Genomic DNA, 114975 nt, shown 5'->3' with positions numbered 1-114975 from the left:
ATCCAATACGGCCTGAGCGGCCTCGTCGTAGGTCTCGCAAATGAGAATGCGGTCATCGGGCACGCCCGCTTCCATAATTGCGCGATGTTGGATCTGATCACGGATCGCGACCAGCGTACATTCCGGATTTTTTGCTGCCGATGCGTATCCGTCCAGATCTCTGAGGTTGCCCTTCCTCACCAACAGTCCATCAGGCAACGCCCAGATGGGATGGCTGAACGTCACGATCTTTCTGCGTTCAGCGGTATCGAAGAGGCCGGTAGTCATATCCCAAAGGTTTTCGTTCAGCCCAGGCAACAATTGCGAGAATTCGGCTTCGATGAATTCAATTTCATGAATACCGATCATGGCTAGAATGACTCGCGCCAACTCCACATCGCACCCGGTCACATCGCCGCATTCGTTCCTGTAGTTGAACGGAGGTTCTATCAAATATGCGAATCTCACAGACACTCCGATCTCAAATTGGGATTTACTTCGCCATCAGGCGTCTTGCGGCCTGTCCTCGGGGTTGAACTGGGTGATGGTTGTCCAGCGGGCAGTGAGCGCCGGTTTTTTCTCGTTTTCTATCTCCACCGTCACATCATAGGTCGTCACCAGCATGGCGGCGCCGCGAAACCGCGCCTCGGCCAAAGTGAAACGGCCACGCACCCGTGCTCCGCTTTTGACCGGCGTGACGAAGCGGACGGCGTCAAAGCCGTAGTTGATGCCCATGGTCGTTTCGCGAATGCGGGGCAGGGCATCGTAATTCAGAGCCGAAAGCAGCGAGAGCGTCAGGAACCCATGCGCGATAGTGCCGCCAAAGGGGCTTTCCGCCTTGGCGCGTTCCGGGTCGGTGTGGATGAACTGTTCGTCCAGCGTCGCTTTTGCGAAGGCGTCGATCATTGTCTGGTCGACGGTGATCCAGTCGGAAACGCCCAGCTCCGTGCCGACGAAATTTTTCATTTCCGCCAGCGCTATTTCCTTTGCCATGTTACCTCTTCTCGATTGCCTTTCGGAACTTATAAAGGTGCCGGGGCCAAGCGATCAACCGCGCAGATAAAACACTACCGAGCGGGCAGGCAGGAAGGCCGGATTGCCGAAATCCGTGCCGATCGCTTGCCAGTCGTCGCCCGGCAGGGTGAAGGGCACGATCTCATGGCTGCGGTTGATGAGCACGGCAAGCTCCGCGTCGTTTTCGGTCTCGTGGTCCGGCGTGGCAAGCACCATGGCGAAAGCCGGCATGTCCGGCCTTTCCCATTCCGCGACCGTCATCGGTTCTCCGCCGGGGGCAAGCCATGCCACATCGCCGTTGCCTGAGAAAAACTCGGTTTGCGAAAACACGCCGAAGCGTTTGCGAAGTGCTGCAAGAAATGCCGTGTGGTCAGTCAGCTCCTGGGAGAGCGACGACCAGTCGACCCACGTTATCTCGTTGTCCTGGCAATAGGCATTATTATTGCCATGCTGGCTGCGGCCACCCTCATCGCCGGCGGTCAGCATCAATGTGCCGCGACTGACGAAGAGCGTGGAAAGCAGCGCTTTCACATCCGCGTGGCGGGCGGCCACGACGGCAGGATCGTCCGTCAATCCCTCCAAACCATTGTTCCAGGAATGATTTTCATTATGCCCGTCGCGATTGTTCTCGCCGTTTTTCTCATTGTGCTTGTGTTCGTGGCTGACGAGATCGAACAGGGTGAAACCGTCATGGGCGGCAAGGAAATTGACGCTGCGGCTTTTTGCACGTCCATGGCGGGAAAAGATCGGCGAAGAGCCGGAAAGCGCATTGGCCAGCGCTCCGGTTGTTCCCGCATCGCCGCGCCAGAACCGGCGCATGTCGTCGCGGGCGCGGTCGTTCCATTCCAGAAAGCTCTCCGGAAAATTGCCGAGCTGATAGCCGCCGGGGCCGATATCCCATGGTTCGGCGATCAGCACGCGGTCGTATAGTACCGGGTCAGAGTGCATGGCGGCAAGCGTTTCGCTGGCCATGTCGAAGCCACTAGCCGTTCGTCCCAATATGGGCGCGAGATCGAAACGGAAGCCATCGATACCGGCATTGAGAACGAAATGCCTGAGGGAATCGATAATGAGCTGGCGCACATAGGGATGATCGCAGGCCACCGTGTTGCCGGTGCCGGTGTCATTGACCAGCACGCCCGGCTTTCCTTCCGGGTGACGGAAAGCGGTGAGATTGTCCAGTCCGCGCAAAGACAGGATGGAGCCTTCGCTGTCGCTTTCACCCGTATGGTTGAAGACCAGATCGAGAATGACGCCAATGCCTTGCGCGTGCAGGGCTGCAACCGTGTCGCGCAGCTCCCGCACTCCGCCGGGGCAGAGGCGCGGATCGAGCGCCATGAAGCCGACGGGATTGTATCCCCATGCATTGGAAAGGCCAAGCGGCGGCAGGTGGCGCTCGTCGATCCAGGCGGTGATCGGCATCAGCTCCACCGCATCGACACCGATTTTTTTCAAATGCGCGATAATGGCAGGATGAGCCAGCGCTGCCACCGTGCCTCTCAGCTCTTCCGGCACGGCAGGGTGCAATTTGGTGAAGGATTTAACCGCGAGTTCGTAAATCAGCCCGCCTTCGGCAAAGCGTGGCGGCTGGCGCCTGACCTGCTCATATTGCGACAGGATCGCCTTCGGCATGATCGCGCCCGTGTCTTCGCCATAGGTCAAAAGCGCGGCATCATGCCGGAATGGCCGGTCTATCTCCGTGGCATAGGGGTCGAGCAGCAGTTTTGCGGGGTCGAACCACAGGCCATGTTCGGGGGCATAAATGCCGTCGGCGCGGTAGCCATATCGCGCACCGGGGCCGGTCTCGGCAACTGTCAGCCGGTGAATGTCATTCTCATCGCGCCTCATTGGCAAACGCGCCGTCTCTTTTTCGCCCGTCGCTTCAAAAAGGCAAAGGTCGATTTGTGAGGCGTGCCGGGAATAGACCGCAAATTCCGTTCCGTTTTCCGTCTGGGTTACGCCTTTGGGGAAAACGGCTGGTTTCTGCATGGTCTCTCTCTCTCCGGAAGATGATGATATCGAGTCTGGCGGGGAGGTTAGTCAGTAACCTCAGGCGGCCTCATGGCCGCCTGCCAAGTTTTTCGCTATGCCCGTTGCCGGAAACGGTGCGTGCAATGCAAAACCTTACGTGATGACGGTCGGTTCGTTGCGGCCGGTATGGGCCTTGATGCCGGCGATCGTGTCGGCAACGGAAATAAGGTCGGCAAGCGCCGCCTGCGTTTCGATGCCGTGACGGGCCGCATCCGGCTCATAGCGCTCGACGTAAAGTCTGAGCGTTGCGCCCGCAGTGCCCGTGCCGGAAAGGCGCAGCACGATGCGCGAACCACCTTCGAACAGGATGCGGATACCTTGGTTCTTGCTGACGGACTGGTCGACCGGGTCGAGATAGGCGAAATCATCAGCAGCTGCGACCTTAAGATTGCCGTAGCTGGTGCCAGGAAGTGTTGCGAGTTTTTCGCGCAGGATGGCCACCAGAGTGTTTGCGGCGTCCGAATCCACTTCCTCATAATCGTGGCGGGAATAATAGTTGCGCCCATATTCGGCCCAGTGCTTGGTAACGATGTCCTTCACGCTTTCCTTGCGGGCGGCGACAATGTTCAGCCAGTAGAGCACGGCCCACAGGCCATCCTTTTCGCGCACGTGGTTGGAGCCGGTGCCGAAGCTTTCCTCACCGCAGATTGTAACCTTGCCGGCATCCATGAGATTGCCGAAAAATTTCCAGCCGGTTGGCGTCTCGTACATGCCAAGCCCAAGTTTTTCTGCGACGCGGTCGGCTGCGGCACTTGTCGGCATGGAACGGGCGATGCCGGAAATGCCGGCGGCATAACCGGGCGCGAGCCGTGCATTGGCGGCGATGATCGCCAAGCTGTCGGACGGGGTGACAAACATGCCCTTGCCGACAACCATGTTGCGGTCGCCGTCGCCATCCGACGCCGCGCCGAAATCGGGACCTTCCGGGCTCATGACATCGTCGTAAAGCTCCTTGGCGTGCACCAGGTTCGGGTCGGGGTGGTGGCCGCCGAAATCGGGCAGGGGCGTTGCGTTGCGGACCGAGCCCTTCGGCGCGCCGAGACGCTTTTCGATGATTTCCACGGCATAGGGGCCGGTGACGGCACTCATGGAATCGACGACAACCTTGAAGCCGCCGGCAATCAGGGCGCGAATGGCGGCAAAATCGAACAGTTCTTCCATCAAAGCGGCATAATCGGCGACCGGATCGATGACATCGACCGTCAGTTCATCCACCTTGAAGCTGCCCACCTTGTCGAGATCGACGTCTGCAGCGTCGGAAATCTTGTAGCTGTCGATGACCTTCGAGCGGGCATAGATCGCGTCGGTGATCTTTTCCGGCGCTGGGCCGCCATTGCCGATATTGTATTTGATGCCGAAATCTTCGGTCGGGCCACCAGGATTATGGCTGGCGGAAAGCACGATGCCGCCGAAGGCTTTGTATTTGCGGATGATATTGGAGGCGGCGGGGGTTGAGAGAATGCCGCCCTGACCGACCAGCACCTTGCCGAAGCCGGCGGCGGCCGCCATCTTGATCGCCTTCTGGATGACTTCGCGGTTGTAATAACGGCCATCGCCGCCGATCACCAGCGTCTGGCCCTGAAAGCCCTCAAGCGAGTCGAAGATCGACTGGATGAAGTTTTCGGCATAATTTTCCTGGGCGAAGACGGGCACCTTCTTGCGCAGGCCGGATGTGCCCGGCTTCTGATCCTGAAAGGGTGTCGTCTGAACGGTCTTGATCATTGTTTCAATGGCCTCTCGAAATAAGCTGGCTGTAAAGCGCGGCGTAGAGCGCAGCGCTTTTTTCCCAGGAAACATCGGATTTCATGCCGAGTTTCTGCATTTGTGTCCAAAGTTTCGGGTCGTGATAATAACGCACGGTTCGGCGGATCGCCTGTTTCAGACCGTCGAGCGTGACGGGCGAGAATTGTACACCGGTCGCCGATTTATTGGCGATGGCGGCATGGTTGGCGTCGATCACCGTATCGGCAAGGCCGCCGGTTCGGGCAACCACGGGAACGCAGCCATAACGCAGCGCGTAAAGCTGGGTAAGGCCGCAGGGCTCGAAGCGCGAGGGGATGATGATCGCATCGCAACCCGCCTGCATCAGATGCGACAGCGGCTCATTATAACCGATGGCGACACCGACGCGGCCATGGTGGCGGGATGCCGCCGCCAGTAGCGCGCCTTCCAATGCCACATCGCCGGCGCCCAGCACAACCAGACGGCCGCCGAGGGAAACGATCTCGTCCACGGCTTCCGCCATCAGATCGATGCCCTTCTGCCAGGTGAGGCGGGATATGACGCAGAAAAGCGGGCTGTCATCCTGGTCGATGCGGAAATGTTCTGCGACGGCCTTCTTGTTCAGCGCGCGGTTCTTGAGATTGGTGGCGGAATAGTTGTCGTGGATCAGATGGTCGGTGGCCGGGTTCCAGACATCGGCGTCAATGCCGTTGACGATACCGTGCAGCACATGGGCGCGGCTGCCGATCACCCCTTGCAGCCCCATGCCGAATTCCGCGGTCAGGATTTCTTCCGCATAGGATGGGCTGACCGTGCTGAGCGCGGTTGCCGTCTGCAAGCCGCCCTTGAGGAAGCTGACATCGTTATAATATTCGATGCCTTCCATGCCGAAGGCGTGGGCGGGCAATTCGAGCTTGCTGAAGATGTTGGCCCCGAACTGACCCTGAAAAGCAATGTTGTGGATGGTGAGAAGGCTCGGAATCTCCGGCGTTTCGGCATAACGCATATAGACCGGGGTCATCGCTGCCTGCCAGTCATGGGCGTGCACCATATCCGGCCGCCAGCCGGGAAGCACACCGGCGCCGATTCGTGCCGCTGCCAGCGAGAGCGCCGCAAAGCGCTTCCAGTTATCAGGATAATCCTTGCCGGTCTGGCCGAGATAGGGGCCGCCGGAACGCTCGTAATAGGCGGGCGCGTCAAGGATCAGAAGGTCTAGCCCCTCATGTTGGACTTCGAGCAGATCGGCCTTTTCGCCAAGCAGATCGGTGAACTCAAAACATTTGACGGGGTCCGTCACGGCGGCTTTCACCGCCGGATATCCGGGTATCAATGTGCGCGTTCTCACGCCATAGGCTTCGAGCGCGATGGGGAGGGCGCCGGTAACGTCGGCGAGCCCTCCGGTCTTGATCAGGGGATAAATTTCGGATGAAACCGAAAGGACATTCATGGGCTCTACAGGTCCAGCTTGTCGATCATCGATTGGGTGATAAGGCAAATGCCGTTTTCCGTGCGCCGGAAACGTTTGGCATCCAGTTCGGGGTCTTCTCCTACAATCAGTCCTTCCGGAATGACCACTCCATGGTCGATGACGACGTTGCTGAGCTGGGCGTGGCGCCCGATCTTTACACTCGGCAGTACTACGGCATTCTCAAGGCGGGAGTATGAATTGGCGCGCACGCCTGTGAACAGAAGGCTACGGTTGAGGGCGGCGCCGGAAATGATGCAATCGCCTGACACAACCGACGACACGGCAGAACCGCGGCGGTCCTCATCGTCATGCACGAATTTCGCCGGCGGAGTGATTTCCGCATAGGTCCAGATCGGCCAGGACTTGTCATAGATATCGAGGTCAGGCACCACATCCGTCAGGTCGATATTGGCCTGCCAATAGGCATCGATGGTTCCGACATCGCGCCAGTATGGTCCGTGCTCGAAATCCGAACGCACGCAGGAGTCCGCGAAACGGTGGGCGACGGCTTTGCCGTGCTGGACAATATAGGGAATGATGTCCTTGCCGAAGTCGCGGCTGGAGGTTGGGTCGGCGGCATCGCGACGCAGCGCTTCCATCAGGAATTTCGTATGGAAGACGTAGATCCCCATCGAGGCAAGCGCGAAATTCTCATTGCCGGGAATGCCGGGCGGATCGGCCGGCTTTTCGATGAAGTCGATGATCTCGTCTTTTTCGTTCACATGCATCACGCCGAAGCCCGACGCTTCCTTGCGTGGCACTTCAAGGCAACCGATCGTTACATCCGCGCCGGAATCGACATGCTGTTGCAGCATGTATTCGTAGTCCATCTTGTAAATATGGTCGCCGGCCAGAATGACCATATATTCGGGCGCATAGGGCTCGATAATGTCGATGTTCTGGTAAACGGCGTCGGCGGTGCCTTCGTACCATTGCGTTTCGGACACGCGCTGCGAGGCCGGCAGAATGTCAAAGCTTTCGTTACGCTCTGGACGGAAGAAGTCCCAGCCGCGTTGCAGGTGGCGGATGAGGGAGTGAGCCTTGTATTGCGTGGCGACGCCGATGCGGCGAATGCCGGAATTCAGCGCGTTCGAAAGTGCAAAATCGATGATGCGGGCCTTACCGCCAAAATAAACCGCTGGTTTTGCCCGGCGGTCCGTCAATTCCTTCAAACGGCTTCCTCTACCGCCCGCGAGAACATAGGCCATTGCATCACGCGCCAGGGGCTGAACTCTTTTTTCCGACATGGTTGTCCTCCCGTTCTGTCTGTCAGTTTTCCGGTTCGAGCATGATCGTTGCCAAGGGCGGCAGGACGAGCATCGCCCCTATCTCCCCACCGGCATTGACCGCCTGAACGCGTCCGCCATTTCCCTTGCCGCTGCCGCCATAAATTTCGGCATCGGTGTTGAGAATCTCCCGCCACCGCCCCGCAACAGGAAGCGGCACATAATAGTTTTCCCGGTAGACCGGGGTCAGATTGCAGATAACCGCAACCGGTTTTTCGCCGGGCGCCGAGCGCAGCCAGGCGAAGACCGAGTTTTCGTGATCATCGACCACCAGCCACTGGAAACCTTCGGGTTCGCAGTCACGTGCGTGCAGAGCGGCTTTCGAACGGTAGGTGAGGTTGAGATCGCGCACGAGGCGGCGCATACCCTCATGCATCGGATATTGGCGAAGGTTCCAGTCGAGCGATCCCTTTTCGCTCCATTCGCTCCACTGGGCGAACTCCTGCCCCATGAACAGCAGCTTCTTGCCGGGATAACCCCACATGAAGCCGTAATAGGACCGGAGATTGGCAAATTTCTGCCAGTCGTCGCCGGACATCTTGGCGATCAACGATCCCTTGCCGTGCACCACTTCGTCATGGGAAAGCGGCAGCACGAAATTTTCGGTGAAGGCATAAAGAAGGCCGAATGTCAGTTCCTGATGGTGGAACTTGCGGTGCACCGGCTCACGCGAGAAATAGCTCAGCGTGTCGTGCATGAAACCCATATTCCATTTGAAGCCGAAACCGAGGCCGCCCTCGTGAACCGGCTGCGACACTTTCGGCCAGGAGGTGGATTCTTCAGCAATGGTCATGACGCCCGGATGGGTACCGTAGACGAGCGAGTTCATCTTCTGCAGGAAGCGGACGGATTCCAGGTTCTCGCGCCCGCCATATTCGTTGGGGATCCACTCGCCTTCCTTGCGGGAATAATCCAGATAGAGCATCGAGGCGACGGCATCGACGCGCAATCCATCGAGATGGAATTTTTCGGCCCAATAAAGCGCGTTGTTGACGAGGTAGGACAATACCTCGATGCGCCCGAAATTGTAGATGGCCGTGTTCCAGTCGGGGTGAAAACCCTGGCGCGGGTCGGCATGTTCGTAAAGCGCTGTCCCGTCAAACAGGCCCAAGCCGTGCTCGTCAGTTGGAAAATGCGCAGGAACCCAGTCGAGGATCACGCCGATGCCGACCTTGTGGGCGCCGTTGACGAAGCGGGCGAAACCTTCCGGATCGCCGAAACGGGCGGTCGGGGCATAAAGCCCGGTCGTCTGGTAACCCCAGGACGGATCGTAGGGATGTTCGGTGATCGGCAGAAACTCGATATGGGTGAAGCCCATATCCGTGCAATAGGGAATGAGCTGGGTGGCCATTTCGTCCCAGCTTAGGAAGGTGCCGTCCTCGCGACGCCGCCAGGAACCGGCGTGCACCTCGTAAATGCTGATCGGCTGCCGACGCTGGTCCACTTGCGCCCAATGTTCCCGGTGGGCCTGATCTTCCCATTTCTGCGCCAGTTCCGGTGCGGTAACGGAGGCGTTCTTCGGCCGCAGTTCACCACGCCGTGCATAGGGGTCGGCCTTCAGCGGTAGAAGCTCGCCGTTTGCGCCGAGAATCTCGAATTTATAGGCGCAGCCGGCATAGACGTCAGGTGCGAAAATTTCCCAGATGCCGGTATCCTTGCGGAAACGCATCACATGCCGTCGACCATCCCAATTGTTGAAATCGCCGACGACGGAGACGCGCCGCGCATTGGGAGCCCAGACGGCGAAGTGGAAACCTTCGACGCCTTCAAGCTTGAGCGGATGAGCGCCCATCTTGTCGAACAGTCGCAGATGCGATCCCTCGCGGACGAAATAATCGTCCATCGGTCCAAGAACCGGACCAAAGCTGTAGGGGTCGGTCACTGCCCATTCCGCATCGTCGCGACAGGCGCGATAACGCACCGGCTGACGCGAGGTGAGATCGACCGGGCCTTCGAAGAAGCCCTCCGGATCGAGCTGCTTCAGTTCGCCGACGAAAGATCCGTCCAGTGTGAGGACAGATACTTCTTCAGCCCCCGGAATGAAGCACCGTGCAGAAAAACCTCCCGGCGTTTCGTGAACGCCGAGAAGTGCAAAGGGGTTGGAATGCAAACCGCTCTTGATCGCCTCGATTTCAGCCTTCGTGATTTCGCCAGTCTTTTTCTCTTCGGCCGAATTGAGCGGTTTTTTCATCAGGCTCTCCAGATATCGGCGGCGTATTGCCGGATCGTCCTGTCGGACGAGAACCAGCCCATACGCGCCGTGTTACGGACTGTTTTCGCATACCAGCTTTCCGGATCGCTCCAGATCGCATCCACCTTGCGCTGCGCTTCGGCGTAGGCGTCGAAGTCGGCCGCGACCATGAACCAGTCGCTGTTGTAAATGCCGTCGATCAGCCCGGCAAAGCGGGAGCGGTCGTCGGGTGAGAATACGCCAGAGGCGATAGATGACAGCGCCTGCGACAGTTCCACCGACTGTTCAATAATCGCGCGGGGGTTGTGGCCCTCGGCGCGCGCTTTCGACACCTCTTCCGCCGTCATGCCGAAGATGACGATGTTATCCTCGCCGACATGTTCGAGCATTTCGACGTTCGCACCATCCAGCGTACCGATGGTGAGCGCGCCGTTCAGCGCAAACTTCATGTTGCCGGTGCCCGAGGCTTCCATGCCAGCCGTCGAGATCTGTTCGGACAGATCGGCGGCCGGAACCATGATTTCCGCAAGCGAGACGTTGTAGTTCGGAATAAACACCACTTTTAGAAGCCCGCGCACGGCCGGATCGTTGTTGATGACCCGGGCAATATCGTTGGCAAGTTTTATGATCAGCTTCGCGTTGTGATAACTCGGCGCTGCCTTGCCTGCGAAGAACTTAACGCGCGGTACCCAATCCAGTTCCGGGTGAGAACGGATCTGGTCGTAAAGCGCCACCGTTTCGATAAGGTTCAGAAGCTGGCGCTTATATTCATGGATGCGCTTGATCTGGATGTCGAACATGGCCGAGGGATCGACACGGATGCCCATGCGTTGCGCCACCGTATTGGCAAGCCGCACCTTGTTCAGACGCTTCACTTCGGCAAATTTTTCGCGGAAACCGGCATCGTCGGCGAAGCGGTCGAGCGCTGTCAGCTTTTCCGCATCGTCGAGGAAATCGTCGCCGATCGCTTCCCGGATCAATCCGGTCAGGCCGGGGTTGCACTGCATCAGCCAGCGGCGCGGGGTGATGCCGTTGGTCTTGTTGTTGATGCGCTCGGGATAAAGGCTGTGCAGGTCGGCAAAGACCGTTTCCTTCATCAGTTCGGTATGAAGTGCCGAGACACCGTTGATGGAATGCGAGCCGATGAAGGCGAGATTGCCCATGCGCACGCGCCGCTCACCGTTTTCGTCGATCAGCGAGATGGACCGGATCTGCTGATCCGGCATCTTCTTTTCCTTGCGGGCGTAGACCAGCGTATTGGCATTGATCGCATAGACGATCTGCATGTGCCTCGGCAAAAGCCGCTCGAGCAGCGGGACGGGCCAGCTTTCCAGCGCTTCGGGCAAAAGCGTGTGGTTGGTGTAGGAGAAGGTGCCCTGCGTGATCTTCCAGGCTTCGTCGAATTCAAGGCCGTGGACATCGCATAGCAGGCGCATCATTTCGCAGATGGAAATGGCCGGATGCGTGTCGTTGAGCTGGATCGAAACCTTGTCGGGCAGCGAGGTGAAATCCGGATATTGCTGCAGGTGACGGCGCAGAATGTCCTGCAGGGAGGCGGAGGAGAAGAAGAACTCCTGCCGCAGACGCAATTCCTGGCCGGCCGGGGTCGCATCGGCGGGGTAGAGAACGCGCGTCAGGCTTTCAGCCTTGTTGCTTTCCCGCAGCGCGCCAATGTGGTCGCCGGCATTGAAGGCGGCAAGCAGAATGGGGTCGATAGGCTGCGCCGACCATAGGCGCAAGGTGTTGACGCGGGTGCCGCGCCAGCCGACGACAGGCGTGTCGTAAGCCATGGCAATGACGCGTTCGGCAGGTTTCCAGACGAAGCGCTGCGGCTCCTCATATCCACCGATGGTTTCCACCGATCCGCCAAAGCCGATTTCATACGAGCTTTCGCGACGTTCGAATTCCCAGGGATTGCCGTGAGCCAGCCACGTCTCCGGCAATTCCACCTGCCATCCGTCCGCCATCTGCTGGCGGAAAAGGCCGTGCACATAACGGATGCCGTAGCCATAGGCGGGAATATCGACGGTTGCCATCGATTCCATGAAACAGGCAGCGAGACGGCCAAGGCCGCCATTGCCAAGTGCCGCATCCGGTTCCAGTCCCGCAATGACATCGAGATCGACGCCGAGCGAAGAAAGCGCGTCCCTGATTTCGTGCATCAGCCCGATATTGGAGATCGCATCGCGCATCAGGCGACCGATCAGAAACTCGAGCGACAGGTAATAAACGCGCTTGGAATTGTTGGCATAGGCCTTGCGGGTGGAGGCCATCCACTTGTCGATGATGCGGTCACGGACGACGAGAATGGTCGCGGTCAGCCAGTCATGCGGCTTGGCAACTTTTACGTCCTTGCCGATACGGTAGGTGAGGCGCTCGATGATTTCCGCTGCCATGATTTCCGGGTTGGAACTGCGCGGGGCGGGACGGGGAAGATCGGCGGCGTTTAGATTATTGATCATTGGTCGGTCAGCACCTTGGTGGGAGGAGAGGGTCTGATGAGGTCGATCCGGTTTGCCTTTACTGATGCCAGTTTATGCATCGATATGGAGGCGTGGCAACAGCATTTTTTGTGGAAATTTGAACAGCTTATGGTAATGAAAAATAACACTTTTTCTTCAGCGTCCCGAGGATCGCCAAAGGCATTGCCTGCCCATTGTCCGTCATTCATGAACGGGTTTGCATGGTCGTTGCGATGCAGGGCATCGTTCAAGAAAGGGAGAGGGGCTGCAACACTTCTGAAATGGTTCACCGGTCCTGAAATCTGTTTCGGTCTATCGGATCACACACTAGCCTTCGCGGCGGAGATAATTCAATGAAAATAAACACGACGCTGCCGCAGCCGCGCCCACCGGTGGCGTCCAAACTGAAAAAAATGGCCTCGGTCGTCATGAAATGCGACGTTTACGGCAGGGAAAAAGGTTCAGTGGTCATACCGCCGGCGCGGATCGTCACCCGGGTATTTGGCGGCACCGCACACCACGGGGTGCAATCGAAGGAAAATGGTTCCGAGCTTAGCGCGATGCCCTCTTCAAGCCCGCGCCAGTAAAGCGTTGGCGGCTTGTCGTCGCTTGACCAGCGGAAGGCGTGCAGGCAATCGCCATCCATCAACACGGCGCTGAACCGCAACGCGGAAGAAACACCCGCCGCGATCATCTTTTCCAGGCAGAGGCGCAGCGCGGTGGAAATGGCCCGAACCGGGTCCGCATCAAGGCCGTGGCCGGCGGCAATCAGGAAGATGGCTTCGCTGTCGCCGGTGCCGCGCCGGGCGGAATAAATATCATCGGGTATGAGGGAATCAATGTCGCGCCTGATCTGCTCGTAGCCGCCGATCTGGCCGTTATGCATGAACAGATATTGACCATGCGCAAAGGGGTGGCAATTGGCACGGGATACTTCGCCTGATGTGGCGGAGCGGACGTGGGCCATGAACATGCCCGAGCGAAGCTGGTGGCAAAGGGCGGCCAGATTGGCGTCGGACCAGGCGGGTCTGGTGTCGCGAAAAACGCCGGGCGTTCCGCGCTCGCCATACCAGCCAAGACCGCAACCGTCGCCATTGACGACGGTTTTAGCTTCCCTTGCGGCCATGGACTGGCTGACCAGCGATGCTTCCGGCTCGATCAGAAGACTGTCGAGCCAGACCGGTTTACCGGAATAGGCAAAAAGGCGGCACATTCATGCAGCTCTGTTCAGGGCCTTGTTTCCGAGCGCGAAGCCGACAGCGGCCTGGGCGTGAATGGCGGTCGAATCGTAGCCCGGCAAAGGCAGGGCATCGGGATCGATCAGCAGGGAAATTTCGGTGCAGCCGAGAATGACGGAATCGACGCCGAGCGCACGGGCTTTCTCGATGACCGACATGTAGCGCTCGCGCGAGCACGACTTGATCTCGCCCTGGCACAATTCGCCAAAGATGATGTCGTGGATGGCGGCCCTGTCTTCCTCATCCGGCACGACCACATCGACGCCGTGGCGGCGCATGCGGTCGGTGTAGAAGCCATGTTCCATCGTGTAGCGCGTGGCGAGCAGAAGCGGCTTGCGGCGTCCATCCGCCTTCAATGCGGTGGCAGTTTCATCAATGATGTCGATGAGAGTGACGCCCGACATTTTTTCAACGGTTTCCGCAACGAGGTGCATGGTGTTGGTGCAGATCAGCACACAATCGGCACCCGCATTGGCAAGACGCGCACCCGCAGCGCCCAAAAGCGCGCCGGCCTCATCCCAGCGGTCGGCCTTCTGAAGGGCGACAACCTCGGAAAAATCGAGTGAATGCATGACGATATCGGCCGATACGAGCCCACCGCGGCTGTCACGAACGGCCTCGTTGATCATGCGATAATAGGTTGCGGTGGATTCCCAGCTCATGCCGCCGATCAGACCGATCCGTTTCATAGGCGTTCCCTTATAAAAGTTTGATTGATGACAAGAATGCCATTGCCGCAATGAAAACGGCATGCGTTTTTTCAGGGATTTAGAAGGCAGATTGCAAACTGTGGGCGTGCATTGTGCTCAGCTCGCAAATTTCTTGCGCCACTACGTTAACTGATGCATTCTGAAGCAATGATTGACGACCGTGACCGCCGAATCCTTGCGATTCTCCAGGAGAATGCAGAAACACCTCTCGCCGATATCGCGGATGAGGTGTCGTTATCGCTTTCCGCCTGTTCCCGCCGTATCACGCGTCTGCGTGCGGAAGGATATGTGACCGGCACGATGGCGCTGCTCGACCGGCGGAAAATCAACCTGCCGACCACGGTTTTCCTGCTCGTTAGAACCGGCCTGCATGCGGAGGACTGGCTGGACCGGTTCCACGCCGCCGTCAGCACGATACCGGAGATCGTCGAGGTGCACCGGCTGACCGGCAATTTCGATTATATTCTGAAACTCGTGCTGCCAAATGTCGAATATTACGACACCATCTACAAACAGATCCTCCGGCGGGTCGAGCTTTACGACATGTCCGCCTATATCTCCATGGAGACGGTCAAGCTGTCGTCTTCACTCCCGACGACGCATATCTGATCGCAATATTTGGTCTTTTTTCAGCGCCCGGCTTCAAAACGGAAACCAAAGCGGAAACTTCGGGTCTCACCCGGTTGAAGGGTAATGTCCGCTTCAAGTTGCGGCTGGTTGAAGGCGTTTGTCGGTGTTTCCACAGGTTCGAGCGCGATGGATTTTCGCCTGTCGCGGGCAAGCGTATCGCCGGTAAAGACATGCATGTGGCCGCGCTCCTGCCAAACGGTCAGGCTCGAATCATCGTTGCGGTTTTCGATCCTAGTCTCGTAAAGCCCGTTTGCGGATGGGATCAGATCGGTAAAGCAGACATCCAGCACATGGCCTGCGAGCGGCGCGGCAGAAAGAAACGCTGCATCGTCCCGTTTGAGAATGCCCGTCTCACTGTCGGTGAGTGGTATCAAATTCTCGTCCGTTTCGATCGCTGTTCGCGACGGTAGGGTGAGAAGGAGATCGTCGATGGAGGATATGCCGGGCAGACGGAAATAGGGATGCCAGCCGGCCGCGAAGGGTAAAGGCCGGTCGTCGCCATTGATGCCGCGTATATCGATGGTAACCGCATGGCCGGCAAACCGGTATTCCACCTCGATGGCGAGATGGTAGGGATAGCCCTTGAATTCGGCCGGCAATATCTCGGCACGAAAGACGATAATGTGCGCGTCGTTTTCCTCGAAAGACCGGTCGAGGGCGAAGGGCAGGGCACGGGCAAATCCGTGGAAGACAAGGCCTTCGTGGGCAAGCACCGGCTCGATACGGTGCATCTCCCCGCCAAATTTAAATTGGCCCTGAGGAATGCGATTGGAGAAGGGAGCGAGAATACCGTTTCTCACGCCGTTCTGCGACTGCAATTCCTGAAGCGACGAATAGCCGTCGACAAGGTTTTTTTCATTGCCATCGGCAAGTCGTGGCCGCCAGCTCAGAAGGGTAGCGCCCTCATAAGCGATCTCGGCGCTGAAGCCGTTTCCGGAAACGGTCAGGCTGGCAATCCCCGTGCCTGTTGCGGAAGTGGTCATCGGGAAATTGTCCTTCATGCAAGCGTCTGCGGCCGTCGGGCCGATTGCGCCGCCGATTCGCCCGATCATCTTCGCTGCGGAGACATTTCGCAATGGCTATGACGGTGGCACACCTTAATGACCTCGCGTCAGCTTGGCCTCTAAGGTGTTATTGCCCTGGCCTTGGCGCAAATCATTCCGTGAAGGTGCGTTTCGCGCCGGTGAAAAATTCCATTAGGGCGGCCTGATCCTCGCCGCCAAGTCCCGCTGCTGTCAGCATGCGGTGCACCTCGGCGCAAACCGCCGTCAGCGGCATGGCCGTGTTGGTGCGTCGAGCCAGATCCTGCGCGCCGTTCAGGTCCTTGACCATATTGTCGATGCGGCCAGTCCGGCGGTAATCCTTCGCCACGTAACGTGGCATATATTCCTGAAGGATTGCGCTGTCGGCGCGGCCGCCTTTCAGCGCCTGCGGAATTTTGGCGGCATCGACGCCGGCATCCAGCGCAAGCTGCGTTGCTTCCGCTACGGCAAGGAAGTTCAGCCCGCAAAGAACCTGATTGATGAGCTTCGTCGTCTGGCCGGCCCCGCTTGGACCCATATGGGTGTAGTTGCTGGCCACGTGCCGCAGCACGCGATGGGCATCGGCCACATCCTTTTCGGTGCCGCCGGCCATCAGGGTCAGTTGCCCGACGAGTGCCTTCGGCGCGCCGCCGGAAAGCGGGCTGTCCACCCAGCGCAGCCCTTTTTCAGCCGCATCCGCCGCCAGTTCTTTTGTCGCTTCCGGATCGATGGAGGACATGTCGATGATCAGCGTGCCGGGCCTGGCCCCCGCCGCCACGCCATCTTTGCCGAAAACGGCGGCGCGGACGATTTTCGGCGAATTGAGGCTGAGGATCACGACATCGGAGACCGAAGCCGCTTGCGCCGCCGTCTCGGCGCTATGCGCACCAAGGCTGGTCAAAGCCGCCACCTTTTCCGCGTCCAGATCGAAAACCGTCAGGTGATTGCCGGTCTCGATCAGCCGCGTACCGATCGCGCCGCCCATCGCGCCAGCGCCGATGAGGGCGATTTTGTTCTTCTCGGTCATGGTGCTCACGGTCTCCTCCCAAAGCGTCGTGGTTACGGCTTCTTTAAAGCGAGGCGGTAATGCCGCCGTCGACGTAAAGAATATGTCCGTTCACGAAAGACGAGGCATCGGACGACAGGAAAATGCAGGCGCCGACAAGCTCTTCGACCTTGCCCCAGCGGCCGGCCGGCGTGCGTTTTTCAAGCCATGCTGAAAACGTCTCGTCTGCCACCAGGGCCGCGTTGAGCGGCGTGTCGAAATAGCCCGGCGCAATGGCGTTGCACTGCAGGCCATATTTCGCCCAGTCCGTCGCCATGCCCTTCGTCAGATTGCCGACGGCGCCCTTGGTGGCGGTGTACGGCGCGATACCGGGGCGGGCAAGAGCGGTCTGGACGCTGGCGATGTTGATGATCTTGCCACGTCCACGGCTGATCATATGACGCGCGACGGCTTGCCCTGCGTGGAACACCGAGGCGATGTTTGTCTGTAACAGGCGCTCGAAGGCGTCGGCCGGAAAATCCTCCAGCGGTGTGCGGTGCTGCATGCCGGCATTGTTGACCAGAATATCGATGGGGCCGACTTCCGCCTCGAAACCGTCGATGGCCTTGCGCACCGCATCATGATCGGTGGCATCGAAGGCGAGCGTCTTGGCACCCTTGATTCCTGCGGCGGCTGCTTTCAGCTTTGCCTCGTCGCGGCCGTTCAGCACCACTTCGGCTCCCGCCTCCACCAGGCCCTGCGCCAGCGCAAAACCGATGCCCTGCGACGAGCCGGTGATCAGGGCGCGGCGGCCGGAAAGATCGAACAAATTAAGGCCCACTGTTTCCTCCAGTCTCTCGACATTGCTTTCATGCCGGTTTATGTTATCGATAACATTCATCCCTTTCAGACGTGGATGTCAAGGCTTAAACGCCTGTTTCCGGTACGCAACATGCGCGCGGGGAGGCTGCAGGGCGGCGGAGACGCGGCCGGCGGCAATGATTGGGATAGGGATTATTTTGTTGCGCCGTTTAAGGCGCGATATCGAACGGGAGATATTTATGAGAGCGATTGTCGCCCACGGGGCAAAGGATGTGCGCATCGAGGAGCGGCCGGAGGAGGCGCCGGGGGCAGGAGAAGTGCGTCTTCGTCTGGCTCGGGGCGGGATTTGCGGCAGCGATCTTCACTATTACAATCACGGCGGTTTCGGCGCGGTACGGCTTCGCGAACCAATGGTGCTGGGACATGAGGTCTCCGCCATTGTTGAGGAGCTGGGCGAGGGCGTCGAGGGGCTGAAGGTTGGCGGTCTGGTCGCGGTTTCGCCGTCCCGTCCGTGCAGGACCTGCCGCTTTTGCCAGGAAGGCCTGCACAATCAGTGCCTCAACATGCGCTTTTATGGCAGCGCCATGCCGTTTCCGCATATTCAGGGCGCTTTCCGCGAGGTTCTCATCGCGGATGCCCTGCAATGCGTTCCGGCCGACGGTTTGAGTGCCGGTGAGGCAGCTATGGCGGAACCGCTGGCGGTAACGCTGCATGCCACCCGCCGCGCCGGCGATTTGCTCGGAAAACGCGTGCTCGTCACCGGCTGCGGCCCCATCGGCATTCTCTCCATCCTGTCTGCCCGCCGTGCCGGTGCCGCTGAAATCGTCGCGACCGATCTTTCGGACTTCACGCTTGCCAAGGCGCGGGAAGCGGGCGCGGACCGCGTCATAAACAGCAAGGATGAGCCTGATGCGCTGGCGGCGTACGGCGCGAACAAGGGAACCTTCGACGTTCTCTATGAATGCTCCGGTGCCGCCGTTGCACTTGCGGGCGGGATTACGGCGTTGCGTCCGCGCGGCATCATCGTCCAGCTTGGCCTTGGTGGCGATATGAGCCTGCCGATGATGGCGATTACTGCCAAGGAACTCGATCTGCGCGGCTCTTTCCGGTTCCACGAGGAATTCGCGACGGGCGTCGAACTGATGCGCAAAGGCCTGATCGACGTCAAGCCGTTCATCACCCAGACGGTGGACCTCGATGACGCCATCTCGGCCTTCGAATTTGCCTCCGACCGCAGCCGCGCCATGAAGGTGCAGATCGCTTTTTCGTAAGCGCCTGTTGCGCACGCCGGTTTGTCGACGTCTTGATCGGCGGTGGATTAATCCCCGCCGATTTTTCACGCGCGCGCTTCCATCTACAACATGACGTCTTTGATGTTATCGATATCATTTCGTGCGTCGCGGGCCGGGAAAGTGTGCCAAAGGGCGCAGCCCTGATCCCCGGCAGACGCGGCCTCTTCTGATTTGCACATATTGACGCAGGTCAAAAAGGTGATTTGCCGCTTGCCATTTTTTGCTTTATCGAAATTTCAGAAATTACTGAAAATACAGGAAGCAAAGAAATGCCCACCAATCTTTCTCCGCTCGTTCAGTCCTTCGTGCTGCATTTCGGCGAGATGGGCAGCCGCTGGGGCATCAACCGCACGGTCGGCCAGGTCTATGCTTTGCTTTACATCTCGCCGAAGCCGCTCTGCGCGGACGACATTGTCGAGTCGCTCGGCATTTCCCGTTCCAATGTGTCGATGAGCCTGAAGGAGCTTCAGGCGTGGAACCTTGCAATTCTCAAGCATTTCCCCGGCGACCGGCGCGATTTTTTCACGACGCCGGAGGATGTGTGGCAAATTCTGCGCACCCTTGCCGAAGAGCGCAAGAAGCGCGAGATCGACCCGACACTCAGCGTGCTTCGTGAAATCCTGATGGAGAAGCCGGAAAACGAAGAGGAGCGGCATGCGCAGAAGCGCATCGATGAGATGAAAACGCTGATCGAGCAGCTCACCGGCTGGTATGACGATGTGAAGAAGCTGGAGACGGAGCGGTTGGCTTCGCTTCTGGCACTCGGCTCGAAGGTCACGAAGCTTCTGGAGGCCAAGGACAAGATCGTCTCTCTTGCCAGACCCCGTGCCAAGAAGGACAGGTGAGGAGATCGTCCGTGAGCATGTCCGCAGAAATCCGGCAATCCGCCAATGGCGATGATGCAGACTGTCCAGTTCCAGCGGCGGTGTCTCCCGATAAGGCGCGGCGGCGCTTCTTCGGTAAATCCACCAATGACAAGGGTGTCGGTATGGCGGAAATCGCGAAGGCACCCGCGGTAGGAAGATCGGTCGCCCTGCTGCATGTCCTGCCGGCTCTGCTCTGGTTGCCGCAGGCGGGTTTGCTTGCATTTTCGGTCGGAAACATTGCCGACGGTGCGCCGATGACGGCGATCCTGCCGGCGGCCGTGGCTGTTCTCATTCTCGGTCTCATCAAGGCATGGCTGGAAAAAGTTGCCGCGAGACTGTCGTTTCGCGCCGCGCGTGCCGCCCTTTCGCGGCGGCGGCTGCAAGCGCTTCATGCCGTTGCGGAGGTGTCGCCGCTTGATCTGGCGCGCACGGCCTCCGGCGAGGCGGCAAGCGTTATCGCGGAGGCAGCCGAAGCGCTGGTACCTTATCTCTCCAGGTTCCAGCCTGCGCGGATGAAAGCTACCATTGTCCCCTTGGTTTTCGTGCTGACAATCCTGCCATTTACCTGGATTGCGGCGCTTGTTCTGCTGCTTTCCATGCCCACTATCCCGCTTTTCATGGCGCTGATCGGCTGGCAGGCGAAGGCTGCCAGTGAAAAGCAGCTGGCCGAGACCGGCAACATGAATGCTTTCCTGCTCGATCGCCTGCGTGGCCTGGAAACGATCCGCGTCCTGGAAGCCGTTGATCTGACCGCTGGACGCCTGCGGACGGACGCAGAGAACCTCAAGAAGCGGACGATGGCTGTCCTGCGGATCGCCTTTCTGTCCTCGGCGGTGCTGGAGCTTTTCGCTGCCCTCGGCGTTGCCATGACCGCCGTTTATATCGGTTTCCATCTGCTCGGTTTTCTCGATTTCGGCGCGTGGGGCGAGAAGCTGACACTTGCCGAGGGGCTGTTCATCCTGCTTCTGGCGCCTGCCTTTTTCGAACCGCTGCGGGAGTTGTCCGCCGTCTGGCACGACCGCGCAGCCGGCGAGGCGGCGCTGGGCGCGCTCGACACATTGACGCGGGCTGGCAAAGCCATCGTGGGTGAGGGTAAGGAGGTCGCAATGGCCCCTTTTCCAACGCCCGGTCTGGTGGAGTTGGCTAATCTCTCCTTCGCCTATCCGAATGCTCCGCCTGTCATTCGGAATCTAAATCTTACGGTCCAGTCAGGCGAGACAGTTGCGATTCTTGGGCCTTCCGGTTGTGGTAAATCCACTGTACTCTCCTTGATTGCCGGCTTGGCCGAGGCTGACGGCGGTACTATAGGGATCGGGGGCGTAACGCTTGGTAATGCGACTGCCGATGGACTGCGCAAGACAATCGGCTGGGTCAGCCAGAAGCCGTTCTTTTTTGCCGGTTCCCTGAAGGCGAACATTCGCTTTGGCCGCGCCGGTGTCAGCGAAGGCATGGTTGATGAGGCGCTGCGCTGCACCAGGCTGGATGCATTGTCGAAAGCACGCCGGCATCTGCCTATAGGAGACGGCGGCTACGGTATTTCGGGCGGGGAGGCGGTGCGCCTCGCCATTGCGCGTGCTTTCGCAGATCCTGCGACGCAGCTTGTTCTGGTCGATGAGCCGACAGCGCATCTTGACCGGGAGACGGCTGCGCTCGTCACTGAAAACCTGCTGCAACTCGAAAAGGGCAAGACATTGATCGTCGCAACCCATGATCCTGTGCTCGCCGCGCGTATGGACAGGGTCGTGGATATGACGACGATCCATTCGAGGGGGCAGTCATGATCGCGCGTTTTGCCATATTGAAACCTGTCATTTCCCTGTTCTGGTCGGCGCGTCGCGGCATGCTGCTCGTTGGCGCGGTTCTGGCAGCAACGACGGTGCTGGCGGGTATAGGCCTTCTCGGCGTTTCCGGTTGGTTCATTACTGCGACCGCGATTGCCGGTCTGGTCCCCGCGACGGCCTATGCTTTCGACGTCTTTGCGCCATCGGCGGCCATCCGTCTGCTGGCGTTGTCACGCACCGCTGCCCGTTATGGCGAACGCATGACCACCCATGAGGCGACGCTGTCCGTGCTTGCAGCGCTTCGCGAAAAGCTGTTTCGTGGCTTTGCCGCACCGCAGGCGGCGAAACATCTGGAGGCGAGGCCCGCCCGCCTGCTGAACCGGCTGACTGCGGATATCGACGCGCTGGATTCGCTTTATCTGCGCGTGCTGGTACCCGCCGCCGTCGCAATCCTCGCCGCAATCGCAACAGGCATCGGTCTTGCCCTCCTCAATCCGCTTGCGGGCGTTCTGGTTGCTCTCTTCCTCATTGCGGTGGGTCTTGGCATTTCAGTGCGCTCGGCGTTGACGGCGGAAAAATTTGCGCGTCGCCGGGCAATCGGGCTTGAAGCGCTTCGTGCCCGCACGGCGGACTTGGTCAACGGACAGGTGGAATTGCTCACGACTGCCCGTCTCTCCGCGCAGGTTGCGGCGATTGAACGGGCCGACAATTATCTGCTCGCCTGCGATGACCGCTTGAACCGGATCGAAACCAATGCCGGTTTTTCATTCGGCATCTCAGCGGCGGTTCTTTTGAGTGCGGCTCTCCTCGGCATGGCCTGGCTTGCGGAGCAGGACGTTGTGACCGCGCCGACTGCCGCCCTCGGCCTGCTTGTCTGTTTCGCCGCGCTGGAGCCCTTCACGGCGCTGCGCCGTGGAGCAATGGAACTCGGGCGCACGCTTTTTTCGGCAAGACGCATTGCGCCGCGTCTTTCCGCTGAAGCAGCCGCCAACTGTCCGCGCGTGCCTGCCATGGGCCTGGTGGCTGAGCTGGATGGTGTGCGGCTGGAGCGGGATGGGAACGAAAATCCTGTCCTGACGAATATCAACCTTGCAATCGCCGCCGGAGAGACGATTGCGATTATCGGGCCGAGCGGTGCGGGCAAGACCAGCCTCATCCAGCTTCTGGCTGGTGAAGTGCAACCGGCGGCGGGCAGGGTCAGCGCTTTGCCTTGCTCGCTCATGACGCAGAGAAGTCAGCTTTTTCGAGACAGCATCGCTGATAATCTGAGGCTGGCAAAACCTGCCGCGACCGAGCGTGAACTGTGGGATGCCCTTCAATCGGCAGGCCTTGGCGAGCATGTCAAAACCCTCGCCGCAGGGCTGGATACGAGACTTGGCGAGGCGGGGCAGGGTCTATCCGGCGGTCAGTCACGACGGCTCGCCCTTGCCCGTTTCCTTCTACGCGACAAACCACTCTGGCTTCTCGACGAGGTGACGGAAGGGCTGGACGGCGAAACCGCCCGTGACGTGCTCGGCCGGCTGTTTGCGAGGGCGGAAGGCAAGACTGTCGTGATGATAACCCACAATCGCCGTGAGGCGGAATTTGCCGATCGCATCATCGTGCTGAGAGAGGGGCGCCAACTTGATCAATGTCAAAGCGGCACCCCGGAATACGACGTAATGCTGCAAACATTGCGTCCGGACTGAGTGATTTTTTCAGGGCCGGCGCCGTTTCGTAACAGAAGGCCGGCCTTTCCTGAAAGGTGGGGTAAAAACATGGAACTCGACATCGTGGCGCTATCGCGCCTGCAATTCGCTGTTACCGCTTTATATCACTTTCTATTCGTTCCCCTGACGATCGGACTGTCCGTGGTGATCGCCATCATGGAAACGGTCTATGTCATGACCGGCCGCACCATCTGGCGGCAGATGACGAAATTCTGGGGTACATTGTTCGGCATCAACTTCGTGCTTGGTGTTTCCACCGGCATCGTCATGGAATTCCAGTTCGGCATGAACTGGAGTTATTACAGCCACTATGTCGGCGATATCTTCGGTGCGCCGCTGGCGATCGAAGGAATGATGGCTTTCTTTCTGGAAGCCACCTTCGTCGGTCTGTTCTTTTTCGGCTGGGACAAGCTGTCCAAGCTCGGCCATCTCATCGCAACATGGTGCGTGGCGATCGGCTCGAACTTCTCGGCGTTGTGGATATTGATTGCCAATGGCTGGATGCAGAACCCGACGGGATCGGCTTTCAACCCCCAGACCATGCGCATGGAGGTGACGGATTTCTTCGCGGTGCTGATGAACCCGGTCGCCCAGGCGAAGTTCGTGCACACGGTTTCTGCGGGTTATGTCACTGCCTCCATCTTCGTGCTCGGCGTTTCCGCCTGGTACGTGCTGAAAGGCCGCCATGTCGATCTCGCCAAGCGGTCTATGACGGTTGCAGCTTCTTTCGGCCTGGCTGCTGCACTGTCGGTCGTCGTGCTGGGTGATGAAAGCGGTTATCTTTCGACCGAACACCAGAAGATGAAGCTCGCCTCGATCGAAGCCATGTGGGAAACGGAACCGGCACCCGCCCCCTTTACTGCCATCGGTTTTCCTGATCAGGAAGCCCGCGAGACGCATTTCGCCGTGAAAATTCCGTGGGTGATGGGCCTTATCGGCACGCGCTCGCTGGACACGGAAATCCCCGGCATCAACGATCTGGTGGAACTCGCAAAGACCCGCATCCGCGATGGCATCAAGGCCTATGATGCGCTGATGCAGATACGTGCCACCGGCAAGGGCGCGGAACTGCCCGAAGAGGTGCGTGGCACCTTTGCGGAGCTCGGCCACGAGCTTGGTTACGCCCTGTTGCTGAAACGTTATGTCGACGATCCGCGCCAGGCGACGGAGGAGCAGATTGCCAAGGCCGCCGCCGATACCATCCCGCATGTGCCGACGCTGTTCTGGGCGTTCCGCATCATGGTCGGTCTCGGCATATTCTTCATCCTGTTGACGGCAACCTTCTTTTATCTCTCCGCCCGCCGCCGGCTGGATCACTATCCGTTCTTGCTGAAGGTGGCCGTCTTCGCCATTCCGCTGCCGTGGATTGCTGCGGAAATGGGCTGGGTGGTCGCGGAATTCGGCCGTCAGCCATGGATCATCGAAGGCGTGCTGCCGACGGCCGCCGCCGTCTCCAGCCTCAGCGCTTCAACGGTTCTGATTACGCTTCTCTGCTTCATCGCCATCTATACGGTGCTGTTCATCGTCGAAATGGGGCTGATGCTGAAGGCGATCCGCAAGGGGCCGGATCCGGATCACGAGCCGGAAGCGCCGCTCGTTCCTGAAAAACTCGTCGCTGCGGAGTAAACGATCATGATATTGCATCAACTCATCGACTACGAAGTCCTCCGCGTCATCTGGTGGCTGCTGCTTGGCGTGGTGCTGATCGGTTTTGCCGTGACCGGCGGTTTCGATCTTGGCACGGGCGCGCTGCTGCCTTTCGTCGCGAAAACGGATCTCGAGCGGCGTGTCGTCATCAATTCCATCGGCCCGGTATGGGAAGGCAATCAGGTCTGGCTCATCCTTGGTGGCGGCGCCATCTTCGCCGCGTGGCCGCCGCTTTATGCGGTGTCGTTTTCAGGTTTTTACCTGGCGATGTTCGCCACACTATTTGCGCTGATCCTGCGGCCGGTGGGGTTCAAATACCGCTCCAAGCGCGAGAGTACGACATGGCGCAATACCTGGGATTGGGCGCTGTTTGTCGGTGGCTTTGTTCCCGCCCTGATTTTCGGTGTGGCGATCGGCAATGTGCTGCAGGGCGTACCCTTCCGCTTCAACGATGACCTCAGGATTTTTTACGACGGCACGACTTTGTTCGAGCTTCTCAACCCTTACGCAATCCTTTGCGGCCTCGTTTCCGTTTGCATGCTGGTGATGCATGGTGCGGCCTGGCTGGTGCTGAAGACCGAAGGGCCGGTCGCTGCGCGTGCCCGCAGTTTCGGCAGCATTGCAGCACTTGCCACCACAGTTCTCTTTGCGCTTGGTGGCGTATTGTTGTGGCTCGGTATCGACGGGTATCGCTTCACCTCGGAAGTCGTGACCGACGGTCCGTCCAATCCGTTGTCAAAGACGGTCGAGGTTGCAAGCGGCGTCTGGTTTGCGAATTACGCGGCCCATCCATGGATGATGCTGGCACCGGCGCTCGGTCTTGCCTTCCCGCTCGTCGCCTTCCTGTTGTTAAGGGGCGGGCGTGAGGTGCTGGCGCTGCTTTCCAGTTCGCTTGCCATATTCGGCATCATCTCGACGGTCGGTCTGACGATGTTTCCCTTCATCCTGCCCTCTTCGATCGATCCGAAATCGAGCCTGACGGTCTGGGACGCATCGTCGAGCCATATGACGCTGTTCATCATGCTGGTCGTCGCCCTCATTTTCATCCCCATCATCGTCGCTTACACCTCATGGGTCTATCGCGTGCTGTGGGGCAAGGTGGATGAAAAGGCGATCCGTGAAGACAGCGGCCACGCTTATTAATATCGAACAAATACAAGGAGATCGAACATGTGGTATTTCGCCTGGCTGCTCGGCCTGCCTCTCGCCGCTATTTTCGCCGTCATGAACGCCATGTGGTATGAGCTGATGGAAGAAAACGCCAGAAAGGCCGGGGCCAAGCCGGACAAATAACGCTTCGGGGCACGGGGCAAAAAAGGGCGGCGTCCTATCTGGATGCCGCCCTTCTTGTAGAAATCGCCGCGATTGACACGCGCGGTTTCAGTGGATCGCGATGCCGCGCTTGTCCGCTTCTTCCTTGATGATGTCTTCGACCAGCGCTCTCTTCAGATTTGGGTTTCCCAGAAGATAGTCGTCGGCAATCTCGAAAATCGATTTCGGATTCTCTGTCCTGTGCAGGGTGTCGAGGTCCTGGCCGATCTGCTCTCGCAAGTTTGAATAGTCGTCCATCGCGGTTCTCCCGGTCACTGGTTCAATGCAGAAGTTCTGCCGGAACCTTGCCGCCGTTTTCAGACAGCTTCTTGATGACAGCCTTGTGCAACCAGATGTTCATTGTGGCTGAGTCCGAGGTATCACCGGTATAGCCGAGTTCGCTTGCCAGTTCCTTGCGAGCGGTTAGGCTGCTGTCCAGATCGAGCGCTTTCAGAAGATCGACGATCGAATGTTTCCAGTCGAGTTTCTGCCCGTTCTGCTTGACCGCCGCGTCCAGAATGGAGGCGACATCGACGCTGCCGGTGGATGCCGGAGCAGCGGCTGTCGGTGCTGGTGCTGCTGGCTGAGCCGGAGCGGCCGGGCTTGCGCCTGTCGTGGGCGCGCCAGCTGGCGCCGAAGTCTGCGGTGCAGCCTCTGCCTTGCCAAAAATCGCGTTCTTGATCTTGTCGAAAAAGCTCATTGTGTCCTCCCTCTATCGGCGAAATGCGCGCCCGATGGCAATGAGAATGCATGCGCCGATGAAACCGGCGATAAGGTATCCAATCCAGCCTCCGAGCGAAATGCCCACAAGCCCAAGCAGGAAATTGGCGACGATGGCGCCAACGATGCCGAGAATTATGTTCATGAAAAGACCCATGTTGCTTTTCATGAACTGTTCGGCAAGCCAACCGGCTACGCCGCCGATGATGATTGCTGCAATCCAGCCGATTTGTGCGTCTTCCATAACAGGCCTTTCCTTTGTGAGAGAGGTCCGCAGGCATATGGACAGGCTTTTGCGCGCACTGATCCCCCCGCCTCTTGACCCCAGGCAGGGAATTAACGGTCAATCGAGGATTTTGTTCCGGTCTCCTTGCTTTCGTCAGCTTTGGCTTTGAAAGTCCAGCCCGATATCCAGAACCGGCGCGCTGTGGGTCAGCCAGCCGACGGAGATGAGATCGATGCCGGTTGTTGCAATGGCTGCTGCGGTTTGAGGGGTGATGCGTCCGGAGGCCTCGGTTATGGCGCGTCCGGCGACGATCTGCACCGCCTCGCGCAGCTGTTCCGGCGGCATGTTGTCGAGTAGAACCGCATCGACCCCTTCCTCCATCGCTTCGCGCAATTGCAAGAGCGTATCGACCTCGACCTCGATCTTGACCAGATGTCCGACACCCGCCTTGGCGCTGCGGATAGCGTCACGCACGCCGCCGGCTACGGCGATGTGGTTGTCCTTGATGAGAACAGCATCATAAAGGGCAAAACGGTGGTTCATGCCGCCGCCGGCGCGCACGGCATATTTTTCCAGCGCCCTGAGGCCCGGCGTCGTTTTGCGGGTGCAAGCAACCGAGGCTCTGGTGCCGGAGATGGCGGCAGCAATTGTAGCGGTGACGGACGCGATGCCTGAGAGATGGCCGAGAAAATTAAGGGCGGTGCGCTCCGCCGTCAAAAGACCGCGCGAGGGACCCTCGATCGTCGCGATAATATCGCCCGGAGCGACCGCCGCGCCATCCTGCACCTGCCGCCTCATCACGATTGTCGGGTCCACCAACTGGAAAGCCAGTTCTGCGGCATCAAGACCTGCGATGACACCCGGTTCACGCGCCGCCATGACGACGACTGAGCGATGATCAGCGGGGATGACTGCGGCGGACGTGATGTCGCCCGCCAGACCCAGGTCTTCCAGAAGGGCGTTGCGGACAAGCGGCTCCACGATAATGCGTGGCAGAGGGGTGAGGGTCATGTCAGGCGCTCCGCGCAATGCTGGAAGAAAAAAGATTGGACGATGAGAGGTTATGGGCAATGGCGATGACATCGGACAGGCAAAGCCTGCGCCTTGTGGCGGTCGCGTCCTTTTCCGAGAAGTCGTTGCGGAAATGGGCCCCGCGCGATTCTCTTCGCAAGGCGGCGAAGACTGCGATTGCGAGTCCGACGATGGCGGGATCGGATGCCGGGCCGTTCTGTTCGGCCAGTGGGAGAAGTTCGCTGATCGCGCTGATCAACCCCGCTTCATGTCTGGCGATGCCGAGATGGCGGGAGACAATGGGCCGGACGATAGACGGGTCTGCTGCCGAAAGAACAGGCGTTGCGAATGGCGTGACAGCTGTCACCCGTTTTGATGCCGGTCGGGCGGCAATATCTTTTGCCGCACGCATGCCCATGGCAGCCGCCTCCAGCAGTGAGTTGCTGGCCAGCCGGTTAGCCCCGTGAAGACCGGTGCAGGCGGTTTCGCCCGCAACCCATAGGCCCGGCACGGAACTACGGCCATTACCATCCGTGGCGACGCCGCCCATGTGGTAGTGCACGGCGGGACGGACGGGCACGAGTTCGCGGGCGGGGTCTATGCCAGCCTCGCGGCATAGCAGGTCGATTGACGGGAAACGCGCCGAAAAACCGCTGCCGATCGCCTTGCGGGCATCGAGAAAGACTTTGCCGCCGCGCAGGATTTCCCGGTCGATGGCGCGGGCGACAATATCGCGGGAGGCAAGTTCTGCACCCGGAACGGTCGCCATGAAACGTTCGCCACTTTCATTGAGAAGAACGGCACCTTCGCCCCGCACCGCCTCGCTGACCAGAGCCAGCGGCCGCCGGGGAGAGGAAAGCGCCGTCGGGTGGAACTGGACGAATTCCATATCAGTGAGGATGGCTCCGGCGCGCGCGGCGAGCATGATCCCCTGTCCGAAATTGCCGGTGGGATTGGTGGTGGCCTCATACAGCCCGCCGAGGCCACCGGTTGCAAGAATGACGTTTGTGGCCGGCAGAACAAAGCTGCCCTTTTGCCCGGCGCAGATGAGACCGGCTATGGTCCCGCCTTCTGTCAGCAGCCGGCGCACTTCCGCACCTTCCAGGACTGCGATGGACGGCGTGTTGAGAACGGCGGCTGCAAGAGCCCTCACAATGGCCGCGCCCGAGCCATCACCTTCGGCATGCAGGATGCGCCGGCGGCCATGGGCGGCTTCCAGCCCGAAAACGAGCCTGCCTTGTGCATCGCGATCGAAACGAACTCCGGCTCGTTCCAGGGCATCGATGACGGCGGGGGCGGTGGAGACGATATCTGCTGCCATAGCCGCGTCACAGAGGCCGTCGCCTGCGGCGAGCGTATCGGCAAGATGCAGTGCAGTGCTGTCGTCAGCGCCAAGGCTTGCAGCAATGCCGCCCTGCGCCCAGGCGCTGGACGTTTCGCAACCGAGCGCGCCGCGGGTCAGAAGCAGTACCGGTTGCGGTGCGAGCGTCAATGCTGCCATCAGGCCGGCAATACCGCTGCCGACGATGACCGTCCTGCCCGCATATTGCGACAGAGCGTCACTCATACCGCCAGCATCCTTTCCACCGCGCGGCGGGCGGCGACCGCAACAGCCGGATCGATTGTCACCTCGTGGCGGTTTTCTTCAAGCGCTGTGCGGATATTGCCGAGCGTGATGCGCTTCATGTGCGGGCAGAGGTTGCAGGGGCGGATGAATTCAACATCGGGATGATGCACGGCGACATTGTCGCTCATCGAGCATTCCGTCAAAAGCACCACGCGGGCCGGTCTTTCCCGGCCGACGTAGTCCGACATGACAGCGGTCGAGCCGGAAAAATCTGCGGCCTCAACGACATCGGGCGGACATTCGGGATGCGCGAGAACGGTGATGCCGGGATGGCTTTCGCGCAATTCCCTGATGTCGTCGACGGTGAAAAGCTCATGCACCTCGCAATGGCCGCGCCATGCGATGAGTTCGACATTGGTCTCCCGCGCTACATTCTTCGCCAGATATTCGTCCGGCAGCATCAGCACGCGCGGCACGCCGAGCGATTCCACCACCTGGCGGGCATTGCCGGAGGTGCAGCATATGTCGGAAGCCGCCTTCACCGCCGCCGACGTGTTCACGTAAGTGACGACAGGAACGCCGGGATAGGCCTTGCGCAGAAGTGCGATGTCTTCGGGCGTGATGGAATCGGCGAGCGAGCAGCCGGCGGCCATATCCGGAATAAGCACGGTTTTTCCCGGATTTAGCAGCTTTGCCGTCTCGGCCATGAAATGCACGCCGGCGAGAACGATCACATCCGCTTCTACTTCCATTGCCTTGCGCGCAAGGGCGAGGCTGTCGCCAACGATATCGGCAACGCCGTGGAAGATTTCCGGCGTCTGGTAATTATGGGCGAGGATGACGGCGTTGCGCCTGCGCTTCAGATCGAGGATCGCCTCCACATCATCCTGAAAACCCATCCATTCCGCCTTGGGAATGACGCGGCTGACGCGGTCGTAAAGGCTTGCGGCAGATATCTGTTCGTTCACGGCACTCTCCCATTTATACTCTATTTGAGTATATCTACGGCAAACAGATATTCTCATTGTGAGCATATGTCAATTGCGGGAGAGTGGCAGTTTGGTTCCGGAAAGGGCGCGTTCATCCACAACGGTCTGGCGGAATCGGAAGAGCTTTGCAGGGCGTCCGCCGGTTTCGGTCGCCATGTCGCCAGTTTCTTCCACCAGCTGTTGCTGTTCTATCAGCCGGCGGAAGTTCTGCTTGTGCAGCGTCAGACCGGCGAGCGCCTCCACCGCGCGCTGCAATTGCAGCAGGGTGAAAGCGTCGGCCATCAGTTCGAAAACTACAGGCCGGTATTTAATCTTAGCCCGGAGGCGCGCGATGCCGGTGGCAAGAATGCGACGGTGATCGGCAAACATCGGTCTGCCGAAATTGATCCGAGGCTCACTCTGGGCTTCTTCGACCAGTCCGGCCTCATAGAGCAATTCGTAGCGCTGAAGTGTCAGTTCCTCGTTCCAGCCGCCGCCATCAAGGCCGAAGGTGAAGTCGGCGCGTAAATGGCGCTGGCCTTTGCAGGCAGGGTCGGAATCCGCCCAGCAGCGCAGCTTCTCGATGATTGTGTCCAGAACCGCCGGCCGGCCCTGCCGATGGTCTTCCCAAGGAAAATACTCGTACCAGCCATGCCAGATAGGGCGGCCATTGCCGGGCGGCTCCTGTTCGCGAACCAGCCCGAGATAACCGATCGATATGGTTCTTCCGCCAAGAATGTCATTGTTGCGGTCCCGGTCGGCGAAGGTGTAGAGTTGTTCGAGATAGCCGACGGGATGATGTGTCTGTTCGTGTATCCACTCTCTCAACCCGCTCTGAAGCGTCCTGTGTCCGAATTCAAACGGCCCTGATGGAAGTGCCGCGCCCGCCCGCACGGTCATTACCCGCGGCTCGTCCGTGGTGATGGCGGTGACGACGGCGATGAGTTCGGCGTGGGCAAGCCCTATGGTCACGGCGGCTCCTCTGGTAGATGGCGTCGGTATCGACCTTCTTTGGCACAGGAATGCCTGTTCGCCAACAAGCGGGCGGGGAAACGCGGATGCCGCCGCGCATGTAAAACTTTACGTAGCGATCAGACAAAAGAATAAGTGCTTGTGGTTAGTCGCGTATCGTCCTTTATGTTAAGACCCGCGTCAAAAGCATCCATAATGTAGAAGGCCGATGTTAGAGGATATATATCTCGAAGAAACACTTGTGGGTTATTACACCTGGAACGTGGGACAGAATCTGGTTTATCTGGATGCTGTGGCGGCTCGCCTGCGCGAATTTTCCGAAGAGAAAGCCGCCCGCGGCATTCCCGTGGAGGATTTCATAGATCAGATCGAAAGCGGCTCGCGCGCGCGCGTGGCCAAGGCGGTTTACAACTCGCTGACGAACGGCGTGTTCTATGATCAGCAATACCGCATCGAACTCAAATCCGGCGATTTTCGCTGGCTGCGGACAACGGGCAGGGTTATCCTTGATGGTGACCGCATTCCAATCATGGCGATGGGCACGGTGCGAGACATCACCTCGCGCAAGATTTTATTGATGTAATATTTATCGCGTTCGGTCTGTCTTGAAAAACGCCGATCTATTTCTTGTCGATTGTTTTGATGTGCGGTGACATGGTTCGGCAGGTTTTCATTTTGCTGTTTCAGATCGTGCTGGTCACGGGGCTTGGTATAGCCGGCATCCGCATCGCCTCGCTCATGAATGGCGAGGCGGCATATCCAGCGACTGGCCTCTCCGCAAACACGGAAACGCTGTGGACGACCTCTCCGGTCAGGGTCGATCCCCGCCATCAGAATTATGAGCGTATTCCGACCCCGCCCGATCCATACCCCCTGAAAATATATGCGGATCAGCGCCTGCGCGTTGCGTCCAACAATCGCTTCACCTTCAAAGGACAGGAGTTCCGCCTCGCCGGCGTGGAAGACATCGACCGCAACCGGGTTTGCGCCGGACCTGACGGCCGCCGTTATGCCTGCGGCCTGAACGCCTTCAAGGCGCTGGAGAACCGCCTGCGCGGCAAATATCTGGAATGCCGGGTGCTGGAAGAAGGCGGCGGCGTTCCGTCGGTGGAATGCCGGATCAACGGGCAGGATGTGCGGGCGCTCTTGCAATAGTCAACGCGAAGAACAGACAATTTCGCACGAACGCCCGTGCTGGACGATAGAAATTTGTATTTTAGAAGGTTTGGTGGAGCTAAGCGGGATCGAACCGCTGACCTCTTGCATGCCATGCAAGCGCTCTCCCAGCTGAGCTATAGCCCCATAAGGGTTCCGGCATTTCGTCCGGTTCCGGGAACCGAAGCGGCTGTTGTTCCGTTCGGTGGCGGCTTACTACTTCGGCTAATCGAAGAGTGCAAGCACAAAAAACAGCCCGGCTTCATTTTTTTGTCGCCGGGCTGGTTTATCCAATAAGATCAAGCTTCTTCGTCGTCGCCCGGTACGCCGATGATGCCGGACATGTCGTCGTCATCGTCGTCTTCGTCGGCTTCAAGGAAGGTGTCGTCGTCGTCGCCGATTTCCACGTCGTCGTCATCGTCGCCCAGGTCCGGGATATCGTCGCCGCTGTTGTCGCCGTCGGCGTCTTCCAGCGATACGAGTTCGACTTCCGTGTTTTCGGCATCGACTTCCGCGACTTCTTCTTCTTCAGCCTGCTCGAGCTTTGCCTGAGCGGTGCTTTCTTCAAAGAAAGAGAGCGGCCAGGACTTGCCGCTATAGGGAGAAACGACCGGGTCGCGGTTCAGATCGTAGAACTTCTTGCCGGTATCGGGGTCTGTGCGCTTGGTACCAAGGTCCGCTTTTGCCACTGTCTAAGCCTCAAATTGTCGAATGAGTTTCGGTGTGTACGCCGTAAAACCGGCATAGACGGTAAAATTTCTAGCCGGTCCCCTTAATCGTTGCGGTCTTTCGTGTCAAAGACAAACTTTGGAGGCCGCCCTCCCATGATGCGACTTGTATGTCAGGCTGCTCATAAAGATTGGAGGCCGACGCACTCTACTGTATTAATGATGGACGCACAGGCAGAAAGCTTCATGACCTTTACGATTGCCATAGATGGGCCAGCTGCGGCGGGCAAAGGGACCTTGTCACGCAAGATTGCGGAGACCTATGGTTTCCATCATCTCGACACCGGGCTGACCTACAGAGCCACGGCCAAGGCACTTCTTGACGCCGGCCTGTCGCTCGATGACGAGAAAGTCGCTGAAAAGGTGGCGCTGCAACTCGACCTTGCCGGCCTCGACCGCGCGGTGCTTTCAAGGCACGATATCGGCGAGGCGGCGTCCAGGATTGCGGTGATGACGCCGGTGAGGCGCGCGCTCGTGACAGCGCAGCAGCGGTTTGCGGCAAAGGAACCGGGCACGGTTCTGGATGGCCGCGACATCGGCACGGTGGTGTGCCCTGATGCGCCGGTGAAACTCTACGTCACCGCTTCGCCGGACGTGCGGGCGCGCAGGCGTTATGATGAAATTGTCGCCAACGGCAGCGTTGCAGACTACGACGCCATTTTCGCCGAGGTGAAGAAACGCGACGAGCGCGACATGGGCCGAGCCGACAGCCCGTTGAAACCGGCTGAAGACGCGCACTTGCTAGATACGTCGGAAATGAGTATAGAGGCGGCGTTTCAGGCCGCGCGGATGATTATCGACGCCGCCCTGAAGAAACAGGTTTTTCGCGGAACCGCTTGAATCGGTCCGCGTTTAGTCCGGAATTGCCTGAAGACATGTCCTTGCGCCGGGAAGCCTTTTGAAAAGGCGGGCATGGGTTCGGGTATCAACAACGCTAGCCCACCGGCGCTTTTGTATTCGCTCTCGCGCGGATGCAATCAGGAGATTTCATGTCAGTATCTACCCCCACGCGCGAAGATTTCGCAGCGCTTCTCGAAGAATCCTTTGCCTCTAACGATCTTGCCGAAGGCTATGTTGCCAAGGGTATCGTGACGGCAATCGAGAAGGACGTTGCCATCGTCGACGTTGGCCTCAAGGTTGAAGGCCGCGTACCGTTGAAGGAATTCGGCGCGAAGTCCAAGGACGGCACGCTGAAGGTCGGCGACGAAGTCGAAGTTTACGTCGAGCGCATCGAAAACGCACTCGGCGAAGCCGTTCTGTCGCGCGAGAAGGCTCGCCGCGAAGAAAGCTGGGTCAAGCTCGAAGCCAAGTTCGAAGCTGGCGAGCGCGTCGAAGGCGTTATCTTCAACCAGGTCAAGGGTGGTTTCACCGTCGATCTGGACGGCGCCGTTGCCTTCCTTCCGCGTTCGCAGGTCGACATCCGTCCGATCCGCGACGTTACCCCGCTGATGCACAACCCGCAGCCCTTCGAAATCCTCAAGATGGACAAGCGTCGCGGCAACATCGTTGTCTCGCGCCGCACGGTTCTCGAAGAGTCCCGCGCCGAGCAGCGTTCTGAAATCGTTCAGAACCTCGAAGAAGGCCAGGTTGTTGACGGCGTCGTCAAGAACATCACCGATTACGGTGCGTTCGTTGACCTCGGCGGCATCGACGGCCTGCTGCACGTTACCGACATGGCATGGCGCCGCGTCAACCATCCTTCGGAAATCCTCAACATTGGCCAGCAGGTCAAGGTTCAGATCATCCGCATCAACCAGGAAACCCACCGTATCTCGCTCGGCATGAAGCAGCTCGAGTCCGATCCGTGGGATGGCATCTCCGCCAAGTACCCGGTTGGCAAGAAGATCTCCGGTACGGTCACGAACATCACCGACTACGGTGCATTCGTTGAGCTGGAGCCGGGCATCGAAGGCCTGATCCACATTTCCGAAATGTCCTGGACCAAGAAGAACGTACATCCCGGCAAGATCCTGTCCACGAGCCAGGAAGTTGACGTTGTCGTTCTCGAAGTCGATCCGTCCAAGCGCCGTATCTCGCTCGGCCTCAAGCAGACGCTGGAAAACCCGTGGCAGGCATTTGCCTTCAGCCATCCGGCCGGCACTGAAGTCGAAGGCGAAGTCAAGAACAAGACCGAATTCGGCCTGTTCATCGGCCTCGAAGGCGATGTCGACGGCATGGTTCACCTGTCGGATCTCGACTGGAACCGTCCGGGCGAACAGGTCATCGAAGAGTTCAACAAGGGTGACGTGGTCAAGGCCGTCGTTCTCGATGTTGACGTCGAGAAGGAACGCATCTCGCTCGGCATCAAGCAGCTCGGCAAGGATGCTGTCGGTGAAGCCGCAACGTCCGGCGACCTGCGCAAGAACGCAGTCGTTTCGTGCGAAGTCATCGCCGTTAACGACGGTGGCGTGGAAGTGAAGCTCGTCAACCACGAGGACATCACCTCCTTCATCCGCCGCAACGACCTCGCACGCGATCGTGACGATCAGCGTCCGGAGCGTTTCGCAGTTGGCCAGGTTTTCGACGCTCGCGTCGTCAACTTCTCGAAGAAGGACCGCAAGGTCATGCTTTCGATCAAGGCTCTGGAAATCGCTGAAGAGAAGGAAGCCGTCGCACAGTTCGGTTCGTCCGACTCTGGCGCTTCGCTCGGCGACATCCTCGGTGCGGCTCTGAAGAACCGCAGCGAATAATCGCTAGAGATCGTTTGATATAAAGAACCCGCCGGAATTTTCCGGCGGGTTTTTTGTTGGCTATAGTGTTCGTGGCACAGGCCAATGGGCGGCGCGGAATTCAGTGCATGCCACTCATCTTGAGGTAATAATTTTCCGCACTGTCGTCGAAAGCCGCTGTCCGCGGATTTTCCCCATCCCCAATCTCGTCATTGGCGGCGACCCGCTCTTCCATCTCGTCCTGACCGTCGGGATTTTCGCCCTCCGCCTCGCCATTCGCTTCATCCTCGGAAAATGGACCACGCCCGCGATGCGGCGTTTCCGATTCGTGGTCCTCTTCTGCCGGCGGGTATGCGACGAGCGGTAACGGCGTGCCGTCTTTTGCCAGAGCCGCAGCGATCAGCGATTGCGAAGCCGTTTGTTCCAGCATCGCCATTCTTGCTTCCGGGTCGAGCGCGGCGCGGGGCATGGGCTGGGCTTCTGGCCGGTTGGTAATCGTCTCCGTTTCCTCCCCGGTCGGGTGGATGGGCGCTGCGAGGGCAGTTTTTTCGGCAGGCTGCTCTTCGAGTGGTTGCGGTACGGCGCCAGGTGGCGTGGCGGAAAGTTGGGCAGCGGTGGTGGCCTTGGCGGGAAGTTTGCCGGCCACTGCAGCAAGGAGCAGGTTTTCCATATCCTTGGCGCCAGCCGTGGACTGGCTGGATGGCGGGTTCAAGGTAGTGCGGATTTCCCTCGGCTCCAGCTTCATCGTGTCCCGATGCTGAAGTGCAGGGCGCATCTCAGCGTTCTCAGCCCGTGGCGGATTTGCCGGGCGGGCATCTGTCGAAGCTTCTTTTGTTGTGCTGCCCGTTTGCGGCTGAGGCGAGCGTACGGTGCTTTCGGCGGCTTTCCCTTCCGGTTTTGCCGCATCGTGCGGAGAGTCGGACATGTCGGCAGGTGGGGCGGGAAGATTGGCCTGCGGGCCTTGCGGCGCTGCCTGCGCCGCAACCATGGCTTTTATTGCGGCGGCGCTTTGGGCAAGCGGGCCTATGAGCATAGGCAACAGCCGGCCGGGCGCGGCGGCGGTTGCCGGTTGTGCTGTTGTTGTGGTGGTCGTTGCCGGGTTTGGGCGGCCGTCAGCACTCTGGCTCGGGCCGTTCTGCTGTCTCGCTTGTACTGGCTGCGCGGTCACCGGATTGGCCGAATTGTTCTGCTGATAAGAGGACACCACCGCCTTCGCCGCAAGATCCGTTCCCTTGTAGCGGGAAAGTTCGATCAGCAGCGCAAGCCTTGCGGCATCCGGCCCGGTTGGCTGTTTCAGGATTTCTGCGAGCATCGAAAGGCTCAACCCCTGCAGGACTTTGCTGACCTGTTGTTCCAGCGCCAGGCGCTGCGGTGCGGGCAGGGCGCGCAGCGCATCCGTCAGACGCATCACATAGGTTTGAATGGCTTCGCCATCGCGCCTTGGCAGGTTCATAAGCTTGCCAAGCGCCTCCGCCAGAACGGCGGTGCTGCGGGAAAGCTGATATTCGCTGGCGAGAGAGGTGACTGCGGCTTTGGCGAAAAGACTGCTGCCATTGTCGGGAGCAAGATTGCTTGCCTGCGGCTGCACGGCCTCCTTCGGCTCCCCGCGCTGCGTCTGCGAGGCTGCGGCTCCATAGGCGGCATCGGCTGCCGGAATTTTCGGTACAGGCGGTAACATGCTGCGCTCCGTTCCTATCGATTACCGTCGCTGGCTGCGAGAGGGCCAGTCCCTTGGCTCTCTGATCCGCATTTGGCCTATGTTGAAAGATTGCCGCGCCGGTGATGTACAGGTGTCATCTCGCCCGCTCATGCGGGAGCGCCGTGTGCGTCGCTGGCAGGAATGCCAGCTCTTCGCGATACACACAGAATCATCAACCCTGAGTCTGGGCCGTAGATATTAAGAATTCGCTAACCATAAAAATCGTGTCGATATGGCAATCAGGGAGAGACGCTGATGAACATGCGGTAAAGCCCGTTATCGTCGGAATTGACCGATGAAATATGGTCCGGTTCGCTGTCCGCTGCCTCAAAGGCTTCCGGCGGCATCGCGTCGAGCCAGCTCGCCTTGGGAAAACCTCTCTCGGGGCGATTTTCCACGGGGGCGATGAGGTTGTCTTCCTCGCTTGCGGCAACGAAATTGTCGTCATTCGGCGCCAGTGGCGGACCGGCGATCGAGAGCAGCGCTTGCGCCGCATTTGGTTCGGCATCGAGGCCGGCGCTGCCGGATATGCCGGAAATTTGAGACATGTTTGAACTCACATCATGTTTCGCTCAAGTTACTATCGGTAGCGGCGAGATCATGCCGCCTTCTTCTTCAGCAGTGCGTAAATTCCATTGTCGTCTATCGAGATCGGCAAAATGGCGCTGCGGGCGTTATCGACGACTGCCTGAGCATCAAGCAGTTTTTCGGCGTCGTCTTTCTGATCGGCTTCCGTCTTGGTTGCGGCGTCTGTCTCTGCGGGTTCGTTGTCATTTTCAGCCGGGGCCGTTTCGCTTGATGGCGTTGCCGCGAGCACGGAGATAAGGGCGATTTCCGATGAAATATCGACCGGGCCTTGCCCGTCAGTGCCTTGCGCTTTTTCTTCGGCGGCAGCGTCGATGTGTTCCTTCACGACGTCCTGAAGTTTTTGCACATCCTCCAGCTTGCCCTGTGCGTCTCGGGTCTGGATATCCTCTTCCCGCTCGGCCGCAACTTCGGCATCGTTGATTTCGCCCATGCGGTTTTTGCCGCGTTCGGCCTGCAATTCTTCCTTGGTTTTCGGATCGGCAACGTCTTCCAGGCGCTGGATGACCTTCATCGTTTCCCGTGTCATGAATTGGGTGCCCTGCGCCTGATCGTTCAGCGCATTCTTCACGGCGCGTGCCGCATCGCCAAATGGGTTTGCGATTGCGGCGATCATCTGCTGCGCGGAAATACCAAGTTCCTTGAGGCCAGTCGATTCTTCGAGATCATTGACATTTTTGGGTGCGGTGGCGCGCACTGCCATGATTGCTTTCGACATCTGCACGCCGAAATCTTCTTCCTTGCCGCTCAGGCCGGCATTTTGGGCAATGCGTGCGGCAAGTGCTGCCATGGGCGCGGTCTTGGTAGTTACGCCGTTATTCAGGACTTCCACGACCTGCGCTTCCGAAACGCCGAAGGATTTCAGCGAAATCGTCGTGGCTTTTCCTGCCGCATCGGTTTTTTCAAAGCCGTCGGTCAGGGTCAGCGCGTCCTGAAGCCTTTGCGCGAAAGCCGCGTTCGATTCATCGTTTTCCTGGGTGATGCCAAGCGCAGACGAGAAACGGGAGACAAGCGAGGCGAAGGCATCGCCATCAGGCTTCATGGCGCCGAACAGATAGGCGCTTATCTTTTCATTGGCAACGCGATGGCTTTGGTCCGGCTGCGGCTGGGTCTTTATCGTCTCGTCTTTTTTGGTGCCGTTCGCTTTTTCCTGCTCTTCGCGATGGCGTTCCTCAATGGTTTCCACCATCGACCGCATGAGGTCGCTGACTGCAATGCTTGCCGTCTGCTGCAACGGTGTAATCATCTGGAAGTCCCCGGCCACCCAAAGTTGCGGCCGAGAATAGGCAGTTTCGGTAAATCAGTCCTTAAACGAAGCGTGAAACCGCTCAGCTATGGGCGAAGATATCCGTTTCGTCCCAGCCCAGAAGATCGAGCTTGGCACGGGTCGGCAGAAACGCGAAACAGGCATCGGCATGATCGAGGCGACCATCACGCACGAGGCGGTGGGTCAGCTTGTCGCGCAGGGCATGCAAATGCAGCACATCGGATGCAGCATATTCGAGCTGTGCGGGTGACAGTTTTTCTGCTGCCCAGTCGGAGGATTGCTGCGCCTTCGAGATGTCGACCTCAAGCATTTCCTTCAGATTGTCCTTCAGCCCGTGCCGGTCGGTATAGGTGCGGGTCAGGCGGGAGGCGATCTTGGTGCAGAAAACCGGCGTCGTCGTCACACCGAACGTGTGGAACAGAACGGCGATATCGAAACGGCCATAGTGAAAAATCTTCTGCCGGGCAGGGTCTGCAAGCATATGGGTGAGGTTTGGAGCCTCCTTCTGGCCGGCAGCGATGCGGATGACATCCGCCGTGCCGTCTCCAGGAGAAAGCTGAACGACACAGAGACGGTCGCGGCGTGGCACCAGCCCCAGTGTTTCCGTATCGATTGCGATGGCGCCAAGGTAGCGTGCGGCATCTGCGGCGGAAATATCGCCTTCGTGATAACGGATGGTTGCTGCCATTGTCTTGCTCCGGGAATGTCCAGTTCGTTGCTCCGGCTATAACGGAAAGACAGGTTTGACGATACCGTTTTGTAGGTCGCTCCGACGCGCCTTGGCGCATGTCCGCTTGGTACTTGCGTTTGCGAAAGTCTCCGGGTTAGGTTTGCGGAAATCCTGTTTCTCCAAATTGTATGAAATTTCCCATGACAAAGAAAATCTATCTCGCCGGGCCGGAGGTTTTCCTCCCGAATGCCCGTGAAATGCTCGACCTCAAGGCCTCGCTTGCACGCGAGGCCGGGTTTACGCCGCTTTCGCCGGGCGATTTGGAAATTCCGCCCGCGGACACGAAAATCGGCCACGGCTGCAACATCAATGCCATAGACGAGCGGATGATGCTGGAAGCGGATGCGGTCATCGCCAATCTCACGCCGTTTCGCGGCATCGCCGCCGATACGGGAACGAGCTACGAACTGGGGTTCATGTGCGCGCTGGGCAAGCCGGTTTTCGCCTACACCAATGTCGCGGCCAATCACTTCACCCGCATCAAGGCGCAATATGACGGTGTTGCCGCAATCGATGAAACAGGGCGCTATCGCGGCCCGGACGGTTTGTCGATCGAGAATTTCGACATGGTCGACAATCTCATGCTGCACGGCGGAATTTTGCGGCGTGGCGGCGTCGTCATCGTCGGCAACGCCACGGCAGAGGCCCTCTATACGGATCTCGAGGCGTATAAGCGCTGCCTGGCGGCCGCCGCTGAAAAATTACTGACACAGACTGATCCCGACAGAACGAATTTAGTGGAGACATCATCATGAGCGGTACCATCCTCATCACCGGCGCCACGTCCGGCTTCGGACAGGCCACGGCGCGGCGCTTCGCCAAGGAAGGCTGGAAGGTCATCGGCACAGGTCGGCGGGCGGAACGGCTGGAGGCGCTGGCGCAAGAACTCGGCTTCGCTTTTCACGGCGCTGCCTTCGATGTTACCGAAGAAGATGCCACTAAAAAGGCACTTGCGGCTTTGCCGGAAGGTTTCCGGGACATCGATATTCTCGTCAACAATGCGGGGCTTGCGCTCGGCACTGCACCTGCACCGCAGGTGCCGCTGAAAGACTGGCAGACCATGGTGAACACCAACATCACCGGTCTTTTGAACATCACCCACCACCTTTTGCCCACGTTGATCGACCGCAAGGGCATTGTCATCAACCTTTCCTCGGTAGCTGCGCACTGGCCCTATGCGGGCGGCAATGTCTATGCCGGAACGAAAGCCTTCCTGCGGCAATTCTCGCTCGGTCTGCGCTCCGACCTGCATGGCAAGGGCGTGCGCGTCACCTCGATCGAACCGGGCATGTGCGAAACGGAATTCACGCTTGTTCGCACCGGCGGCAACCAGGATGCCTCGGACAATCTTTACAAGGGCGTCAATCCGATCACGGCCGAGGATATCGCCAATACGATCCATTGGGTCGCCTCGCAGCCCAAACATATCAACATCAACAGCCTCGAACTCATGCCGGTCAACCAGTCCTTTGCCGGTTTTCAAGTGCATCGGGAAAGTTGATTTCCAACGTCTTCTGCGGGAGTGCTAAAAAACAAAGCAGGAATTTTCGAGCTATGCAAAAATGCAATGCTGCATTGCGAGACTTGCTCTGTTAAAAATCGCGGATACCGCTATATTCAAATCATCGAAGCGACGCACTCCTCCTCCCAGTGTCGCTCGATGCGGATCGGTGGTACTCCTCCTCCCAATCACCGATCAAGTTTGAAGCCTGCCGCACCTCCTCCCGCGGCAGGCTTTTTCCTTTTCTGGGCTTCTTTTTCCAATGCATCTTGCGGTGAGGTTTCTGCGCGCCGTCTGCGCCCGGATGACCGATACCCCGCTTTTCCCCTTAAGTTTCCGGGGGATTTCTGATTTTCCCGTCAAGGCGATGATTGTCGAAATCGGGCGCGTGTCGATCACGATTTCGTTATGTCTAGATGAATATGCACAGTTTTGTGGCGGTGCATGGTCCTGGCCCATTGCTTAGCCCCCGGCCTGTGTTTAAGCATTGGCAAAAGAACGCTTGGGAGTTGCCGACACGCTTGTGTCTGTGCGCCTGAAAGCGGCGGGGAGAGAATGGCAGACTTTCAAGAGGCGCTGAAGCGGTTTCAGCCGATCGCGGTTTCATCGATCGCTGAAGACGAGCTCGGGTTGCGGTTGCGCGGCCTGCAAGCGCAGCTAATCCAGCAAAATATCAAGGCGGTCTGGCTCGATGCATCATCGTCGCTGACCTATTACACTGGCCTGTCGCTTGGTCTTTCGGAGCGCATTCACGGCGCCCTGGTGCCGGCAGAAGGCAAGCCGGTCTATGTCAGTCCGGCGTTTGAAGAGCCGAAACTACGGACGATGATCCGTATCGAGGGCGAAGTTGCCGTCTGGGAAGAGGATGAAAGTCCTTTTGACCTGATGGCAAACCGCATCGAAGCGCTCGGCTGTCCCGGCCACCTTGTCGCGATCGATCCTGCCACTCCTTTCGTTTTCGCATCGGCCCTGATGCAGCGTCTGCAAGGCCGCATCATTTCCGCCCAACCGATGATCGTCGGCCAGCGGCAGGTCAAATCCGCAGCCGAGATTGCCATCATCCAGGCGGCGATGGATGCGAGCTACGGCGTGCAGAAGGCCGTGTTCGAGGGGCTGCGTCCCGGCATATCCACCACGGAAGTGGCTGACTTCGTTAACGCCGCACATGTTGCGCTTGGCATGAAGCCGCTTTTCGTGGCGGTTCAGTTCGGCGAGGCGACGGCTTATCCGCATGGCGTGCCCTATGCGCAGACGCTTGTTGACGGCGACATGGTGCTGGTCGATCTCGGCGGCATCCTTCATGGCTATCGTTCGGATATCACCCGCACCTATGTGTTCGGCCAGCCGACGGAACGGCAGCGTTTTCTCTGGAACGCCGAGCGGGACGCGCAGGCTGCTGCCTTTGACGCGGCCCGGGTCGGTGCTGCCTGCTCGGACGTGGACAAGGCCGCGCGCGACAGCCTGAAGGCGGCCGGTTTTGGGCCGGATTATCAGGTTCCGGGTCTACCGCATCGCACCGGCCATGGGCTTGGGCTGGATATTCACGAAGAACCCTATATCGTTGCAGGAAATGCCACGGCACTTCAGCCGGGAATGTGCTTTTCCATCGAGCCGATGCTGTGCGTTTATGGGGAATGCGGCGTCCGTCTCGAGGATATAGCTTATATGACGGAGGCGGGACCACGCTGGTTCTGCCCGCCGGAAAAGAACCTCGACCGGCTGTTCCAGCCGGTCGCCGGGTAATTGGTCGGGAGGCACAGGACCGAACGGCGACACGGGGCTCCGCGTCGTCGCTGACCAGGACAGGTAGGCCCCTTAAAACGGGGTCGCATAAACTCAGAAAAAGAGGGAAAGGACCACCAGATGAAAACGCTGACCCGCAGTTTGCTTATAGCCTCTGCGCTTGCGATGGCTTCCGCCGTGCCCGCCATGGCGAAGACCTTCGTTTATTGCTCCGAGGCATCTCCGGAAGGCTTCGATCCTTCGCCTTACACCGCCGGCGGCACCTTCGATGCCTCCGCGCATCCGGTCTACAACCGTCTGACCGAGTTCAAGAAGGGCACGACCGAAGTTGAGCCAGGCCTTGCCGAAAAGTGGGAAGTTTCGAGCGATGGCCTCGAATACACGTTCCACCTGCGCAAGGGCGTAAAGTGGCACTCCAACGAGAAGTTCACGCCAAGCCGCGATTTCAACGCCGATGATGTGATCTTCAGCTACAACCGCCAGGGTGACACAAAGAACCCGTGGAACCAGTATATCGCAGGCATCACCTACGAATATTACAACTCCATGGAAATGCCGTCGCTGATCAAGGAAATCGTCAAGGTTGACGATTACACCGTGAAGTTCGTGCTGACCCGTCCTGAAGCACCGTTCCTTGCCAATATCGCGATGCCTTTCGCTTCGATCGTTTCGAAGGAATATGCTGATACGCTTGATAAGGCCGGCACCAAGGAAGACTTCAACAACCTGCCGATCGGCACCGGCCCGTTCAAGTTCGTCGCCTATCAGAAGGACGCGGTCATCCGCTACCAGAAGAACGCCGACTACTGGGGCGAAGCTCCGAAGATCGACGATCTGATCTTCGCGATCACGCCGGACGCTGCCGTTCGTCTGCAGAAGCTGAAGGCTGGCGAATGCCACCTTATGCCTTATCCGGCCCCGGCCGACCTCGCCACCATTCGTGCCGATTCCAACCTCAAGCTCGATGAACAGCCGGGCCTGAACGTTGCCTACTTCGCCTACAACACCACCGTTGCACCTTTCGACAAGCCGGAAGTCCGCAAGGCGCTGAACATGGCGATGAACAAGCAGGCGATCATCGACGCCGTATTCCAGGGTGCCGGCACGGTTGCCAAGAACCCGATCCCGCCGACGATGTGGTCCTACAACGACAGCATCAAGGACGATCCTTACGATCCGGAAGCTGCCAAGAAGGCTCTCGAAGCCGCTGGCGTCAAGGATCTGACGATGAAGATCTGGGCGATGCCGGTTCAGCGTCCATACATGCCGAATGCCCGCCGCACCGCCGAGCTGATCCAGTCGGATTTCGCGAAGGTTGGCGTCAAGGCCGAGATCGTCTCCTTCGAATGGGGTGAATACCTCAAGAAGTCGACTGAAGTGAACCGCGACGGTGCCGTCATCCTTGGCTGGACCGGCGACAACGGTGACCCTGATAACTTCATGGGCGTTCTGCTTTCCTGCGCTGCAACCGGCGAAGGCGGTGCAAACCGTGCTCAGTGGTGCAACAAGGAGTTCTCCGAACTGCTTTCCAAGGCAAAGCAGACCACTGACGTTGCCGAGCGCACCAAGCTTTATGAGCAGGCGCAGGTGATCTTCAAGGAACAGGCTCCGTGGGCGACGCTTGCGCACTCCACGCAGTTCGTTCCGATGTCCGCCAAGGTTTCCGGCTTTACCATGAGCCCGCTTGGCGACTTCACCTTCGAATCCGTCGATATCGCTGAGTAATCCCAAACAACAGGACGCGCGGAAGAACTCAGGTTCTTTCGCGCGTCTTTTCAGGAAAAAACCATGATCCGGTTCATTTTCGGCAAACTTCTCTATCTCGTTCCGACATTTCTCGGGATTACCATCGTTGCCTTTGCCTTCGTTCGCGTCCTGCCGGGCGATCCCGTGCTGTTGATGGCGGGTGAGCGTGGCATTTCGCCCGAGCGGCATGCACAACTTGCCGAACAGCTTGGCTTCAGCCAGCCTATCTGGCAGCAATATCTCCATTTTCTCGGGCGGCTGCTTCAGGGTGATCTCGGCAATTCGCTGGTCACCAAGAAACCCGTTCTGACCGAGTTCCTGGCGCTCTTCCCCGCGACAGTCGAGCTTGGCCTCGTCGCCATCATCCTCGCCACACTGATCGGTGTGCCGGTCGGCGTCATCGCAGCCATCCGCCGTGGCTCGTGGTTCGACCAGATCTCCATGACGACGGCGCTGGTTGGCTTCTCCATGCCTATCTTCTGGTGGGGCCTGCTGCTCATCATCATGTTCTCCGGCATCCTGCAATGGACACCGGTGTCGGGCCGTATCTCGTTGATGTATTTCTTCCCTTCCGTCACCGGTTTCATGCTGATCGACAGCCTGATTTCGGGGCAGAAGGGTGCTTTCGCTTCGGCTCTGTCACATCTCATCCTGCCTTCGGTGGTGCTTGCCACCATCCCGCTTGCAGTTATTGCCCGCCAGACACGGTCGGCAATGCTCGAAGTCCTCGGTGAGGATTATGTGCGGACAGCGCGTGCAAAGGGCATGTCGCCGTCCCGTGTCGTCGGCGTTCACGCATTGCGCAACGCCATGATCCCGGTCATCACCACCATCGGCCTGCAGATCGGTGTGCTGATGGCGGGTGCAATCCTGACCGAAACCATCTTCTCCTGGCCGGGCATCGGCAAGTGGATGATCGACTCCATCTCGCGCCGCGACTATCCGGTCGTGCAGAGCGGCCTGCTTCTGATCGCGGGTCTGGTGATGATCGTCAACCTGCTTGTCGATCTCACCTATGGCCTCATCAATCCAAGGATCCGTCACAAATGAGCGATGTGACCACAGCTCCCGGCGTCAGGCTTTCCGACGCCGCCATCCGCCGCCGGATGATCGCCGATTTCTGGTTCTACTTCCGCCAGAACCGTGGCGCCGTCGTCGGCCTTGCCGTCTTCCTTCTTCTGGTTCTGATCGCGGTTTTCGCAGCCGTGATTGCCCCGCATGACCCGACCCAGCAATATAGAGACGCGTTGCTCGTCCCGCCGGTCTGGCAGGATGGAGGCCGTACCGCATTCCTGCTCGGCACCGACGCTGTCGGCCGCGACATGCTGTCCCGACTGATCTATGGCGCGCAATATTCGCTGTTCATCGGCGTCGTCGTTGTTTCCATCGCCCTTGTCGGCGGCATTGTCATCGGTCTCGTCGCCGGCTTCTTCGGCGGCTGGGTGGACACTGTCATCATGCGCGTGATGGACGTCATCCTGGCGTTTCCATCGCTGCTTCTGGCACTGGTGCTGGTTGCGATCCTTGGTCCGGGGTTGACCAACGCCATGATCGCGATTGCCATCGTCTATCAGCCGCATTTCGCGCGTCTGACGCGTGCAGCTGTCATGAGCGAGCTTCGGCGTGAATATGTCACCGCCGCCCGTGTGGCGGGTGCCGGCAATTTCCGGCTGATGTTCAAGACGATTTTGCCGAACTGCCTTGCACCTTTGATCGTGCAGGCGACGCTCTCCTTCTCATCTGCCGTTCTCGATGCGGCGGCTCTCGGCTTCCTTGGCATGGGCGCGCAGCCGCCCGCATCCGAATGGGGCACGATGCTGGCCGAAGCCCGCGAGTTCATCCTGCGCGCCTGGTGGGTCGTTACCCTTCCCGGCCTGACGATCCTCGTATCGGTGCTTGCCATCAACCTGATGGGTGACGGGCTGCGCGATGCGCTCGATCCCAAACTGAAGCGGAGCTAAGCGATGAGCCTGCTGAAAATCAAGAACCTCACCGTCAAGTTTGCCACCGCCACCGGCGCGTTCACGGCCGTCAACGGCATCGACGTCTCCGTGGACAAGCATGAGGTGCTTGCCATCGTCGGCGAGTCCGGTTCCGGCAAGTCGGTCTCCATGCTCGCCGTCATGGGGCTTTTGCCCGATACGGCGACGATCACCGCCGACGAGATGATCTTCGATGGTATAAACCTGCTGGCCATGTCGCCGCAGGAGCGCCGCAAGCTGATCGGCCGCGAGATCACCATGATCTTCCAGGAGCCGGTTGCGTCGCTCAACCCGTCCTTTACGGTCGGTTTCCAGATCGAGGAGGTGCTGCGCCTCAATCTCGGCATGGGCCGGTCTGCGGCGCGTGCACGCGCACTGGAGCTGTTCCGGTCCGTCGGTATTCCCGATCCGGAAACCAAGCTCAATGCCTATCCGCACCAGATGTCCGGCGGTCAATGCCAGCGTGTGATGATCGCCATCGCCATCGCTTCCAAACCGCGTCTCTTGATCGCCGACGAGCCGACCACCGCGCTCGACGTGACGATCCAGAAACAGATCCTCGATCTGTTGATGGATCTGCAGGAAGAATACGGCATGGCGCTGATCCTCATCACCCATGACATGGGTGTCGTGGCCGAAACAGCAGACCGCGTGGTCGTGCAATATAAGGGCCGCAAGATGGAGGAAGCGGATGTGCTGAGCCTGTTTGAGGCCCCGCAGCATCCCTATACCAAGGCATTGCTTTCCGCGCTGCCGGAACATGCAACCGGCGACCGCCTGCCCACGGTTTCCGACTTCTTCGGCAAGGAGGGCGTTCAATGAGCATCGTTGTCGAAGGCAAGGGCATTACCCGCCATTATCACGTTCCGGGCGGCCTGTTCGGCGGAGCAAAGACCGTGCAGGCGTTGAAAGGCATCGATTTTGCCGTCGAGCGCGGCAAGACGCTCGCCATCGTCGGCGAGTCCGGTTCCGGCAAATCGACGCTTGCGCGCATCATCGCGCTGATCGACCCGGCATCCGGTGGCGAGCTGAAGATCGACGGCCAGCCGGTCGATATCGCAAAGCGCCGTCCCGGCACGGACATGCGCTCCAAGGTGCAGATGGTGTTCCAGAACCCCTATGGTAGCCTCAATCCGCGCCAGAAGGTTGGCGACGTGCTGATGGAGCCGCTAGTCATCAACACCAAAATGCCGGCGTCCGAGCGTCGTGAGCGGGCTGAAGCCATGCTCGTGAAGGTTGGATTGGGTCCCGAACACTTCAACCGATATCCGCACATGTTCTCTGGCGGCCAACGGCAGCGCATCGCGATTGCGCGGGCGCTGATGCTCAACCCCGCACTTCTGGTGCTGGACGAGCCGGTCTCGGCACTCGATCTTTCAGTGCAGGCGCAGGTGCTGAACCTGCTGAGAGATCTCCAGGAAGAGTTCGAGCTGACCTACGTCTTCGTCAGCCACGACCTTTCCGTCGTTCGCTATATCGCCGATGACGTCATGGTTATCTCGAAGGGTGTAGCCGTGGAGCAGGGCACGCGCGAGGAACTATTTGCCGATCCGAAGCACGCCTATACGCGCCAGCTTTTTGCCGCCACTCCGGTAACGGATGTAGACGCCATCCGCGCCCGCGTAGAGCGCCGCAAGGCGGCACGGCAGGCTGCGACGGCTTGAGATCGACGATTGACCGATGAATAAGTGGAACAGGCCGGATTTCCGGCCTGTTGTTTTTTCAGGACTTAAAAAGATTGCGGGGGTGCGCTCAGGCGCCGGCCTCTCTCAGCAGACGCACCTGCCGCAGCGTATTCTGCCGGCTACGTTCCAGATGGCGCCATAGGGCGTCGATAATCTGGGCCTTGCTGCGGGCGGCTATGGCGTCGGCAATATTCTGGTGTTCCTCGACAGAGCGGGCGTAGTCGCCAAGGATCGATACGAAAACCGTGTGGGTCTGATCGAGAATGCGCCCATGCGTGCCGGAAATGACCGGAATGCGCGCGGCCGAAACAAGGGCCGTGTGGAAGCTGCGATCGTGAAACAGCGCTTTGGAGAGATCGTCCAGCGTCGCGCTCGTGGCAAATTCACGGTGTTTCGCAAGGCTTTCCAGAAGCTGCGCATGCAAGGCTTCGTCCAGCTGCCCGGCATCGAAGGCCACTTCCACAGCGCCTTTTTCCAGCAGCATTCTGGCGGCGTAGAGTTCTTCCACATCCTCCACGGTAAAATCGCGCACTACCATGCCGCGCCTTGAGGAATTGACCACCAGCCCGTCTGCCTCGAGTTTCAGGCATGCTTCCTTGACCGGCGTGGGGCTGATGCCGAGATCGGCGGCAAGTTCGTTGGGCAACAGCCGTTCGCCGCCGCGCAATCTGCCGCTGACGATGCGCGCCCGCAGTTCCTGATGCGCTTGGTCGGCGAGCGTGACTTTGATCAGTGTGTTCATGGCAACACCATCACCTAACCGCGAGTGACTGGCAATGACGGAATATAAAAAATAAAAAATTTTTTATTTTACAATGGTCGATTTTGCTTTAGCTGTATCCGTTATCGGAAGCTGGCTGCTGGAGGAGGGTGGCCGGGCAATCCCCTGAGGCTTCATCTCCTGCGGTCATTGATCGCGGGGCAGTGGCGACATTCCGCTGGTTGATAGGTGGAGCTTCGATCAGAACGGAACTTCCGTTTATTCCTCCCCAAAAGCTGCTCAAGCGTCGAGGAATTGACCGATCATGAAAATAACCGCTGTCGAACCTTTCATCCTGCATCTGCCGCTGACATCGGAATCCATTTCCGATTCCACCCACAGCATCACCCATTGGGGCGTCGTCGGCGCAAAAATTACGACGAGTGACGGCCTTGAGGGCTACGGCTTCACCGGTACCCATGCGCATCTGCCGTCCGACCGGTTGATCACATCCTGCATCAGCGATTGCTATGCGCCTCTGCTGATCGGCGAGGATGCATCCGAACATTCGCGGCTGTGGACAAAACTTGCCCGTTATCCGTCCCTGCAATGGGTCGGCCGCGCGGGCATCACCCATCTGGCGCTGGCCGCGGTCGATGTGGCGCTCTGGGATCTGAAGGCGAAGAAGGCGGGCGTGCCACTCTGGCAATACCTCGGCGGCGCGCGCACCACAGGGGTCGAAGCTTACAATACCGATATAGGCTGGCTTTCCTTCAATCTCGAAAATCTGCTGGCGGGCAGCGCCAGGGCAGTTGAAGAGGAAGGCTTTACCCGCCTGAAAATCAAGGTCGGGCACGATGATCCGAATATTGATATCGGACGCCTCGCGGCGGTGCGCAAGCGTCTCGGCTCCGCGATACGCATCGCTATCGATGGTAACGGCAAGTGGGATCTGCCGACATGCCAGCGCTTCTGCGCGGCGGCAAAGGATCTGAATATCTATTGGTTCGAAGAACCGCTCTGGTACGACGATGTGACCAGCCACGCGCGGCTGGCACGCAACACATCCATTCCCATCGCTCTCGGAGAGCAGCTTTATACGGTGGATGCGTTCCGGTCATTCATCGATGCGGGCGCGGTTGCCTATGTCCAGCCGGATGTAACCCGGCTTGGCGGCATCACCGAATATATCCAGGTCGCTGACCTCGCGCTCGCCAATCGCCTGCCTGTCGTTCCGCATGCCGGTGAGATGAGTCAGGTGCATGTGCATCTGAGTTACTGGCATCCGGCATCGACCATCCTCGAATATATTCCGTGGATCAAGGACCATTTCGAAGAGCCGATCCATGTTCGCGATGGTGTTTACAAGCGCCCGGAGCATCCCGGCGCCAGCACCACGCCTTTGGCCGAAAGCATCGCCCGCTACGGCAAAGCGGTGAAATGAAACAGAGGCGTTCAGCCCGGATTGCATCCGGCCACGGGGCGTCGGCGCCGTCAAAGGAATCGTGCGCTATCGAAGACTGGATCGCACCGTCACCCAGAATCTAATCCGGGGTGACGGTGTGGGCATGATGCAGGTTTTGCCAGAGTTAGCGCCAGCCGAGTGCAGGAGCCACCTGTTTGAGGATCGTCTCGATAACATGGGCGTTGTAGTCGACGCCCAGCTGGTTCGGCACGGTCAGCAACAGTGTGTCGGCCTCGGCGATGGCTTCGTCGGCTTTTAGCTGCTCGATCAATGCTTCCGGTTCGGCGGCGTAGCTGCGCCCGAAGATCGCGCGCGTCTTGTCGTCGATGTAACCGATCTTGTCGTCACCCTCGCTGCCGTAACCGAAATAGGATCGGTCGCGATCGTTAACGAGAGCGAAGATGCTGCGGCTGACCGACACGCGAGGCTCGCGGGCGTGTCCAGCCTCTTTCCATGCGGCGCGGTAAGCACGGATCTGTTCGGCCTGCTGCACATGGAAGGGTTCGCCGGTCTCATCCGTTTTCAGGGTGGAGCTTTGAAGGTTCATGCCAAGCTTTGCCGCCCAAACCGCCGTCGCATTGGAGCTGGAACCCCACCAGATGCGCTCACGCAGCCCTTCGGAGTGCGGCTCCAGCCGCAGCAGGCCGGGCGGGTTGGGAAACATCGGCCGAGGGTTCGGCTCGGCGAAACCTTCGCCCTTCAGAAGCTCGAGGAAGACTTCGGTGTGCTGGCGCGCCATGTCCTTCTCGGTCTGGCCCTCGGCAGGGCGGTAGCCGAAATAGCGCCAGCCGTCGATCACCTGTTCGGGAGAACCGCGACTGATGCCGAGTTGCAGGCGTCCGCCGGCGATGAGATCGGCTGAACTCGCATCCTCCACCATGTAAAAGGGGTTCTCATAACGCATGTCGATGACGCCGGTGCCGATCTCGATACTTTTCGTTCTTGCGCCAACGGCGGCAAGCAGCGGAAAAGGTGATCCCAACTGGCGGGCGAAGTGGTGGACACGGAAATAAGCGCCGTCGGCGCCGAGTTCTTCCGCAGCAACGGCCAGGTCTATCGATTGCAGCAGGGTGTCTGCAGCAGAGCGGGTCTGCGACTGGGGCGAGGGCGTCCAGTGTCCGAAGGATAGAAATCCGATCTTTTTCATGATGACCTTCCAAATGTTTAGGCTGCAGCTGACTTGAGCCGGCATCGTTGTTGTCAGTCATATAGGCTGCAGTGCGGATTCTCCAATCCGCCACGCGTAGACACGGTGTCGCCGAAATGTGAACGACGGTCGTTTCAGGCGATCGTCTTGCGGTCGAGGATGAAGAGATTTTGGTGGGCGCGCGCCGTCGTGAGAATGAAATCCATCAGCGAGCGCACGCGCGGCACATTGGCAAGGTCCTGATGGCTTGTCAGCCAGTAACCCCGCCGCAGTTCCACTTCACCTGCCAGCACCATCTGCAGGTCCGGAAAGCGTGCGGCGATGAAGTTGGGCAATATGCAAAGGCCACGTCCGCTCAGCGTTGCAGTCAACTGCGCAAAAATGCTCGATGACTGGAAGTTGGGCCGGAGGCCGGGCATCACGTCGCGCATGTAATCGAGGCCCGGCGAGAAGATCAGATCCTGCACGTAACCGATAAAGAAATGATCGGGCAAATCTTCGCGCCGGGTGATTTTCGGGTGGCTGGCAAGATAGGAACGCGATGCGTAGATATGCAGCGTGTAATCGACGATCTGTTCGTTGATGTAGGGGCCTGCTTTCGGCGGATCGAGTGTGACCGCCACATCCGCTTCTTTCTTCGACAATGCCATGATCTGCTGGATCGTAACCATCTCCACCATGATGTGCGGATGGGTGACGGCGAAGTCTTTCAGCCTTTCCACGAAGAAAAAGTTGGAAAAACCTTCAGGCGCACTGAGCCTGACCACGCCGCGCAGCAGGCTGCCGCTTTCGGAAATATCCGATTGCAATCTTTCCGCTTCCGCCTCGATGCGCTCGACGGTATCGACCAGGCGCCGCCCGACCGTTGTCAGTTCGTAACCACGTGGATTTCGCTCGAACAGCTTGGTTTTAAGCGAGAATTCCAGCCGGTCGATGTGGCGGGAGACGGTGGCGTGGCTGGTGCGCAGGCTACGCGCTGCCGATGAAAGTTGTCCGGTGCGGGCCACCGCCAGAAAATATTGCAGGTCGTCCCAGGTAAAAGGCGTGGCCAATTCGGTCTCCATTGCCAGGTCTGTTCAAAAATGAACAGTTCCTGTTCGCAATTTGATGATGCCCCGCTCTTGTGTCAACGGCCGAATTCGAGAAGTCTACATAGGGAGGCGCTGCTTTGAGGAGGGTGGCGCGACCGTTGTGATGCAACACCGTGGGACGATCGCAATGCGCCTTCGTTCACCGTTGCACAGACCTATCTGAGGCTCGCAATCATCTCTGGGAGGAGAAGTCATGCGCAAGAGTATCGTTTTATCCACGGCCATGGCACTGGCGGCAGGCACCGCCGCTTACGCTGCCGAGATTTCGGACGGCAAGGTCAAGATCGGCATCTTGAACGACCAGTCGGGCGTCTACGCCAATTTCGGCGGTAAATACTCTTATGAGGCCGCGAAGATGGCGGTCGAGGATTTTGGCGGCAAGGTGCTGGGCGCGCCGGTGGAAGTGGTAACGGCTGACCACCAGAACAAGGCGGATGTCGCCTCCAACATCGCCCGGCAGTGGTACGACACCGAACAGGTCGATTCGATCATGGAACTGACCTCTTCCTCGGTCGGCCTTGCCGTGCAGGCTCTCTCGAAGGACAAAAAGAAGATCACCATCAACACGGGCGCTGCGACCACGGAACTGACGGGCAAGCAGTGCAGCCCCTATGGTTTCCACTGGGCCTACGACACCTATTCGCTGGCAGTCGGCACCGGCGGTGCGCTGGTGAAACAGGGCGGCGACAGCTGGTTCTTTCTGACTGCGGATTACGCCTTTGGTTATTCGCTGGAAGAAAACACGTCCAACTTCGTCAAGGCCAATGGCGGCAAGGTGCTGGGTTCCGTGCGCCATCCGCTGGCCTCTACGGATTATTCCTCCTTCCTGTTGCAGGCGCAGTCATCAGGCGCGAAGGTCATCGGCCTTGCCAATGCCGGTCTCGACACCTCCAACGCAATCAAGCAGGCCGCTGAATTCGGTATCGTTGCGGGCGGGCAGCGGCTGGCGGCCCTTCTCTTTACGCTTGCCGAAGTGCACGGCCTCGGTCTCGAAGCGGCTCAGGGCCTGACGCTGACGGAAGGGTTCTATTGGGACCGCGACGATGAATCGCGCAAATTCGGCGAACGGTTCAAGGAACGTACCGGCGCCATGCCGAACATGGTCCACGCTGGCACCTATTCCGCCGTGCTGCATTACCTGAAGGCCATCGATAAGGCCGGCACCGACGATGCCGACGCCGTGGCAAAGGCCATGAAGGAAATGCCTGTCAACGACGTCTTCTCGAAGGATGGCCATGTGGCCGCCAATGGCCGCATGATCCACGACATGTATCTGATGGAAGTGAAGAAGCCGGATGAGAGCAAGCAGCCGTGGGACTACTACAAGGTGCTTGCCACGATCCCCGGCAAGGAAGCCTTCATGGACCCCGCAAAAAGCGGTTGCCCGCTGGTAACGCAGTAAAAAGGGGGAACTTCATGATGATCGCTCCCGCCCCTGCCGGTCAGGCGGAACCCCGCGTCGTGCTTTCGGCGCGCGGTCTCTCCAAGACCTTCGGCGCATTCGCGGCCGTGAAAAACGTCGATCTCGACGTCCATCATGCCCGCGTGCATGCACTTATTGGTCCGAACGGCGCCGGCAAAACCACGGTCTTCAACCTGTTGACCAAGTTTCTCCAGCCGACAGGCGGGGCGATCACCTTCATGGGAACGGATATAACAAAGACGCCGCCGGACAAGGTGGCGCGGCTCGGTCTCGTCAGGTCTTTCCAGATATCGGCGGTGTTTCCGCATCTGACGGTTCTTGAGAACGTGCGGGTGGCGTTGCAGCGGCCGAATAACCTTTCAACGCAATTCTGGCTGCCGCTCTCTTCACTCGACAGGCTCAATGCACGTGCCGAGGAGTTGATCGCAACGGTTGGCCTGACACGGGAAAAAAATGCACTTGCGGCAGATCTTTCATACGGTCGCAAGCGCGTTCTTGAAATCGCCACCACGCTTGCGCTCGACCCGAAGGTATTGCTTCTCGATGAGCCGATGGCGGGCATGGGTGGCGAGGATGTCGCGCATGTCGCCGATCTCATCCGCGAAGTGGCCAAAACGCGCGCGGTGCTGATGGTCGAACACAATCTGAAGGTCGTGGCGGATATCTGCCATCAGGTCACGGTGCTGCAGCGGGGCGAAATTCTGGCGGAAGGCGATTATGCCACCGTATCCGCCGATGCGCGCGTGCGTACGGCCTATATGGGCACGGAGGAGGCGTGATATGGCGGCAATGCTCGAAGTCTCCAACCTGAAATCCTGGTACGGCGAAAGCCAGGCGCTGCACGGCGTCGATCTAACCGTCGGCGAAGGCGAAACCATCACCATTCTCGGGCGCAATGGGGTTGGCAAGACCACGACGCTGCGCACCATCATGGGCATCATCCGCAACCGCAAGGGCGTGATCAAGCTCGGCGGCAAGGATATGATGCCGGTGCCGTTGCATCGCACGGCGAAATACGGCCTCGGTTTCGTGCCGGAAGAGCGCGGCATCTTCGCGACACTGAGCGTCGAGGAAAATCTGAAACTGCCGCCCGTCGTCGCATCCGGCGGCATGACGCTCGATGAAATCTACGAGCTGTTTCCCAATCTTTACGAACGTCGGGCGAGCCCCGGCACCAAGCTTTCCGGCGGCGAACAGCAGATGCTGGCCATGGCGCGCATCCTGCGCACAGGGGTCAAGGTTCTCCTGCTCGATGAGCCGACCGAAGGGCTTGCGCCTGTAATCGTGCAGCGCATCGGCGAGGTGCTGAAGACCTTGAAAAGTCGTGGCATGACAGTGGTTCTGGTCGAGCAGAATTTCCGCTTCGCCAGCCGCATCGCAGATCGTTTCTACCTGATGGATCATGGCCAGATGGTCAGCAATTTTCCGGTGGGCGAGCTTTCCGGCCGCATGGGCGAACTCAATAAAGTGCTGGGGGTTTAACGATGACGATGCTCTTCGGCGTTCCGCTTCAGGCCCTGCTCGGGCAATTGCTGATCGGTCTCATCAACGGGTCGTTTTATGCGCTCCTGTCGCTCGGCCTTGCCGTCATTTTCGGCCTGCTGCGCGTTATCAATTTCGCCCATGGCGCCCAATATATGCTTGGCGCTTTCGTCGCCTTTCTCGGCCTGCAATATTTCGGCATCAGCTTCTGGTGGGCACTGTTGGTGACGCCGCTTGTCGTTGCACTTTTCGGCGCGATCATCGAGCGCCTGCTACTGTCGCGGCTTTACGATCTCGATCCGCTGTATGGGCTGCTCTTCACCTTCGGCCTGGCGCTGGTGGTGGAAGGCACGTTCCGCTGGCTGTACGGTGCGGCGGGTCAACCTTATTCGGTTCCGCGCGAGCTTGCAGGCGGCACCAATCTCGGTTTCATGTTCCTGCCGAACTACCGCGCTTTCGTCGTCGTCATCTCGCTTGTCGCCTGCATCGCCACCTGGGCGTTGATCGAAAAGACGCGGCTCGGCTCCTATCTGCGGGCGGCGACGGAAAATCCGACACTGGTGCAGGCCTTCGGTATCAACGTGCCTGTGCTCCTGACGCTGACCTACGCGCTGGGCGCGGGCCTTGCCGGTTTCACCGGCGTGCTGGCCGCGCCGATCTATCAGGTCTCGCCGCTGATGGGCACCAACCTCATCATCGTCGTCTTCGCCGTCGTCGTGGTCGGCGGCATGGGGTCGATCATGGGCGCCATCGTCACCGGCTACATGCTGGGTATCGCTGAAGGCCTGACCAAGGTGTTCTACCCGGAAGCGTCCAACATTGTCATCTTCGTCATCATGGCCTTTGTGCTGCTCATCCGCCCCGCCGGACTTTTCGGAAAGGACGCCTGATATGTCCAAAGCCACTCACAACCCGACAGCCGGCGCGATGCCGCAGGCGGAGGTTTCCGCAACCGCTGGAACCATCAAGACCGTGCTGATACTGGCAGGACTGGCCGTGCTGATCGCTGCACCGATGTTCGTTTATCCGATCTTTCTGATGAAGCTGCTTTGCTTCGCGCTGTTTGCCTGCGCCTTCAATCTGCTAATCGGTTACACCGGGCTGCTTTCCTTCGGCCATGCGGCATTTTTCGGCGGCGCTGCCTATTTCACCGCCTATTCGGTGAAGGAATGGGGCGTCACGCCCGAGATCGGCCTCCTCATCGGCATGGCGGGTGCCGCCCTTCTTGGCCTCGTCATCGGCTTTTTCGCCATTCGCCGGCAGGGCATCTATTTCGCCATGATCACGCTTGCCTTGTCGCAGATGTTTTATTTCTTCTGCCTTCAAGCACCCTTCACCCATGGTGAGGACGGGTTGCAGGGCGTGCCCCGTGGACACCTCTTCGGCCTTCTCGATCTCAACGCGCCGCTGAACATTTACTACACGGTGCTTGCCGCCTTCGTGCTGGCACTTCTCGTCATCTGGCGTTTCGTCAACTCGCCGTTCGGCATGATCCTGAAATCCATCCGCGAAAACGAGCAGCGCGCCATTTCTCTTGGATACAGCGTGCAGCGTTACAAGCTTGGTGCTTTCGTCATGTCGGCGGCGCTTGCCGGTCTTGCGGGCGGCCTGAAGGCGCTGGTGTTCCAGTTCGCAACCTTGACCGATGTGGCCTGGCAGATGTCGGGCGAGGTTATCCTGATGACCCTGCTCGGCGGTATTGGCACCATGATCGGCCCGATCTTCGGTGCGGGGCTTGTCGTCGCACTGCAGAACTATCTCGCGACATCCGATTTCCCGGTCACCATCATCACCGGCCTCGTTTTCATGGCCTGCGTTCTGGTGTTCCGGCGCGGCCTGATCGGTGAATTTTACGCTTCGCGGCTCGGGCGAAAACTGGGTTTTCAGCACCGGGGATAAGAATTTTTTGAAACAGGGGGAAGGCTCCTCCGCGTCCGGGGCGACGCGGCAAGGGCGCCCCATGGAGAATAGCATGGCGGAATTTGACTATATCGTCATCGGAGCGGGAAGTGCGGGATGCGTTCTCGCCAACCGCCTCTCGAAAGACCCGAACAATCGCGTCCTGCTGCTGGAAGCGGGTGGCAACGATAATTATCATTGGATCCATATTCCGGTCGGTTATCTCTATTGCATCAACAATCCGCGCACCGACTGGTGTTTCAAGACGGCGGAAGAACCTGGGCTTAACGGAAGGTCGTTGATCTATCCTCGCGGCAAGGTTCTCGGCGGCTGCTCCTCCATCAACGGCATGATCTATATGCGCGGTCAGGCCCGCGACTACGATGTCTGGCGTCAACTCGGCTGCGAGGGTTGGGGATGGGATGATATCCTGCCCTATTTCCTGAAGTCGGAGGATTTTTATCGCGGCAAGGGCGACATGCATTCCACCGGCGGCGAATGGCGGGTGGAGAAGGCGCGCGTGCGCTGGGATGTGCTTGATGCCTTTCAGCAGGCGGCGGGTGAGGCCGGCATTCCTGCGACCGAAGATTTCAACCGGGGCGACAATGAAGGCGCCGGTTATTTCGATGTGAACCAGCGGTCGGGCTGGCGCTGGAACACGGCCAAGGCCTTTTTGAAACCGGCGCTTGGCCGCCGGAATTTGACAGTCATGACCAAGGCCCATGTCAAGCGTCTCATCGTCGAAGAGGGCTTGGTCACAGGCGTCGAGTTTCACCACGACGGCGTCTTGAAAAAGATGCGTGCACGGCGCGAAACGGTGCTTTCGGCAGGTGCAGTCGGTTCACCACACATTCTGGAGCTTTCCGGCGTTGGCCGCGGCGACGTGTTGCAGGCCGCCGGTATCGACACAGTGACGGAAGTTCAAGGTGTGGGCGAGAACCTGCAGGATCATCTGCAATTGCGCATGGTCTATAAGGTTTCAGGCGTCCTGACGCTGAATGAGAGGGCCTCCACCCTGTTCGGAAAGGCAAGGATCGGCCTCGAATATGCTTTGACCCGCTCCGGGCCGATGTCGATGGCGCCGAGCCAGCTTGGTGTCTTCACCCGTTCCTCTCCGGAAAAGGAGACGGCGGATCTGGAATATCATGTCCAGCCGGTGTCACTCGACAAGTTTGGTGATCCGGTTCACACTTTTCCGGCCATTACGGCAAGTGTCTGCAATCTGCGGCCCGAAAGCCGAGGCTCAGTGCATGTGAAAGGACCGGATTTCGCCATGCAGCCGGAAATCCGACCGAATTATCTATCGACGGAAGGCGACCGCCGGGTAGCCATCGATTCCATGCGGCTGACGCGCCGCATCGTCAACCAGCCCGCCTTTTCGCGGTTCAAACCGCAGGAATACCGGCCCGGCCCCACTTTTGAGAATGACGACGATCTGGCCCGCGCTGCGGGCGATATCGGCACGACCATATTCCACCCCGTCGGCACCCTGCGCATGGGCTCCGATGCCGAAAGTGTTGTCGATACGCGGCTGAAATTCCGCAAGCTTGCAGGGCTGCGTGTGGCGGACGCCTCCATCATGCCGAGGATCACGTCCGGAAATACCAATTCGCCAACGATCATGATTGCCGAAAAGGCTGCCGACATGATCCTTGCGGATAATCGCTAAGAGGAGCGTTCCCATGAAGACCGTCGCTTTTATCGGACTTGGCCATATGGGCCTGCCGATGGCCGCCAATCTCGTCAAGGCCGGTTATGCCGTCAGGGGTTTCGACCTTTCCGAGGCATGCCGCGCGGCGGCGAGGGAGGCCGGAATTCCCGTCGCTTTGGATTCTGCCGAAGCCATTGATGCGGCAGAAGTGATCGTAACCATGCTGCCGAAGGGGGAACATGTTGTTTCGGTATATGGCGATCTGGTGCAGAAAATAGCTGCCGGAACGCTTCTCATCGATTGCTCGACGGTGGATATGGACAGCGCCCTGAAGGCACACGAGCTTGCCGCTTCCGCCGGTTGCCCCTCCGTCGACGCGCCTGTATCTGGCGGTACGGGCGGTGCCAGTGCCGGCACCTTGACCTTCATGTGTGGCGGAGAGGCTGAGGCTTTCTCGGCGGCCAAGCCGGTGCTGGAAGCCATGGGCAAGAAGATCGTCCATTGCGGCAAGGGCGGCAACGGCCAGGCGGCCAAGATCTGTAACAACATGATCCTCGGCATTTCCATGATTGCGGTTTCCGAGGCCTTCGTGCTGGGCGAAAAACTCGGCCTTTCGCATCAGGCGCTGTTCGATGTCGCCTCCACCTCATCGGGTCAATGCTGGTCGCTCACCACCTATTGCCCGGTGCCGGGACCAGTGCCGACATCACCGGCGAACAATGATTATCAACCGGGTTTCGCTGCGGCGCTGATGCTGAAGGATTTGCTACTCTCGCAGGCGGCCGCGAGTGGAGCCGGCGTTGCCACTCCACTCGGCGCCGCAGCATCGACGCTTTATGAGAACTTCGTGGGTGAGGGCGGTGGCGCGCGTGATTTTTCCGCAATCGTCGAAATGCTACGCGGAGGCGAGGCATGATGGACGCCACGCCGTCGGATATTCTGTGGGTACCGCCAATGGAAAGGCTGGAGCACTCGGCGCTTTTTGCCTTTGCCACAAGGACCTCATCGCTGCATGGGCTTTCGGCTGATGATTATTCCGGCCTGCTGCGCTGGTCCATTGAGGCACCGGATGCCTTTTACAATGCCCTGTGGGACGAGCTGGGGATCATCGGCACGCGCGGCGAAAGGGCCTTCAAGCCTGGCGCGACCATGCGGGAAGCCGAGTTTTATCCCGGCGCGAGGCTCAATTATGCCGAAAACCTGCTGCGCGATGCCGATAAACGGTTGGCGATCATCGCCCATCGAGATGATGGCACGCGGCGTGAAATCAGCCGCAGGCAGCTTTATGCGGATGTCTCCCGCATGGTGCAGGCGCTTGTCCACGCAGGCGTGAAGGAAGGCGATCGTATCGGCGCTATCGTCACCCACGATATCGAGGCGATCGTCGGTTATCTGGCAACGAGCGCCATCGGAGCCATCTGGTCGTCCTGTTCACCGGATTTCGGCCCGGCGGGAGCGTCCGACCGGCTCTCGCAGATCGATCCGAAAATCCTCATCGCCGTGCCGGAATACGGTTATGCCGGCAAGCGGATCGATGTCGGACCGACCATCCGCGCGGTGGTGGAAAGCGCTGCACCTCAAAAGATAGTGCTGATTGGTGACGTTGTTCCCGCCAGCCTTTCCGATCTCGGCTGCGTGACGTTGAATGATTTCGTTTCGCCCTTTGAGCCGGGTGAAATCGCGTTCAACCGGCTGCCGGTCAAGGCGCCGCTGGCGATCCTTTATTCCTCCGGCACCACCGGCAAGCCGAAATGCATCACCCATTCCGGCGGTGGCCTGCTTCTTCAGCATATGAAGGAGCAGAAGCTGCAATGCGATATCAGGCAAGGCGAACGTTTCTTCTATTTCACCACCTGCGGCTGGATGATGTGGAACTGGCAGGTGTCCGGCCTGGCGCTTGGCGCCACCCTCGTCACCTATGATGGCAATCCGGGTTATCCGTCGCCCGCGCGGCTGATCGATCTCATTGACGCCGAACGGATCGCGACCTTCGGAACATCGGCCAAATTTATCGACGCATGCCTGAAGGCAGGGTTGAAACCGCGCGAAACCCATGACCTTTCATCCCTTCGGACAATCCTTTCCACCGGCTCGCCGCTCATCCCGCAATCCTTCGATTATATCTATCGCGACTGGAAGGCCGATCTGCATCTCGCCTCCATTTCCGGCGGCACGGATATATGCGCCTGTTTCCTTGGCGGCAATCCGCTGCAACCTGTTCACCGTGGGGAGCTGCAGGGCGCGATGCTCGGTATGGATGTCGACACCCTGGACGATGAAGGCCATCCCGTTCGCGGCGTGGCTGGTGAGCTCGTCTGCCGCAATGCCCATCTTTCCATGCCCGTCAAATTCTGGGGCGATGAGGACGGTTCTCGTTATCAGGCTGCCTATTTCGATCGCTTCCCAGGCATCTGGGCGCATGGCGATTTTGCCGAAATACGTGCCACCGGCGGATATGTCATCCACGGGCGCTCGGATACGACGCTCAATCCCGGTGGGGTTCGCATCGGTACGGCGGAAATATACCGTCAGGTGGAAGCAGTGCCGGAGGTCGAGGAAGCGATTGCCGTGGGTCAGGACATTGACGGTGACCAGCGGGTTATCCTCTTCGTGCGCCTTAAAGAGGGTGCAGCGCTGACGGAGGACCTCGAAAAGACCATCCGTACCCGCATCCGCTCGGGTGCTACGCCACGGCATGTTCCGGCAAGGATCATTGCCGTCACGGCCATTCCCCGTACGCGCTCGGGCAAGATTTCCGAAATCGCAGTTCGCGACACCATTCATGGCAGGCCGGTGAAAAACACCGACGCGCTCGCCAATCCCGAAGCGCTCGAGCTTTTCCGCAACCTGCCGCAACTGAAGGATTAGGATGATGGAGGATCAACCGAAAACCGTTCTGGTCACCGGCTCCACCAGCGGCATTGGCCTTGCCATCGCCAAACGTTTTGCCGAGGCGGGATTTCTCGTCGCCGTCCACGGCATAGAAACCGTGGAGGCGGCGACGCAGGCACTGGAGGCGGTTGCGAAGGTGGCGCGGCACCGGCCGGTCTATTTTTCTGCCAACCTCGCCAATTATGACGAGAGTGCACATCTGCCGGAAACCGTCATTGCCGAATTCGGTCACATTGACGTGCTCGTCAACAATGCCGGTATTCAGAAGGTCGCGCCGATCGACGAATTCGATTTCGCCGATTTCTCCCATATTGTCGCGATCTCCCTCGACAGCGCTTTTCATACGATCCGTGCAGCCCTGCCGGGCATGAAGGAAAGGGGTTGGGGGCGCATCGTCAATATTGCTTCCGCGCACGGGTTGCGCGCCTCACCCTTCAAGGGTCCCTATGTGGCGACGAAACATGCCGTGGTGGGCCTGACGAAAAGCGTGGCGCTGGAAGTGGCCGAACTTGGCATTACCTGCAACGCCATCTGCCCCGGTTACGTCTGGACGCCACTCGTCGCGGCGCAGGTTGCCGATCAGGCGCGCCTGCATGGCATGGGCGAGGATGAGGTGGTGAAGAAGGTGATGCTTGCGCCGCAGCCGACGCGACGTTTCGTGCAGCCGGAGGAAGTGGCGGAGATGGCGCTTTACCTCACCGGCGATATGGCGCGCTCCATCACCGGCACCACCATTTCCATCGATGGCGGCTGGACCGCTAAATAATTTTCGCGCATCCGGCTCAAGCGAACCATCTGCCGTCCTTCCGGTATTGTGAGGCGATTTCAATACTGTATAGTTTTGCGTGCGGCGGGGTCAGCGCCGTTTTCACGGAACAGCGGTATTATGAACACAGGGTTTTCGGAAGCTCCGTTAGCGCGCTCGCGTTTCGATACACGCCATGTGCCGAAGCGCGACGCCATGGCGCTGTGGCGGGATTCGATCAACGTGCTTTTTGATGCCCGCCTGCGCAGATCGCAGGATGACGGTTTTTTTGCTAGTGTCGATGCCGCCTTCATCGGCAATGTCGCGCTTGGCCGCACCCAGTCCTCGGCGCAGGATTTCGACCGCTCGCGCCACAAGATTGCCCGGGACGGGATGGACGGCTTTCTCCTGCAATTTTACGCCAGCGGCCAAAGCATGTCGCGGCGCGGAGCGGGCGAGACTGCCGGCCCGGGCGATCTCTACATCATTGACATGGCGCAGCCGCTGGCCACAGCCACAACCGATCACGATCATCTGAGCCTTGTCGTGCCGCGCCGGCTGCTGGAAGGCAGGCTCATCGGTTCCGGCAATAATCACGAGCGCGTGCTGCCGGCCGGTTTGCCGCTGGTATCTCTGCTGCGGGAAACGATGACCAGCGTTTACCGCCACTTTGACGTCATGAACGCCAATGACGGCGCGGCCACGGTCTCGCCATTGCTGGAGCTTGCCGCGGCTGCCATCAATAATCATGTCCGGGAAGACAATGCGCAGGGTGTTCAGCGGGCGCTGCGAGCATCCATCAGGCGCTATATCGACAATCATCTGCTCGATCCGGCCTTGTCGGTGGAAAAGGTCATGGGCGAGTTCGGCGTATCGCGACGCACCGTCTACCGGCTTTTCGAACCGCTGGGCGGGTTTTCGGCCTGTATCACCCATAGGCGCCTCGAACGGGCAATGGATTTCCTGCGGGCGCCGCAGTCGGCCCATATGACGATAGCTGAGGTGGCGGCGTCCTATGGCTTCACCAACCCGGAAAATTTCAGCCGCGTTTTCAAGAAGACCTTCGGCCTGTCGCCGCGTCAGATGCGGCATTTCGCATCCGAAAACCGCGATACCATACCGGATATTATCAAACCGGATAGCGCAGAGTGGACACGCTGGATCGTGCAGCTCGGTCGCTGACGCGATTGTTTCGAAGCCGATCTGACACTGTATGACGGAATGTTGGCACAATCCGACCATTCGTTCCGCTTGTACCTCCGCAGGGATGCGCTTGCGCGGCGGGCGTGCCACAGTACGGACGTTGTTTTTAATAGATATTTCGCCTGACAATCATGATGATACGAATTCTCAATTTTCTGGAGATGCTGCCCGTATGGCGGGTGCGTCGCCGCGACACGACGAGATACCTCGAAGCCGCCGGCGACCAATGCGACTTTGAAACGGCGGGACCACCGCTGTGGCTGTCGATTTCTGAAAACCCGCCGGAAATCCAGTGCGAAACCGAAGACGTCAATCGCCGGCCACCATTCTCGTGGCTGGGGATTGGGCAAAGTTTCAGTGCGGTCGATGAGTTCGACGGTGCCGGTTGCGATAGACTTGCGGTCGCAGAGTACGGCTAAGCTGATTTTGCTGTCTGGAACAAACTGTGTCCCTGTGAATTAAATCACCAGGGTTACAGGGAGTGAGAGACATGGCCAGAGAAAATACCAGCTATCTTGGCGGTCGGCATGATCCGAAAAATGAAACCGCAACGCGGGCGCGGCAAGGGGTAAAAGGACGTCCGGTTCTTGTCATCCTGGTTGTCAGTCTGCTTCTCGCGCTGGTGGTCTGGACGGTCGTCGAATATGCGGTTTTCGAACCCGACGAGAACCGGCCGCAAAACGCTCAGACGGAGACTGCGCCGGCGCCACAAAACCCATAACCATCATGCCGTGAAATTTTTCACGGTGAATGTTGAGTTTGTATGGAACCAGATTGCCCCCAATTCCATTTCACGCAAAGTGACAGGAATCGGGGGTTTCATTCATGGCAGTCACCGTTACTGCGGTTATTCTATCGCTGATCGGCCTTGCGCTGTTCGGTTTTGGCTCTCAGCTCGTCATGTTGGGCGGGAGCTTCTATTACGTCCTTTCCGGTATGGCCTTCCTGTTGACAGCCATTCTGCTGTTCAAGCGTAACCGGGCAGCTCTCCACGTCTATGCCGTCTTCATTGTCGCGACACTCGCCTGGGCCCTCTGGGAAGTGGGTTTCGACTGGTGGCAACTTGGGCCGCGGGGTGGCTTCGTCATTCTTATCGGCCTGTGGTTGTTGGTGCCCTGGGTCAGGAAGCCTCTCGGTTTTTCAAGCCCGACAGGGCTGAATTACGGCCCGAACGCCTGGCCACTCGCGCTCTCCGTTCTCGCCTCCATTGTGGTGGCGGGATATTCGATGGCGCAGGATCCGCATGACCAGGCAGGGTCCTTGTCTGAGGAGAAGGTGGCGTCAGCTCCGATCTATGGCGGCGACGTGCCGGATGGCGATTGGCATCAATACGGCCGCACGCCTTATGGCCAGCGCTATTCGCCGCTGACGCAGGTCAATGTCGATAATGTTTCGCAGCTGAAGGAAGCGTGGCGGTACCAGACCGGCGACGTGAAGCTACCGGATGATGTGGGTGAAACCACCTATCAGGTAACGCCGCTCAAGATCGGCAATACGCTTTATATCTGCACGCCGCACAATTGGGCGATCGCCATTGATGCCGCCACCGGCAAGGAAAAATGGAAATACGACCCCAATGTCGGTCTTAACCCGGACCGCCAGCACCAGACGTGCCGCGGTGTTTCCTATTATGCCGAACCCAATGCCGCACAGGGCACCGCCTGCGCCCAGCGCGTTTACCTGCCGACCTCGGATGCGCGGCTGATTGCGCTTGATGCAGCGACCGGTCAGATTTGCACATCCTTTGCGGATCAGGGCGTGCTGCATCTGGAACAGGGCATGAAATACAATCCTGCCGGTTATTATTATTCGACCTCGCCGCCCGTGATCGCGGCGGGCAAGATCATCATCGGCGGTGCGGTGAACGATAACTACTCCACGCAGGAACAGTCCGGCGTCATCCGTGCGTTCGATGTGAACAGCGGCGCACTCATCTGGAACTGGGATTCCGGCAATCCGGAAAAGACCGAGCCGATTGCCGCAGGCGAAACCTACACTACCAACTCGCCGAACAGCTGGTCCGTGTTGAGCTACGACGAGGGGCTTGGCCTCGTTTACGTACCCCTCGGCAATCAGGTGCCGGACCAGCTTGGTATGGGTCGCAGCGAGAATGTGGAGAAATATTCCTCCTCCATCGTGGCGCTCGATATCAATACCGGCAAGGATCGCTGGGTGCGCCAGACGGTTCATCACGACCTCTGGGATATGGATGTGCCGGCCCAGCCGGTGCTGCTCGACATCACCAAGAACGGTCAAAGCGTTCCTGCACTCGTGGGCCCTACAAAGCAGGGCGATATCTACGTTCTGGACCGGCGCACGGGTGAGCCGCTTCTGCCGATTACGGAAGAACCGGCACCGGGCGGTACAATCCCTGAGGACTTCAGCTCCCCGACTCAGCCAACGACGGCGCTGTCGTTCAAGCCGGAGCCGCTGAAGGAAAAGGACATGTGGGGCGTCTCCATGTTCGATCAGCTCGCCTGCCGCATCCGCTTCCATCAGCTGAACTATCAGGGCCGCTATACGCCGCCCTCGCTGAACGGCTCCATCATCTATCCCGGCAATTTTGGCACGTTCAACTGGGGCAGCGTCGCGGTCGATCCCGAACGTCAGGTCATGTTCGGCATGCCGACATACCTTGCCTTTACCTCGCAGCTCGTGCCGCGCGCCGACATCCCGCCGAAGGGCCAGGACGAGAAGGGCAGTGAGCAGGGGCTGAACCGCAATGACGGTGCGCCCTATGGCGTCTTCATGGGACCGTTCCTCGGTCCGCTGAAAATCCCCTGCCAGGCACCGCCGTGGGGTTATGTCGCTGGTGCCGACCTGCGCACCGGCGATATCGCCTACAAGCACAAGAACGGCACGGTCCATGACATGACGCCGCTGCCGTTGCCCTTCAAGGTGGGCGTACCGGGCATTGGCGGGCCGATGATTACCAAGGGTGGCGTGGCCTTCCTCGGTGCTGCCGTCGACAACTATCTGCGCGCCTACAACCTCACCACCGGCAAACAGCTCTGGGAAGCACGTCTGCCGGCTGGCGGGCAGGCAACGCCCATGACCTATGCGCTGGATGGCGGCAAGCAATATGTTGTGATGGTTGCGGGTGGTCACGGCTCGGTTGGAACCAAGCCGGGCGACTATGTGATCGCCTATACCCTGCCGTAAAACGAGGCGGATTCAATCAAACAAAAAAAACCGGAATGGGTGACCATTCCGGTTTTTGCTTGTGCAGTTGGAAAAGGCGATCAGGCCGCCTTTTTCTGTGCTGCGGCATTGATCGATGTCTTGGCAAGCGCGCTCAGCGCATCGTCCGTCTTGGACTCTTCCTTCAGCGTCGCATCCAGCAGGGTAACGGCATTGGCATGACCAAGCTTTTCGGCCCATGCCTTCAGGGTGCCATAACGGGCGATTTCGTAATGTTCGACCGCCTGGGCTGAGGAAATGAGACCGGCATCGAGAGCTGCGGTGCCCTTGAAATCGTCCATAATCTCTTCGCCCTCGGCAATGATGCCCTGGATGGCCTCGCAGGTCTTACCCTGCGCCCGCTTGCCGATGATCTCGAACACTTCCTGCAGGCGTTCGATCTGGCCCTGCGTTTCTTCTTTGTGCTTTTCGAAGGCCTGTTTCAGCTTCGGGTCTGTCGCTGCCCGCGCCATTTTCGGCAGAGCTTTCAGGATCTGCCTTTCGGCGTAATAGATATCCTTCAGCGTATCGTAAAACAGGTCGTCGAGTTTTTTCTCGGCCATTGGTTCTTCTCCCATGGTGTGAAAGTGCGTGATGTACGCCATTGCGCACGGGAGACAAACCTTTCGGAGCCCCTATGGTTCCGGCTCTGTTGCGCGCAACGTTTTATATTCCAGCAGACGCTCCGCCGCATATAGGATGACAAGCGGCATCAGTCGAAACGGAAGAGATCGGCGTCGGGGTCCTTGCCACCATTAACGGCAGCGGCGACTATCTCGGCGGCGATCTGGCTGAAGGTGATGCCGTTGCCGCCAAAGCCCATGACGGCATAAACGTTCTTCATGCCGGGAACCGCGCCGATCAGCGGCAGGCCCGTGGTGGTCGTGCCGAAGCCGGCCGCCCAGCGATATTCGGGTTCGCCGATGTCGACGCCAAGAAGCTTTTCGATCTTGCGTTTGATTGCATCCGCCTTGGAGGCAAGCTTGCTCTCAGACAGGTAGGATGTGGAGTTCTCTTCATCCTCACCACCGGCAATAAGGCGCCCGTCCCGGTCGGTGCGCAGGTAGAGATAGGGATCTGAAGCCTCCCAGAGGATGTGGCTATTCAGCCAGTCCGGCAGATCGATACCCTTCGCACTCGCCAGCGCCCACGTGGAGATGATCTGGTGTTTCGGGCTTTCGAGCGATTTCAGGAATTCGTATCCGGTGCAGAAAACGATATTGCGCGCGGAAATGATTTCGCCCTGTGCTGTGGCGACGACCACCTCGTCACCGAGATTTCGAAGATCGGTGATTTCAAGTTGTGAAACGATCTCAGCGCCGGCGCCCGCTGTGTGGCGCAACAGGCCTGCCGTCAGCTGCGCCGGATTGGCGGAAGCGGAGATATCGCTGAGGATCGCCCCTGTCCGCTCAATCGCATAGTCGTTTTTAAGTTCTGCGGTGTCGAGAAAGCGGGCCTCGATCCCGGCCTCTTCGCGCGCTGCCGCTTCGGCCTTCAATGCACGCAAACCCATCTCGTCTCCGGCAAGATAAAGCGCCTGTTTGCGCGCCATGCTGCAGGAAATGCCAAGCGAAGAAACGATTTCCTCCAGCCGCAGCACGGCGCGCGCGGAGCGCTGCCACGCCCGATCAGCAGCATCCTTGCCGATCATCTTTCTGAGCTCAATAAGGGGTGTGTCGATCTCGTGCTGTATCATCGCAGTGCTGGCGACACTGCTGCCCATCACCGGATCACGCCGGTCGACGATCAGCATGGATTGCCCCGGTCTCTGCAACGCATGGGCGGCAAGCGCGCCGCTGATGCCGGCGCCGACGACGATCGTATCGTAATGGTCGGAACTCGGGGTGTTTCTGGTGCGGAGGCCTATGCGTGGCGTGTCGGCCCAAAGGGGTTTCGATTCCCTGAGGTCGCGTTCCTTCGTCAGTTCCGATGTGGGCATGGAGTTTTCCTGAAAGGTGCAGGGCATTTACGGTGGAAACGCCTGGCGGGTTACGTCTGGAAAATGCGAACAAACAAAGACAGAGAGCGCATCCGGCCATTTTGGATAGGCCGGATGCGCTCTGGTTTTTTTCCGCTTTACGGCCCTTAGGCAGCGCGGCGCTCGTGGTTGCCTTCTTCGACCTCCTCGATGATTTTGGCGACGAAGGCGTCCAGATCATCGGGGCTGCGAGACGTGATGATGCCCTTATCGGTCACAACCTTTTCGTCCTTCCAGTTGGCGCCGGCATTTTTCAGGTCGGTTTTGATCGACCAATAGGAGGTCGCGTCACGACCGCGCAGGGCATCTGCTTCAACCAGAAGCCAAGGGGCATGGCAGATGGCAGCCACGACCTTGCCGGATTTGACGAAATCTCGCACCACGCGCATTGCATCCTCGTCATGACGCAATACGTCCGGATTGATCTGGCCGCCGGGCAGGACGAGTGCATTGAAATCATTGGCGCTGACGTTCTTCGCGGACATATCGACGGCGATGCTGTCGCCCCAGTTCTTTTCGTCCCAGCTCTTGATCTCACCATCCTTGATCGAGGCGATCTTGACGTCCGCGCCCTTGGCCTTCAGCTGATCATATGGCACGCGCAGTTCCGAACGCTCATAGCCGTCCGTTGCGAGAATGACGATTTTTGCAGTGTTGATGGCAGTCATGTCTGTTTCCTTCCTGTTTATCTGTTTTCGTCTTTGTCCGAATTCACGGAGGGCAGAAAAAACTCCACATCCTCACGGCGCTCCGGATCGAGCTTTTCGATATTCGTTTGCCAGAAGGTCTCGGCTTCTGCCGGTTCGTCTTCCCATTGGCGCACGAAGGTCTTATTGTCGTCGATCATGACCTGACGGGTGCCGCCGAGCCGCAGATATTCTTCTGCAAGTTTACGCGTTTCGGTCTTTTCCATGTCGCGGTTCCTTGTGCGTGGAAAGCGGGGACGGAGGGCGCCGGATGGGTAAGAAGCTCGGCTGCCATTTCGTTGGCCACCGGGAGAAAACGGAAAAATCCCGATGTTCTTCAGCGCCATCGTGTCCGTTTGACACGGCGGCCCTCCTGCCAGAACAACGTGAGCTTTCCGGTATGGTTCCGCATTTTTTCAGGCGGATTCTTGCCGAGGACAAATGTATCGCGCGCAATTTTTATCGGAACAAACCGGCGAGTCGTGCTGTTTTACCCCAGATGCAGGGGAGGCAGCATGACAGCCAGACACAGTGACGGCGAGTGCCGCGGCAACGACGAAAACAAGGGTTTCTGGTCGATCGACTTCGGCAATTCACCGATCATCGGCACGGCCATTCATGATGGTCATCTCATTCGCCCGGACATAGCCTCGCTGATGGCTATTTCCGCCGACCAGCGGCTGAGAGAGGAAGACCCTTTTACCGGCGAGATGATCGCGGGGATGACAAACCGCATTGTCGTTCACCATTCGCGTTTCGAAATCGATCTCAACCGGTCCGCCGATCAGGCAGTTTATCTGAAGCCGGAACAATCCTGGGGGCTGGAGGTCTGGAAACAGGAGCCGCCGGAAGAGGCCACCCGGCAATCGCTCGATTTTCATGCCGACTATTACGCAATGCTCGAAGCAGTTCTTTCAACCGTCGAGCGGCGGCATGGTGCTTTTGTCGTGCTGGACATACACAGCTACAATCATCGCCGGCAGGGCGCTACAGCGCCGCAAACGCCCCAGGCGGAAGCGCCTGATATCAATATCGGCACATTTTCCATGGATCGCAGCCGCTGGAGTGACGTCGTGAGTGCGGTGGGCCATCATTTTGCGACAGCCACCATCGGCGGACGCCGCCTTGATGTACGCGAGAACGTCGCCTTTCAGGGCAAGGGTGAGCAGACCCGGTTTATTCACGAGCGTTTTGCGCAGAACGGCTGCGCCATCGCAGTGGAGTTCAAGAAATTCTTCATGGACGAGTGGACCGGTAAGCCGGATAAGCGCGTCGTTTCCGATATTCGCGACGCTATCACGGCACTTCAGCCGGTTCTCGAAGAATGCCTGAGGGCGCGGCGATGAACGTCTCCTCGGCGCGTAGTGAACCGTTACCGGTTATCGAGCTGGTAGACGATGTCGTCGCCTGCCTTGAGGCCGGCAAAGCCGTCCGTCGTGATGTCGGAAAGAACCGCCGGCTGCATATCGACCGGCCGCTGCCGTTTCTTTGCCTGCATCTGACTGGTGGCACGAAGGACCTTGCGGCCCGCGATATCGCCTCTGCGCATGCATCTTATCTGATCGCATCGAGCATTCAGGAGGCTGCACCCCTAATTGCAGCCGTCGGCACGGCCATGCGCGAACGTTTCGGCGCCTTCATGGTTCTCGATATCGGCGAACTGGAACACGACATTCTGCTCGCTGACGATTCACCTTTCCTGCCGCATTATGAGGTTTCCGTCTCTGCAACATCTGAGCCGGAAACGCAAAGTGCCCGCCGTGTTTTCATCAAGGCGGTTTGTGATGCCGAAGTGCGTTTCCGCACGCCCCGCATAACCCGTCCGGAACCGGATGCCGATCCGATCCTCAGATTTCAAAATGCCGGGCTTGATTTTCCTTGCATCAGCGTGCGTTTCGCGCCGATCTACCGACAGCCTGAATCCGGCGCCGATTATCCCGGCCTGCGCGAGACGATGATTGCGGATATTTTCGATGCCGGCCTTCAGGCCTTCTCGTCATTCGCTGCCGGTAAAGAAGCACTCAAGGTTACCAGCCATCGCGCTCTCGGCCGCAAGGCCTTCGTTGATGCCGTCAGACGTGCCGATCGTTCAATAGACGACATCGTCTCGTCCTTTGATTTTCTTCTGTCCGTGACGCCGATCAATGCCCGCCGGGCCTTCGAGGAATTTCGCGACGGCAGCTTCCAATATGCGCCGCGCCTGCTTTACCGGCCGCTCGGCGTTGACGTCGAGGAGCAGAAACGCAAGCTCTATTCCGTCGTTTTCGATCATCTGGAAGACCCGGTGCTCTATCATCTCTACCGGGAGAAACAGCAGGAGATCGATCTGCAACTGACCATGCTCGCCAATCTGCATCGCCGTACTTTCACCGATTTCTCCCGCGCCCTTTACGGTGCCGTCGAACCCGCGCTTTTGACGCTGGCGCTCAAGGTGCTTGCCGATTGCCCACGCAAGGATGAGAGCGGCGAAATCGCCATGGTCGATTGTTATGCGGTCGCCAAAAAATCGCGCGAGATGATCGAGACCTATCTGGCGGAGGAGCCGGAATTCAAGGCGCGTGTCGAGATCAGGGATGACCTGCCGCCTGGCCTGATGGTGACGGGCGAGAAGCTCCTGATTTCTCGCCACACCGTCATGGAACAGCGCCGGGTCGAAGCGCTGCTGTCGCATGAGATCGGCGTGCATCTCCTCACTTATTTCAACGGTTCGTTTCAGGGCCTCCGGCTCTTCCGCACCGGCCTTTCCGGTTACGAGGGCGTGCAGGAAGGGCTGGCAGTGCTGGCGGAACATCTGGCCGGCGGCATGACGCGCGAGCGCCTGCGGCTGATCGCCGGCCGTGTCGTCGGCTGCGCCGCCATGCTGGACGGCGCGACTTTTGTTGAGACGTTCCGGACTATGACCCGCGATCATGGTTTCGACGAGGCTGGCGCCTTCAACATGGTTTTGCGCATCTATCGTGGCGGCGGTCTTTCCAAGGACGCGATCTATCTGCGTGGGCTTGCGGAGGTGCTGGAGCATCTGCGCAAGGGTGGCGCGCTCGATCCGTTCTGGATGGGCAAGATTGCCGCTGCCCATTTCCCGGTGATGCAGGAGCTTGCCTTGCGCGGCCTCTTGCGTCCGCCGGGCGTACGTCCCGCTTTTCTGCTGCCGGCCAAGGCCAATGAGCGGCTGGAAAAGATACGGGCCGGATTATCCATCGCTGAACTGGCGACATTGTAATATTACAGGAGGGGCTTATGCGTATCGCATTTTTCGTCAATTCCATCGAAACTGAGGGGCCTACTTTCGCAACCGGCCTGCTGGCCATGGCGGCGCTCAATCGCGGTCACGAGGTGGTGTATCTGACGCCTGGCGATTTTACCTTGCGCTCGGATGATAGCCTGACCGTACACGCCACCGTTCTACCGAAGGCCAAATACAAGAAAGCCGATGCTTTTCACGCTGCACTTCAGGACAAAGCACTGGAACGGCGTACCATGGATGTAGAGGAAATCGACGCGCTGATGCTGCGCAACGATCCCTCGCTGGATCAGACGACGCGGCCATGGGCGGTGCATGCCGGCATTCTGTTCGGGCGGCTGGCAGAACAGCGCGGCGTAGTGGTTTTGAACGACCCGGAAGGATTGGCGCTGGCGCAGAACAAGCTCTATTTCCAGAGCTTTCCGGAAATCGTACGCCCGACCACGATCATCTCGCGCAATGTCGATGAAATACGCGCATTTGCGGATACCCACCCTAAGGGTGTCATCGTCAAGCCGCTGCAGGGTTCAGGCGGCAAGAACGTCTTCAAGATCGGCTCCAGCAAGGAGGCCAATCTCAACCAGATTTTCGAGGCGGTCAGTCTCGAAGGTTACTTGATTGCACAGGCCTATCTGCCGGCCGCCAAGGATGGCGATATTCGGTTCTTCATGATGAATGGCAAGCCTCTGATGCGCGACGGACAATATGCGGCTTTGCGCCGCGTTCCGGCAAAAGGCGATCTGCGCTCCAACATTCACGCCAAGGGCACTGCCGAGGCCGTGAAGGTGACGGACGAGATCGTGGCGCTTGCCGAAATGATGCGGCCGAAGCTGGTGGAAGACGGAATGTTCCTGGTCGGGCTTGATATTGTCGGCGACAAGATACTGGAGGTGAACGTGTTTTCGCCCGGCGGTCTCTCCAACATTCGCGACCTGACCGATGTCGATTTCAGCGATACGATCATCGAAGCCGTAGAAACCAAGATCGCCATGCAGAGCGCTTCCGGCGGCATGCTTTCCAATCGTCTGCTGGCGACGCTTTGATTTATTCGCGCAGCTCCGTCGACTGCATGTCACGATACCAGGCGACGAGGGCCTTGATGCCCTCCTCGACCGGGGTTTGCGGCACATAGCCCGTCAAGGCCCTCAGAAGATCGGGTGAAGCGAAGGTGCGGGGAACGTCTCCCTGCTGCATCGGCAACATGTTGCGGATTGCCGGCCTGCCGACCGCCTTTTCGACCGTTTCGACAAAGTGCATCAGCTCTACCGGCTGGCCGCCGCCAATATTGACGATGCGGAACGGTGCGTGGTGCGACAGCGTGTCGGTGACGCCTTCCTCAGTGACCCGGTTTTCCTCGGACGGAATGACCTGGCTCAGCCGGACGATACCTTCAACGAGGTCATCGATATAGGTGAAGTCGCGGCTCATATTGCCTTGGCCGTAAATATCGATCGGCTCGCCGTTCGAGATGGCGTCAACGAATTTGATTGGCGCCATGTCCGGCCGTCCCCACGGTCCGTAAACCGTGAAGAAACGGAAGGCTGTGGTGGGCAATTTGTGGAGATGGGCGTAGCTGTGTGCCATCAATTCCATCGATTTTTTGGTGGCCGCATAAAGCGTCATCGGCTCGTCGGCCTTGTCGCTTTCCGCAAAGGGTATTTTTTCGTTGGCGCCGTAGATGGAGGAAGTCGAAGCCAGCATCAGGTGTTTGACACGCAGGTTCTTGGCAAGCTCCAGCATGTTCCACGATCCGATGAGATTTGAATCGATATAGGCGCGTGGATTTTCGAGGCTGTAGCGAACACCCGCCTGCGCGGCGAGGTGAATTATGATTTCCGGTTCGGCAGCCTCTGCCGCGCGCTTCAGCGCATCCGTGTCTTCCAGCATGCCGATTTCGGCCCTGAAACCGTTGGAGCGGGAAAGGATCGCATGGCGTTTTTCTTTCAGGCTGACATCGTAATATTTCGTCATGCCGTCGAAACCGGTTACGAAATGGCCGGCATCGAGCAGCCGTTTGGCAACGTAAAAACCGATGAAGCCCGCGGTGCCGGTAACCAGATAACGCATGATGACTATATCCCACATCCGTTGGTGCGTTTGCGGCCGAACCGAAGCGCAAAAACCGTTTTAATGAAACTTCGAAGGCGAAACCGCTATTGGCCCTTGTCGGAACTGCTGTCGTGCGGGCGGCCAATGCCGGCATAAACGAAGCCTTGCCCGGTGACCTCGTCCGTGCGGTAGATATTGCGTAGATCCACCAGAACGGGGTTTTTCATGATGGCTTTCAGGCGCGGCAGATCGAGTGCGCGGAACTGGTTCCATTCCGTCACGATCACGACGGCATCGGCGCCTTCGGCAGCCTCGTAGGGGCCGCTGGCATAGTCGATATCCTCAATGACATGGCGGGCATTCACCATTCCCTCCGGATCGTAGCCGACCACCTTGGCGCCGCCGTCCTGGAGGGTCTGGATGATGGCAATCGCCGGGCTGTCGCGCATATCGTCGGTATTGGGTTTGAAGGTCAGGCCAAGGACGGCGATCTTCTTGCCGCGCACGTCGCCACCCACCGCGTTGATGACCTTGCGGCCCATGGCGCGCTTGCGGTTGTCGTTGATGGCAATGGTGGTCTCGATCAGCCGCACAGGGGCGTCATAGTCCTGTGCGGTCTTGGCAAGCGCCAGCGTATCCTTGGGGAAACAGGAGCCGCCATAACCGGGGCCGGCATGCAGGAACTTCGCGCCGATGCGGCCATCGAGGCCGATGCCGCGCGATATATCCTGAACATTGGCGCCGACCTTTTCGCACAGATCCGCCATTTCGTTGATAAAGGTGATCTTCATCGCCAGAAAGGCGTTGGCGGCATATTTGATCAGTTCAGAAGTGCGTCTGGTAGTGAAGAGCAAAGGCGACTGGTTGAGATAGAGCGGACGGTAAACCTCCGTCATCACCGGGCGGGCGCGCTCGTCGGAAAGACCGACGACGATGCGGTCCGGTCGCTTGAAATCCTCGATGGCCGCGCCTTCCCGCAGAAATTCCGGGTTGGAAACAACGGCAAAATCGGCCGAAGGGTTTTCTTCGCGGATGATGCGTTCCACCTCGTCCCCCGTGCCGACGGGGACGGTAGACTTGGTGACGATGACGGTGAAGCCGTCAAGCGAATGGGCGATTTCTTTCGCCGCCGCATAGACATACCCGAGATCGGCGTGGCCGTCGCCGCGCCGCGAGGGCGTGCCGACCGCGATGAACACGACATCGGCATTGGCAACCGCGGAGGAGAGATCGGTGGTGAAGCTCAATCGGCCCGCCTTGGCGTTGTTGGCAACGATGACTTCCAGACCCGGTTCGAAGATCGGGATATGGCCGCTTTTCAGCGCTTCGATTTTCTCCGGCATCTTGTCCACGCAGATCACGTCATGGCCGAAATCGGCAAAACACGCACCGGAAACAAGGCCGACATAACCGGCACCGATCATCACTATCCGCATTCTTCTTCCTTTCGGTTCGTGAGGCGATGTTCGCGCAGCAAGCTTCAGGCGAAATCAGCGGGTGCAATCACACCACATTGTTTAGCCGCCTTCACGCTTGCCGCCAAGCGCCACGATCAACACGGGCTAACCTCTTTCCGTGACGGTGATATGATGGCGTCGGCGGGACAAATTTGCCGCACCTTGCGGCCATCTGCATCGATGCGGTCGGATCGGGTGTTTTTGCGGCTTTTGCGGCTTGCACTCATAGGTAGCCGGGTCTAGCCATAGGGTGAGGATCAAATCTGCCAGACTGTCTGTCCCTTAAGGGGCGTCCGGGTTGCTTTAAGCGGCCAGGGTGCGCTTTGCGTTGCGGTCGCTGTTCGGGGAAGTTCAAATGCAAAAGGGTTTTCTGCTCGGTCTGTTCGCATATGCGACCTTTTCCCTGGGCGATGCCACGATCAAGTCGCTTGGATCACAGATCAGCGTTTTCGAGATCGGCTTCTTCAGCATCCTGTTTTCCGGCATCTTCATCTTCTTCAGCAAGCCGCGTGAGGAAAGGTGGCGTGAATTCTGGCGCATGAGCCGTCCGTTTGCGGTGCACGGGCGGGCGATTTCCGGCCTGTTCGCCGGTATTCTCGGTATCTATGCCTTCACAACCATTCCGCTGGCCGAAGCCTATGCGCTGATCTTTCTCTCACCGCTGTTTGTGACAGTGCTGTCGGCTGTCGTATTGAAGGAAGATATAGGGCCATGGCGCTGGGCGGCCGTTCTGGCCGGCATCGTCGGTGTTCTGCTCGTCGTGCGGCCCGGCTTCAAGGCACTGGAACTCGGGCACGTCGCAGCCATCGGTGTCGCATTCCTGGCAGCAATGACCATCGTGCTGCTCCGCTCGCTTGCGGGCAAGGAGAAGCGCACCTCGATAATGGGCGTGCTTTTGGTCTACGGCCTCACCTTCAACGGCATTGCCTCGATTCCCGAGTTCGTCATGCCCAATCTGCACCAGTTCGCCGCCTTTGCCTTCATCGGACTTTGCACGGCGACGGGACAGATAACGCTGCTCGTCGCAACACGTATCGCGCCGGCCAGCCAGATTGCACCCTCGCATTATTCTCAGATCCTCTGGGCCGTGGCGATCGGCATGACTTTCTTCCACGAATATCCGGATGCGATCGCGGTGCTTGGGCTGGGTGTCATCGCCGCATCGGGACTTCTGACGATGATCCGCGAAAGGGTCAGGCTCGGCACGGTTCGCTGGAATCCGTTTTTCCGCAATCGGCTTTGAAGTCATCCATCGATCGGAAACAGTGCGTCAACCGAAGCGCGGCTTGCGGGGTGAGTACAGACGGCCCCATAAGCTTTTCATCGATAGATGAATGGAGAGCCCAAAATGCTCGTGGATGGAAAGTGGACCGCCGAATGGCACCCGGTGCAGGCGACCGACAAGAAGGGTGGTTTCGTTCGCCAGACATCCGGCTTCCGCAACTGGGTAACGCCTGATGGTTCAGCAGGCCCGACGGGAGAAGGCGGCTTCAAGGCCGAGACCGGCCGTTATCACCTCTACGTCGCGCTGATTTGTCCATGGGCCTCACGCACGCTAATCGGCCACAAGCTCAAGAAGCTCGAGGATGTCATTTCGGTCTCAATTGTGGAGCCGGCGCTCTCCGACGAGGGTTGGAAATTCGGCGATTATCCAGGTTCGGATCGCGACGGGCTGAACGGCTTCGCTTATATGCACGAAGCCTATACCAGCGCCGATCCGCATTATACCGGCCGTGCCACCGTTCCGGTTCTTTGGGACAAGAAGACGAAAACCATCGTCAACAACGAATCCGCCGACATTCTCCGCATGCTGAATTCCGGTTTCGGCGATCTGGCCGATAACGGCATCGATCTTTATCCGGAAGATCTGCGGGACGCGATTGATGCGCTCAACGACCATATCTATCCCCGCCTCAACAACGGTGTCTACAGAACCGGTTTTGCCACCACCCAGCTTGCCTATGAGGAAGCCTTTGCCGACGTCTTCACGACACTTCAGGAACTTGAAACTCGCCTGGCATCAGGCGGTCCCTTCCTCTTCGGCGATCGCCTGACGGAAACGGATATCAGGCTTTTCGTGACGCTGGTGCGTTTCGATGCCGCCTATTACGGCCTCTTCAAGTGCAACCTTCGCCGCATTGCCGACTATCGGGCCCTGCAGGCCTATATGATGCGGGTGCTGAACATTCCGGGCGTGCGTGACACGGTCAATATCGACCACATCAAGCGCGGTTATTATTCGATCAAGGCGCTCAATCCGACCCGGATCGTGCCGGTCGGCCCCGATCTGCCGGGGCTTGACGAGGTTTCCATCGGCGGCACTGTGTGAATATCTAGGCCGGCTTGCCGACCTGATCGAGAAGCCATGCCTGGAAGGCGCGGGCAAGGACATTGTCCTGCCGCCCTTCCGGCAGGGCGACGTAATAGCTCTTGTCGGTTTGCAGTGGAATGTCGAAGACGATTTCGAGACGGCCGGAGACGAGTTCCGCCTCGATCAGATATTTCGGCAGAAGGGCAAAGCCGATGCCGCTTATGGCTGCTTCAATGATCATAGAAAACTGGTCGAAACGGCTGCCTCTATAGGCATTCTCCGCCGTTACCCCATTCATCTCCAGCCACTCAGTCCATAGTTTCGGCCGTGTGGTCACGTGCAGCAACGGTTGGCGGTTAAAATCCTCCGGCTCTCTCATTCCCGCGCGCTGAAGCAGAGCGGGGCTGGCGACCGGCACGATCACTTCGTTGCATAAAAAGGTGCAGGTGCCGTGCGCCCAGACCGGCTGGCCGTAATGGATGGCGAGGTCGAAACCTTCCTCATCGAAATCGAAGGGGTGCGAGCGCGAGCCGATGGTGATGGTCATTTCCGGGTTGGCGTCGATGAAGCGGTGCAGACGCGGCATCAGCCAGCGGCTGCCGAAGGTTGGCAGGGTGGCGACGGAAAGTGATGCATGAGATGTTCCGGCCGAGACCGCGCGCACCATCAGCTGTTCGGATTGCTGCAACAGGCGCCGCACGTCTGGCAGGAATTTGCGACCCGCTTCCGACAGGACGACGCGCCGGCGGATGCGTTCGAAAAGCTGCATTCCGGTCTGCGCCTCGAGTTCGCCGATCTGCCGGCTGACCGCACTTTGCGTGAGGTTGAGTTCTTCCGCCGCACGGGTAAAATTCCCATGCCTTGCGGCACACTCGAATGCTTGCAGGGTTACGATATCAGGGACCAGTCTTCTGCGCGGATCCATACCATTCTCGCATCAACTTACCCGCTTTCCTCATTGGAAAAGGGTCATTATGGCCATATATGATTACGGGAAAGAATGGAATGGTGTTTTGCCGGCTTCGACGGAGGCGCCGTTTCACAAAATGATAAATTCGGGGAAAGAACAGCGACGGGAGTTGAAAGCGCCGTATCAAAAACGGCCTTTCCTCCCCTTTGAGCCAAAAAGGATAATTTGACATGGATGCGACCACGAAGCTTGACGTGAAACAGGAAGCCGCGGCCCTGCTCGACAGAATGGGCGTCGCCCGCGATCTTTATACCGGCGGCGATATGGCGTCGTTCAGCCCGGTAACGGGTGAACAGATCGCACGCCTCAAGACCATTTCGGTCGAGGGTGTCGCAGCCGTGGTCGACAAGGCCGATGCCGCCTTCAAGATTTGGCGCAACGTGCCTGCTCCGCGCCGTGGCGAACTGATCCGGCTTCTGGGCGAAGAACTGCGCTCCTTCAAGGCAGATCTCGGTCGGCTCGTCTCGCTGGAAGCGGGCAAGGTCCCGTCCGAAGGTCTCGGCGAAGTGCAGGAGATGATCGATATCTGCGATTTCGCGGTCGGTTTGTCCCGCCAGCTTTACGGCCTCACCATCGCCACCGAACGCCCCGGCCACCGTATGATGGAAACCTGGCATCCGCTCGGCGTTGTCGGCGTTATCTCCGCTTTCAATTTTCCGGTCGCGGTCTGGTCGTGGAACGCGGCGCTCGCGCTGGTCTGCGGCAATTCGGTGGTCTGGAAGCCATCTGAAAAGACCCCGCTGACGGCACTTGCGGTTCAGGGCATCTTCGAACGTGCCGTAGCCCGTTTTGGCGATGCGCCGGAAGGGCTGTCGCAGCTTCTGATCGGCGACCGCGCCGTTGGTGAAGCATTGGTGGACAACCCCAAGGTTCCCCTGGTTTCTGCCACCGGTTCCACCCGCATGGGCCGCGATGTCGGCCCGCGTCTGGCGAAGCGCTTCGCCCGCGCCATTCTGGAACTGGGCGGCAACAATGCCGGCATCGTCTGCCCGTCTGCCGATCTCGACATGGCGCTGCGCGCCATTGCCTTCGGCGCCATGGGCACGGCCGGCCAGCGCTGCACCACGCTTCGCCGTCTCTTTGTGCATGACAGTGTTTACGACCAGCTCGTGCCGCGTCTGAAAAAGGCCTACGCCTCCGTCTCCGTCGGCAATCCGCTCGAAACATCGGCGCTTGTCGGACCGCTGGTGGACAAGGCGGCTTTCGACGGCATGCAGAAGGCGCTCGAAGCGGCCAAGGCGCATGACGGCGTGGTGAATGGCGGCGGGCGCGTGGATACGGGTGCGCCGGATGCCTATTATGTAAAGCCGGCACTTGTCGAAATGCCTGAACAGGCAGGGCCGGTGTTGGAAGAGACCTTCGCGCCGATCCTTTATGTGATGAAGTACAGCGATCTCGATCAGGCGATTGACGCGCATAACGCCGTTGCCGCTGGTCTGTCGTCGTCGATCTTCACCCGTGATATTCAGGAATCGGAACGTTTCCTGTCTTCGGAAGGCTCGGATTGCGGCATCGCCAACGTCAATATCGGAACCTCGGGCGCGGAAATCGGCGGCGCATTCGGTGGTGAAAAGGAAACCGGCGGTGGCCGCGAATCCGGTTCGGATGCATGGAAGGCCTATATGCGCCGCGCCACCAACACCATCAACTACTCCAAGGCGCTGCCTTTGGCGCAGGGCGTTTCCTTCGATATCGAGTAAATCGCTTCGCAAGTTTGCGCGTTCGATAGCGATATTGATCCATCATGCCGGTGCGGCCAGTCCGCACCGGCATTCGTCTGTTAAGTAGGCTGGATGATGCCTCCTGCGATGATTTACGGGAAAGAGGCGTCTCTGCGGAATTTTATTCCCGCAATATCGCTGATATTGAATTATCCTCTCTCTATCGTTTTCATCGAAAACCCTAGCATTGCTCCATATCGCAAACCGGCCCCAGGGGTCGGCGACAAGGAGCTAAAATGCCAGCCATTACCCGTCGTGCCCTCTCCGCCAGTTTTCTTGTTGCCGCTGCATTATCCGTGCTGCCCTTGCAGGCGCAGGCGGCGGAGGAGCTGAAGATCGGTTATCAGAAAACCGGCCTGCCGGTGATCGCGAGGCAACAGGGCGTCATCGAAAAGGCGCTTGAGGCCAAGGGCGTCAAGGTTTCGTGGGTCGAATTCACCGCAGGCCCGCCGCTGGTGGAGGCCTTGAATGTTGGCTCCATCAATGTCGGCTGGACGGGCGATGCGCCGCCAATCTTCGGTCAGGCGGCCGGTTCGGCCATCGTTTACGTTGCGGCTCTTCCCTCGAACGGCAAGGGTGAGGCGATCTTCACCAAGCCCGAGAGCGGTATAAAGTCGGTTGCCGATCTGAAGGGCAAGAAGGTCGGCGTCGGCAAGGGCACAAGCGCCCACAATCTGCTGGTGGCGGCAATTGAGAAGAACGGCCTGAAATTTAGCGATATCGACGTGGTCTATCTCAGCCCGGCTGACGCAGCGGCAGCCTTTGCCAGCGACAAGATCGACGCCTGGGCCGTCTGGGATCCGTTCTATGCAATTGCCGAGACCCGCTATAAGCCCGTCACTCTGGCCCGCACCAGCGAGGTTCTCAACGTGAGCACCTATTTCCTCGCCAACCGCGACTATGCCAAATCCCATGCCGACACCATCAATATCACGCTTGATGCCCTGGGCGAGGCGGCCAAATGGTCCGCCGCCAACCGCGACAAGGTTGCGGCAGCCCTGCATGAGGTGACAGGTGTACCGCTGGAAGCGCAGACGCTGGCTGCGAACCGTTCAGAATTCGGTATTTCGAAAATCGATGACAAGATCATTGCCAGCCAGCAGGAAACTGCCGACCGCTTTTATCGCCTGGGCCTGATCCCTAAGCAGATCAGCATCAAGGATGCCGTCTGGTCAGGCGCCACCAACTGATCCCGGATACGGAGGGTTTCGCGATGAGCATCAGAAGGCGTATCGAGGCTGGAAGCATCACGGGCTGGTTGCTTCCTGCCATCATTCTTGCCGGCTGGGAGCTTGCTGCCCGCGTCGGCCTCATTTCGGCAAACGTCCTGCCGGCTCCCTCTGCCGTCGCGGAAGCCTTCTGGCGGCTTTTGCTTTCGGGGGAACTCATCGCCAATATCGGCGTCAGCTCCGCTCGCGCTCTGGCCGGTTTCGCCGTTGGCGGCGCGATTGGCTTCATCTTCGGGCTGGCCAACGGACTGTCGCGGTTTTCCCGCAGCTTTACCGACACGACGCTGCAGATGATCCGCAACATCCCGCATCTGGCGCTCATTCCGCTCGTCATCCTCTGGTTCGGCATCGACGAGGAGGCAAAGCTTTTCCTCGTGGCACTCGGAGTGTTTTTCCCCATCTACATCAACACGCTGCTCGGCATTCAGGGGGTCGATCCGCAACTGGTGGAGATGGGGCGTACCTATGGCATGTCGCCCTTCACCCTGTTCCGGCGGGTGATCCTGCCCGGCGCGCTGCCGTCCATTTTCACCGGCCTGCGTTATGCGCTCGGCATCATGTGGCTGACGCTTATCGTGGCGGAAACGATTTCCTCCTCTTCCGGCCTCGGCTACATGGCCATGCAGGCGCGCGAGTTCCTGCTTATCGATGTCGTCGTGCTGTCGATCCTTATTTACGCGCTTCTTGGCAAGCTGGCGGACAGTTTCGCCCGCTTCCTCGAAAGCATCTTCCTGCAGTGGCATCCAGCCTTCAAGAAAGTCTGAGGTAACCCATGTCGACCAGCAATGTTACGACGTTGAGACGCCCCGATGCCCCATCATCCTCCCCTTCCGGGGCAGAGACAAAGGTTGAACAGCGCGGCAAGCAGGACGACAGCAAGGTCGCTTTCAGCTTCCGCAATGTGACCAAGACCTTTGGCGATAAACCGGTTCTGCGCGGCATCGATCTCGATGTGCGGGAAGGCGAGTTTCTGGCTATTATCGGTAAGAGTGGATGCGGCAAGAGCACGCTTTTGCGTATCTTGGCCGGTCTTGATGCGCCCACAAGCGGCACCGTTTCGAAAGACGCATCGAGCCGCACTCGCATGATGTTTCAGGAGCCGCGCCTTCTGCCATGGGAGCGCATCGCAAACAATGTATCCGTGGGCCTGACCGGCATCGCCAAAGGTGAGGCGGCCAACGAGCAGGCGCTTGCCATTCTCGAAGAGGTTGGGCTAAAGGACCGGGCGGGCGAGTGGCCCTATGTCCTGTCTGGAGGCCAGAAGCAGCGCGTGGCGCTGGCACGCGCGCTGGTGGCGCATCCGCAAATTCTGGCGCTTGATGAACCCCTCGGGGCGCTCGATGCGCTCACCCGCATCGAAATGCAGCTTCTGCTGGAGCGCATCTGGCGCAAGCAGAAATTCACCGCCGTTCTCGTTACGCACGATGTTTCGGAAGCCGTCGCACTTGCAGACCGCATCGTCGTGATTGATGAGGGGCGCATCGCCCTTGATCTCGATGTGAAACTGCCGCGTCCGCGCCGACACGGCACCCCGGAATTCGCGCGGCTTGAAGAGCAGGTTCTGAACCAGCTTTTCGGTCGTGGTGAAATCGGTGGGTGATGTGATGGACCGGCAGGGTCGAGACCCTGCCGGAACCAGATAATCAGCCGATGCTCATCAGGCTGGCATTGCCGCCGGCAGCCGTTGTGTTGACGCTGACGGAGACTTCTTCCACCAGCCAGTCGAGATTGTAGGGCTGGGTTTCACGGTCAAGCGCTTCCGTCGTGGCGGCCTGAACCAGAACCAGAGGACCGGGCAGGGCGGCGATTTTCTTGTTGATCGCAACGACACGTTCCGCATCGCCCTCGATCAGCGCGCCGGCGAAGGGGGCGGATTTTTCCCAGCTGTCAGCCCAGGTGATGCGCGAGGTGACGGTTGCCGGCAATCCGTAGATCGACTTTTCCAGCCCCGACGCATTATCGATAACGACCGAGTTGCCGGTGGCAAGCGCTGCCGCAAGCTGGCGATAGAGCCCTTGCTCGGTGGCCGGAATAAGCAGCACCTTGCCGCGCGGATGCAGCGCATAGACGTTGCGTTCGCCGACTGGGCCTGCCAGTTCGGTTTCGAAACCGAGGCCGGAGAGGGCTGCGGCCTGTCTTGCGGCTTCGGCTGCAACGCTCTGGCCGTTTTCATCCAGCCAGCGGGCGAGATCGATAGCCGCCTGGTCCTGCTGGCTGGCGACGCGGTCGATCTTCGGCGCGGTTTGTGTGACGCGGCCGAGATAGAGCGGGCCGCCCGCCTTGGGGCCGGTGCCGGAGAGGCCTCGCCCGCCAAAGGGCTGGACGCCGACCACGGCGCCGATGATGTTGCGGTTCACATAGAGATTACCGGCCGCGACGCGCGACAGGACATGCTGGATGGTATCGTCAAGACGCGTATGCAGGCCGAAGGTCAGGCCATAGCCGGTGGCGTTGATCTCGTCGATCAGCCGGTCGAGATTGTCGCGCTTGAACCGGATGACGTGCAGCACCGGCCCGAAGACCTCTTTCTTCAGATCGGCGAGCGATTTCATCTCGATGATTGTCGGTGGCACGAAGGTGCCCTTGCCGGTTTCGCCGGCAAGCGAAATCTGCTCGATCCGGTGGCCGAGTGCGCGCATGCTGTCAACGTGTTTTTCGATGATGCCTTTAGCTTCAGCGGTGATCACGGGGCCGACATCGACGGAAAGGCTATCGGTGCGCCCGATGCGCAATTCGTGCAGCGCGCCTTTCAGCATCGTCAAGGTGCGGTCGGCCACATCTTCCTGCAGGCAGAGAATGCGAAGCGCCGAGCAACGCTGGCCGGCACTGTCGAAGGCAGAGGCGATGACGTCGGCGACGACCTGCTCGGCAAGCGCTGAGGAATCGACGATCATGGCGTTCTGGCCGCCGGTCTCGGCAATCAGGGGAACGGGCTGGCCGTTTGAGAGAACCCGGCCTGCGAGTTGACCCTGGATGAGCCGCGCCACTTCCGTGGATCCGGTGAACATCACACCCGCCGTGAGCGCTGAGCCGACAAGTGCCGCACCGGTCTTGCCGTCACCTGGCAGAAGCTGCACGGCGTCCTGCGGAACGCCTGCCTCATGCAGCAGGCGTACCCCCTGCGCGGCGATCAACGGGGTTTCTTCGGCGGGCTTTGCCAGTACCGGATTACCGGCAACCAGTGCTGCCGTTACCTGGCCGATGAAGATGGCAAGCGGGAAGTTCCACGGGCTGATGCAGACGACCGGGCCGAGCGGTGTCTCGTTGGCCTTGAAGGTCTTCCGGGCTTCCGCTGCGTAATAACGCAGGAAGTCAATCGCCTCGCGCACCTCGGCAATGGCGTTCGGCATGGATTTTCCGGCCTCGCGCATGATGAGGCCAAGCAGGGCCGGCATCTCGGCCTGCATCCGGTCGGCAGCGCGCTCCAGGCAGGCGGCGCGCTCCTCGACCGGCGTGGAAGACCAGTTGGAGGCTGCGGCCCGTTGCATTGCCGCCTCGACATCGGCCTCTGTCGGTTCGGTTACATAACCGACGACATCATTGTGGTCGCCCGGATTGAGGACCGGGCGTGTCTTTCCGCCTGCATGCGGTGCTGCGGCTTTCCATTCCGTCGTCGCACCTGCCTTAAGGACGTTGTCTAGCGCGGCAAGTGCCGTTTCATTCGAAAGATCGAGGCCGGCGGAATTTGCCCGTTCGGGGCCGAAGAGACCAGCGGGTGCAGCAATGCGGTCGTGCCGTGCGCCGGGAACGGGGTAGGCCTTGACCACGGTGACCGGATCTTCCAGCAGGGAAGCCACCGGTACGGCGGGATCCGCTATGCGGTTGACGAAGGAGGAGTTCGCGCCGTTTTCCAGCAGACGGCGGACAAGATAGGCAAGCAGCGTCTCGTGGGTGCCAACAGGTGCATAAAAGCGGCAGGGACGATCGAGCTTCTTCTTGCCGACGACTTCGCTGTAAAGCGGTTCGCCCATGCCGTGCAGGCACTGGAACTCATAATCACCGAGTTTGAAGTCCGGACCGGCGAGATGGTAGATAGTCGCCATGGATTGGGCGTTGTGGGTCGCAAATTGCGGGAACACGACGTCACGCGCGGCAAGCAGCTTGCGGGCGCAGGCGATATAGGAGACATCCGTGTGCACTTTGCGGGTGAAGACCGGGAAGTCTTCCAGCCCGTCCACCTGTGCGCGCTTGATCTCCGCATCCCAGTAGGCGCCCTTGACAAGACGCACCATGATGCGGCGACCGGCACGTCGGGCGAGATCGATGATGTAGTCGAGAACAAAGGGGCAGCGGCGGCCATAGGCCTGCACAACGAAGCCTAGGCCGTTCCAACCGGCAAGATCCTTGTCGAGCGCCAGTTCCTCCAGAAGATCGAGCGACAGTTCCAGCCGGTCGGCTTCCTCGGCGTCAATGTTGAGGCCGATATCGTATTTCTTGCTGAGCAGCATCAGGGATTTCACACGCGGCAGAAGCTCCGCCATTACCCGCTCTGCCTGCGCACGGGCATAACGCGGATGCAGGGCCGAAAGCTTGATGGAAATTCCGGGGCCACCATAGATGCCACGCCCGGCGGAGGCCTTGCCGATGGCGTGGATCGCGTTTTCGTAGTCCTTGTAATAACGCTCTGCATCCTTGGCGGTGGTCGCTGCTTCGCCGAGCATGTCGTAGGAATATTGGAAACCCTGTTCCTCCAGCGGTTTCGAGCGCTTGATCGCTTCCCCAATCGTTTCGCCGGTCACGAATTGCTCGCCCATCATGCGCATCGCCATATCGACGCCGCGGCGAATGACGGGTTCGCCAGCCCTGGCGATCAGCTTGGTCAGCGCCGCCGAAAGGCCGCTGTCATTGACCGTCGAGGTCAGCTTGCCGGTGATGACGAGACCCCAGGTTGCGGCGTTGACGAACAGCGAGCGCCCGCCGCCAATGTGGGACTTCCAGTCGCCGCGGGCGATCTTGTCGCGGATCAGCGCATCGCGGGTGGCGGTGTCGGGAATGCGCAGCAGTGCTTCGGCAAGGCACATCAGGGCCACGCCCTCATGGCTGGAGAGCGAATATTCCTGCACCAGCCCCTCGACGCCGGTGCCTTTCGTCTTGGCGCGCAACGCCTCGATCAGCTTGGTTGCCGTGGTGCGAATGGCTGCGGCCTGCTCGGGCGTGACGGTCGCAGCATCGATCAGAGGCGCCAGGCACTCTTCCTCTGGGCGGCGGTAAGCGGCGGTAATTGCTTTGCGCAACGGGCTCTGCTCGCGCACGGGCGGTGCAAAATTCTGGAAAATACCGTTCACCGTCTGCTGCGGGTTTACATCGGCTTTGCTTGCACCATCGGCCATTCTGAAAATCCTGAAAAAGCTGTTGAAGACAGACTGTCAGCGGCAGCGTGTCCTCCGCTCGCCGCTTGTCATTCTGCTGCGTACAATATCATTGCCGTAAAAATTGCTATGGTCCTATTTTGAGGATAGAACAGGCCATATGAACTTTTATTATTCAAAATTGGCGTTAAATCACATGGCAAATAGTCATAAAACAGACGATCTGGACCACTTCGATCTCAAGATTCTCGAGGCCCTCAGCGAAGACGGGCGCATGTCGGTGCTGCAACTGTCGAAAAGGGTCGGCCTCTCCAAGACGCCGTGCCAGACACGGCTCAAGCGGTTGGTGGATGAAGGTTATATTCTGGGCTTCCGTGCGGTGCTCAATCCGCAGAAACTGGGCGTCGACCATATCGCCTTCGCCGAGGTCAAGCTTTCCGACACACGCGAAAAGGCACTTGAGGAATTCAACACGGCGGTACGCAAGATCAAGGAGGTGGAGGAATGCCACATGATCGCCGGCGCCTTCGATTATCTACTGAAGGTGCGCACCAGCGATATCCGCAAATACCGAAGGGTGCTCGGCGAAAAAATCTCCAGCCTTCCATCGGTTTCCAACACTTCGACATTCGTCGTGATGCAGTCGGTCAAGGAGACCGGTATCTGACGACGCGGCGAAGAAAAACGGGCAGGCACGAGCCTACCCGTCTAATGCTTTGCGAATTCTGCCAGCTCAGCGCGCAGTGGCTGCGGCGGTAACGGCGCTCATCTGCGCGTCAGGACCGAACTCGTTTTCGTTTTCGATGCCGAGAAGTTCCTGCAGGCGCAATCGCGCGCGGCTGACACGGCTCTTGATTGTGCCAACCGGGCACCCGCAAATCTCGGCTGCTTCTTCGTAAGCAAAGCCCGAGGCGCCAATCAGTAGAATAGCTTCGCGCTGATCGTCGGGCAATTTTGCAAGTGCCGTACGAAAATCCTGAAGATCGACCGAACCATGCTGTTCTGGCGGCACCGACAGGCGCGAGGTGTAAACCCCGTCGGTATCCTGTACTTCGCGGCCGGACTTGCGAATCTGGCTGTAGAATTCGTTACGCAGGATCGTCACCAGCCATGCGCGCATGTTGGTTCCGGGCTGGAAACTCTCCTGTTTCGCCCAGGCCTTCATGATCGTATCCTGCACGAGGTCGTCAGCGCGATCCCTCGAACGGATGAGTGAGATCGCGAATGCGCGCAGGTTTGGCAGTGCCGCCAGCATTTCCCGTTTGAAATTGTATTCTGTCTGCTCCGGCTCTTTCGCCATCATTCCCCCGAAGCCTTGTCTTTGGCTCTGTTTTCGGCTTCATCGAGTTTCTCGAGAAGATCGAGGAATTTGTCAGGGATGCCTTCTTCCTGAACAGCATCGTAGAGTTCCCTAAGCTTGCGGGAAATCACCGCACGTCCAGAGTGCGGGACCTGAGGGTTGGCCGGATTGTCCGGAGAATCTTGGTCCGATTGAAATATGTTCATAACGTCCGGTATTCCTTTTGTGTCGTGGCAAGAATGCGCGATGAAAAAAATAGTTCCGGCGATCCGGAACTTTTTTTATGATGCGCACGTTGCTATCGTGGGTTTGCGTTGCAGACCGCATGAAAGGGGAGAATTCCATGTCAGTTTCTACACGCATCGCACCGCACCTGCCATATCTGCGCAGGTTCGCGCGTGCCGTTTGCGGCTCTCAATCCACTGGCGATGCCTATGTTGCAGCAACACTTGAAGCTCTGATCGCCGATATCAGCATCTTCCCGCCGACAAGCAACGATCGGGTTTCGCTTTATCAATTGTTCGTATCTATTTTTAGTTCCGTCACGATCAATATAAAGGCCGATGAAAACCTGTCAGGTTGGGAAAAGCGCGCTTCCGCCAACCTCTCTGCGGTACCAGCGCTCGCCCGCCAGGCTTTCCTTCTGACCACGGTCGAAGAGTTCACAGCTTCGGAAGCAGCAGAGGTTCTGAGGGTAACTGAAGCCCAGATCGGCCAGCTGATCGATGAGGCTGCCTCTGAAATCGCCCGTCAGGTTGCCACCGATATCATGATTATCGAGGACGAACCTCTGATCGCCATGGATATCGAGCAGATGGTCACCGATCTCGGCCATCGCGTTACGGGTATTGCCCGCACGCATGCGGAGGCGATCGATCTCTTCAACCGCACGCAGCCGAAGATGATCCTTGCCGACATCCAGCTTGCAGACGGCAGCTCCGGGCTTGATGCCATGAAGGAGATCCTTCAGATGACGTCTCTGCCGGTGATCTTCATTACAGCCTTCCCTGAGCGTCTTTTGACGGGTGAGCGGCCTGAGCCGACATTCCTCGTTACGAAGCCGTTCAACCCGGACATGGTGAAAGCGCTTATCAGCCAGGCGCTGTTTTTCAACGAAAGCTCTCGCGTCGCGGCGTGAAATTTGCCGAAACCGTAGACTGTCCGGGAACAACTACGGTACCCGGACGTTCGCGGTTACGGTCGTGAGGTGATCTCACGGCTTTTTGCAGGGAGATGAATTTGCATCGGCTGGCATGGCATAACGCGGAGAGGAACGAGAGCGAGCTACACGATTCGCTCGTCCTCGCTTTGCTCGATTCGGGCGAGACAGTCATGTTACAAGACTGGAACCGCGAGTATATATTCGTGGCCAATCTGCCGGATGTGTGGCGTCTGCCGACCGATAGCCATCCCACGGATGAAAATGTGTTTGGCACCGATCTTTCAGAGCGGCTTGCCGAACTCAAAAAAGATATGAATGTGGTGGGCAGTCGGGGCTTGCTGGAAGTTAATGCCGGCAATGACCGGGTTTTCCAGTTCCAGATCCATTCCACCTTCAACCAGGCGAAGCAGGCGGTGATGAAAACCACCATTCGCGAGGTGACGGCGGAACGGCGGCGCGAGCAGCTTTTACGCTCGCTGCTGCGCGAGGTCAGCCACCGTTCCAAGAACCTCCTGGCGATCATCCAGAGCCTTGCGGGCCAGACGGCCCGTTTCAGCCTCACCAAGGATGATTTTCTGCGCAAGTTTCGGGGCCGGTTACACGCTCTTGCCCAAAGTCAGGATCTCATCACGGATTCCGACTGGAGAGGTGCTCGCATATTCGAGCTTCTTCGCCAGCAATTCGATCTCTATGTGCCGGAATATCCTAATCTCATTCACATGGAAGGTGAAAACCTGCTGCTCAATCCGAATGGGGCGCTTTATATCGGTCTGGCTTTCCATGAGCTGGTCGTCAATACGGTCAGCCACAGCGGCAATCTCGCCTATCATCCGCCAATCTCGCTGCAATGCCGACAGGAAGGCGATTTTTGTATCGTTGAGTGGATAGAGCCGATCATGCCATCGAAAGAGCCGGCGCAGGCGAGGCGCGGCAGTTTCGGCAGCGTCGTGCTGGAAAAGGTCGTTCCATCCGCATTGGGCGGGAGTGCCGAATATCACCTCACGCCGGAGCGGATCGTCTACCGGCTGAAATTTCCTTCCGGGGACGTTACCGACATTTGAAATTTCGAAATAATGGCCCTCGGCTGGAGACCTGCCTCATAGGCAGCACTTCGGCCGTTTTTGCGAGAACGCAATAAAAAAGCACGGCCCATGAAAGAGCCGTGCTTTTTTATTATGACAGGTTTTCAGGGGTGAAACCTGTTTATTGTCAGCCAAGCTTCAGGCGGGGACGGGGGAATTGCTTGGCCTGCATTAAAAATGCATCCGACCTAATTCGGTTCCACTAAAACGTATTTTTTTTGCGGAGGGCGAAATTAGCTGCTTTTCGTCTGCAGGTACGGGGATCAAGCACGCCATTTTTCAAAGCGGGCCTGCCTGATCGGGTCGCTTGGGTATAAAATAGCGCATCGGCGCTTCAAGCGACCATTCGAACCCGGTTTCGCGATACTCCGTCACCACCTGTCCGCCGAATGCGCCTTCCGCATGCCTTTTGATGACCGTGGTACCAAAGCCCTTGCGGCTTGGTTCCGTCGCCGGTGGCCCGCCCGTTTCGGTCCAGACGATATAAATCATCTGACGTCCATCTTTTTCGAGCGGCTTCCAGCTCACCGTGATTTTTCCGAGCGCAACCGACAGGGCGCCGTATTTGATGGAATTCGTCGTCAGCTCATGCACTACGAGCCCAAAATTTTGCGCCGCTTCCGGAGAAAGCATGAAATCGTCCCCAGACAGCTCGAAGCGTTCCGAAACGGTGCCGAAAACGTCGAGGTGGGTCTCGATCAGCTTACGGATCGGCAAGCCCTGCCATTGAACCTCCGCCAATGCCCGGATCGACATTCCGAGACCGCGCAGACGGTGGTCCACCTCTTTCTGGAATTCCGGGATGCTTTTGTTTTCCCGCCCCAATTGCCGGATCATTGCCTGAACCAGCGTCAGAATATTCTTGGAGCGGTGAACCAGTTCGTGCAGCAGAAGTTGCAGCCGTTCTTCCGACTGGCTTCTGTCGAAGGAAGCATTGGAGAGCGCGACGGCGACCTGGTTGGCTTCCTTGATCTTGGTATCGACGGGCGCCACGATCTCGCCTTCACCGATGCGTTCAGCCATGAGCGTGAGATCGCGAATGGAACTGCGCAACTGCCGGCCGACCAGATAGGCGCCGCCGATGGCGATGAGCACCAGCATCGTGCTGCCGATCATCATTTGTCGCCACGTGTCGACCAATGCTGCCTGACTTGCGGCAAGTGGCCCCCACATCACGGTTCGCCATTGCCAGCCCGGCAATTGGGCATAGGCATAGAGGTTACCCTTGTCGTCGAAGAAATTACCGCTGAAGGCCTGCATTTCTGAAAGAATGGCAGGGCTGGCAAATGGCTTGCCCACTTCCACCCCATTCTGCGCACTGGAAACGACAACACGATTGTTACCGTCGATAATGGCGACCGCCCAGTTGCGCGGCAGGTTTTCCGTGGGAATGAGCCGGCTCAGGTCACTTGTATTCTGCGTCAGGATCAGGGCATCTCCGGCGGACCCCAGATTGGGGTCGAGCGGCAAGGTAACGTTGAACACCCATTCCTTGCTCGTCGCGCCGAAAAACATGTCCGAAACGGTGATCCGACGGGATTCGATTGCCTTGGCCAGATTGGCCTCGGCCGGCACCTTGCTGAGAGGCTGGCCAAATGACACCCGGGTATTGAGATACTGTTCGCCTTCCTTGGTAGCCAGAATGGCGTACAGGCCCTCCCGTTTCAGGCTTTCGGCAACACGTCCCTGAAAAGCGGCAAGATTGCCATTCTCGAGTTCCGGGAATTGCGACAGCAGATTGAGGGAGGTGGCGATTTCCTGCAGGCGCCTATCGATGTTGCGGCTGACGACCCTGACATCCTCGATCGTCTCCCGTTGCAGGTCGTCGCGCTTTTCGCTTTCAAGGCGCAGCATCAAGTAGCCGCCGAAAAGGATAAGCGGCAGGGTGATGACGGTTGCCATCACCACCAGATACGTGCCGATGGAGGCCGTCGGAAAAAAATTCGCACTGCGTCGACGTAAAGCCGAGAACGTGTTTTTCAGTTTTTTGCCGGGTTGAGGCATGCAAAAACTCCGGCAGTTACGGCATTGTTACGTCACGGATAATACCGCGCCATCCTCCTTTAGCAATGCCTGATTTTTTCGTTCGGGAGTCGCAAAATGTCGCAATCGCGTCGATGCGACTGAAAAAATCGGAACCATTTCAATGGTCAGCCCGTTTGCCAAGCGAACCGGTCATGGAGTGGAAAGCGAAATTCGTCACCGCTCGGCCAGTCGAAAACGATGAAAGGAAGGTACGAAAATGGCAAAGAAACTTACGATACTCGTCACCGCCGCCCTGATGGGCACGACGGCTTTCGCGCCGCTTGCCATCGCCCAGGGTACAACCCAGCCAGCACCAGCAAATCCGAGTGCTCAGACCGAACCGGCAACGCCTCCCGCCACCCCGATGGCGCCGGCTGCTCCTCTGGCCAATGATAGCGCGGCCGCGACGACAGGCGGTGCTTACATCACCCAGCAGGGTGAAACCCAGATCAGCGCCAACGATTACATCGGCAAGTCGGTTTATACCGCAGCCGACGAGAGCATCGGTAACGTCACCAACCTCATCATGGAAAAAGACGGCGGTCTCGTCGCAGCCGTGATTGGTGTCGGCGGTTTCCACGGTATTGGTGCCAAGGATGTCGCCGTGCCTATGGACAAGGTAACGATGACCCGCAACACGCAGGACGGCACCATTCGCCTGACGACGACCGAAACGGCGGAAACGTTGAAGGCTGCTCCGGAATTCAAGACGCTGGAACAGCAGGCCAGCGAAAAGAGCGCGGCAACGCCTGCAGCTCCGGACAGCACCACCACGTCCGCCACCAAGCCCTGATCCCCTTACCTGGGAGGCAGGAGCGGGATCGACCTCAACAGGCGTCCCGCGAGAGACACCGGCCATTGGCCGGTGTCTTTTTGTTTTAAATTGCGTTCGCTCAGTCCCCGGCGTTGCGCGAGGAATGCCAAGCCCAGGCGGATTTGATGATATCAGACAGGGAATAACGCGGCTCCCAGCCCAACACCGCCTTTGCCTTGTCGTTATTGGCGACAAGGGTGGTGGAATCGCCATCGCGGCGGTCGGTATATTCTACCGGGAAGGGGCGGCCGGATACGTCCGAAATCGCCGCCAGCAACTCCTTCACTGTCGTGCCGGTGCCGGTGCCAAGGTTGAGTTCAACCGTTTCACCACCCGCCAGCAGATAGTCCACTGCCCGCACATGGGCGTCGGCAAGATCGAGAATATGGATGTAGTCACGCACGCAGGTGCCGTCGCGGGTGTCATAATCCGTGCCGAACACCTTGAAGCCTTGACGCCGACCGAGTGCCGCCTCGATGGCGAGCGGGATTGCGTGGGTTTCCGGCTTGTGCCATTCGCCGATGCGGCCTTCGAAATCTGCACCTGCGGCGTTGAAATAGCGCAGCATCACTGAGCGCAGCCCCTTATAGGTGCTGTAATCCTTCAGCGCCTGCTCGACTACCCATTTGGTGCGGCCGTAAGGGTTGATCGGCGCCTGACGGTGCGTCTCGTCAATCGGCACCTGTTCCGGCAAACCGTAGGTGGCGCAGGTGGAGGAGAAAACAAATGCCGTGACCCCGGCATCGATGGCGGCAGACAGCAGGTTGAGCGAACCGATGACGTTGTTGTCGTAGAAGGCCACGGGTTGCTTTACCGATTCGCCGACTTCAATCAGCGCCGCAAAGTGGAGTACGGCCTCCGGCTGGTGCTTGGCGAAAACCTCGTCCAGCCGCGCGCGGTCGCGAATGTCGCCCTGCTCGAAGGGTCCCCAGCGGACGAATTCCTCATGTCCATTGGACAGATTGTCGAAAACGACCGGTTCATATCCCCGCTCAGACAGGAGAAGGCAGGTATGCGAACCGATATAGCCGGCACCGCCGACGACAAGGACTTTCTTCTTCATCAATCGCCTTTCAGAAAAAAACGGGACGTGCGGGAGACTGTATTTCACTTTGTTCAAATAAGGGCGGCGTGGCACTGAGCACCATCAACCAGTCTATCCATCGCGGGTAACATAAAAAAAACTGCGCATCCATGGTCTGGATGCGCAGCAGCAAATGAGAGTTTGACGAAGAGCCTTAAACGCGCCCGAAGGCGTGCCTATTTCTTTTTCCTGGTGTTGGCTCTGGTTGCCAGAAAGCCGGCAGCCATTGCAACGGCGAGCGTCGCGTAGGGGCGCGCCTGGATCGCCAGCGTCAGCAGCGATTGCAGCGCCAGAGGTGCTGCGGTCAAGGGAGCCGCCGTCAAGGATGCGACGGGTCGTCTTGCGGCATAGGCTCGCGGACGTTTGACGATCGCAAGCGCCACCAACATGATGACACCAAGCAGAAACGCCGTACCGGCTACGACAAGCGCGGCCGGCCCTGCGCCGACATGCCGGGCCAGATAGATGGACCCCGCCACGACAGCCGCTACGAAGGCGATCAGGAAGAATATCCCGGTCAGCACCCAAAGGATTATCGTGGCGCGCAGGCGCCGTGTCACGACGCGTCCTTCACGCTGGGTGTCTCCCAGATAGACCAGCAATGCCTCAAGCATGATGCGGCCTTATCGACGTGTGAGGAGGGCGAGCACGAAACCGACACCAACGGCGATGCCGAGGGACTGCAGCGGGTTCTTCTGGACCTGATCCGTCAGATTGTCGTTCAGCGAGGAAATTTCGTTGCGAACGCTGTCGGCCATCTCGCCGGAAGCGGTCAGTGCGTCGTCGGCCACGCGGGCGGCCTGCGCCTTCAGTTCATGCGAGGCTCCAACGCCCAGCGCCTTAACGCTCTTGGCAAGATTTGCCAGATCTTCGCGAAGTTGGGCAAGCTGTGCTGCCACATCGGCTGCATCGCCGTTTTCGAGGGATTGCTGGATCTTGTCGTTGACGCTGCTACGCACGCTTGCCATGGGTGAAGTCCTTCCTGGAACATCGTTGATGGAAATGGCGTCAGGTCAAAAAGACTGCCGCCGCGGATCAATGCCGACGCTTACGAACTTTCGTTGCGGCAGCCGTAAACCCGATTGTCCGCCATTCAAACGCGCCGATGCCCGCTTGGTTCCGCGGCTTGGCGAGTTTTCTCCCGCGGATTTTGCGGCGGGGGCAATTTTCCGGGAATTCGGTGCCGGACATTTGTTTTCCTGTAACAAGCATCATATAAGGCCCATCATCCAGACGGACCTTGACTTCAATCAATATGTGAAACGCTATGCTTCAGACGCCCTATTACCTCATCGACAAGACAAAACTTCTTCGCAACATGGAGAAGATTGCCTATGTGCGGGAAAAATCCGGCGCCAAGGCGCTTCTGGCGCTGAAGTGCTTTGCAACATGGTCCGTTTTCGATTTCATGTCGCAATATATGGACGGCACCACCTCGTCGTCGCTTTATGAAGTGCGTCTGGGCCGCGAGAAATTCAGTGGCGAAACCCACGCCTATTCCGTCGCTTATGCCGACTACGAAATCGACGAGGTGATTTCGAACGCGGACAAGATCATCTTCAATTCCATCAGCCAGCTTGAGCGCTTTGCAGAAAAGGCCTCCGGTATCACCCGGGGTCTGCGCCTCAATCCGCAGGTCAGCTCCTCGAGCTTCGATCTTGCCGATCCCGCACGTCCATTCAGCCGTCTCGGCGAATGGGATGTCGCCAAGGTCGACAAGGTCATGGACCGGATTTCCGGCTTCATGATCCACAACAATTGCGAAAACGGCGATTTTTCGTTGTTCGACCGCATGTTGACGCAGATCGAAGAGAAATTCGGATCGCTCCTGTCGCGTGCGGAATGGGTCAGCCTCGGCGGCGGCATCCATTTTACTGGCGACAACTATCCGCTCGACCAGTTCTGCGATCGCCTGGCGGCCTTTTCGGAAAAATACGGCGTTCAGGTCTATCTTGAGCCCGGCGAAGCGTCGATCACCAAGAGCACGACGCTTGAAGTGACGGTTCTCGACACGCTGTTCAATGGCAAGAACCTCGCCATCGTCGACAGCTCCATCGAAGCGCATATGCTTGACCTCCTGATCTATCGCGAAACCGCCAAGGTTTTGCCGAACGAGGGCGAACATCCCTACATGGTCTGCGGCAAATCCTGCCTTGCGGGCGATATTTTCGGCGACTTCCGGTTCGACAAGGAGCTGAAGGTCGGTGATCGTATCTCCTTTGAGGATGCGGCCGGCTACACCATGGTCAAGAAGAACTGGTTCAATGGCGTGAAGATGCCGGCGATTGCCATCAAGGAACTCGACGGCAGCGTGCGTGCCGTTCGCGAATTCGACTTTGCCGATTTCGAGCAAAGCCTGTCTTAAACCCTGTTTTAACATGAAACGAAGCTGATCCCTGCGGGGAAAAGGAGGCATCACCTGAAATGAAGAAGAACGTTCTGATCATCGGCGCCGGTGGCGTAGCACAGGTCGTGGCGCATAAATGCGCCCAGAACAGCGATGTATTGGGAGACATTCATATTGCGTCACGGACTTTGGAAAAGTGCCGCAAGATTGTCGAGTCCGTACGCGAAAAGAAGAGCCTCAAGACAGATGTGAAACTTGAGGCCCATGCGCTTGACGCGATGGATATCGAGGCGACGAAAGCCTTGATTACGAAAACCGGCGTAGAGATCGTCATCAACGTCGGTTCGGCTTTCGTCAACATGTCCGTTCTTCGTGCCTGCATGGACACGGGTGTTGCTTATATGGATACGGCGATCCACGAGGATCCCACCAAGATTTGCGAGGCGCCGCCGTGGTACGGAAACTACGAGTGGAAGCGCGCTGCCGAATGCAAGGAAAAGGGCGTAACGGCACTGCTCGGCGTCGGTTTCGATCCCGGCGTGGTCAATGCCTATGCCCGCCTTGCCAAGGATGAATATTTCGACAAGGTCACCTCGGTCGATATCGTCGATATCAATGCCGGCAGCCATGGCCGCTGGTTCTCCACCAACTTCGATCCGGAAATCAACTTCCGCGAATTCACCGGTGTCGTCTATTCCTGGCAGAATGGCCAGTGGCAGACGAACCAGATGTTCGAGGTCGGCCAGGAATTCGATCTGCCGGTTGTCGGCAAGCAGAAGGCCTATATGACCGGCCATGACGAAGTGCATTCGCTATCCAAAAACATGGATGGCGCCGATGTGCGCTTCTGGATGGGCTTCGGCGATCACTACATCAACGTTTTCACCGTGCTGAAGAACCTCGGTCTTCTCTCCGAAAAGCCGGTCAAGACTGCCGAAGGTCTGGAAGTCGTGCCGTTGAAGGTGGTCAAGGCCGTATTGCCGGATCCGTCTTCGCTTGCACCCGACTATGTCGGCAAGACCTGCATCGGCGATGTCGTCAAGGGCATCAAGGATGGCAAGGAACGCGAAGTCTTCATCTACAACGTGGCCGACCACAAGGAAGCCTACGAGGAAGTTGGATCGCAGGGCATTTCCTACACCGCCGGCGTTCCTCCGGTCGCTGCCGCCATGCTGATTGCCACCGGCGAGTGGGATGTGAAGCAGATGGCCAATGTGGAAGAACTGCCACCGCAGCCTTTCCTGAACCTTCTGAACAAGATCGGCCTTCCAAGCCGTATCAAGGACGAAAACGGCGACCGCGCCCTGACGTTCTGATCCATCAAGACAATAAAAAGCCCCGCAAAAGCGGGGCTTTTTTTGTGATGAAGTTTGCCGGTTACTTGGCATCATCCTCGGCCTTAAGCCGAGGATTTACCGCACGGTAATGACCCGCGCATCAGCCCTTTGCCGGCTTCGGTCCGCGCTTTTCGAAAGGCCGGTCCTTCTTGCCTTCGAATTTGGGCTTGTCGCCGAAAGTCTTTTTCTTTTTCCAGGGCTTGTCGTCGCCCTTGCGGTCGTCGGCTGCGCCGCCAGCATTATTGGGTTTGTTGAACTTCCGCTGGGCCGTGGCCGGGCGGGTGTCCTCACGAACACTGCCGGTCATTTCCGGCTTGCCTTCCAGCGCCTTCAGACGAATGCCCTTTTCGAGCATCATGTCCTTGCCGATGGCGGAGGTGAAACGATCGACGGCATCGGCCGCGAGTTCCACAAAGGTCTCCGTCTGCTGCATGCGGATGGCGCCGATATCCTGACGGGTGATCTTGCCGAAGCGGCAGAGCATGGGGATGAGCCAGCGCGGCTCTGCGCTCTGCTTGCGGCCCACCGAAAGCGAAAACCAAGCGCTGTCGGAAAAGTCGGAACGTTCGCGGCGCGGCGCGTCGTTTTCAGGGGTTTCGAAGCTGTCGCGGCGCGGTTTGCGGGTATTGTCCAGCGCGACTTCGGTGATGTCTTCCGGGGCGGAACGTCCGGCGTGGTAAAGGCGCACGAAGGCGGCTGCTACTTTTTCCGCGCCATGCTGCTCGAGCAGCTGCTTGACGAAATCACGCTCGTCATCGGCCACGGCCTCGGTGAGAGCCGGGTCGGCCAGGAGACGGGCGCCGTCGCGTTCAACGATCTCTTCGACCGAAGGCGGGCGAACCCATGCTGCGCTGACCTTGGCACCTTCCAGAAGGCGTTCGGCCTTGCGGCGCTGGTTGACAGGCACCACGATGGCGCTGACGCCCTTTTGCCCGGCGCGGCCGGTACGGCCGGAACGGTGGAGAAGCGTTTCCGAATTGGTCGGCAGGTCGGCGTGGATCACCAGTTCAAGGCCAGGCAGGTCGATGCCGCGTGCAGCAACGTCAGTCGCCACGCAAACCCGGGCGCGACCGTCACGCATTGCCTGAAGCGCATGCGTGCGTTCGTTCTGGGTCAGTTCGCCTGACAGAGCCACGACGGAAAAGCCGCGATTGTTCAGACGGGCCGTCAGATGGTTCACGGCCGCACGGGTGGAGCAGAAAACGATGGCGTTGCGGGCTTCGTAAAAGCGCAGCGCATTGATGATGGCGTTTTCGCGGTCGGAGCCGGTCACCAGCAAGGCGCGGTATTCGATGTCCACATGCTGCTTCTGTTCTGAGGCGGTGGCGATGCGAACGGCGTTCTTCTGGTAGCTTTCGGCAAGCTTGGCGATGCTGCGCGGAACGGTGGCCGAGAACATCAGCGTGCGGCGGTTATCCGGCGATTCTTCCAGAATGAATTCCAGATCTTCGCGGAAGCCGAGATCGAGCATCTCGTCGGCCTCGTCCAGTACCACGGCGCGTAGCGACGACAGATCGAGCGCGCCGCGCTTGATGTGGTCGCAGAGGCGGCCGGGGGTGCCGACGATAATATGCGCGCCTCGCTCCAGTGCGCGTCGTTCGCTGCGGATATCCATGCCGCCAACACAGGACGCAATCGATACGCCGGCGAATTCATAAAGCCATTCCAGCTCGCGCTTGACCTGCATGGCCAGTTCGCGGGTAGGCGCAATGGCGAGTGCCAGCGGCGCGGAAGCCTGGCCGAAACGGGTGTTTTCCGACAGTAGCGTGGTCGCGAGCGCAATGCCGAAGGCAACTGTCTTGCCGGAGCCGGTCTGCGCGGAAACCAGCGCGTCCTTGTCGGCAAGTTCCGGCGAAAGCATGGCCTTCTGCACGGGGGTCAAATCTTTGTAGCCGCGTTTTTCCAACGCCTGCGCGATCGCCGGGGCGATACCCTGGGTGTCTGTCATCTACCGTCTTTCGGATATGAAGCTGCCTGCATCCGCCCGAAACCAATAGGTCCTAAAGTCTCCGGGGCAGCCGATGCAGGCCATTACGGCCATCTGGCCGGTTGCATTGCCGCGCTCCATACTGCGAATAGGCCCGTTTGTACAGTGCACTGCGGTACGCTCTTTCACAGCGCCGCATGCGGTCGCCTATTCTATCCCGACATCTTCTTTCGTCGGGGCTATAAAAAAAGGCGTACCGCATGGTTCATAAACGGCATTGCGTGCCCCCCGCCTTTTCGCTAAGAGACCCGCAACTTGAGGCTCTTTATCAAAAAAAGAGCCGACTGGGTTTGTTCTTGTCCGCACCTGAAAAACGGCTGGCGGAAAAAAGGGATGGTACTGGTCAAGGCTATGGCTCGCATTGTCATGAAATTCGGCGGCACGTCCGTCGCGAACCTCGAACGCATTCACAATGTCGCACGGCATGTGAAACGCGAAGTGGATGCCGGCCATGAAGTGGCCGTGGTCGTTTCCGCCATGTCCGGTAAAACCAACGAGTTGGTGGACTGGGTGCAGAATGCTGCGAAGGTGGCCGGCGCCAACGCCGCCTCCTTTTACGATGCACGCGAATATGACGCGGTCGTTGCATCAGGCGAGCAGGTGACATCGGGTCTTCTGGCGATCACGCTGCAATCCATGGGCATCAATGCGCGCTCATGGCAGGGCTGGCAGATTCCGATCCGCACAGACAATGCACATGGCGCCGCCCGCATTCTCGAGATTGACGGTTCGGATATCGTCCACCGCATGGGTGAGGGCCAGGTTGCCGTTGTTGCCGGTTTCCAGGGCATCGGCCCGGATAACCGCATTGCGACGCTCGGTCGCGGCGGTTCGGACACATCAGCCGTTGCCATCGCCGCCGCCGTCAAGGCGGACCGTTGCGATATCTATACCGATGTCGATGGCGTCTATACCACCGATCCGCGCATCGAGCCCAAGGCTCGCCGCATGAAGAAGATCGCTTTCGAGGAAATGCTCGAAATGGCGTCTCTCGGTGCGAAGGTTCTGCAGGTTCGCTCCGTCGAGCTTGCCATGGTACACAAGGTGCGCACCTTCGTTCGCTCCAGTTTCGAGGATCCCGATGCGCCGGGCATGGGCGACCTCATCAACCCGCCCGGTACTTTGATTTGTGACGAGGAAGAAATCGTGGAACAGGAAGTCGTAACCGGCATCGCCTATGCCAAGGATGAAGCACAGATCTCGCTGCGCCGCGTGGCCGACCGTCCGGGCGTCTCCGCCGCGATCTTCGGGCCACTGGCCGAAGCGCATATCAATGTCGACATGATCGTGCAGAACATCTCCGAAGATGGGTCGCGCACCGACATGACCTTCACCGTTCCTTCTGGCGACGTTGCCAAGGCTCTGCGCGTTCTGGACGAGAACAAGGCCCAGATCGGCTTCGACGTTGCGCAGAACGAGACCGGCCTTGCCAAGGTTTCGGTCATCGGTATCGGCATGCGCAGCCATGCTGGCGTTGCTGCCAGCGCCTTCAAGGCGCTTGCCGAGAAGAACATCAACATCAAGGCCATCACCACCTCCGAGATCAAGATTTCGATCCTGATCGACGGTGCCTATGCCGAACTGGCCGTTCGCACTTTGCATTCTGCTTACGGTCTCGATAAGAACTAAGCTCGAGACATCGGTTCCCGATGCTCCGATTCTTCGGGGTTGCGTTCTTCCGATGTGGCGTTTCATGAAAGCGTGTCCCTTGCGGGACGCGCTTCTCGCGCTATAAATTTTTTAAATGACGTTTTGATTCTCGAATATTATGACATTCGGATCGGAAGCGTCGGGGAGCAAACGCGATGAGAGACCTTTCTGCAGGTCCGCGCGTCCTGCTAAAGCGGCTGCGCGAAATGATGGCGGAGCACCTTGAGCCGCAGGACCGTCTGGACCAGATCGTCCGTCAGATAGCCAGCAACATGGTGGCGGAGGTTTGCTCGGTCTACGTGCTGCGTTCCGACAGCGTGCTGGAGCTTTACGCTACCGAAGGTCTCAACAAGGATGCCGTGCATCTTGCCCAGCTGAAAATGGGGCAGGGTCTTGTCGGTACCATTGCCGCTTCCGCCCAACCTCTCAATCTTTCCGATGCGCAGGCGCATCCGGCTTTCCGCTATCTTCCTGAAACCGGTGAGGAAATTTATCATTCCTTCCTCGGCGTGCCGATTTTGCGCTCCGGTCGCACTCTTGGCGTTCTTGTGGTCCAGAACAAGGTCAGCCGAACATACCGGGAGGATGAAGTTGAAGCGCTCGAGACAACCGCGATGCTCATCGCTGAAATAGTGGCGAGCGGTGAATTGAAAAAGATCACCCGCCCCGGTGTGGAGCTGGACCTGACGCGTGCCGTTTCCATTGATGGCGATGCTTATGGCGAAGGCATCGGTCTTGGTCATGTCGTGCTGCATGACCCCCGAATCGTTGTCACCAATCTGCTGAATGAGGATGCCGATACCGAAATCCTGCGTCTTGCCGACGCGATCGGTTCGCTGCGCCTGTCGATCGACGACATGTTGCAGCGCCGCGACGTCCCGACCGAAGGCGAGCATCGCGAGGTTCTTGAGACCTACCGCATGTTCGCCCACGATCAGGGCTGGGTGCGGCGCATGGAAGAAGCTATCCGCAACGGCCTGACGGCGGAAGCTGCGGTCGAGAAAGTGCAGAGCGACACAAAGGCGCGCATGATGCGCCTGACTGATCCCTATCTTCGCGAGCGCATGCATGATTTCGACGATCTCGCCAACCGGCTGCTGCGCCAGCTGATCGGTTTCGGCGGTCGAAGCCCCGAGCATGATTTTCCACTGGACGCCATCGTTCTGGCGCGCGCCATGGGTGCCGCCGAATTGCTGGATTACCCGCGTGAGAAATTGCGCGGCCTGGTGCTCGAAGACGGTGCGGTGACGAGCCACGTCGTCATCGTGGCGCGCGCCATGGGCATTCCGATCATCGGGCAGGCGACGGGCATCGTCGCCCTCGCTGAAAATAACGATCCCATCATCATCGACGGCGATGACGGCCAGGTGCATTTGCGCCCGATGTCGGATTTGCAGCGCGCCTATGAGGAAAAGGTGCGCCTGCGTGCCAAGCGCCAGGAGCAGTTCCGCGCGCTTCGCAATGTCGAGCCGATCACCAAGGATGGCCAGAAGGTCAACCTCAAGATGAATGCGGGTCTTCTCGTAGATCTGCCGCAGCTCGAGGAATCCGGCGCCGATGGCATCGGCCTGTTCCGCACCGAGCTGCAGTTCATGATCGCCTCCAACATGCCCAAGGGCGAGGAGCAGGAAGCGTTCTACAGGTCCGTCTTGCGGCAGGCCAAGGGCAAGAGCGTTACCTTCCGCACGCTGGATATTGGCGGCGACAAGGTCGTTTCCTATATGCGCGGCCAGGAAGAGGAAAACCCGGCGCTGGGCTGGCGGGCGATCCGCCTGTCGCTCGACCGCCCGGGTCTGATGCGCACGCAGATGCGCGCGCTTCTGCGTGCTGCCTCAGGTGCTGAACTACGCATGATGTTGCCGATGGTGACGGAGGTTTCCGAAATCCGCGCCGCGCGCGATCTGCTTCAGAAGGAAGTGCAGCATCTTTCGAAATTCAGTCATGCGCTTCCGAAAAAGCTGCAATTTGGTGCGATGCTGGAAGTGCCTTCGCTGATGTGGCAGCTCGATGAGCTGATGCAGGAAGTGGATTTCGTCTCCGTCGGTTCGAACGACCTGTTCCAGTTTTCGATGGCGGTCGATCGCGGCAATGCAAGGGTTTCGGATCGTTTCGACAATCTTGGCAAGCCGTTCCTGCGCATTCTGCGCGATATCGTGCGCGCTGGCGAAAAGCACCACACCTCGGTCACGCTTTGCGGCGAAATGGCAAGCAAGCCACTTTCGGCCATGGCTTTGATCGGCCTTGGTTTCCGTTCGGTTTCCATGTCGCCGACGGCGATTGGTCCCGTCAAGGCCATGCTTCTCGGGCTTGATGCCGCGAGCCTTGCCGATGAGCTGAACGCTGCGCTCGACGATCATAATTCGCTGGAAAGCGCGCGCGAGGTGTTGTTACGCTTTGCCGCGACGCATTCCATTCCCATTTAAAAGACCTGTTTCATAATCGGAGTGACTGGTGGCGAAGCTTCCCGTCGAAAAAATGCGCGAGTTGGAAAGGCGTTTCGGAGAGATCGAAGCGCGGATGTCGGCTGGTCCGGCAGCGGATGTCTATGTGAAGCTGGCTTCGGAATATTCCGAACTTGAGCCGGTGGTGAAAAAAGTCCGCGAATACGAAAAGGCGGTCTCCGAGGCCGCCGATCTCCAGGCGCTGCTTGCCGACAAGACGACCGACAAGGACATGCGCGATCTGGCGGAAATGGAGCTGCCGGAGGTCGAGGCCCGAATCGCCGAGCTTGAGAAGGAAATGCAGGTCCTGCTGCTTCCCAAGGATGCGGCGGACGAAAAAAGCGCCATCCTCGAAATCCGCGCAGGCACGGGCGGATCCGAAGCGGCACTTTTCGCCGGCGATCTGTTTCGCATGTATGAGCGCTTCGCTTCAGCCAAGGGCTGGAAAGTTGAAGTTCTTTCCGCAAGCGAAGGCGAGGCGGGCGGTTACAAGGAAATCATCGCCACGATCAGCGGGCGAGGGGTGTTTTCCAAGCTGAAATTCGAATCCGGCGTGCACCGGGTGCAGCGCGTGCCGGAAACAGAAGCGAGCGGCCGCATCCACACCTCGGCAGCCACTGTTGCCGTGCTGCCGGAGGCGGAGGATATCGATGTCGAAATTCGCCCGGAAGATATCCGTATCGACACGATGCGCGCTTCGGGCGCAGGCGGCCAGCACGTCAATACCACTGACTCCGCCGTTCGCATCACCCATCTTCCGACGGGTTTGATCGTTACCAGTTCTGAAAAGTCGCAGCACCAGAACCGCGCCAAGGCCATGCAGGTTCTGCGTTCGCGTCTTTACGACATCGAGCGACAGAAGGTGGAAAGCGAGCGTTCAGCCGACCGCAAGAGCCAGGTCGGTTCCGGCGACCGTTCCGAGCGCATCCGCACTTACAATTTTCCGCAGGGGCGGGTCACTGATCACCGCATCAACCTGACCCTCTACAAGCTCGACCGGATGATCGAAGGCGAGATCGACGAGCTTGTCGACGCGCTGATTGCTGATTATCAGGCCGGTCAGCTTGCCCAGCTTGGCGAACAACAGCTTTGAGTGGCGGCGCTGACGGGACCGTTTCGACCGAGCTTGCCGCAGCCCGCAAACGGCTGCAGGCGGCGGGCATCGCCGATCCGCTGCTTGATGCGCGCCTGCTGGTCGCCGACGTAACCGGTTTTTCACTGACCGATTTCGTGATGAAACCGGACCATCCCGTCACTCGGGAAGAAAGCGCCCGTATCGCCGCCATGGTCGAAAGGCGCGCAGGCGGAGAGCCAGTCCATCGTATTCTCGGCCACCGCGAATTTCACGGGCTCGATCTTCTTTTATCGACGGAGACGCTCGAACCCCGCCCGGATACGGAAGTTCTCGTCGATACGCTGTTGCCTGCGTTGAAAAAAATTGTTGCCGACAAGGGCAGTGCGCGCATTCTGGATCTGGGTACGGGCACGGGTGCGATCTGTCTGGCGCTTCTCAAGGAATGTCCGGAAGCAACTGGCGTCGGCAGCGATATCTCCGCCGATGCGCTGGAAACCGCAGCGAAAAACGCTGCCCGAAATGGTCTCGCCTCGCGTTTTGAAACCATGCGTAGCGACTGGTTCAAAAAAATCTCTGGCAGGTTTGACATAATTGTGTCGAATCCGCCTTATATAAGAAGTGACATCGTCACAACGCTAGACCGAGAGGTTCGCTATCACGATCCGATGGCGGCGCTGGACGGAGGTCAGGACGGCCTTGCACCGTACCGCCTCATCGCTGCCGACGCAGGCCGCTTTCTTGTGGAAAACGGGATTGTCGGTGTGGAGATCGGTTTCGATCAAAGGCTTGATGTTTCCGCTATATTTGCTTCCCACGGCTTCTCTCTTCTCGACGCCGTGAAGGATTATGGCGACAACGACAGAGTTTTGACCTTCCGGAGATAGTTGTTCGCGATACGTCTGCGGATTATTTGCAAGGATATTTTGCACAGCAAAAGAAAAGGCTTGGATTTCCGCATGAAGCGGGATAGTTTGCCGCCACATGCCGGGTGGCTGAGGACGAATTTAGATTCGTCAGGGTATGGGTCAGTCCCGAAGCGGGTTCTTTTGAGAGCCCTGAAGGCTGGGCGTTTCCGGCATGTGAATCAGTAAACTTTGTTCGCAGGTGGCTCGTTGCAGCATTTTGCGCGACCGGTCGTCATACGCGGGGTCTTGTCTGGGGTTATCTCCAGCAGGGCGCGTAATGGAGCAATTTCAGGAAAAGTTTCCAGCGGTTTTCCGCCCGGAATTGCATGAAAATAACCAGATTGTCAGCAAAACAGAATTCAGGTGAGCAATTGATGAGGCCAGGACAGCAAAACAAGCGCGGCCGGGGGCGTGGAAGCAACAACAACAATAACAATGGTGGCGGTAACAACAACAACTTCAACCGCAAGGGCGGTAACCCGCTTACCAGGACTTATGACAGCTCCGGTCCCGATGTTAAAATTCGTGGCACAGCCCAGCACATAGCGGAAAAATACGCCACCCTTGCGCGGGACGCGCAGAGTGCTGGCGACCGTGTGATCGCTGAAAACTATCTGCAGCACGCTGAACACTACAATCGTATCATCGCCACCGCTCAGGCCCAGATGCAGGAGCGTTTCCAGCGCGACGACCGTGGCGAATACAATGCTTCGGATGCCGACGATATGGATATGAACGACGGTGACGATGGTGCACCGCAGCAGCAGTTCGAACAGCCGGAACGGGTTCAGCAGCCGGAGCGCCAGGAACGGCAGGAGCGCACCGAGCGTTCCGAGCCGCGTCAGGAACGCCGTGAGCGCCCGGACCGCCGTGAACGGCAGGAGCGCCAGCCGCGCCAGCCGCAGGCTTCGGACGAACGGCAGCAGCCGGTATACGACGCCAGCCAGGCGCCTCAGCCCGTCATCGAAGGCACGCCTATGGAAGTGGCCGTCGAGGAACAGCAGCAGCAGACGGAAGCGCCAGCGACTGAACGCGCACCAAAGGCCCGCCGCGCCACTGGCCCACGCCCGCGTCGCCCGCGCCGCGCCGCAACCGCGGAAGGTGCTGAGGGTGCCGAAGGCGGAGATACGCCAGCCGGTGATGAGGCAACACCTGCCACGCTCGAAAACGCTGCTGAATAAGCAGGGTTTTCAAAATACCACGCGATTGAAAAAACTCCGGCTTGCCGGAGTTTTTGTTTTTGGGGTCGGGTGTAAAAGCTTGGGCGCTTTTCGAAGGGGGCAATCGCGGCAAACAGTCGTGACGCTTATCAAGTCCGGCTAAAATTTCCCCGGCAGTCGTTTTCCTCCTCTTTAAACCGATGAAAATGCCTCCCATATTCGTGCGGTAAGGACGGATGCCGCATGCAGCGGTAACCGTCCATCAAGAGGCGGCAATCGTGAAATCTGTAAAACGCGACTGCCGTAGCGGGGCTTGCCTTTGAGGGAGCCTCAACCCAAACACCCGGATCCGTGCCGAAATCGGGCGGGCCGGTATATGGAGGTTCGACTATGAATATTGAAAAATACTCCGAGCGCGTTCGCGGCTTTCTGCAATCGGCGCAGACGTTTGCGCTTGCGGAAAATCACCAGCAGTTTTCTGCCGAACATGTGCTGAAAGTTCTGCTTGATGACGAGCAGGGCATGGCAGCATCGCTGATCGAGCGGGCTGGCGGCGACGCCAAGGAAGTGCGCTTGGCCAACGATGCGGCACTGGCGAAATTGCCCAAGGTTTCCGGCGGCAATGGCGGCCTTTCCCTTACGGCTCCACTTGCGAAAGTATTCTCGACTGCGGAAGAACTCGCGAAGAAGGCTGGTGACAGTTTCGTCACCGTCGAGCGTCTTTTGCAGGCGCTGGCGATCGAAAACTCTGCTTCCACCTCGGCGTCCCTGAAAAAGGGCGGCGTGACGGCGCAGGCGCTCAATCAGGTCATCAATGAAATCCGCAAGGGCCGCACGGCTGACAGCGCCAATGCCGAACAGGGCTTCGACGCGCTGAAGAAGTTCGCGCGCGACCTGACGGAGGAAGCCCGCGAAGGCAGGCTCGACCCGGTGATTGGCCGTGACGACGAAATCCGCCGGACCATTCAGGTGCTTTCACGCCGCACCAAGAACAATCCCGTGCTGATCGGTGAACCCGGCGTCGGTAAAACGGCGATCGCCGAAGGTCTTGCGCTGCGCATCGTCAATGGCGATGTGCCCGAAAGCCTCAAAGACAAGAAGCTTATGGCGCTGGATATGGGTGCGCTGATCGCTGGCGCGAAGTATCGCGGCGAGTTCGAGGAGCGTCTGAAGGCGGTCCTGAACGAAGTGCAGGCGGAAAATGGCGGCATTATCCTGTTCATCGACGAGATGCACACGCTGGTCGGTGCCGGCAAGGCCGATGGCGCCATGGATGCGTCCAATCTGCTGAAGCCCGCCCTTGCCCGAGGTGAACTGCACTGCGTTGGCGCCACCACGCTGGATGAATATCGCAAGCACGTGGAAAAGGATCCGGCCCTTGCCCGTCGTTTCCAGCCGGTGCTCGTAGATGAGCCGACCGTTGAGGACACGATCTCGATCCTGCGCGGCCTGAAGGAAAAATACGAACAGCACCACAAGGTCCGAATTTCGGATTCGGCCCTGGTTGCAGCTGCAACGCTTTCCAACCGCTACATTACCGACCGGTTCCTGCCCGACAAGGCAATCGACCTGATGGACGAAGCCGCTTCGCGCCTTCGCATGCAGGTGGATTCCAAGCCGGAAGAACTGGACGAACTGGATCGCCGGATCATTCAGCTCAAGATCGAACGCGAAGCCTTGAAGCAGGAGACGGATCAGTCATCCGTCGACCGCCTGAAGAAGCTCGAGGACGAACTGGCCGACACCGAAGAAAAGGCCGATGCCCTGACGGCCCGCTGGCAGGCGGAAAAGCAGAAGCTGGGCCATGCCGCAGACCTCAAGAAGCGGCTGGACGATGCCCGCAACGAACTGGCAAGTGCCCAGCGTAACGGCCAGTTCCAGCGCGCCGGTGAATTGACCTATGGCATCATTCCGGGCCTCGAAAAGGAACTGGCTGCAGCGGAAGCGCGTGACAGCAGCGGTGCTGACTCGATGGTTCAGGAAGTGGTGACGGCGGACAATATCGCCCACATCGTTTCCCGCTGGACCGGCATTCCTGTCGACAAGATGCTGGAAGGCCAGCGCGAGAAGCTGCTGCGCATGGAAGACGATCTTGCCAAGTCCGTGGTTGGGCAGGGCGAGGCCGTGCAGGCTGTTTCCAAGGCGGTTCGCCGTTCGCGCGCGGGTCTTCAGGATCCGAACCGGCCGATCGGCTCGTTCATCTTCCTCGGCCCGACGGGCGTGGGCAAGACCGAGCTGACCAAGTCGCTCGCCCGGTTCCTGTTCGACGACGAGACCGCGATGGTTCGCCTCGACATGTCGGAATTCATGGAGAAACACTCCGTTGCCCGGCTTATCGGTGCGCCTCCCGGCTATGTCGGTTACGAAGAGGGCGGTGCGTTGACGGAAGCGGTTCGCCGCCGGCCCTATCAGGTCGTGCTGTTTGACGAGATCGAGAAAGCGCATCCGGACGTGTTCAACGTCCTGTTGCAGGTGCTGGATGATGGCCGCCTGACCGATGGTCAGGGCCGCACCGTCGATTTCAAGAACACCATCATCATCATGACCTCGAACCTCGGTTCGGAATTCATGACGCAGATGGGCGACAATGACGATGTGGATTCGGTTCGTGACTTGGTGATGGAGCGTGTCCGGTCGCATTTCCGGCCGGAATTCCTCAACCGTATCGACGATATCATCCTCTTCCATCGCCTGCGGCGCGACGAGATGGGTGCGATCGTGGAGATCCAGCTCAAGCGCCTCGTCTCGCTTCTGGGTGATCGCAAGATCACGCTCGAACTGGATGAGGATGCCCGCAACTGGCTTGCCAATAAGGGTTACGATCCGGCCTATGGCGCACGTCCGCTGAAGCGTGTGATCCAGAAGACCGTTCAGGACAGGCTCGCCGAAATGATTCTCGGCGGCGAGATCCCGGACGGATCGCGGGTCAAGGTGACCTCTGGCACCGACCGGCTGCTTTTCAAGGTCAAGCCCCCAAAGGGTGAGGCCGAGACTGAAACCGCTGATGCGGCATAAAACGAAAGGGCTCCGGTAACGGAGCCCTTTTTCGTATAGCGGTCCCTCTGGTCACGAGGCCCGGCGGACTAACGGCTCGCCACCTGATTGGGTTTTTCTTCGATGTTGAGTAGATTGTCGATCCGCTTTCTCTCGTCGGAGAACCGCGCGAGCGCGACGCCGGAAAGCGATTTGCCGCCCGGCAGACGCACTTTCATCGCGTCCACTTTCGTGCCGTTAACGATCAGCTCGTAATGCAGATGCGCGCCGGTCGAAAGGCCGGTCGAACCGACATAACCGATTACCTGGCCCTGCCGGACCTTTGAACCCTCGGTGACACCCTTGGCGATGGCGCTCTGGTGGTTATAGGAGGAGACGTAGCCATTGGCGTGGCGGATCAGGGTCTGGTTGCCGTAACCGGAGGCCCAGCCGGCCTTTTCGACAGTGCCGTTGCCTGTCGCGATGATCGGCGTGCCGCGGGCTGCCGCCCAGTCGGTGCCGGTATGCATGCGGCTGAATTTCAAAACGGGGTGGCGGCGCATGCCGAAACCTGATGTCATACGGCCGTTCGGAACCGGATTGCGCAACAGGAACTGCCGGATGCTCTTACCGTTCTCGTCGAAATAGTCGATGCTGTTATCGTCCGGGTTCTGGAACCGGTAAAACCGCGTCTCGTTATCGCCGAACTTGGCGTTGACGTAGAGCAGTTCGGACTTGTCCGTCGCCTTGCCATCCGCATCTTCCACGGAGAAGAAGGCCTCCAGCGTATCTGCCGGTTTCAACTGCGCCTGAAAATCGACGCTGCTGGCCAAAAGCTTGATGAGCTGGGAGACCATGCCCTGATTCATGCCATAGGCCAGAGCCGCCCGGTAAACGCCATCGTAGACGCTGGGCAGATCGCGGCCGGCGGCCGGTGCCGGGGTGCTGTCAAAGGCCGTCGCCACCGCGTCGAGCTTCGGCGGTTCGCTGGCCTTGATGAAATTCTTGCGATCGTCCACGGCCATGGTGACCATGTGGCGACCCTTGCGATAAAGGCTTACGCGTACGATGTCGCTTTTGTCGTCTTCCTGAATAATGCCGACGCGGAGCACATCGCCGCTTTCGACATTGTTCGACTGGAGTTGCGGTGACAACAGGCCAGCGATTTCGGAGGATTGCGCCTTCGAATAACCCGCGCCGAATAGAGCGGCTTCGATGGTTTCGGTCTGGCGGGCAGGGATAACGTCGTCGGCATATTCCTTGACCGGAACCGAGGGCGATTGAGGGGTCGAAACCGACATATTCTGTTCGACGACACGTGCGGCAAGACCGGCGGTGATATCGACATCACCCTCATCATTATCGAAACGACGGGGGTCGATGTAATAGAGCGCTGCAAGCTGCTCATTACCATCTGTCAGGATCGAGCCGTTCGAGCGCACTGCCTCCTCCACCTCGTCGAAGCTCAGGGAGCCGGCGAAGGGATACTTGGAGTGCTGGATCGGAAAGGCGACCGTTTTCAGGCTGACTTCGGATTCGACCTCGGAGCCGTAGATTGTGCCCGTGCGGCTCGGCGCCGGCGCCGGGGCGTCCTTGTCGTCACCGCTTGCGAAAATGTTCAGGGGATCGAAGGCGGGATAATCGTCCTGTTTGGCGTAGTTGGACGCCAGCGGAATTTTGACGTGGGAGAAGGGAACCTTGCGGACCACTTCCTTGTCGCCCTCGTTGATAACGGTGGAGACTTCCATGATCGACCGGTCCGAGGGCCGGGCCGCAATATTGGGCGCAATGAGGCGTGTGCCGCGGCGTGCCGCTTCCGCGGTATTGTTGCCCATATCCGCCTTGGCGAAGGCCTCGGCCGGAATGGCAAGCTGCTGGCGGCCATCGAGAGCTGCAAACAGCGCAACACCCATCAATATGGAAGAGGTAATGCCGGTAAGGAACGTGCCGGAAAGCCATCTGAGCGAAATCTCACGGCGATCGGGTGCACGGCGCCCTTCCGCCAGAATTGGCGGTTCCGTGCCTAGCGACCGGATCACGTTGCGATCCGCAGTCATACTAGCTGTGCCCCGTCGGTCATGCGCTCTCCAGAAACTTCAGGCGAAGGTGTGCAACTTTCAAAGCCGTGAGTCAAATTGATCGGCACCCTCAATAGATATGCCGGCAACAGGCTCGCGCGCGTGCCCGCATTAACGTTTTGTTGGCAAAGCAATTAGCGAGGAGTCGGGCCAAAACAAGGCGCAGCACCATTCATATGGGTTAAGACGGCATTCCCTTGTTGAAAATCGGTCTGTTGGTGGAGGTCAATGGGAGGTACAATCTCGAAAAATCAAAAATCTCCTTTAAAATCAATGATCTGAATGTTTTTTTTAGAATTTGTATTTTGGTGTGTTGACTTGTTTGAGGGTGATCTCTTATAAGTCCGCTCACTGAACGAGGGCGGCGGCGCTGCTGGCGACGAAGTCTTTCGTTCTAAAGAAATCAGGTTGATGAGCTGACTGCTTGTTGTTTTCCAGGGGCTTTTAGCTTTTGGGGTTTGATTTTGTGACTGCCATGAGCGGTCTGTTTTTTGACAATTGAATATGAGAAGAAAGAGAAACGTGGGCGGCGAAGCTTGCGGGGTCTGAAGGAATTCAGGCTCTGATTGAATAGACTTTGACGGTCACGTTTTAATGAGACAACAC

General features: G+C 58.9%; 101 protein-coding genes and 1 tRNA gene (1 of these 102 only partly in view). 56 read left to right on the top strand and 46 right to left on the bottom strand.

From position 1 onward, the window contains the following. The 10 genes from F617_RS0120590 to F617_RS0120540 all read right to left on the bottom strand — a co-directional run. Positions 1–447 carry the 5' portion of a transporter substrate-binding domain-containing protein gene (locus F617_RS0120590; RefSeq protein ID WP_080801563.1) on the bottom strand. It extends 276 nt beyond the left edge of the window, so the window shows 447 of its 723 coding nt (coding positions 1–447); it begins with the start codon at positions 445–447; the stop codon falls past the left edge of the window. A 36-nt stretch (positions 448–483) separates the two neighbouring features. Further along, positions 484–972: a MaoC family dehydratase gene (locus F617_RS0120585; RefSeq protein ID WP_004431798.1), complete on the bottom strand. Its 489-nt coding sequence runs from the start codon at positions 970–972 to the stop codon at positions 484–486. Positions 973–1026: 54 nt separating this feature from the next. After that, positions 1027–2982, bottom strand: a complete 1956-nt coding sequence (glgX, locus tag F617_RS0120580; RefSeq protein WP_019566536.1) for a glycogen debranching protein GlgX — start codon at positions 2980–2982, stop codon at positions 1027–1029. Positions 2983–3117: 135 nt separating this feature from the next. Beyond that, positions 3118–4746 carry an alpha-D-glucose phosphate-specific phosphoglucomutase gene (locus F617_RS0120575; RefSeq protein WP_004431805.1) on the bottom strand — a complete coding sequence of 543 codons (1629 nt, stop codon included), beginning with the start codon at positions 4744–4746 and terminating at the stop codon, positions 3118–3120. Positions 4747–4750: 4 nt separating this feature from the next. Beyond that, positions 4751–6193 carry a glycogen synthase GlgA gene (gene glgA / locus F617_RS0120570; protein ID WP_004431807.1) on the bottom strand — a complete coding sequence of 481 codons (1443 nt, stop codon included), beginning with the start codon at positions 6191–6193 and terminating at the stop codon, positions 4751–4753. A 5-nt stretch (positions 6194–6198) separates the two neighbouring features. Beyond that, on the bottom strand, positions 6199–7461 hold the full coding sequence (glgC, locus tag F617_RS0120565; protein WP_004431809.1) for a glucose-1-phosphate adenylyltransferase: 1263 nt from the start codon (positions 7459–7461) through the stop codon (positions 6199–6201). Between the two features lie 22 nt (positions 7462–7483). Next, positions 7484–9691 carry a 1,4-alpha-glucan branching protein GlgB gene (glgB, locus tag F617_RS0120560; RefSeq protein ID WP_019566535.1) on the bottom strand — a complete coding sequence of 736 codons (2208 nt, stop codon included), beginning with the start codon at positions 9689–9691 and terminating at the stop codon, positions 7484–7486. Beyond that, positions 9691–12153: a glycogen/starch/alpha-glucan phosphorylase gene (locus tag F617_RS0120555; protein WP_004431815.1), complete on the bottom strand. Its 2463-nt coding sequence runs from the start codon at positions 12151–12153 to the stop codon at positions 9691–9693. The genes glgB and F617_RS0120555 overlap by 1 nt, the downstream gene beginning before the upstream one ends. A gap of 442 nt (positions 12154–12595) precedes the next feature. Beyond that, complete coding sequence (locus tag F617_RS0120545) at positions 12596–13366, bottom strand: class II glutamine amidotransferase (RefSeq protein WP_004431819.1); 771 nt, start codon at positions 13364–13366, stop codon at positions 12596–12598. Continuing rightward, a complete protein-coding gene (locus tag F617_RS0120540) occupies positions 13367–14080 on the bottom strand; it encodes an aspartate/glutamate racemase family protein (RefSeq protein ID WP_013762076.1) in 714 nt (237 codons plus the stop codon). It abuts the gene before it with no gap. A 168-nt stretch (positions 14081–14248) separates the two neighbouring features. Between F617_RS0120540 and F617_RS0120535 the strand changes: the two genes are divergently transcribed. Next, positions 14249–14710, top strand: a complete 462-nt coding sequence (locus F617_RS0120535; RefSeq protein WP_003498392.1) for an Lrp/AsnC family transcriptional regulator — start codon at positions 14249–14251, stop codon at positions 14708–14710. 20 nt (positions 14711–14730) lie between these two features. On the opposite strand, the gene F617_RS0120530 is transcribed toward F617_RS0120535, so the two are convergent. From F617_RS0120530 to F617_RS0120515, 3 genes are all read right to left on the bottom strand, one after another. Further along, entirely contained in the window at positions 14731–15732 is a 1002-nt protein-coding gene (locus F617_RS0120530; protein WP_019566532.1) for an aldose epimerase, read from the bottom strand. Between the two features lie 154 nt (positions 15733–15886). Then, complete coding sequence (locus tag F617_RS0120520; protein ID WP_004431829.1) at positions 15887–16780, bottom strand: NAD(P)-dependent oxidoreductase; 894 nt, start codon at positions 16778–16780, stop codon at positions 15887–15889. A gap of 43 nt (positions 16781–16823) precedes the next feature. After that, a complete protein-coding gene (locus F617_RS0120515) occupies positions 16824–17579 on the bottom strand; it encodes an SDR family oxidoreductase (protein WP_025595224.1) in 756 nt (251 codons plus the stop codon). A gap of 220 nt (positions 17580–17799) precedes the next feature. Between F617_RS0120515 and F617_RS0120510 the strand changes: the two genes are divergently transcribed. The 7 genes from F617_RS0120510 (at position 17800) to cydX (ending at position 26148) form a co-directional block, all read left to right on the top strand. Beyond that, complete coding sequence (locus F617_RS0120510) at positions 17800–18831, top strand: L-idonate 5-dehydrogenase (RefSeq protein ID WP_004431840.1); 1032 nt, start codon at positions 17800–17802, stop codon at positions 18829–18831. 290 nt (positions 18832–19121) lie between these two features. Further along, entirely contained in the window at positions 19122–19697 is a 576-nt protein-coding gene (locus tag F617_RS0120505; RefSeq protein WP_013762080.1) for a GbsR/MarR family transcriptional regulator, read from the top strand. A 17-nt stretch (positions 19698–19714) separates the two neighbouring features. Next, the gene (cydD, locus tag F617_RS0120500; RefSeq protein ID WP_019566529.1) at positions 19715–21499 is read left to right on the top strand and encodes a thiol reductant ABC exporter subunit CydD; all 1785 of its coding nucleotides are present in this window, start codon (positions 19715–19717) and stop codon (positions 21497–21499) included. Further along, positions 21496–23187 (top strand): thiol reductant ABC exporter subunit CydC, encoded by a 1692-nt coding sequence (gene cydC / locus F617_RS0120495; protein WP_019566528.1) that lies wholly within the window; start codon positions 21496–21498, stop codon positions 23185–23187. The genes cydD and cydC overlap by 4 nt, the downstream gene beginning before the upstream one ends. A 69-nt stretch (positions 23188–23256) precedes the next feature. Then, positions 23257–24834: a cytochrome ubiquinol oxidase subunit I gene (locus F617_RS0120490; RefSeq protein WP_004431849.1), complete on the top strand. Its 1578-nt coding sequence runs from the start codon at positions 23257–23259 to the stop codon at positions 24832–24834. A 6-nt stretch (positions 24835–24840) separates the two neighbouring features. Further along, positions 24841–25998: a cytochrome d ubiquinol oxidase subunit II gene (gene cydB / locus F617_RS0120485; RefSeq protein WP_004431850.1), complete on the top strand. Its 1158-nt coding sequence runs from the start codon at positions 24841–24843 to the stop codon at positions 25996–25998. Between the two features lie 27 nt (positions 25999–26025). Further along, a complete protein-coding gene (gene cydX / locus F617_RS0120480) occupies positions 26026–26148 on the top strand; it encodes a cytochrome bd-I oxidase subunit CydX (RefSeq protein ID WP_019566527.1) in 123 nt (40 codons plus the stop codon). Between the two features lie 87 nt (positions 26149–26235). Here cydX and F617_RS0120475 read toward each other — a convergent pair whose 3' ends face one another. The 7 genes from F617_RS0120475 to F617_RS0120445 all read right to left on the bottom strand — a co-directional run bounded on the left by F617_RS0120475 (position 26236) and on the right by F617_RS0120445 (position 31630). Next, a complete protein-coding gene (locus F617_RS0120475; RefSeq protein ID WP_004431853.1) occupies positions 26236–26424 on the bottom strand; it encodes a hypothetical protein in 189 nt (62 codons plus the stop codon). Between the two features lie 22 nt (positions 26425–26446). Continuing rightward, positions 26447–26866 (bottom strand): DUF3597 domain-containing protein, encoded by a 420-nt coding sequence (locus F617_RS0120470; RefSeq protein ID WP_004431862.1) that lies wholly within the window; start codon positions 26864–26866, stop codon positions 26447–26449. A 12-nt stretch (positions 26867–26878) separates the two neighbouring features. Continuing rightward, complete coding sequence (locus tag F617_RS0120465) at positions 26879–27130, bottom strand: GlsB/YeaQ/YmgE family stress response membrane protein (RefSeq protein WP_004431872.1); 252 nt, start codon at positions 27128–27130, stop codon at positions 26879–26881. A gap of 135 nt (positions 27131–27265) precedes the next feature. Continuing rightward, complete coding sequence (gene nadC, locus F617_RS0120460) at positions 27266–28123, bottom strand: carboxylating nicotinate-nucleotide diphosphorylase (protein WP_004431875.1); 858 nt, start codon at positions 28121–28123, stop codon at positions 27266–27268. A gap of 1 nt (position 28124) precedes the next feature. Beyond that, positions 28125–29690: an L-aspartate oxidase gene (locus F617_RS0120455; protein ID WP_019566526.1), complete on the bottom strand. Its 1566-nt coding sequence runs from the start codon at positions 29688–29690 to the stop codon at positions 28125–28127. Further along, positions 29687–30658, bottom strand: a complete 972-nt coding sequence (nadA, locus tag F617_RS0120450) for a quinolinate synthase NadA (RefSeq protein WP_004431880.1) — start codon at positions 30656–30658, stop codon at positions 29687–29689. Before nadA ends, F617_RS0120455 begins: the two co-directional genes overlap by 4 nt. A 69-nt stretch (positions 30659–30727) precedes the next feature. After that, a complete protein-coding gene (locus tag F617_RS0120445) occupies positions 30728–31630 on the bottom strand; it encodes a membrane protein (RefSeq protein ID WP_004431893.1) in 903 nt (300 codons plus the stop codon). A 208-nt stretch (positions 31631–31838) separates the two neighbouring features. On the opposite strand from F617_RS0120445, the gene F617_RS0120440 reads away from it, so the two are divergent. Both F617_RS0120440 and F617_RS0120435 read left to right on the top strand, forming a co-directional pair. Continuing rightward, entirely contained in the window at positions 31839–32213 is a 375-nt protein-coding gene (locus F617_RS0120440; protein ID WP_004431894.1) for a PAS domain-containing protein, read from the top strand. Positions 32214–32284: 71 nt separating this feature from the next. After that, entirely contained in the window at positions 32285–32785 is a 501-nt protein-coding gene (locus F617_RS0120435; protein ID WP_025595216.1) for a hypothetical protein, read from the top strand. 71 nt (positions 32786–32856) lie between these two features. Here F617_RS0120435 and F617_RS0120430 read toward each other — a convergent pair. Then, positions 32857–32932: transfer RNA gene (locus tag F617_RS0120430), tRNA-Ala, on the bottom strand. Positions 32933–33084: 152 nt separating this feature from the next. Beyond that, complete coding sequence (locus F617_RS0120425; protein WP_004431900.1) at positions 33085–33474, bottom strand: TIGR02300 family protein; 390 nt, start codon at positions 33472–33474, stop codon at positions 33085–33087. A gap of 198 nt (positions 33475–33672) precedes the next feature. On the opposite strand from F617_RS0120425, the gene cmk reads away from it, so the two are divergent. Together cmk and rpsA are read left to right on the top strand one after the other, a co-directional pair. After that, positions 33673–34353 (top strand): (d)CMP kinase, encoded by a 681-nt coding sequence (gene cmk, locus F617_RS0120420; RefSeq protein ID WP_004431904.1) that lies wholly within the window; start codon positions 33673–33675, stop codon positions 34351–34353. 149 nt (positions 34354–34502) lie between these two features. Beyond that, positions 34503–36203 carry a 30S ribosomal protein S1 gene (rpsA, locus tag F617_RS0120415; RefSeq protein WP_004431908.1) on the top strand — a complete coding sequence of 567 codons (1701 nt, stop codon included), beginning with the start codon at positions 34503–34505 and terminating at the stop codon, positions 36201–36203. Positions 36204–36303: 100 nt separating this feature from the next. On the opposite strand, the gene F617_RS0120410 is transcribed toward rpsA, so the two are convergent. The 4 genes from F617_RS0120410 to F617_RS0120395 all read right to left on the bottom strand — a co-directional run bounded on the left by F617_RS0120410 (position 36304) and on the right by F617_RS0120395 (position 40421). After that, the gene (locus tag F617_RS0120410; RefSeq protein WP_019566524.1) at positions 36304–37860 is read right to left on the bottom strand and encodes a hypothetical protein; all 1557 of its coding nucleotides are present in this window, start codon (positions 37858–37860) and stop codon (positions 36304–36306) included. Positions 37861–38120: 260 nt separating this feature from the next. Beyond that, entirely contained in the window at positions 38121–38429 is a 309-nt protein-coding gene (locus tag F617_RS0120405) for a hypothetical protein (RefSeq protein WP_019566523.1), read from the bottom strand. Positions 38430–38479: 50 nt separating this feature from the next. Then, a complete protein-coding gene (locus tag F617_RS0120400) occupies positions 38480–39712 on the bottom strand; it encodes a hypothetical protein (protein WP_019566522.1) in 1233 nt (410 codons plus the stop codon). 82 nt (positions 39713–39794) lie between these two features. Beyond that, positions 39795–40421: a ribonuclease D gene (locus F617_RS0120395; protein WP_004431923.1), complete on the bottom strand. Its 627-nt coding sequence runs from the start codon at positions 40419–40421 to the stop codon at positions 39795–39797. Positions 40422–40603: 182 nt separating this feature from the next. Between F617_RS0120395 and F617_RS0120390 the strand changes: the two genes are divergently transcribed. From F617_RS0120390 to F617_RS0120355, 8 genes are all read left to right on the top strand, one after another. Then, entirely contained in the window at positions 40604–41218 is a 615-nt protein-coding gene (locus F617_RS0120390; RefSeq protein WP_026330978.1) for a nucleoside 2-deoxyribosyltransferase, read from the top strand. After that, positions 41215–41964: an SDR family oxidoreductase gene (locus F617_RS0120385; RefSeq protein WP_019566520.1), complete on the top strand. Its 750-nt coding sequence runs from the start codon at positions 41215–41217 to the stop codon at positions 41962–41964. The genes F617_RS0120390 and F617_RS0120385 overlap by 4 nt, the downstream gene beginning before the upstream one ends. A 555-nt stretch (positions 41965–42519) precedes the next feature. Beyond that, a complete protein-coding gene (locus F617_RS0120380; protein ID WP_019566519.1) occupies positions 42520–43707 on the top strand; it encodes a Xaa-Pro peptidase family protein in 1188 nt (395 codons plus the stop codon). A 120-nt stretch (positions 43708–43827) separates the two neighbouring features. Continuing rightward, on the top strand, positions 43828–45432 hold the full coding sequence (locus F617_RS0120375) for an ABC transporter substrate-binding protein (protein ID WP_004431933.1): 1605 nt from the start codon (positions 43828–43830) through the stop codon (positions 45430–45432). Between the two features lie 63 nt (positions 45433–45495). Then, complete coding sequence (locus F617_RS0120370) at positions 45496–46503, top strand: ABC transporter permease subunit (RefSeq protein WP_004431937.1); 1008 nt, start codon at positions 45496–45498, stop codon at positions 46501–46503. Further along, positions 46500–47414 carry an ABC transporter permease subunit gene (locus F617_RS0120365; RefSeq protein WP_004431940.1) on the top strand — a complete coding sequence of 305 codons (915 nt, stop codon included), beginning with the start codon at positions 46500–46502 and terminating at the stop codon, positions 47412–47414. Before F617_RS0120370 ends, F617_RS0120365 begins: the two co-directional genes overlap by 4 nt. 3 nt (positions 47415–47417) lie before the next feature. Beyond that, positions 47418–48257, top strand: a complete 840-nt coding sequence (locus F617_RS27225) for an ABC transporter ATP-binding protein (RefSeq protein WP_004431942.1) — start codon at positions 47418–47420, stop codon at positions 48255–48257. Further along, positions 48254–49099 carry an ATP-binding cassette domain-containing protein gene (locus F617_RS0120355; RefSeq protein WP_004431943.1) on the top strand — a complete coding sequence of 282 codons (846 nt, stop codon included), beginning with the start codon at positions 48254–48256 and terminating at the stop codon, positions 49097–49099. The genes F617_RS27225 and F617_RS0120355 overlap by 4 nt, the downstream gene beginning before the upstream one ends. An 88-nt stretch (positions 49100–49187) precedes the next feature. Here the strand turns inward: F617_RS0120355 and F617_RS0120350 are convergent, their stop codons facing one another. After that, a complete protein-coding gene (locus tag F617_RS0120350) occupies positions 49188–49862 on the bottom strand; it encodes a GntR family transcriptional regulator (RefSeq protein ID WP_004431944.1) in 675 nt (224 codons plus the stop codon). Between the two features lie 283 nt (positions 49863–50145). Here F617_RS0120350 and F617_RS0120345 point away from each other — a divergent pair, with 283 nt between their 5' ends. Next, a complete protein-coding gene (locus tag F617_RS0120345) occupies positions 50146–51264 on the top strand; it encodes a mandelate racemase/muconate lactonizing enzyme family protein (RefSeq protein WP_019566518.1) in 1119 nt (372 codons plus the stop codon). Between the two features lie 145 nt (positions 51265–51409). Here the strand turns inward: F617_RS0120345 and F617_RS0120340 are convergent, their stop codons facing one another. Together F617_RS0120340 and F617_RS0120335 are read right to left on the bottom strand one after the other, a co-directional pair. Next, complete coding sequence (locus F617_RS0120340; RefSeq protein WP_019566517.1) at positions 51410–52432, bottom strand: LLM class flavin-dependent oxidoreductase; 1023 nt, start codon at positions 52430–52432, stop codon at positions 51410–51412. A 134-nt stretch (positions 52433–52566) separates the two neighbouring features. After that, complete coding sequence (locus F617_RS0120335; RefSeq protein ID WP_004431950.1) at positions 52567–53496, bottom strand: LysR family transcriptional regulator; 930 nt, start codon at positions 53494–53496, stop codon at positions 52567–52569. A gap of 220 nt (positions 53497–53716) precedes the next feature. On the opposite strand from F617_RS0120335, the gene F617_RS0120330 reads away from it, so the two are divergent. The 13 genes from F617_RS0120330 to F617_RS0120270 all read left to right on the top strand — a co-directional run bounded on the left by F617_RS0120330 (position 53717) and on the right by F617_RS0120270 (position 67980). Beyond that, positions 53717–54925 (top strand): ABC transporter substrate-binding protein, encoded by a 1209-nt coding sequence (locus F617_RS0120330; RefSeq protein WP_013762102.1) that lies wholly within the window; start codon positions 53717–53719, stop codon positions 54923–54925. A 14-nt stretch (positions 54926–54939) separates the two neighbouring features. Next, positions 54940–55725: an ABC transporter ATP-binding protein gene (locus F617_RS0120325; protein ID WP_019566516.1), complete on the top strand. Its 786-nt coding sequence runs from the start codon at positions 54940–54942 to the stop codon at positions 55723–55725. A 1-nt stretch (position 55726) separates the two neighbouring features. Continuing rightward, positions 55727–56428 carry an ABC transporter ATP-binding protein gene (locus tag F617_RS0120320; protein WP_019566515.1) on the top strand — a complete coding sequence of 234 codons (702 nt, stop codon included), beginning with the start codon at positions 55727–55729 and terminating at the stop codon, positions 56426–56428. 2 nt (positions 56429–56430) lie between these two features. Next, a complete protein-coding gene (locus tag F617_RS0120315; RefSeq protein ID WP_019566514.1) occupies positions 56431–57318 on the top strand; it encodes a branched-chain amino acid ABC transporter permease in 888 nt (295 codons plus the stop codon). 1 nt (position 57319) lies between these two features. Continuing rightward, positions 57320–58327, top strand: coding sequence for a branched-chain amino acid ABC transporter permease (locus tag F617_RS0120310; RefSeq protein ID WP_019566513.1), 1008 nt, complete (start codon positions 57320–57322; stop codon positions 58325–58327). Between the two features lie 73 nt (positions 58328–58400). Then, positions 58401–59996 carry a GMC family oxidoreductase gene (locus F617_RS0120305; RefSeq protein WP_004431964.1) on the top strand — a complete coding sequence of 532 codons (1596 nt, stop codon included), beginning with the start codon at positions 58401–58403 and terminating at the stop codon, positions 59994–59996. A 13-nt stretch (positions 59997–60009) separates the two neighbouring features. Further along, on the top strand, positions 60010–60894 hold the full coding sequence (mmsB, locus tag F617_RS0120300; protein WP_004431967.1) for a 3-hydroxyisobutyrate dehydrogenase: 885 nt from the start codon (positions 60010–60012) through the stop codon (positions 60892–60894). Beyond that, the gene (locus F617_RS0120295; RefSeq protein ID WP_019566512.1) at positions 60891–62846 is read left to right on the top strand and encodes an acetoacetate--CoA ligase; all 1956 of its coding nucleotides are present in this window, start codon (positions 60891–60893) and stop codon (positions 62844–62846) included. Before mmsB ends, F617_RS0120295 begins: the two co-directional genes overlap by 4 nt. 4 nt (positions 62847–62850) lie before the next feature. Then, positions 62851–63636 carry a 3-hydroxybutyrate dehydrogenase gene (locus tag F617_RS0120290; protein WP_025595201.1) on the top strand — a complete coding sequence of 262 codons (786 nt, stop codon included), beginning with the start codon at positions 62851–62853 and terminating at the stop codon, positions 63634–63636. A 117-nt stretch (positions 63637–63753) separates the two neighbouring features. Beyond that, positions 63754–64797, top strand: coding sequence for a helix-turn-helix domain-containing protein (locus F617_RS0120285; RefSeq protein WP_050923926.1), 1044 nt, complete (start codon positions 63754–63756; stop codon positions 64795–64797). A gap of 152 nt (positions 64798–64949) precedes the next feature. Further along, positions 64950–65237 carry a hypothetical protein gene (locus F617_RS0120280; RefSeq protein ID WP_233283685.1) on the top strand — a complete coding sequence of 96 codons (288 nt, stop codon included), beginning with the start codon at positions 64950–64952 and terminating at the stop codon, positions 65235–65237. A 71-nt stretch (positions 65238–65308) separates the two neighbouring features. Beyond that, the gene (locus F617_RS0120275; RefSeq protein ID WP_004431981.1) at positions 65309–65539 is read left to right on the top strand and encodes a hypothetical protein; all 231 of its coding nucleotides are present in this window, start codon (positions 65309–65311) and stop codon (positions 65537–65539) included. A gap of 104 nt (positions 65540–65643) precedes the next feature. After that, on the top strand, positions 65644–67980 hold the full coding sequence (locus tag F617_RS0120270) for a glucose/quinate/shikimate family membrane-bound PQQ-dependent dehydrogenase (RefSeq protein ID WP_019566511.1): 2337 nt from the start codon (positions 65644–65646) through the stop codon (positions 67978–67980). A gap of 80 nt (positions 67981–68060) precedes the next feature. Here the strand turns inward: F617_RS0120270 and F617_RS0120265 are convergent, their stop codons facing one another. The 4 genes from F617_RS0120265 to F617_RS0120250 form a co-directional block, all read right to left on the bottom strand. Further along, complete coding sequence (locus F617_RS0120265; protein WP_004431986.1) at positions 68061–68561, bottom strand: ferritin-like domain-containing protein; 501 nt, start codon at positions 68559–68561, stop codon at positions 68061–68063. Between the two features lie 149 nt (positions 68562–68710). Beyond that, on the bottom strand, positions 68711–69937 hold the full coding sequence (locus F617_RS0120260; RefSeq protein ID WP_004431988.1) for an FAD-binding oxidoreductase: 1227 nt from the start codon (positions 69935–69937) through the stop codon (positions 68711–68713). 146 nt (positions 69938–70083) lie between these two features. Then, the gene (locus F617_RS0120255; protein WP_004431989.1) at positions 70084–70644 is read right to left on the bottom strand and encodes a type 1 glutamine amidotransferase domain-containing protein; all 561 of its coding nucleotides are present in this window, start codon (positions 70642–70644) and stop codon (positions 70084–70086) included. Between the two features lie 17 nt (positions 70645–70661). Next, a complete protein-coding gene (locus F617_RS0120250) occupies positions 70662–70889 on the bottom strand; it encodes a hypothetical protein (protein WP_004431991.1) in 228 nt (75 codons plus the stop codon). 44 nt (positions 70890–70933) lie between these two features. On the opposite strand from F617_RS0120250, the gene F617_RS28070 reads away from it, so the two are divergent. From F617_RS28070 to F617_RS0120235, 4 genes are read left to right on the top strand one after another with little or no spacing between them, the layout of a single operon-like run. Continuing rightward, positions 70934–71197, top strand: a complete 264-nt coding sequence (locus F617_RS28070) for a hypothetical protein (RefSeq protein ID WP_076844517.1) — start codon at positions 70934–70936, stop codon at positions 71195–71197. After that, entirely contained in the window at positions 71178–72008 is an 831-nt protein-coding gene (locus F617_RS0120245; RefSeq protein WP_019566510.1) for an N-formylglutamate amidohydrolase, read from the top strand. Before F617_RS28070 ends, F617_RS0120245 begins: the two co-directional genes overlap by 20 nt. Beyond that, positions 72005–73882, top strand: coding sequence for a flavohemoglobin expression-modulating QEGLA motif protein (locus F617_RS0120240; RefSeq protein ID WP_019566509.1), 1878 nt, complete (start codon positions 72005–72007; stop codon positions 73880–73882). The genes F617_RS0120245 and F617_RS0120240 overlap by 4 nt, the downstream gene beginning before the upstream one ends. Positions 73883–73899: 17 nt before the next feature. Next, positions 73900–74946 carry a glutathione synthase gene (locus F617_RS0120235; protein ID WP_004432010.1) on the top strand — a complete coding sequence of 349 codons (1047 nt, stop codon included), beginning with the start codon at positions 73900–73902 and terminating at the stop codon, positions 74944–74946. Position 74947: 1 nt separating this feature from the next. Here the strand turns inward: F617_RS0120235 and F617_RS0120230 are convergent, their stop codons facing one another. Both F617_RS0120230 and F617_RS0120225 read right to left on the bottom strand, forming a co-directional pair. After that, complete coding sequence (locus F617_RS0120230; protein WP_013762120.1) at positions 74948–75970, bottom strand: NAD-dependent epimerase; 1023 nt, start codon at positions 75968–75970, stop codon at positions 74948–74950. An 86-nt stretch (positions 75971–76056) separates the two neighbouring features. Beyond that, positions 76057–77388: a UDP-glucose/GDP-mannose dehydrogenase family protein gene (locus F617_RS0120225; protein ID WP_026330977.1), complete on the bottom strand. Its 1332-nt coding sequence runs from the start codon at positions 77386–77388 to the stop codon at positions 76057–76059. A gap of 376 nt (positions 77389–77764) precedes the next feature. On the opposite strand from F617_RS0120225, the gene F617_RS0120220 reads away from it, so the two are divergent. Then, entirely contained in the window at positions 77765–78652 is an 888-nt protein-coding gene (locus tag F617_RS0120220; protein WP_004432025.1) for a DMT family transporter, read from the top strand. A gap of 105 nt (positions 78653–78757) precedes the next feature. Further along, positions 78758–79738, top strand: a complete 981-nt coding sequence (locus tag F617_RS0120215; protein WP_019566506.1) for a glutathione S-transferase family protein — start codon at positions 78758–78760, stop codon at positions 79736–79738. Positions 79739–79742: 4 nt separating this feature from the next. Here F617_RS0120215 and F617_RS0120210 read toward each other — a convergent pair whose 3' ends face one another. Further along, positions 79743–80645, bottom strand: a complete 903-nt coding sequence (locus F617_RS0120210; protein WP_004432029.1) for a LysR family transcriptional regulator — start codon at positions 80643–80645, stop codon at positions 79743–79745. A 215-nt stretch (positions 80646–80860) separates the two neighbouring features. Between F617_RS0120210 and F617_RS0120200 the strand changes: the two genes are divergently transcribed. The 4 genes from F617_RS0120200 to F617_RS0120185 all read left to right on the top strand — a co-directional run bounded on the left by F617_RS0120200 (position 80861) and on the right by F617_RS0120185 (position 85240). Continuing rightward, complete coding sequence (locus F617_RS0120200) at positions 80861–82390, top strand: aldehyde dehydrogenase family protein (RefSeq protein ID WP_019566505.1); 1530 nt, start codon at positions 80861–80863, stop codon at positions 82388–82390. 257 nt (positions 82391–82647) lie between these two features. Further along, positions 82648–83601 (top strand): aliphatic sulfonate ABC transporter substrate-binding protein, encoded by a 954-nt coding sequence (locus F617_RS0120195; RefSeq protein ID WP_004432036.1) that lies wholly within the window; start codon positions 82648–82650, stop codon positions 83599–83601. 23 nt (positions 83602–83624) lie between these two features. Next, a complete protein-coding gene (locus tag F617_RS0120190) occupies positions 83625–84404 on the top strand; it encodes an ABC transporter permease subunit (RefSeq protein WP_004432039.1) in 780 nt (259 codons plus the stop codon). An 8-nt stretch (positions 84405–84412) separates the two neighbouring features. Then, positions 84413–85240, top strand: coding sequence for an ABC transporter ATP-binding protein (locus tag F617_RS0120185; protein WP_019566504.1), 828 nt, complete (start codon positions 84413–84415; stop codon positions 85238–85240). Between the two features lie 43 nt (positions 85241–85283). Here F617_RS0120185 and putA read toward each other — a convergent pair whose 3' ends face one another. Next, on the bottom strand, positions 85284–88970 hold the full coding sequence (gene putA, locus F617_RS0120180; protein WP_019566503.1) for a trifunctional transcriptional regulator/proline dehydrogenase/L-glutamate gamma-semialdehyde dehydrogenase: 3687 nt from the start codon (positions 88968–88970) through the stop codon (positions 85284–85286). A gap of 175 nt (positions 88971–89145) precedes the next feature. Here putA and F617_RS0120175 point away from each other — a divergent pair, with 175 nt between their 5' ends. Further along, entirely contained in the window at positions 89146–89616 is a 471-nt protein-coding gene (locus tag F617_RS0120175) for an Lrp/AsnC ligand binding domain-containing protein (RefSeq protein WP_004432060.1), read from the top strand. A 66-nt stretch (positions 89617–89682) separates the two neighbouring features. On the opposite strand, the gene F617_RS0120170 is transcribed toward F617_RS0120175, so the two are convergent. Next, positions 89683–90249 carry an RNA polymerase sigma factor gene (locus F617_RS0120170; RefSeq protein WP_004432061.1) on the bottom strand — a complete coding sequence of 189 codons (567 nt, stop codon included), beginning with the start codon at positions 90247–90249 and terminating at the stop codon, positions 89683–89685. Next, complete coding sequence (locus F617_RS0120165; RefSeq protein ID WP_004432062.1) at positions 90249–90455, bottom strand: NepR family anti-sigma factor; 207 nt, start codon at positions 90453–90455, stop codon at positions 90249–90251. Before F617_RS0120165 ends, F617_RS0120170 begins: the two co-directional genes overlap by 1 nt. A 137-nt stretch (positions 90456–90592) precedes the next feature. Here F617_RS0120165 and F617_RS0120160 point away from each other — a divergent pair, with 137 nt between their 5' ends. Beyond that, positions 90593–91387 carry a response regulator gene (locus F617_RS0120160; protein WP_004432063.1) on the top strand — a complete coding sequence of 265 codons (795 nt, stop codon included), beginning with the start codon at positions 90593–90595 and terminating at the stop codon, positions 91385–91387. Between the two features lie 95 nt (positions 91388–91482). After that, the gene (locus F617_RS0120155) at positions 91483–92472 is read left to right on the top strand and encodes a sensor histidine kinase (protein WP_019566501.1); all 990 of its coding nucleotides are present in this window, start codon (positions 91483–91485) and stop codon (positions 92470–92472) included. A 300-nt stretch (positions 92473–92772) separates the two neighbouring features. On the opposite strand, the gene F617_RS0120150 is transcribed toward F617_RS0120155, so the two are convergent. Continuing rightward, positions 92773–94497 carry a sensor histidine kinase gene (locus tag F617_RS0120150; protein WP_019566500.1) on the bottom strand — a complete coding sequence of 575 codons (1725 nt, stop codon included), beginning with the start codon at positions 94495–94497 and terminating at the stop codon, positions 92773–92775. A gap of 238 nt (positions 94498–94735) precedes the next feature. Between F617_RS0120150 and F617_RS0120145 the strand changes: the two genes are divergently transcribed. Beyond that, positions 94736–95311: a PRC-barrel domain-containing protein gene (locus F617_RS0120145; protein ID WP_019566499.1), complete on the top strand. Its 576-nt coding sequence runs from the start codon at positions 94736–94738 to the stop codon at positions 95309–95311. 100 nt (positions 95312–95411) lie between these two features. Here F617_RS0120145 and galE read toward each other — a convergent pair whose 3' ends face one another. The 3 genes from galE to F617_RS0120130 form a co-directional block, all read right to left on the bottom strand. Beyond that, entirely contained in the window at positions 95412–96395 is a 984-nt protein-coding gene (galE, locus tag F617_RS0120140) for a UDP-glucose 4-epimerase GalE (protein ID WP_004432073.1), read from the bottom strand. Positions 96396–96592: 197 nt separating this feature from the next. Next, positions 96593–97030, bottom strand: coding sequence for a hypothetical protein (locus F617_RS0120135; RefSeq protein WP_004432075.1), 438 nt, complete (start codon positions 97028–97030; stop codon positions 96593–96595). A 9-nt stretch (positions 97031–97039) separates the two neighbouring features. Beyond that, positions 97040–97384 carry a YqjD family protein gene (locus F617_RS0120130; RefSeq protein ID WP_004432077.1) on the bottom strand — a complete coding sequence of 115 codons (345 nt, stop codon included), beginning with the start codon at positions 97382–97384 and terminating at the stop codon, positions 97040–97042. A 299-nt stretch (positions 97385–97683) separates the two neighbouring features. On the opposite strand from F617_RS0120130, the gene nspC reads away from it, so the two are divergent. Continuing rightward, a complete protein-coding gene (nspC, locus tag F617_RS0120120; protein ID WP_013762135.1) occupies positions 97684–98781 on the top strand; it encodes a carboxynorspermidine decarboxylase in 1098 nt (365 codons plus the stop codon). A 59-nt stretch (positions 98782–98840) separates the two neighbouring features. Next, on the top strand, positions 98841–100079 hold the full coding sequence (locus F617_RS0120115; protein WP_013762136.1) for a saccharopine dehydrogenase family protein: 1239 nt from the start codon (positions 98841–98843) through the stop codon (positions 100077–100079). 121 nt (positions 100080–100200) lie between these two features. On the opposite strand, the gene F617_RS0120110 is transcribed toward F617_RS0120115, so the two are convergent. After that, entirely contained in the window at positions 100201–102048 is a 1848-nt protein-coding gene (locus F617_RS0120110; RefSeq protein ID WP_004432087.1) for a DEAD/DEAH box helicase, read from the bottom strand. A gap of 390 nt (positions 102049–102438) precedes the next feature. Between F617_RS0120110 and F617_RS0120105 the strand changes: the two genes are divergently transcribed. The 6 genes from F617_RS0120105 (at position 102439) to clpB (ending at position 112333) form a co-directional block, all read left to right on the top strand. After that, the gene (locus tag F617_RS0120105) at positions 102439–103716 is read left to right on the top strand and encodes an aspartate kinase (RefSeq protein WP_004432098.1); all 1278 of its coding nucleotides are present in this window, start codon (positions 102439–102441) and stop codon (positions 103714–103716) included. A gap of 176 nt (positions 103717–103892) precedes the next feature. Then, entirely contained in the window at positions 103893–106160 is a 2268-nt protein-coding gene (gene ptsP / locus F617_RS0120100) for a phosphoenolpyruvate--protein phosphotransferase (RefSeq protein WP_004432101.1), read from the top strand. 28 nt (positions 106161–106188) lie between these two features. Next, positions 106189–107271: a peptide chain release factor 1 gene (gene prfA / locus F617_RS0120095; RefSeq protein WP_019566497.1), complete on the top strand. Its 1083-nt coding sequence runs from the start codon at positions 106189–106191 to the stop codon at positions 107269–107271. Further along, positions 107268–108137: a peptide chain release factor N(5)-glutamine methyltransferase gene (gene prmC, locus F617_RS0120090; protein WP_019566496.1), complete on the top strand. Its 870-nt coding sequence runs from the start codon at positions 107268–107270 to the stop codon at positions 108135–108137. The genes prfA and prmC overlap by 4 nt, the downstream gene beginning before the upstream one ends. 395 nt (positions 108138–108532) lie before the next feature. Beyond that, complete coding sequence (locus F617_RS0120080) at positions 108533–109339, top strand: DUF4167 domain-containing protein (protein ID WP_004432110.1); 807 nt, start codon at positions 108533–108535, stop codon at positions 109337–109339. Positions 109340–109708: 369 nt separating this feature from the next. Next, a complete protein-coding gene (gene clpB, locus F617_RS0120075) occupies positions 109709–112333 on the top strand; it encodes an ATP-dependent chaperone ClpB (protein ID WP_019566494.1) in 2625 nt (874 codons plus the stop codon). A gap of 68 nt (positions 112334–112401) precedes the next feature. Here clpB and F617_RS0120070 read toward each other — a convergent pair whose 3' ends face one another. Together F617_RS0120070 and F617_RS28780 are read right to left on the bottom strand one after the other, a co-directional pair. Then, a complete protein-coding gene (locus F617_RS0120070; protein WP_004432116.1) occupies positions 112402–114348 on the bottom strand; it encodes a M23 family metallopeptidase in 1947 nt (648 codons plus the stop codon). Positions 114349–114772: 424 nt separating this feature from the next. After that, the coding region (locus F617_RS28780) for a hypothetical protein (protein ID WP_210162167.1) at positions 114773–114975 on the bottom strand (203 nt) is incomplete at its 5' end.

This window comes from Agrobacterium sp. 10MFCol1.1 (assembly GCF_000381165.1).
GTDB lineage: Bacteria > Pseudomonadota > Alphaproteobacteria > Rhizobiales > Rhizobiaceae > Agrobacterium > Agrobacterium tumefaciens.
Note: the sequence above shows the minus strand (reverse complement) of the source record. Positions and strands in the feature narration are given on the sequence as shown.

What these genes read in the sequence shown, in the direction of transcription:
- F617_RS0120290 (WP_025595201.1), top strand. Translation starts at nt 62,851, where the DNA reads ATGGAGGATCAACCGAAAACCGTTCTGGTCACCGGCTCCACCAGCGGC.
- F617_RS0120130 (WP_004432077.1), bottom strand. Translation starts at nt 97,384, where the DNA reads ATGGCAAGCGTGCGTAGCAGCGTCAACGACAAGATCCAGCAATCCCTC.
- F617_RS0120490 (WP_004431849.1), top strand. Translation starts at nt 23,257, where the DNA reads ATGGAACTCGACATCGTGGCGCTATCGCGCCTGCAATTCGCTGTTACC.
- F617_RS0120270 (WP_019566511.1), top strand. Translation starts at nt 65,644, where the DNA reads ATGGCAGTCACCGTTACTGCGGTTATTCTATCGCTGATCGGCCTTGCG.
- F617_RS0120250 (WP_004431991.1), bottom strand. Translation starts at nt 70,889, where the DNA reads ATGGAAAAGACCGAAACGCGTAAACTTGCAGAAGAATATCTGCGGCTC.
- F617_RS0120215 (WP_019566506.1), top strand. Translation starts at nt 78,758, where the DNA reads ATGCTCGTGGATGGAAAGTGGACCGCCGAATGGCACCCGGTGCAGGCG.
- F617_RS28070 (WP_076844517.1), top strand. Translation starts at nt 70,934, where the DNA reads ATGGGTAAGAAGCTCGGCTGCCATTTCGTTGGCCACCGGGAGAAAACG.
- F617_RS0120110 (WP_004432087.1), bottom strand. Translation starts at nt 102,048, where the DNA reads ATGACAGACACCCAGGGTATCGCCCCGGCGATCGCGCAGGCGTTGGAA.
- F617_RS0120440 (WP_004431894.1), top strand. Translation starts at nt 31,839, where the DNA reads ATGTTAGAGGATATATATCTCGAAGAAACACTTGTGGGTTATTACACC.
- F617_RS0120530 (WP_019566532.1), bottom strand. Translation starts at nt 15,732, where the DNA reads ATGAAGGACAATTTCCCGATGACCACTTCCGCAACAGGCACGGGGATT.
- F617_RS0120280 (WP_233283685.1), top strand. Translation starts at nt 64,950, where the DNA reads ATGATGATACGAATTCTCAATTTTCTGGAGATGCTGCCCGTATGGCGG.
- F617_RS0120135 (WP_004432075.1), bottom strand. Translation starts at nt 97,030, where the DNA reads ATGCTTGAGGCATTGCTGGTCTATCTGGGAGACACCCAGCGTGAAGGA.
- F617_RS0120340 (WP_019566517.1), bottom strand. Translation starts at nt 52,432, where the DNA reads ATGAAAAAGATCGGATTTCTATCCTTCGGACACTGGACGCCCTCGCCC.
- F617_RS0120255 (WP_004431989.1), bottom strand. Translation starts at nt 70,644, where the DNA reads ATGACTGCCATCAACACTGCAAAAATCGTCATTCTCGCAACGGACGGC.
- F617_RS0120535 (WP_003498392.1), top strand. Translation starts at nt 14,249, where the DNA reads ATGATTGACGACCGTGACCGCCGAATCCTTGCGATTCTCCAGGAGAAT.
- F617_RS0120080 (WP_004432110.1), top strand. Translation starts at nt 108,533, where the DNA reads ATGAGGCCAGGACAGCAAAACAAGCGCGGCCGGGGGCGTGGAAGCAAC.
- F617_RS0120475 (WP_004431853.1), bottom strand. Translation starts at nt 26,424, where the DNA reads ATGGACGACTATTCAAACTTGCGAGAGCAGATCGGCCAGGACCTCGAC.
- F617_RS0120465 (WP_004431872.1), bottom strand. Translation starts at nt 27,130, where the DNA reads ATGGAAGACGCACAAATCGGCTGGATTGCAGCAATCATCATCGGCGGC.
- galE (WP_004432073.1), bottom strand. Translation starts at nt 96,395, where the DNA reads ATGAAGAAGAAAGTCCTTGTCGTCGGCGGTGCCGGCTATATCGGTTCG.
- F617_RS0120435 (WP_025595216.1), top strand. Translation starts at nt 32,285, where the DNA reads ATGGTTCGGCAGGTTTTCATTTTGCTGTTTCAGATCGTGCTGGTCACG.
- clpB (WP_019566494.1), top strand. Translation starts at nt 109,709, where the DNA reads ATGAATATTGAAAAATACTCCGAGCGCGTTCGCGGCTTTCTGCAATCG.
- F617_RS0120400 (WP_019566522.1), bottom strand. Translation starts at nt 39,712, where the DNA reads ATGATTACACCGTTGCAGCAGACGGCAAGCATTGCAGTCAGCGACCTC.
- F617_RS0120335 (WP_004431950.1), bottom strand. Translation starts at nt 53,496, where the DNA reads ATGGAGACCGAATTGGCCACGCCTTTTACCTGGGACGACCTGCAATAT.
- F617_RS0120230 (WP_013762120.1), bottom strand. Translation starts at nt 75,970, where the DNA reads ATGCGTTATCTGGTTACCGGCACCGCGGGCTTCATCGGTTTTTACGTT.
- F617_RS0120275 (WP_004431981.1), top strand. Translation starts at nt 65,309, where the DNA reads ATGGCCAGAGAAAATACCAGCTATCTTGGCGGTCGGCATGATCCGAAA.
- F617_RS0120265 (WP_004431986.1), bottom strand. Translation starts at nt 68,561, where the DNA reads ATGGCCGAGAAAAAACTCGACGACCTGTTTTACGATACGCTGAAGGAT.
- F617_RS0120330 (WP_013762102.1), top strand. Translation starts at nt 53,717, where the DNA reads ATGCGCAAGAGTATCGTTTTATCCACGGCCATGGCACTGGCGGCAGGC.
- F617_RS0120240 (WP_019566509.1), top strand. Translation starts at nt 72,005, where the DNA reads ATGAACGTCTCCTCGGCGCGTAGTGAACCGTTACCGGTTATCGAGCTG.
- F617_RS0120510 (WP_004431840.1), top strand. Translation starts at nt 17,800, where the DNA reads ATGAGAGCGATTGTCGCCCACGGGGCAAAGGATGTGCGCATCGAGGAG.
- nadC (WP_004431875.1), bottom strand. Translation starts at nt 28,123, where the DNA reads ATGACCCTCACCCCTCTGCCACGCATTATCGTGGAGCCGCTTGTCCGC.
- F617_RS0120390 (WP_026330978.1), top strand. Translation starts at nt 40,604, where the DNA reads ATGACAAAGAAAATCTATCTCGCCGGGCCGGAGGTTTTCCTCCCGAAT.
- F617_RS0120520 (WP_004431829.1), bottom strand. Translation starts at nt 16,780, where the DNA reads ATGACCGAGAAGAACAAAATCGCCCTCATCGGCGCTGGCGCGATGGGC.
- F617_RS0120320 (WP_019566515.1), top strand. Translation starts at nt 55,727, where the DNA reads ATGGCGGCAATGCTCGAAGTCTCCAACCTGAAATCCTGGTACGGCGAA.
- F617_RS0120145 (WP_019566499.1), top strand. Translation starts at nt 94,736, where the DNA reads ATGGCAAAGAAACTTACGATACTCGTCACCGCCGCCCTGATGGGCACG.
- cydB (WP_004431850.1), top strand. Translation starts at nt 24,841, where the DNA reads ATGATATTGCATCAACTCATCGACTACGAAGTCCTCCGCGTCATCTGG.
- F617_RS0120070 (WP_004432116.1), bottom strand. Translation starts at nt 114,348, where the DNA reads ATGACTGCGGATCGCAACGTGATCCGGTCGCTAGGCACGGAACCGCCA.
- F617_RS0120310 (WP_019566513.1), top strand. Translation starts at nt 57,320, where the DNA reads ATGTCCAAAGCCACTCACAACCCGACAGCCGGCGCGATGCCGCAGGCG.
- glgC (WP_004431809.1), bottom strand. Translation starts at nt 7,461, where the DNA reads ATGTCGGAAAAAAGAGTTCAGCCCCTGGCGCGTGATGCAATGGCCTAT.
- F617_RS0120540 (WP_013762076.1), bottom strand. Translation starts at nt 14,080, where the DNA reads ATGAAACGGATCGGTCTGATCGGCGGCATGAGCTGGGAATCCACCGCA.
- F617_RS0120370 (WP_004431937.1), top strand. Translation starts at nt 45,496, where the DNA reads ATGATCCGGTTCATTTTCGGCAAACTTCTCTATCTCGTTCCGACATTT.
- F617_RS0120365 (WP_004431940.1), top strand. Translation starts at nt 46,500, where the DNA reads ATGAGCGATGTGACCACAGCTCCCGGCGTCAGGCTTTCCGACGCCGCC.
- F617_RS0120210 (WP_004432029.1), bottom strand. Translation starts at nt 80,645, where the DNA reads ATGGATCCGCGCAGAAGACTGGTCCCTGATATCGTAACCCTGCAAGCA.
- cydC (WP_019566528.1), top strand. Translation starts at nt 21,496, where the DNA reads ATGATCGCGCGTTTTGCCATATTGAAACCTGTCATTTCCCTGTTCTGG.
- F617_RS0120150 (WP_019566500.1), bottom strand. Translation starts at nt 94,497, where the DNA reads ATGCCTCAACCCGGCAAAAAACTGAAAAACACGTTCTCGGCTTTACGT.
- F617_RS0120190 (WP_004432039.1), top strand. Translation starts at nt 83,625, where the DNA reads ATGAGCATCAGAAGGCGTATCGAGGCTGGAAGCATCACGGGCTGGTTG.
- F617_RS0120105 (WP_004432098.1), top strand. Translation starts at nt 102,439, where the DNA reads ATGGCTCGCATTGTCATGAAATTCGGCGGCACGTCCGTCGCGAACCTC.
- F617_RS0120505 (WP_013762080.1), top strand. Translation starts at nt 19,122, where the DNA reads ATGCCCACCAATCTTTCTCCGCTCGTTCAGTCCTTCGTGCTGCATTTC.
- F617_RS0120575 (WP_004431805.1), bottom strand. Translation starts at nt 4,746, where the DNA reads ATGATCAAGACCGTTCAGACGACACCCTTTCAGGATCAGAAGCCGGGC.
- F617_RS0120155 (WP_019566501.1), top strand. Translation starts at nt 91,483, where the DNA reads ATGAATTTGCATCGGCTGGCATGGCATAACGCGGAGAGGAACGAGAGC.
- F617_RS0120235 (WP_004432010.1), top strand. Translation starts at nt 73,900, where the DNA reads ATGCGTATCGCATTTTTCGTCAATTCCATCGAAACTGAGGGGCCTACT.
- F617_RS0120355 (WP_004431943.1), top strand. Translation starts at nt 48,254, where the DNA reads ATGAGCATCGTTGTCGAAGGCAAGGGCATTACCCGCCATTATCACGTT.
- F617_RS0120305 (WP_004431964.1), top strand. Translation starts at nt 58,401, where the DNA reads ATGGCGGAATTTGACTATATCGTCATCGGAGCGGGAAGTGCGGGATGC.
- F617_RS0120115 (WP_013762136.1), top strand. Translation starts at nt 98,841, where the DNA reads ATGAAGAAGAACGTTCTGATCATCGGCGCCGGTGGCGTAGCACAGGTC.
- F617_RS0120395 (WP_004431923.1), bottom strand. Translation starts at nt 40,421, where the DNA reads ATGGCAGCAACCATCCGTTATCACGAAGGCGATATTTCCGCCGCAGAT.
- F617_RS27225 (WP_004431942.1), top strand. Translation starts at nt 47,418, where the DNA reads ATGAGCCTGCTGAAAATCAAGAACCTCACCGTCAAGTTTGCCACCGCC.
- F617_RS0120160 (WP_004432063.1), top strand. Translation starts at nt 90,593, where the DNA reads ATGTCAGTTTCTACACGCATCGCACCGCACCTGCCATATCTGCGCAGG.
- F617_RS0120555 (WP_004431815.1), bottom strand. Translation starts at nt 12,153, where the DNA reads ATGATCAATAATCTAAACGCCGCCGATCTTCCCCGTCCCGCCCCGCGC.
- F617_RS0120170 (WP_004432061.1), bottom strand. Translation starts at nt 90,249, where the DNA reads ATGGCGAAAGAGCCGGAGCAGACAGAATACAATTTCAAACGGGAAATG.
- glgB (WP_019566535.1), bottom strand. Translation starts at nt 9,691, where the DNA reads ATGAAAAAACCGCTCAATTCGGCCGAAGAGAAAAAGACTGGCGAAATC.
- nspC (WP_013762135.1), top strand. Translation starts at nt 97,684, where the DNA reads ATGCTTCAGACGCCCTATTACCTCATCGACAAGACAAAACTTCTTCGC.
- F617_RS0120195 (WP_004432036.1), top strand. Translation starts at nt 82,648, where the DNA reads ATGCCAGCCATTACCCGTCGTGCCCTCTCCGCCAGTTTTCTTGTTGCC.
- F617_RS0120405 (WP_019566523.1), bottom strand. Translation starts at nt 38,429, where the DNA reads ATGTCTCAAATTTCCGGCATATCCGGCAGCGCCGGCCTCGATGCCGAA.
- F617_RS0120165 (WP_004432062.1), bottom strand. Translation starts at nt 90,455, where the DNA reads ATGAACATATTTCAATCGGACCAAGATTCTCCGGACAATCCGGCCAAC.
- mmsB (WP_004431967.1), top strand. Translation starts at nt 60,010, where the DNA reads ATGAAGACCGTCGCTTTTATCGGACTTGGCCATATGGGCCTGCCGATG.
- F617_RS0120455 (WP_019566526.1), bottom strand. Translation starts at nt 29,690, where the DNA reads ATGAGTGACGCTCTGTCGCAATATGCGGGCAGGACGGTCATCGTCGGC.
- F617_RS0120380 (WP_019566519.1), top strand. Translation starts at nt 42,520, where the DNA reads ATGGCAGACTTTCAAGAGGCGCTGAAGCGGTTTCAGCCGATCGCGGTT.
- glgA (WP_004431807.1), bottom strand. Translation starts at nt 6,193, where the DNA reads ATGAATGTCCTTTCGGTTTCATCCGAAATTTATCCCCTGATCAAGACC.
- glgX (WP_019566536.1), bottom strand. Translation starts at nt 2,982, where the DNA reads ATGCAGAAACCAGCCGTTTTCCCCAAAGGCGTAACCCAGACGGAAAAC.
- F617_RS0120345 (WP_019566518.1), top strand. Translation starts at nt 50,146, where the DNA reads ATGAAAATAACCGCTGTCGAACCTTTCATCCTGCATCTGCCGCTGACA.
- cydX (WP_019566527.1), top strand. Translation starts at nt 26,026, where the DNA reads ATGTGGTATTTCGCCTGGCTGCTCGGCCTGCCTCTCGCCGCTATTTTC.
- rpsA (WP_004431908.1), top strand. Translation starts at nt 34,503, where the DNA reads ATGTCAGTATCTACCCCCACGCGCGAAGATTTCGCAGCGCTTCTCGAA.
- F617_RS0120385 (WP_019566520.1), top strand. Translation starts at nt 41,215, where the DNA reads ATGAGCGGTACCATCCTCATCACCGGCGCCACGTCCGGCTTCGGACAG.
- F617_RS0120225 (WP_026330977.1), bottom strand. Translation starts at nt 77,388, where the DNA reads ATGCGGATAGTGATGATCGGTGCCGGTTATGTCGGCCTTGTTTCCGGT.
- F617_RS0120295 (WP_019566512.1), top strand. Translation starts at nt 60,891, where the DNA reads ATGATGGACGCCACGCCGTCGGATATTCTGTGGGTACCGCCAATGGAA.
- F617_RS0120585 (WP_004431798.1), bottom strand. Translation starts at nt 972, where the DNA reads ATGGCAAAGGAAATAGCGCTGGCGGAAATGAAAAATTTCGTCGGCACG.
- ptsP (WP_004432101.1), top strand. Translation starts at nt 103,893, where the DNA reads ATGAGAGACCTTTCTGCAGGTCCGCGCGTCCTGCTAAAGCGGCTGCGC.
- F617_RS0120325 (WP_019566516.1), top strand. Translation starts at nt 54,940, where the DNA reads ATGATGATCGCTCCCGCCCCTGCCGGTCAGGCGGAACCCCGCGTCGTG.
- cmk (WP_004431904.1), top strand. Translation starts at nt 33,673, where the DNA reads ATGATGGACGCACAGGCAGAAAGCTTCATGACCTTTACGATTGCCATA.
- putA (WP_019566503.1), bottom strand. Translation starts at nt 88,970, where the DNA reads ATGGCCGATGGTGCAAGCAAAGCCGATGTAAACCCGCAGCAGACGGTG.
- F617_RS0120185 (WP_019566504.1), top strand. Translation starts at nt 84,413, where the DNA reads ATGTCGACCAGCAATGTTACGACGTTGAGACGCCCCGATGCCCCATCA.
- F617_RS0120315 (WP_019566514.1), top strand. Translation starts at nt 56,431, where the DNA reads ATGACGATGCTCTTCGGCGTTCCGCTTCAGGCCCTGCTCGGGCAATTG.
- F617_RS0120260 (WP_004431988.1), bottom strand. Translation starts at nt 69,937, where the DNA reads ATGCCCACATCGGAACTGACGAAGGAACGCGACCTCAGGGAATCGAAA.
- F617_RS0120220 (WP_004432025.1), top strand. Translation starts at nt 77,765, where the DNA reads ATGCAAAAGGGTTTTCTGCTCGGTCTGTTCGCATATGCGACCTTTTCC.
- F617_RS0120245 (WP_019566510.1), top strand. Translation starts at nt 71,178, where the DNA reads ATGACAGCCAGACACAGTGACGGCGAGTGCCGCGGCAACGACGAAAAC.
- F617_RS0120410 (WP_019566524.1), bottom strand. Translation starts at nt 37,860, where the DNA reads ATGTTACCGCCTGTACCGAAAATTCCGGCAGCCGATGCCGCCTATGGA.
- cydD (WP_019566529.1), top strand. Translation starts at nt 19,715, where the DNA reads ATGTCCGCAGAAATCCGGCAATCCGCCAATGGCGATGATGCAGACTGT.
- F617_RS0120470 (WP_004431862.1), bottom strand. Translation starts at nt 26,866, where the DNA reads ATGAGCTTTTTCGACAAGATCAAGAACGCGATTTTTGGCAAGGCAGAG.
- F617_RS0120200 (WP_019566505.1), top strand. Translation starts at nt 80,861, where the DNA reads ATGGATGCGACCACGAAGCTTGACGTGAAACAGGAAGCCGCGGCCCTG.
- F617_RS0120350 (WP_004431944.1), bottom strand. Translation starts at nt 49,862, where the DNA reads ATGAACACACTGATCAAAGTCACGCTCGCCGACCAAGCGCATCAGGAA.
- F617_RS0120375 (WP_004431933.1), top strand. Translation starts at nt 43,828, where the DNA reads ATGAAAACGCTGACCCGCAGTTTGCTTATAGCCTCTGCGCTTGCGATG.
- F617_RS0120545 (WP_004431819.1), bottom strand. Translation starts at nt 13,366, where the DNA reads ATGTGCCGCCTTTTTGCCTATTCCGGTAAACCGGTCTGGCTCGACAGT.
- F617_RS0120175 (WP_004432060.1), top strand. Translation starts at nt 89,146, where the DNA reads ATGGCAAATAGTCATAAAACAGACGATCTGGACCACTTCGATCTCAAG.